Annotated in this window: 88 protein-coding genes, 3 tRNA genes and 3 pseudogenes; 49 read left to right on the top strand and 45 right to left on the bottom strand. The window is 56.4% G+C overall.

Annotation, left to right across the window (positions count from 1 at the left end; genetic code table 11):
* The 3 genes from LJE94_07885 to LJE94_07875 form a co-directional block, all read right to left on the bottom strand.
* Window positions 1-1,436: leucyl aminopeptidase (locus tag LJE94_07885; protein ID MCG6910027.1), on the bottom strand; the 1,436-nt coding region annotated here is incomplete at its 3' end.
* Window positions 1,437-1,597: 161 nt separating this feature from the next.
* Window positions 1,598-2,341, bottom strand: a complete 744-nt coding sequence (locus LJE94_07880) for an MBL fold metallo-hydrolase (GenBank protein ID MCG6910026.1) — start codon at window positions 2,339-2,341, stop codon at window positions 1,598-1,600.
* A gap of 6 nt (window positions 2,342-2,347) precedes the next feature.
* Window positions 2,348-3,103: an AAA family ATPase gene (locus LJE94_07875; GenBank protein MCG6910025.1), complete on the bottom strand. Its 756-nt coding sequence runs from the start codon at window positions 3,101-3,103 to the stop codon at window positions 2,348-2,350.
* Window positions 3,104-3,392: 289 nt separating this feature from the next.
* On the opposite strand from LJE94_07875, the gene LJE94_07870 reads away from it, so the two are divergent.
* Window positions 3,393-5,369: a U32 family peptidase gene (locus tag LJE94_07870; GenBank protein MCG6910024.1), complete on the top strand. Its 1,977-nt coding sequence runs from the start codon at window positions 3,393-3,395 to the stop codon at window positions 5,367-5,369.
* Between the two features lie 40 nt (window positions 5,370-5,409).
* Here the strand turns inward: LJE94_07870 and LJE94_07865 are convergent, their stop codons facing one another.
* Complete coding sequence (locus LJE94_07865; GenBank protein MCG6910023.1) at window positions 5,410-5,817, bottom strand: hypothetical protein; 408 nt, start codon at window positions 5,815-5,817, stop codon at window positions 5,410-5,412.
* A 254-nt stretch (window positions 5,818-6,071) separates the two neighbouring features.
* Between LJE94_07865 and eno the strand changes: the two genes are divergently transcribed.
* The 3 genes from eno to LJE94_07850 are packed head-to-tail and all read left to right on the top strand — an operon-like array spanning window position 6,072 to window position 9,871.
* Window positions 6,072-7,349 (top strand): phosphopyruvate hydratase, encoded by a 1,278-nt coding sequence (gene eno, locus LJE94_07860; protein MCG6910022.1) that lies wholly within the window; start codon window positions 6,072-6,074, stop codon window positions 7,347-7,349.
* A gap of 20 nt (window positions 7,350-7,369) precedes the next feature.
* Complete coding sequence (locus LJE94_07855) at window positions 7,370-8,215, top strand: hypothetical protein (GenBank protein ID MCG6910021.1); 846 nt, start codon at window positions 7,370-7,372, stop codon at window positions 8,213-8,215.
* Window positions 8,216-8,227: 12 nt separating this feature from the next.
* On the top strand, window positions 8,228-9,871 hold the full coding sequence (locus LJE94_07850) for a CTP synthase (protein ID MCG6910020.1): 1,644 nt from the start codon (window positions 8,228-8,230) through the stop codon (window positions 9,869-9,871).
* Between the two features lie 63 nt (window positions 9,872-9,934).
* On the opposite strand, the gene LJE94_07845 is transcribed toward LJE94_07850, so the two are convergent.
* Together LJE94_07845 and LJE94_07840 are read right to left on the bottom strand one after the other, a co-directional pair.
* Window positions 9,935-11,116, bottom strand: coding sequence for an SO_0444 family Cu/Zn efflux transporter (locus tag LJE94_07845; GenBank protein ID MCG6910019.1), 1,182 nt, complete (start codon window positions 11,114-11,116; stop codon window positions 9,935-9,937).
* Window positions 11,117-11,234: 118 nt separating this feature from the next.
* Entirely contained in the window at window positions 11,235-11,615 is a 381-nt protein-coding gene (locus LJE94_07840; GenBank protein ID MCG6910018.1) for a metalloregulator ArsR/SmtB family transcription factor, read from the bottom strand.
* 332 nt (window positions 11,616-11,947) lie between these two features.
* Here LJE94_07840 and LJE94_07835 point away from each other — a divergent pair, with 332 nt between their 5' ends.
* The 4 genes from LJE94_07835 to LJE94_07820 all read left to right on the top strand — a co-directional run bounded on the left by LJE94_07835 (window position 11,948) and on the right by LJE94_07820 (window position 16,843).
* The gene (locus LJE94_07835; protein ID MCG6910017.1) at window positions 11,948-14,806 is read left to right on the top strand and encodes a GAF domain-containing protein; all 2,859 of its coding nucleotides are present in this window, start codon (window positions 11,948-11,950) and stop codon (window positions 14,804-14,806) included.
* A 201-nt stretch (window positions 14,807-15,007) separates the two neighbouring features.
* Window positions 15,008-15,388, top strand: a complete 381-nt coding sequence (locus LJE94_07830) for a hypothetical protein (protein MCG6910016.1) — start codon at window positions 15,008-15,010, stop codon at window positions 15,386-15,388.
* Window positions 15,389-15,618: 230 nt separating this feature from the next.
* Entirely contained in the window at window positions 15,619-16,320 is a 702-nt protein-coding gene (locus LJE94_07825) for a DUF3820 family protein (protein MCG6910015.1), read from the top strand.
* A 184-nt stretch (window positions 16,321-16,504) separates the two neighbouring features.
* The gene (locus LJE94_07820) at window positions 16,505-16,843 is read left to right on the top strand and encodes a hypothetical protein (protein MCG6910014.1); all 339 of its coding nucleotides are present in this window, start codon (window positions 16,505-16,507) and stop codon (window positions 16,841-16,843) included.
* A 19-nt stretch (window positions 16,844-16,862) separates the two neighbouring features.
* Here the strand turns inward: LJE94_07820 and LJE94_07815 are convergent, their stop codons facing one another.
* Together LJE94_07815 and LJE94_07810 are read right to left on the bottom strand one after the other, a co-directional pair.
* Complete coding sequence (locus LJE94_07815) at window positions 16,863-17,045, bottom strand: hypothetical protein (GenBank protein MCG6910013.1); 183 nt, start codon at window positions 17,043-17,045, stop codon at window positions 16,863-16,865.
* A 325-nt stretch (window positions 17,046-17,370) separates the two neighbouring features.
* A complete protein-coding gene (locus tag LJE94_07810) occupies window positions 17,371-17,889 on the bottom strand; it encodes a PaaI family thioesterase (protein ID MCG6910012.1) in 519 nt (172 codons plus the stop codon).
* 295 nt (window positions 17,890-18,184) lie between these two features.
* Here LJE94_07810 and LJE94_07805 point away from each other — a divergent pair, with 295 nt between their 5' ends.
* Window positions 18,185-18,553, top strand: coding sequence for a hypothetical protein (locus tag LJE94_07805; GenBank protein MCG6910011.1), 369 nt, complete (start codon window positions 18,185-18,187; stop codon window positions 18,551-18,553).
* Window positions 18,554-19,081: 528 nt separating this feature from the next.
* Window positions 19,082-19,972 carry a PAS domain S-box protein gene (locus LJE94_07800; protein ID MCG6910010.1) on the top strand — a complete coding sequence of 297 codons (891 nt, stop codon included), beginning with the start codon at window positions 19,082-19,084 and terminating at the stop codon, window positions 19,970-19,972.
* A gap of 1,061 nt (window positions 19,973-21,033) precedes the next feature.
* On the opposite strand, the gene msrB is transcribed toward LJE94_07800, so the two are convergent.
* Complete coding sequence (gene msrB, locus LJE94_07795) at window positions 21,034-22,077, bottom strand: peptide-methionine (R)-S-oxide reductase MsrB (protein ID MCG6910009.1); 1,044 nt, start codon at window positions 22,075-22,077, stop codon at window positions 21,034-21,036.
* Window positions 22,078-22,426: 349 nt separating this feature from the next.
* Between msrB and LJE94_07790 the strand changes: the two genes are divergently transcribed.
* From LJE94_07790 to mnhG, 10 genes are all read left to right on the top strand, one after another.
* On the top strand, window positions 22,427-23,272 hold the full coding sequence (locus tag LJE94_07790) for an HAD-IIA family hydrolase (GenBank protein ID MCG6910008.1): 846 nt from the start codon (window positions 22,427-22,429) through the stop codon (window positions 23,270-23,272).
* 107 nt (window positions 23,273-23,379) lie between these two features.
* The gene (locus LJE94_07785; GenBank protein MCG6910007.1) at window positions 23,380-24,402 is read left to right on the top strand and encodes a glucosaminidase domain-containing protein; all 1,023 of its coding nucleotides are present in this window, start codon (window positions 23,380-23,382) and stop codon (window positions 24,400-24,402) included.
* A 607-nt stretch (window positions 24,403-25,009) separates the two neighbouring features.
* Window positions 25,010-25,840 carry a universal stress protein gene (locus tag LJE94_07780; protein MCG6910006.1) on the top strand — a complete coding sequence of 277 codons (831 nt, stop codon included), beginning with the start codon at window positions 25,010-25,012 and terminating at the stop codon, window positions 25,838-25,840.
* 62 nt (window positions 25,841-25,902) lie between these two features.
* Complete coding sequence (locus LJE94_07775; GenBank protein ID MCG6910005.1) at window positions 25,903-28,116, top strand: DUF4040 domain-containing protein; 2,214 nt, start codon at window positions 25,903-25,905, stop codon at window positions 28,114-28,116.
* Window positions 28,116-28,517 carry a Na(+)/H(+) antiporter subunit B gene (locus LJE94_07770; protein ID MCG6910004.1) on the top strand — a complete coding sequence of 134 codons (402 nt, stop codon included), beginning with the start codon at window positions 28,116-28,118 and terminating at the stop codon, window positions 28,515-28,517. The genes LJE94_07775 and LJE94_07770 overlap by 1 nt, the downstream gene beginning before the upstream one ends.
* Before the next feature lies 1 nt (window position 28,518).
* Entirely contained in the window at window positions 28,519-28,926 is a 408-nt protein-coding gene (locus LJE94_07765; protein ID MCG6910003.1) for an NADH-quinone oxidoreductase subunit K, read from the top strand.
* Window positions 28,923-30,419, top strand: coding sequence for a Na+/H+ antiporter subunit D (locus LJE94_07760; protein MCG6910002.1), 1,497 nt, complete (start codon window positions 28,923-28,925; stop codon window positions 30,417-30,419). The genes LJE94_07765 and LJE94_07760 overlap by 4 nt, the downstream gene beginning before the upstream one ends.
* Window positions 30,416-30,892: a Na+/H+ antiporter subunit E gene (locus tag LJE94_07755; protein MCG6910001.1), complete on the top strand. Its 477-nt coding sequence runs from the start codon at window positions 30,416-30,418 to the stop codon at window positions 30,890-30,892. The genes LJE94_07760 and LJE94_07755 overlap by 4 nt, the downstream gene beginning before the upstream one ends.
* Entirely contained in the window at window positions 30,889-31,209 is a 321-nt protein-coding gene (locus LJE94_07750) for a cation:proton antiporter (protein MCG6910000.1), read from the top strand. Before LJE94_07755 ends, LJE94_07750 begins: the two co-directional genes overlap by 4 nt.
* Window positions 31,202-31,537, top strand: coding sequence for a monovalent cation/H(+) antiporter subunit G (mnhG, locus tag LJE94_07745; GenBank protein MCG6909999.1), 336 nt, complete (start codon window positions 31,202-31,204; stop codon window positions 31,535-31,537). Before LJE94_07750 ends, mnhG begins: the two co-directional genes overlap by 8 nt.
* 32 nt (window positions 31,538-31,569) lie before the next feature.
* Here the strand turns inward: mnhG and LJE94_07740 are convergent.
* The 5 genes and pseudogenes from LJE94_07740 to LJE94_07720 all read right to left on the bottom strand — a co-directional run bounded on the left by LJE94_07740 (window position 31,570) and on the right by LJE94_07720 (window position 36,454).
* Window positions 31,570-31,773 (bottom strand): annotated as a pseudogene (locus LJE94_07740) (Na+/H+ antiporter NhaA).
* Window positions 31,774-31,817: 44 nt separating this feature from the next.
* Window positions 31,818-32,816, bottom strand: coding sequence for an electron transfer flavoprotein subunit alpha/FixB family protein (locus tag LJE94_07735; GenBank protein ID MCG6909998.1), 999 nt, complete (start codon window positions 32,814-32,816; stop codon window positions 31,818-31,820).
* Window positions 32,813-33,649: an electron transfer flavoprotein subunit beta/FixA family protein gene (locus LJE94_07730; GenBank protein MCG6909997.1), complete on the bottom strand. Its 837-nt coding sequence runs from the start codon at window positions 33,647-33,649 to the stop codon at window positions 32,813-32,815. Before LJE94_07730 ends, LJE94_07735 begins: the two co-directional genes overlap by 4 nt.
* A gap of 313 nt (window positions 33,650-33,962) precedes the next feature.
* Window positions 33,963-35,090 carry an acyl-CoA dehydrogenase family protein gene (locus LJE94_07725; protein ID MCG6909996.1) on the bottom strand — a complete coding sequence of 376 codons (1,128 nt, stop codon included), beginning with the start codon at window positions 35,088-35,090 and terminating at the stop codon, window positions 33,963-33,965.
* Between the two features lie 53 nt (window positions 35,091-35,143).
* Window positions 35,144-36,454, bottom strand: a complete 1,311-nt coding sequence (locus LJE94_07720) for an MFS transporter (protein ID MCG6909995.1) — start codon at window positions 36,452-36,454, stop codon at window positions 35,144-35,146.
* A 213-nt stretch (window positions 36,455-36,667) separates the two neighbouring features.
* Here LJE94_07720 and LJE94_07715 point away from each other — a divergent pair, with 213 nt between their 5' ends.
* The gene (locus tag LJE94_07715) at window positions 36,668-37,762 is read left to right on the top strand and encodes a phosphotriesterase (GenBank protein ID MCG6909994.1); all 1,095 of its coding nucleotides are present in this window, start codon (window positions 36,668-36,670) and stop codon (window positions 37,760-37,762) included.
* A 44-nt stretch (window positions 37,763-37,806) separates the two neighbouring features.
* On the opposite strand, the gene LJE94_07710 is transcribed toward LJE94_07715, so the two are convergent.
* The 3 genes from LJE94_07710 to LJE94_07700 are packed head-to-tail and all read right to left on the bottom strand — an operon-like array spanning window position 37,807 to window position 40,928.
* Window positions 37,807-38,790 carry an alpha-ketoacid dehydrogenase subunit beta gene (locus tag LJE94_07710; GenBank protein MCG6909993.1) on the bottom strand — a complete coding sequence of 328 codons (984 nt, stop codon included), beginning with the start codon at window positions 38,788-38,790 and terminating at the stop codon, window positions 37,807-37,809.
* A 13-nt stretch (window positions 38,791-38,803) separates the two neighbouring features.
* The gene (locus LJE94_07705; protein ID MCG6909992.1) at window positions 38,804-39,790 is read right to left on the bottom strand and encodes a thiamine pyrophosphate-dependent dehydrogenase E1 component subunit alpha; all 987 of its coding nucleotides are present in this window, start codon (window positions 39,788-39,790) and stop codon (window positions 38,804-38,806) included.
* A 40-nt stretch (window positions 39,791-39,830) separates the two neighbouring features.
* On the bottom strand, window positions 39,831-40,928 hold the full coding sequence (locus LJE94_07700; GenBank protein MCG6909991.1) for a galactose-1-phosphate uridylyltransferase: 1,098 nt from the start codon (window positions 40,926-40,928) through the stop codon (window positions 39,831-39,833).
* A 248-nt stretch (window positions 40,929-41,176) separates the two neighbouring features.
* Between LJE94_07700 and LJE94_07695 the strand changes: the two genes are divergently transcribed.
* Window positions 41,177-42,001 carry a hypothetical protein gene (locus tag LJE94_07695; protein MCG6909990.1) on the top strand — a complete coding sequence of 275 codons (825 nt, stop codon included), beginning with the start codon at window positions 41,177-41,179 and terminating at the stop codon, window positions 41,999-42,001.
* Between the two features lie 374 nt (window positions 42,002-42,375).
* Window positions 42,376-42,930: a hypothetical protein gene (locus LJE94_07690; GenBank protein ID MCG6909989.1), complete on the top strand. Its 555-nt coding sequence runs from the start codon at window positions 42,376-42,378 to the stop codon at window positions 42,928-42,930.
* Between the two features lie 47 nt (window positions 42,931-42,977).
* Here LJE94_07690 and LJE94_07685 read toward each other — a convergent pair whose 3' ends face one another.
* On the bottom strand, window positions 42,978-44,720 hold the full coding sequence (locus LJE94_07685) for a sigma 54-interacting transcriptional regulator (protein MCG6909988.1): 1,743 nt from the start codon (window positions 44,718-44,720) through the stop codon (window positions 42,978-42,980).
* Window positions 44,721-44,809: 89 nt separating this feature from the next.
* On the bottom strand, window positions 44,810-45,469 hold the full coding sequence (locus LJE94_07680; GenBank protein ID MCG6909987.1) for a flagellar brake protein: 660 nt from the start codon (window positions 45,467-45,469) through the stop codon (window positions 44,810-44,812).
* 298 nt (window positions 45,470-45,767) lie between these two features.
* On the opposite strand from LJE94_07680, the gene LJE94_07675 reads away from it, so the two are divergent.
* Window positions 45,768-45,941 carry a hypothetical protein gene (locus LJE94_07675; GenBank protein MCG6909986.1) on the top strand — a complete coding sequence of 58 codons (174 nt, stop codon included), beginning with the start codon at window positions 45,768-45,770 and terminating at the stop codon, window positions 45,939-45,941.
* Window positions 45,942-45,993: 52 nt separating this feature from the next.
* Here the strand turns inward: LJE94_07675 and LJE94_07670 are convergent, their stop codons facing one another.
* Together LJE94_07670 and LJE94_07665 are read right to left on the bottom strand one after the other, a co-directional pair.
* Window positions 45,994-46,209 (bottom strand): hypothetical protein, encoded by a 216-nt coding sequence (locus LJE94_07670; GenBank protein MCG6909985.1) that lies wholly within the window; start codon window positions 46,207-46,209, stop codon window positions 45,994-45,996.
* Window positions 46,210-46,535: 326 nt separating this feature from the next.
* Window positions 46,536-46,961, bottom strand: coding sequence for an SgcJ/EcaC family oxidoreductase (locus LJE94_07665; GenBank protein ID MCG6909984.1), 426 nt, complete (start codon window positions 46,959-46,961; stop codon window positions 46,536-46,538).
* Between the two features lie 218 nt (window positions 46,962-47,179).
* Here LJE94_07665 and LJE94_07660 point away from each other — a divergent pair, with 218 nt between their 5' ends.
* From LJE94_07660 to LJE94_07650, 3 genes are all read left to right on the top strand, one after another.
* Window positions 47,180-47,440, top strand: a complete 261-nt coding sequence (locus tag LJE94_07660) for a hypothetical protein (GenBank protein ID MCG6909983.1) — start codon at window positions 47,180-47,182, stop codon at window positions 47,438-47,440.
* Window positions 47,441-47,539: 99 nt separating this feature from the next.
* Window positions 47,540-48,352 carry a thiolase family protein gene (locus LJE94_07655; GenBank protein ID MCG6909982.1) on the top strand — a complete coding sequence of 271 codons (813 nt, stop codon included), beginning with the start codon at window positions 47,540-47,542 and terminating at the stop codon, window positions 48,350-48,352.
* Between the two features lie 6 nt (window positions 48,353-48,358).
* Window positions 48,359-48,772, top strand: coding sequence for a Zn-ribbon domain-containing OB-fold protein (locus tag LJE94_07650; GenBank protein MCG6909981.1), 414 nt, complete (start codon window positions 48,359-48,361; stop codon window positions 48,770-48,772).
* A 243-nt stretch (window positions 48,773-49,015) separates the two neighbouring features.
* On the opposite strand, the gene LJE94_07645 is transcribed toward LJE94_07650, so the two are convergent.
* Both LJE94_07645 and LJE94_07640 read right to left on the bottom strand, forming a co-directional pair.
* Window positions 49,016-51,868, bottom strand: a complete 2,853-nt coding sequence (locus LJE94_07645; GenBank protein MCG6909980.1) for an iron-containing alcohol dehydrogenase — start codon at window positions 51,866-51,868, stop codon at window positions 49,016-49,018.
* Between the two features lie 34 nt (window positions 51,869-51,902).
* The gene (locus tag LJE94_07640) at window positions 51,903-53,264 is read right to left on the bottom strand and encodes an MFS transporter (GenBank protein MCG6909979.1); all 1,362 of its coding nucleotides are present in this window, start codon (window positions 53,262-53,264) and stop codon (window positions 51,903-51,905) included.
* A 598-nt stretch (window positions 53,265-53,862) separates the two neighbouring features.
* Between LJE94_07640 and LJE94_07635 the strand changes: the two genes are divergently transcribed.
* Window positions 53,863-55,158 carry an ABC transporter substrate-binding protein gene (locus LJE94_07635; GenBank protein MCG6909978.1) on the top strand — a complete coding sequence of 432 codons (1,296 nt, stop codon included), beginning with the start codon at window positions 53,863-53,865 and terminating at the stop codon, window positions 55,156-55,158.
* A 19-nt stretch (window positions 55,159-55,177) separates the two neighbouring features.
* On the opposite strand, the gene LJE94_07630 is transcribed toward LJE94_07635, so the two are convergent.
* A complete protein-coding gene (locus LJE94_07630) occupies window positions 55,178-55,399 on the bottom strand; it encodes a hypothetical protein (GenBank protein ID MCG6909977.1) in 222 nt (73 codons plus the stop codon).
* A gap of 12 nt (window positions 55,400-55,411) precedes the next feature.
* Between LJE94_07630 and LJE94_07625 the strand changes: the two genes are divergently transcribed.
* From LJE94_07625 to LJE94_07595, 7 genes are all read left to right on the top strand, one after another.
* Window positions 55,412-56,479: a branched-chain amino acid ABC transporter permease gene (locus tag LJE94_07625; GenBank protein MCG6909976.1), complete on the top strand. Its 1,068-nt coding sequence runs from the start codon at window positions 55,412-55,414 to the stop codon at window positions 56,477-56,479.
* Window positions 56,480-56,481: 2 nt separating this feature from the next.
* On the top strand, window positions 56,482-57,267 hold the full coding sequence (locus LJE94_07620) for an ABC transporter ATP-binding protein (protein ID MCG6909975.1): 786 nt from the start codon (window positions 56,482-56,484) through the stop codon (window positions 57,265-57,267).
* Window positions 57,258-58,067 carry an ABC transporter ATP-binding protein gene (locus LJE94_07615; GenBank protein MCG6909974.1) on the top strand — a complete coding sequence of 270 codons (810 nt, stop codon included), beginning with the start codon at window positions 57,258-57,260 and terminating at the stop codon, window positions 58,065-58,067. The genes LJE94_07620 and LJE94_07615 overlap by 10 nt, the downstream gene beginning before the upstream one ends.
* Before the next feature lie 16 nt (window positions 58,068-58,083).
* On the top strand, window positions 58,084-59,991 hold the full coding sequence (locus LJE94_07610) for an AMP-binding protein (GenBank protein MCG6909973.1): 1,908 nt from the start codon (window positions 58,084-58,086) through the stop codon (window positions 59,989-59,991).
* Window positions 59,988-61,091, top strand: coding sequence for a branched-chain amino acid ABC transporter permease (locus LJE94_07605; protein ID MCG6909972.1), 1,104 nt, complete (start codon window positions 59,988-59,990; stop codon window positions 61,089-61,091). The genes LJE94_07610 and LJE94_07605 overlap by 4 nt, the downstream gene beginning before the upstream one ends.
* Before the next feature lie 356 nt (window positions 61,092-61,447).
* Window positions 61,448-61,648, top strand: a complete 201-nt coding sequence (locus LJE94_07600; protein ID MCG6909971.1) for a cold-shock protein — start codon at window positions 61,448-61,450, stop codon at window positions 61,646-61,648.
* A gap of 128 nt (window positions 61,649-61,776) precedes the next feature.
* Complete coding sequence (locus LJE94_07595) at window positions 61,777-61,977, top strand: cold shock domain-containing protein (protein ID MCG6909970.1); 201 nt, start codon at window positions 61,777-61,779, stop codon at window positions 61,975-61,977.
* A gap of 229 nt (window positions 61,978-62,206) precedes the next feature.
* Here LJE94_07595 and LJE94_07590 read toward each other — a convergent pair whose 3' ends face one another.
* From LJE94_07590 to LJE94_07540, 11 genes and pseudogenes are all read right to left on the bottom strand, one after another.
* Entirely contained in the window at window positions 62,207-63,328 is a 1,122-nt protein-coding gene (locus LJE94_07590; GenBank protein MCG6909969.1) for an ABC transporter permease, read from the bottom strand.
* 1 nt (window position 63,329) lies between these two features.
* A complete protein-coding gene (locus LJE94_07585) occupies window positions 63,330-64,463 on the bottom strand; it encodes an ABC transporter permease (protein MCG6909968.1) in 1,134 nt (377 codons plus the stop codon).
* A 77-nt stretch (window positions 64,464-64,540) separates the two neighbouring features.
* Window positions 64,541-65,206, bottom strand: a pseudogene (locus LJE94_07580) (ABC transporter ATP-binding protein).
* Window positions 65,196-65,999, bottom strand: a complete 804-nt coding sequence (locus LJE94_07575; GenBank protein ID MCG6909967.1) for an ABC transporter ATP-binding protein — start codon at window positions 65,997-65,999, stop codon at window positions 65,196-65,198. The pseudogene LJE94_07580 and the gene LJE94_07575 overlap by 11 nt, the downstream one beginning before the upstream one ends.
* A complete protein-coding gene (locus LJE94_07570; GenBank protein MCG6909966.1) occupies window positions 65,983-67,149 on the bottom strand; it encodes an efflux RND transporter periplasmic adaptor subunit in 1,167 nt (388 codons plus the stop codon). The genes LJE94_07575 and LJE94_07570 overlap by 17 nt, the downstream gene beginning before the upstream one ends.
* A gap of 221 nt (window positions 67,150-67,370) precedes the next feature.
* Window positions 67,371-67,685, bottom strand: a complete 315-nt coding sequence (locus tag LJE94_07565; GenBank protein ID MCG6909965.1) for a type II toxin-antitoxin system RelE/ParE family toxin — start codon at window positions 67,683-67,685, stop codon at window positions 67,371-67,373.
* A 3-nt stretch (window positions 67,686-67,688) separates the two neighbouring features.
* Window positions 67,689-67,946 (bottom strand): type II toxin-antitoxin system Phd/YefM family antitoxin, encoded by a 258-nt coding sequence (locus tag LJE94_07560; protein ID MCG6909964.1) that lies wholly within the window; start codon window positions 67,944-67,946, stop codon window positions 67,689-67,691.
* Window positions 67,947-68,067: 121 nt separating this feature from the next.
* Window positions 68,068-69,285 (bottom strand): aspartate kinase, encoded by a 1,218-nt coding sequence (locus LJE94_07555; GenBank protein ID MCG6909963.1) that lies wholly within the window; start codon window positions 69,283-69,285, stop codon window positions 68,068-68,070.
* Window positions 69,224-69,619, bottom strand: a complete 396-nt coding sequence (locus LJE94_07550; protein ID MCG6909962.1) for an LssY C-terminal domain-containing protein — start codon at window positions 69,617-69,619, stop codon at window positions 69,224-69,226. Before LJE94_07550 ends, LJE94_07555 begins: the two co-directional genes overlap by 62 nt.
* A gap of 410 nt (window positions 69,620-70,029) precedes the next feature.
* Window positions 70,030-70,106: transfer RNA gene (locus LJE94_07545), tRNA-Arg, on the bottom strand.
* Window positions 70,107-70,379: 273 nt separating this feature from the next.
* Window positions 70,380-70,455: transfer RNA gene (locus tag LJE94_07540), tRNA-His, on the bottom strand.
* A gap of 259 nt (window positions 70,456-70,714) precedes the next feature.
* Between LJE94_07540 and LJE94_07535 the strand changes: the two genes are divergently transcribed.
* The 6 genes from LJE94_07535 to LJE94_07510 all read left to right on the top strand — a co-directional run bounded on the left by LJE94_07535 (window position 70,715) and on the right by LJE94_07510 (window position 77,899).
* Complete coding sequence (locus tag LJE94_07535; GenBank protein ID MCG6909961.1) at window positions 70,715-70,891, top strand: hypothetical protein; 177 nt, start codon at window positions 70,715-70,717, stop codon at window positions 70,889-70,891.
* Window positions 70,888-72,801 carry a selenocysteine-specific translation elongation factor gene (gene selB / locus LJE94_07530; GenBank protein ID MCG6909960.1) on the top strand — a complete coding sequence of 638 codons (1,914 nt, stop codon included), beginning with the start codon at window positions 70,888-70,890 and terminating at the stop codon, window positions 72,799-72,801. The genes LJE94_07535 and selB overlap by 4 nt, the downstream gene beginning before the upstream one ends.
* Window positions 72,802-72,906: 105 nt before the next feature.
* Window positions 72,907-74,178, top strand: a complete 1,272-nt coding sequence (locus LJE94_07525) for a DUF2333 family protein (GenBank protein MCG6909959.1) — start codon at window positions 72,907-72,909, stop codon at window positions 74,176-74,178.
* 114 nt (window positions 74,179-74,292) lie between these two features.
* Complete coding sequence (locus LJE94_07520; GenBank protein ID MCG6909958.1) at window positions 74,293-75,069, top strand: endonuclease/exonuclease/phosphatase family protein; 777 nt, start codon at window positions 74,293-74,295, stop codon at window positions 75,067-75,069.
* A gap of 116 nt (window positions 75,070-75,185) precedes the next feature.
* Complete coding sequence (locus LJE94_07515; GenBank protein ID MCG6909957.1) at window positions 75,186-76,916, top strand: AAA family ATPase; 1,731 nt, start codon at window positions 75,186-75,188, stop codon at window positions 76,914-76,916.
* Window positions 76,917-77,098: 182 nt separating this feature from the next.
* Window positions 77,099-77,899, top strand: coding sequence for a general secretion pathway protein GspB (locus LJE94_07510; GenBank protein ID MCG6909956.1), 801 nt, complete (start codon window positions 77,099-77,101; stop codon window positions 77,897-77,899).
* A gap of 402 nt (window positions 77,900-78,301) precedes the next feature.
* Here LJE94_07510 and hemW read toward each other — a convergent pair whose 3' ends face one another.
* The 5 genes from hemW to LJE94_07485 are packed head-to-tail and all read right to left on the bottom strand — an operon-like array spanning window position 78,302 to window position 82,226.
* The gene (gene hemW / locus LJE94_07505; protein MCG6909955.1) at window positions 78,302-79,483 is read right to left on the bottom strand and encodes a radical SAM family heme chaperone HemW; all 1,182 of its coding nucleotides are present in this window, start codon (window positions 79,481-79,483) and stop codon (window positions 78,302-78,304) included.
* A 13-nt stretch (window positions 79,484-79,496) separates the two neighbouring features.
* On the bottom strand, window positions 79,497-80,039 hold the full coding sequence (locus LJE94_07500; GenBank protein MCG6909954.1) for a 2-oxoacid:acceptor oxidoreductase family protein: 543 nt from the start codon (window positions 80,037-80,039) through the stop codon (window positions 79,497-79,499).
* A 2-nt stretch (window positions 80,040-80,041) separates the two neighbouring features.
* Complete coding sequence (locus LJE94_07495) at window positions 80,042-80,845, bottom strand: 2-oxoacid:ferredoxin oxidoreductase subunit beta (protein MCG6909953.1); 804 nt, start codon at window positions 80,843-80,845, stop codon at window positions 80,042-80,044.
* Window positions 80,846-80,849: 4 nt separating this feature from the next.
* Window positions 80,850-81,998: a 2-oxoacid:acceptor oxidoreductase subunit alpha gene (locus tag LJE94_07490; GenBank protein MCG6909952.1), complete on the bottom strand. Its 1,149-nt coding sequence runs from the start codon at window positions 81,996-81,998 to the stop codon at window positions 80,850-80,852.
* A 3-nt stretch (window positions 81,999-82,001) separates the two neighbouring features.
* The gene (locus LJE94_07485) at window positions 82,002-82,226 is read right to left on the bottom strand and encodes a 4Fe-4S binding protein (GenBank protein MCG6909951.1); all 225 of its coding nucleotides are present in this window, start codon (window positions 82,224-82,226) and stop codon (window positions 82,002-82,004) included.
* A 238-nt stretch (window positions 82,227-82,464) separates the two neighbouring features.
* On the opposite strand from LJE94_07485, the gene mltG reads away from it, so the two are divergent.
* Complete coding sequence (gene mltG / locus LJE94_07480; GenBank protein ID MCG6909950.1) at window positions 82,465-83,469, top strand: endolytic transglycosylase MltG; 1,005 nt, start codon at window positions 82,465-82,467, stop codon at window positions 83,467-83,469.
* Window positions 83,470-83,501: 32 nt separating this feature from the next.
* Here the strand turns inward: mltG and nagZ are convergent, their stop codons facing one another.
* The 3 genes from nagZ to purM form a co-directional block, all read right to left on the bottom strand.
* Window positions 83,502-84,533 (bottom strand): beta-N-acetylhexosaminidase, encoded by a 1,032-nt coding sequence (nagZ, locus tag LJE94_07475; protein ID MCG6909949.1) that lies wholly within the window; start codon window positions 84,531-84,533, stop codon window positions 83,502-83,504.
* A 427-nt stretch (window positions 84,534-84,960) separates the two neighbouring features.
* Window positions 84,961-85,956, bottom strand: coding sequence for a tRNA (adenosine(37)-N6)-threonylcarbamoyltransferase complex transferase subunit TsaD (tsaD, locus tag LJE94_07470; GenBank protein ID MCG6909948.1), 996 nt, complete (start codon window positions 85,954-85,956; stop codon window positions 84,961-84,963).
* A 481-nt stretch (window positions 85,957-86,437) separates the two neighbouring features.
* Window positions 86,438-87,481, bottom strand: coding sequence for a phosphoribosylformylglycinamidine cyclo-ligase (gene purM, locus LJE94_07465; GenBank protein MCG6909947.1), 1,044 nt, complete (start codon window positions 87,479-87,481; stop codon window positions 86,438-86,440).
* A gap of 229 nt (window positions 87,482-87,710) precedes the next feature.
* On the opposite strand from purM, the gene LJE94_07460 reads away from it, so the two are divergent.
* The 7 genes from LJE94_07460 (at window position 87,711) to LJE94_07430 (ending at window position 93,500) form a co-directional block, all read left to right on the top strand.
* Window positions 87,711-88,877: an aminotransferase class I/II-fold pyridoxal phosphate-dependent enzyme gene (locus tag LJE94_07460; GenBank protein MCG6909946.1), complete on the top strand. Its 1,167-nt coding sequence runs from the start codon at window positions 87,711-87,713 to the stop codon at window positions 88,875-88,877.
* A 117-nt stretch (window positions 88,878-88,994) separates the two neighbouring features.
* Window positions 88,995-90,311: a homoserine dehydrogenase gene (locus tag LJE94_07455; protein ID MCG6909945.1), complete on the top strand. Its 1,317-nt coding sequence runs from the start codon at window positions 88,995-88,997 to the stop codon at window positions 90,309-90,311.
* A 218-nt stretch (window positions 90,312-90,529) separates the two neighbouring features.
* Entirely contained in the window at window positions 90,530-91,135 is a 606-nt protein-coding gene (gene thrH, locus LJE94_07450; GenBank protein ID MCG6909944.1) for a bifunctional phosphoserine phosphatase/homoserine phosphotransferase ThrH, read from the top strand.
* Window positions 91,132-91,542: an acyl-CoA thioesterase gene (locus LJE94_07445; protein MCG6909943.1), complete on the top strand. Its 411-nt coding sequence runs from the start codon at window positions 91,132-91,134 to the stop codon at window positions 91,540-91,542. The genes thrH and LJE94_07445 overlap by 4 nt, the downstream gene beginning before the upstream one ends.
* Window positions 91,539-91,853, top strand: a complete 315-nt coding sequence (locus LJE94_07440) for a DUF167 domain-containing protein (GenBank protein ID MCG6909942.1) — start codon at window positions 91,539-91,541, stop codon at window positions 91,851-91,853. Before LJE94_07445 ends, LJE94_07440 begins: the two co-directional genes overlap by 4 nt.
* Before the next feature lie 102 nt (window positions 91,854-91,955).
* Window positions 91,956-92,032 (top strand) — tRNA-Met (locus LJE94_07435).
* Between the two features lie 202 nt (window positions 92,033-92,234).
* Complete coding sequence (locus tag LJE94_07430; protein ID MCG6909941.1) at window positions 92,235-93,500, top strand: hypothetical protein; 1,266 nt, start codon at window positions 92,235-92,237, stop codon at window positions 93,498-93,500.
* A 147-nt stretch (window positions 93,501-93,647) separates the two neighbouring features.
* On the opposite strand, the pseudogene LJE94_07425 reads toward LJE94_07430, so the two are convergent.
* Window positions 93,648-94,090: pseudogene (locus LJE94_07425) on the bottom strand (thermonuclease family protein).
* 895 nt (window positions 94,091-94,985) lie between these two features.
* The coding region (locus LJE94_07420; GenBank protein MCG6909940.1) for a hypothetical protein at window positions 94,986-95,196 on the bottom strand (211 nt) is incomplete at its 5' end.

Below are 95,196 nucleotides of genomic sequence, written 5' to 3'. Positions count from 1 at the left end.
CGCACGCCGAAGCCGGTGCCGCCGGCCTCGCAGGTGGGCATACCCTTTTTGATGTGGGCCGGACCGGCGATGTCGATGTGGGCCCACCTGGCTTGGCCGGCGAATTCGGAAAGGAAGAGGGCGGCCGTGATCGCGCCGCCGTAGCGCGAACTGCTCATGTTGTTCAGGTCGGCAATGTCGCTTTTCAACAAATCCTTGTAGTCCTCGGGCAGCGGCAGGCGCCAGGTTCTTTCATGGGTCTTCCGGCCGGCGGCGACGATCGCCTCCGCCAGTTCGTCGTCATGGGAAAAGACACCGGCAACCTTTTCCCCCAGCGCGACCATGCAGGCCCCTGTCAGCGTGGCGATATCGACCATGACATCCGGTTTGAATCTTTTCAGGGCGTGCGTCATGGCGTCGATGAGGATCAGACGGCCTTCGGCGTCGGTGTTGCCGATCTCGACGGTTTTGCCGGCATAGCTTGTGACGATGTCGCCGGGGCGGGTGGCAGAGCCCGACGGCATGTTTTCCACGATCGGGATAACGCCGGCGATCTTGACCCGTGGCTTCAGCCTGGCGACGGCGAGCATGGTGGCCGCCACCGCTGCGGCGCCCGACATGTCGATTTTCATGTCCTCGATGCCTGCGCTGGGTTTCAGGTTGATGCCTCCGGTGTCGAAGGTGACCCCCTTGCCGACCAGGGCGACGGTCTTTTTCGCTCCCTTGGGGGCATAGACTATTTCCACCAGCCGGGGCTTGTCCTCGCTGCCCTGGCCGACGGCTAGAATGGCGCCGTACTTGCCCTGACGGAGCTCCTTTTCCGTGAGCACGCGGGTTTTCAGGTTTGCCTTTTTGGCTTCACGCACCAGCATGCGCGCAAAGGCACCGGGCCTTTTGTCGTTGGAAGGTGTGCTGACCCACTCACGCGCCAGCAGGGTTCCCGCGCAGACCGCCGCCACCTGTGGAACGAGCGCGGCCTGCTTTTTGGCGTTGCCCGGGGTCGTCAGGACGCCCATGCGCTTCAAGGGGATTAGCTTTTTTTCCTGCTTGTACTTGTCGAAGCGGTGGTTTCCCAGGTAGGCCCCTTCGAGAAGCGCTTCGAGCACGGCATCCGTTTCCAGGTTCAGGCTTGAGGCCGACGGTGCCGCTATCATCACGCCGGACAGCTTGCGCTGGATGCACGCTTTAACGGCTCTGCCGGCGAATGTACGCAGTGTGTCGGTGCGGACTTGCGAGCGTTTCCCGAGCCCCATGAAGATGACGCGGTCGGCCTTCACGCCCGGCGGGTTGTGTAAAACGAGCTCCTCGCCCGCCTTGCCGTCAAACTCTTCGAAGGTTGCCGCCTGTTCCGCCAGCACCTGAACCGCACCGCTGTGAATGGTTTCATCTTCGCATAGCGGCACCGCCAGGGTGGCCGTTTTTCTTTTCCGGATGTCGGTGCTTTTTAATTCGATCATAACACTCCTCGATTGGATAGAATTTATTCCAAAATTTAAGACTTGGTTCTCTGGGTCAGGATTCGTTACTAAACCTGTTTAAATTCGAAATACTCGGAAAATATAAGCCACTGCAGCCGCTCTGTCAATTTCGGCGCTCCGACGGTCTTTCAGGATTTAACTCAACCTTGCAAAAGCCGGAGGGCATCACCGTCGAAAGGGCTTACCCTGCCGTGACCCGGCCAAACGGACGCGATACCGGGGGTGGTCCTGATTTTTTCGAGGGAGGCCCTCTGGTCGGGAGGGCTGGATAGAAAGGTGTTGGCCAGAGGGCGGCCGTCGATGACGATAATGAAATCGCCACATATCAGGACACCGCTGGCAACGTGCATGTAGGCGACGTGGTCGGGCCGGTGACCGGGGGTGTGGATGGCAATGAAACCGGGCAGCACGTCATCCCCCTCGTCGAAATAACGCACCCGGTCCCCGGGGAAGCCCTTTTTAAAAGGCGTCCCGTACAAACCGCCGTCGAGGATGTCGCCGAGAGCGGGCAGGTAGCCGGATTCCCGCATGCAGGGAATCAAGACCTCCCTCCAGGCCTTGAAACCCGGCAGGGGGATGACCGCCTTCCCCTCGACCAGCGGTGCGGCGGCCCGGTGGAAATAGATCCGGGCCGATGCGAAGCGGCGTTTGAGCCGAATCCAGCCGGCCACGTGATCCACGTGAAAGTGGGTGCAGACAACGCGTTTCAAGGGGGGCATCCCCTCGAGGACCTCGGCGAGTCCGGCTGCATCCGAGGGCATCCCGCAGTCAACGAGATAGGCGGCGTCCTCCCGTGAATCTTCCAGAATATACTGGTTGCTGGCGCTTCCGCGGTGCTGGAGCAGTGTGCGACCCTTTTCCAGGGTCAGGCGGTGTGCAATCATGGTGCATTAAAACGCATGCATCATCTGCACGACGCTGTCTTTGGCGGTCGATTCCACATCGAAGGGCGACCTGCCGTCAAGATCGGCCTGGATCAAGGCGTCGTCATAGGGCATGAATCCCAGAAATTCGAAGCCGTTCAGATGCTTGCGCAGAAAGGCCTCATCCTGGGGTCCGCGGATCTTGTTGCCGACGACGGCAATGTTTTTCAGGTGGATTTCTTCGGCCAGCTGCTTGATGTGTTCGGCCGTATCGATGCTGCGACGGCCAGGCTCCACGACCACGATGAGCTTGTCGACGCTTTGCGCGGTTCCCCTGCCCAGGTGTTCGATGCCGGCTTCCATGTCCAAGACGACGACTTCATCCCTGGCGATAACCACATGGGCAACCAGGGCTTTGAGCATGGTGCTTTCCGGGCAGATGCAGCCGCCGCCGCCCTTCTTGACCCCGCCGAGGCGCATGAGTTTGATGTTGTTGAGCCTGGCCGAAAGCGCTTCGGGCAGGTCGTCCACTTTGGGATTGAGCGAGAAAAAGCCGCCGATGGTGCCGGGCTGGGCCCCGGTTCTTTCGAAAATCAGGTCCTTCATCTCGGCGATGGGAGTGATCTTGTCTGCGCCTTCGATACCCACGGCGGATGCCAGGTTGGCATCCGGGTCGGCGTCGATGGCCAGCACGCGTTTGCCGTCGGCGTCCAACGACCGGATCAACATGGATGAAAAGGTGGTCTTGCCCACGCCGCCTTTGCCGCTTACTGCAATTTTCATGAGCGTATCCTCGGTTGTAACTGATCGATCCCGGCGCCCGCTTAGGGCATACGGAACGTTATTCTCACAAACACTACATCAGCTAATATAATACAGGATGGCTTCCGGGCAAGGGGAGGATAGAGATTCGAGGATTCCGGGGTCAATGGCCCGAGTGAAAGGACTGAGAAATGAGTGCTGAGGCGGAGGTTGGAAGCATTGAGCAAGAGCGACGGTGTACGGTGCACGCCGTGAAGCGTATACCGAATTTTACTTGCAGGCCGGTTTGGGTGTGATTACAATGGCTGACATGTCCGAAACCAAAAAAACCGAAATTCTGGCGCCGGCCGGCAGCCGGGCCGCTTTTCTGGCGGCCCTGGCAGCCGGTGCGGATGCGGTATACTGCGGCCTGAAGCAGTTCTCCGCCCGCATGGAAGCCAAAAATTTCAGCTTTACCGATTTGGCCGTCCTGACCCGGTTGGCCCACCGGCAGGGCACACGGGTTTATGTGGCTTTCAACACCCTCGTCAGGCCCGACGAACTGGAGGCGGCCGGCCGAATGCTGGCCCAACTGGCCGGGGAGGTCAAGCCCGACGCCCTGATCATCCAGGATCTGGGCCTTATGGGCCTGGCCCGGCAGGCCGGCTATGCGGGCGAACTGTACTTTTCCACCCTGGCCAATGTCACGTTCAAAGGGGCCCTCGACCTCGTGCACAAGAAGCTGGGGATCGACCGGGTCGTCCTGCCGCGGGAACTCAGCGTGGATGAAATCAAAGCCCTGGCCGGCGCCTGCCCGGCCGGCATGGGTCTGGAGACCTTCATCCACGGCGCCCTGTGCTACGGCGTTTCCGGGCGCTGCTACTGGAGCAGCTACCTGGGCGGCAGGAGCAGCCTGAGGGGGCGGTGCGTACAGCCCTGCAGGCGGCGGTATGCCGCAGGCGGTGAAAGCGGGCGCCTTTTTTCCTGCCAGGATTTCAGCCTGGATGTCCTGGTGAAGGTGTTGAAATCGATACCCGAGGTCGTCACCTGGAAAATAGAGGGGCGTAAAAAGGGGCCGCACTATGTGTACTACACGGTTCTGGCCTACAAAATGCTGCGGGACGAGGGCCAAGACCCCGCCGTGAAAAAAGCCGCACTCGAGCTTCTTTCACTCGCACTGGGACGCCCGGGCACCCACTACAACTTTTTGCCCCAACGTCCCCAGGCGCCTGTAAAGGTGGAAGGGCAGACAGGGTCCGGGCTGCTCGTGGGGCGGCTGCAGGGCGGCAGAACCAAACCGTATATCACCGCGCGGGAGGAGCTATTTAAAAACGACGTCCTCAGAATCGGATACGAAGACGACAAATGGCACGCCGTGCGCAAGGTGTCCCGGCACATCCCCAAGAGGGGGCGGCTCTACTTGAAGATCCCCGGCGGGCGGAAGGAAATGAGAGGGACGCCGGTTTTTCTGATCGACCGCAAGGAGGCGGCCCTTGAACGAAAGCTGGCCGGGCTTGAAAAGCAAATGGAAGGGTTGGCGGATGAGAAGCGCCGCCCGGAGCGTTTCAGCCTGAAGCTTCCCCGGCGATACCGGGGGCGCACGGCCGACGTGGAGCTGCACATCCGCCGGCAGCCGGACACGAGGGGTGCCAGGGGGAAGGACCGCACGGGTTTGTGGCTGTCGGACACGTCGCTTTCCAGGGTTTCCAAGGGTACGGCCGGCAGGATCTGGTGGTGTCTGCCGCCGGTGGTGTGGCCCGACACCGAGGCCGAATGCGCGGCGCAGGTGCGGCAGGCCCTGAAAAAAGGCGCCCGCACCTTCCTGCTCAACGCCCCGTGGCAAACGGTATTTTTTCCCTCCCTGAACGGGCTGCATTTGTGGGCGGGCCCTTTTTGCAACATCGCCAACCCCCTGGCCGTGGACGCCTTGAAGCGGATGGGCTTCACCGGTGCCGTGGTCAGCCCCGAAATGGGCGCGGAGGATCTTCTGGCGATGCCCAAGGTCAGCTCGCTGCCCCTGGGAATCGTGCTGGCCGGGACGTGGCCGCTGTGCATTTCACGCACCCTCTCCTCCGGCATCGAGCAGAACCGGCCTTTTTCCAGCCCCAGGGGAGAGCAGGCCTGGGCCGTAAAAAACGGGCATGAATACTGGTTGTTCCCCAACTGGGCCCTGGATCTCTCGGCTAAAAGAGAGCAGCTTTACAACGCCGGCTACCGCTGTTTCGTCGAGCTGGACGAGCCGATCCCCGCCGGCGTGAGAATGAAGCCGCGGGAGGGGCTTTGGAACTGGAAGATCGGATTGAAGTAATAAAAAAGAATCTGAACAAAACATGACCCCGGATCCGCGGTCATGTTTTGTTCAGATTCTTTTTTAGCTGTTTTTCCAGGTCGGCAAACAGATTCTTCTTTTTCTGCGTTTGTTCCTTCTGAATGGCGGCCACCTTTTGGGAGTGTCCCTGGCGGGCGCTCTGGAACGCCTTGAGGGCTTCCTGCAGACGGTCCCCCTGCTCCTCGACGGGGATCTCTTCGAGCTTCAGGTGGTCGCTGATGAAAAGCCGGGGGCCGTAGGCGCTTTCCACCAGTTTGACGGCGTCGTGTTCCTGCAGTTTCCGGCAGATGTAGTGCCCCTGTTCTCTGGAAATCGAAAGCAGGTCGCACACGTCGTCGATGGCGGGCGGCGCCGAATTTTTGTATGCAAGGATCCGCATTGCGGATACGAAAAGGTGGGCTTGATTGTATAGATCCGTCGCTTTCATGGCATCCCTTCCACATGGCAAAAATGGTCAACTTCGGTTGACATAGATTGGGAAGGAGAGTAACATCTCCACCCGATTAGTCAACCCCGTGCTTTGCCGTTTGAAACACGAAAAAAATACCCAACCGATTGGATTCATGCATTAAGGGAATGTATATGTAACCATAATCGTCATGCGGCAACAAGGCATGGCCCTCTTTGCGAAAGGGGACCGACCCGCCCGCCTGCCGGTGGTGATGACCAGGGGAGGTTGTTATGACAGAGATTGTGGATGTCAAGGCGAGGGAAATTCTGGATTCGAGAGGGAATCCCACCGTGGAGGTGGACGTGACCGTGGCGTGCGGTGCCGTCGGGCGTGCGGCCGTCCCGTCGGGCGCTTCCACGGGCAAGCGCGAGGCCCTCGAACTGCGCAACAAAAAGGCCAAACGATATGGGGGCAAGGGCGTTACCTCGGCCGTCAAGAATGCCACGGAAAAAATCGGTCCGGCCGTCAGCGGTATGGACGCCGCCGATCAGGTGGCACTCGACCAGTTGATGATAGGCCTGGACGGTACGGCCAATAAATCCAAGCTCGGCGCCAATGCGATTCTCGGCGTTTCCATGGCTGCCGCCCGGGCTGCCGCCATCGCCTACGGATTGCCGCTTTACCGCTATCTCGGGGGCATCAACGCCAGGGTGCTGCCCATACCCATGATGAATATCGTTAACGGCGGCGCCCATGCGGCCAACAATCTCGACATCCAGGAGTTCATGATCGTTCCCGTGGGAGCCAAGAGCATCGCCCAGGCGGTCCAGATGGGATCCGAGATATTTCACGAACTGAAGAAAATCCTGAAAGCCGACAAGCTGAACACCGCCGTGGGCGACGAGGGCGGCTTTGCGCCTGACCTTTCCTCCAACGAGGAAGCCATTAAGTTTATCATCAACGCCGTCGACGGAGCCGGCTACAAGCCGGGAATCGAGGTGGGGATCGCCCTGGATGCCGCGGCCAGCGAATTCTATCAAAAGGGGAAATATGTGCTGGCCTCCGAAAAGAAGAAGTTGTCGGCCCAGCAGATGATCGATTACTACGAGGAACTGGTGGACAAGTATCCCATCGTGTCCATCGAGGACGGGCTGGCCGAACAGGACTGGAAAGGGTGGGAAGCCATGACGGACCGTCTCGAGGGGATGATCCAGCTGGTTGGAGACGATATTTTCGTAACCAACCCGAAGATCTTCAACAAGGGGATCGAGCTGGGGATTGCCAATTCGATCCTGATCAAGCTCAATCAAATCGGAACGGTCACCGAAACCCTGGATGCCATTGAAATGGCCAGGCAGTCGGGGTACACCACGGTCATCTCCCACCGGTCGGGGGAGACCGAAGACACCTTTATCGCCGACCTGGTGGTGGGGGTGAACGGCGGGCAGATCAAAACCGGTTCCATGTCGCGGAGCGACCGGGTAGCCAAATACAACCAGCTCATCAGGATCGAAGAGGAGCTGGGGGCGGCCGCGCAGTTTGCGGACGACATTTTCATCGCAGGGTGATGTCCAGGGTGGGGGCAGGGTTGCGAACATTTTTCCGGCCGTCATTGGCGGCATTGGGCGTGCTCCTGATGGTGACGACATCTGCAGGGGCTTACATTCTGAGGGGGCCGCATCTTCTGGACCTGATGGTCCAGCATATCGGCCGACCGCACAGCCTGCTGGTAGTTCAGCGCGTGGTTTACCACGACAGCCGTTTGGAGACCGGTGCCGTCGAAGCCCGCGAAACGGTGCGCTATGTATTCCCCGGAACCTTTCGCAGCGACTCCCGCTCCCCAAACGCCGAACGTATTCACGTGAAGACGCCGGGCGACAGCCTTGTTGTCGTCGACGGCCGCATCGGTGTTTCCGATGAATACCCGTTCGATCGTTATCAGGACATTCTGCTGTACCGTTCGCGCCGGCTGCTGGAGGATCACCTGGCCCGTCTCGGCGTGGATATCGATGCGACCGGTTTTGAACGCTTTGAAGATGGTATCGTGCTGGTGCTGGGAACGGAAAAGCCGGATGCGCGTGTGAACCAGGTGTGGTTCGACAAGGAAACCTTCCGGCCGGTCAGGTGGATGATGCCGGGCCACGATGCCGAAGGAAACGAATGCGTGTGCGACATTCGCTACGGCGACTGGCGGCAGGTCAACAGCGCCTGGTATCCGATGCACATACGGTTTTACCAGGACGATCGACTGGTGCGGGAGATCGGGGTCGAGCAGATGAAGGTCGACCCGGAATTTTCCAAAGAACTGTTCGATGTGGCCCGCCTGCGAAACGAATACCGGACAGAGGCGGTGGAGACGGAAAAAGAAAGGGTTTCCGATGAACTGAACGAGGTTCAGGAAACCATCGATGAATTCAGGAAAAAGTTTGAATAACGAGGTGCGTTAATGGGTGACAATACCAAGTATATTTTTGTAACCGGCGGGGTCCTTTCTTCTCTGGGCAAGGGACTGGCGTCGGCCGCGATAGGGGCGTTGCTGGAGAGCCGGGGCCTCACGGTGACGATTCAAAAGCTCGACCCCTATATCAACGTGGACCCGGGAACCATGAACCCCTTCCAGCACGGGGAGGTCTTCGTGACCGACGACGGTGCCGAGACCGACCTGGATCTGGGGCACTACGAACGCTTTACCCATGCGAAGCTGGGGCGCGATAACAATTTTACCACCGGGAAAATTTACGATGCCGTGATTTCCAAGGAGCGCCGGGGCGATTACCTGGGCGGCACGGTGCAGGTGATCCCCCACATCACCGATGAAATCAAGAACAGCATCAAGCTGGCCCGGGACGGCATCGATGTGGTGATCGTCGAAATCGGCGGCACGATCGGCGACATCGAGAGCCTGCCGTTTCTCGAGGCCATCAGGCAGTTCAGGGCCGATGAGGGCAAGGAGAACGTCATCTACATTCACCTCACGCTGGTACCCTATATCGGGACGGCGGGAGAACTCAAAACCAAGCCGACCCAGCACAGCGTCAAGGAGCTTCGGAGCATCGGCATTCAGCCGGATATCATCCTGTGCCGGACGGACCGGTTCCTTTCCGATGACATCAAGGCCAAGATCGCCCTTTTCTGCAACGTCGGCCAGGACGCCGTCATTACGGCCAAGGACGTGGCGTGCATCTACGAAGTCCCGCTGGTGTTCCATCAGGAGGGCCTGGACGACAAGATCGTGGAACTGTTGCGCATCTGGACCCGGGCGCCGCGCCTGGACGACTGGGAGCACTTCGTGGAAAGGTTCCAGACGCCCAAGCACTCGGTCAAGATCGCCATCGTGGGAAAATATGTAGATCTCACCGAATCCTATAAAAGCCTCAACGAGGCCCTGTATCACGGCGGGGTCGCCAATGACTGCCGCTCGCAGTTGCTGTTCGTCGACTCGGAGACCATCGATGCGGACAGTTGCAGCGGGATCCTGAGCGAAGCGGACGGGATTCTGGTGCCCGGGGGGTTCGGTTCGCGGGGGATCGAGGGCAAAATCTGCGCCGCCCGCTATGCCCGAGAGAACAACATTCCCTATTTCGGCATCTGCCTGGGCCTGCACATTGCCGTCATCGAGTTTGCGCGCCACGTCCTCGGGCTGGAGAAGGCCAACAGTGAAGAGTTCGACCGCACCACCCCCCACCCGGTGATCTACCTCATGCACGAGTGGTATGACGAAAAGACGAACACGGTGCAGGTCCGCGACGAAAAATCGGAAAAAGGCGGCACCATGCGCCTGGGGGCCTATTCATGCAGGCTCCATGAAGACACCCTGGCCCACGCGGCTTACAAGACGGACGAGATTTCCGAGCGCCATCGCCACCGCTATGAATTCAACAACAAATACAAGGACGACTGCGTCGCCAACGGCCTGATCGTCAGCGGCGTGTCACCCAGCGGCGAACTGGTCGAGATCATGGAGCTGAAGGACCATCCCTGGTACCTGGGGTGCCAGTTCCACCCCGAGTTCAAGTCCAGGCCCATGGACCCGCAGCCGCTGTTCAGGGATTTTGTCGCGGCCGCGCTGAAAAACAAACTAAACCAATAAGATGCCCCTCGCAGGCGAGGGGCATGGTATTGGTGTGACCGGACCCGGTCAGTTTGAACACCCTCAGGTCGGGCCGGTGCACAGCGGTGGTTCGGCCGCGGACACCCGGTCCCCTTCCTTTTTCTGTGCCGTTGCCGCATGGTGGGCGTGATCATGGGGGTGCCCGTGTCGCCCGTCTTTTGCGAACATCCTTTTTATCCGGGCCGTGAGCGGCTTGACCGAAATCGCCAGCAGCAGCAAAGCGCTCAGGTATTTGGCGGCCGGCGGAATCATTCCGGCCGCCTGGCCCACGGCTGCCCGGGCCGATATCCCCAGCACGGCGTAGATCTGGTCGACCGCCAGGCCGGCGAGAACGGCCAGCACCGCGATGGTCGTCAGGTATATAACCGTGGCCCGTTTGCCGAGTATCCCCAAAAGGACCGCCAGCGAGGTTATGTTGGTGGCCGGGCCGGCGATAAGAAACACGAGGGCGGCCCCCGGGCTGACGCCCTTCAAAATCAGGGCCGCGGCAATGGGCGTAGAGGAGGTTGCGCAGATGTAGAGGGGGATGCCCGCTGCCAGCATGATCAGCATGGAGGGGAGTCCGCCCCCCATGTACCTTCCGATAAGATCGTCGGGTATCGCGTAGGTAATGACGCCGGCCAGGAAAAGGCCGACCGCGAACAGCAGCACCAGGTCTCCCCAGACCTCGTTGACGGCAAACTTCAGGCCGGCTTTGAGCTTTTCGGAGGTGGTGTGATGGTGGCGATGAACCTCCGGGGAACAGTCCTTGCCGTCGCAACACCCGTCGATGGGACAGGAGATGTCCGGCGGCGCCTTTTGGGGGCCCTCTTTTTTGCCGACGAGATTTTCGGCGATGCCCGCCACGGCCGCCGTGACAAATGCCACCACGGGACGGGCGATCGTCAGGATGGGATCGAGAAGCGCATAGCTGATGGCTATGGAGTCCGCACCGGATTCGGGGGTGGCGATGAGAAAGGCGGTGGTGGCCCCGTTGTTGGCCCCCTGTTTTTTGAGGGAAGCGGCAGCCGGCAGAACGCCGCAGGAGCAGAGCGGGATGGGGATGCCCAAAACCGCGGCTTTGAGGACGGGCCCTATCCGGCCGTGCCCGAGATGATGGGCCACCGAACTTGGATCGAGAAAGGTCCGCAACAGCCCGCTGACCAGCAGCCCGAAAAGAATGTACGGAGACGCTTCCAGAAACAACTGCCAGGTTTCATTGAATATGCCGGTGATGATGTTCATGGCGGATAACTTTCTTTCGGTATACGGTTTACGGTTGATCCAGTGCTAGGTGTTACGTTACTTCGTCCTTTGTGACTTTGTGGTTCGATTGCTTTTTCCCTATGCCGCCGACCCCCCGTCATCTGTCCTCGGTTAAATGCTTCATCCCGATGCCGATAAGATCCGACACGTGCCAGTCGTCGAGGGCGTAGTAGAGGGTCTGACCGTCGCGCCGGTTCTTGACCAGGGCCAGGTCCTTAAGGCGCCTCAACTGGTGGGAGACGGCCGATTCGCTGAGGCCCACAAAGGCCGCCAGGTCGCAGACACACATTTCACCGCCGTCCAGGGCCATGACGATCCTGAGCCGGGTCGGGTCGCCCAGGACCTTATAGGTCCGGGCCAGCCGCTCCAGCAAGCGGTCGGGGGCAGCCTCTTTTCTCGCACGCATGACCCGATCGATGTGCACCGTGCGCACGTCGCAGTAGGGTCCCCCACACGTTTCCGGCGCTGCTTTGGGCATGGTTCCTCCAAAAAATTTAATATATGAACATATATTCAAATATAGACAGCGAAGGGCTGTTGTCAATGTGTTTTTTCAGGGGTTCAGGGGGCGGTAAACCGTCAGACGCATACGGTGTTAGGTGTTAAGTGATTACGTGTTAAGTAGTGACTGGTGAAATGTGAAACTTATGGCGCAAGGCCCAAGGCATAGGGCGCAAGGCAATTTCAAAGCATCATGCGTTGAGCGGTCTGCCCCTTGGCCCCTGGTCTCCACCCCCCGCCCTCCGGTGCTTGACACAATCCTAAGATTTTGAAACAATTAACCGATACTAACCAATAAGGACCCGTTGCATGCCGTCAGAAGAGTGCAAACAGCCCCCGTTGAGGCGGTTGGGAGAATACCTCAAGGCAACCCCGGAAAAGATCGAGCGGATCCTCCGGCAACAGAGCCTGTTGCGGCAGAAGGGGGAGAAGAAACTGCTTGGCGAACTCATGGTGGCCGGTGGTGTGATTACCAGCGCCAAACTGCAGGCGGCCCTGCGCCGGCAGCGCAGGGACCGGCTGCTCCCCTGCAAGGTGTTCGAGGGACTGACGTCGGACGCCCTGGACATCATCTGCGACTACGCGACCGAGACCAGCATCGATGCCGGCGAGGATTTTATCGTTCAGGACGATCCGGGCGACTGTTTTTATATCCTCGTGGAGGGTGAACTGCTGGTATATCGCGTCGGGGAGTACGAAGACAAAGTCGATCTGATGATCATCCATCCCGTCGAGAGCATCGGTGAGATGGGATATTTCGGGGACGGCCGGCGCCTGGCATCGGTCAAGGCGGTGACCGGGGCGCGCCTGTTGAAAATACACTATGACGACTTGCGCGAAATCTTCGCCGCAGTGCCATCCCTGGCCATCAACTTTCTCGATTTGATTACCGAACGCCTGCGCCAAACGACCACCCGTTTCGAAAAATCGGTCATAGAGCAGCGCAAGACGGAATATTCTTTGGACAGCATCTATGAGATGCTGGACATGACGGAGATCTTGAGCCTCAGAACGGGGATAGAAAGCCAGATTAAACGGATCGTGGCCACTGCCAGCAAGGTCATGGACGCCGAAAGGGCATCCCTTTTTCTGAAGGACAACTTCAGCGGGGAGCTGTGGTCGATGGTGGCGGAGGGCCTCGAGAGCCGTGAAATCAGGATCCCGGTGGGGAAGGGGGTGGCCGGCTGGGTCGCGCAAAACGATACGACGGTCAATATCGGCGACGCCTACAGCGACCCCCGCTTCGACAATTCGACGGACCGCGAGATGGGATACAAGACCCGCAACATCCTGTGCGGGCCCTTGAAAAACCTCCAGGGTGAACTCGTGGGCGTTATTCAGGTGATCAACAAGCAGGGCGGGGCCTTCGACGCCAAGGACGAAGCCCTTTTCAAGGCCTTTGCCTACCAGACGGCCATCGCCGTCGAAAACCTGGAGCTTTATCGCAAGCTGCTGGCGGATCACGAGAAGATTGCCATCTTGTTCGATGTGTCCACCTCAGTGGCCCGGACCCTGGACCTGGACAAACTCTTTGTCAAGATCGTCAACAAAATCAGCAAAGCACTGGCGGCGGAGCGCAGCTCGCTCTTCCTTATCGACCGCAAAACCGACGAGCTGTGGTCCAAGGTGGCCCAGCCGTCGGAGTTGACCGAGATACGTTTTCCCCTCAGCGACGGCTTTGCCGGGTATGTCGCCGGGACCGGCGAGGTCTTGAACATTCGGGATGCCTATGGCGACGAGCGCTTTCTACCCATCGTGGATCAGCGCACCGGCTTCAGGACCAGGAGCGTTTTGTGTGCGCCGATCATCAACCGCAAAGGCGACATCATCGGCGTGACCGAGGCCATCAACAAAAAGGAGGGGCTGTTCGACCGCGAAGACGAGAGCCTGATCAAGGCGCTGGCGTCACAAATTGCCGTAGCCCTGGAAAATGCCCAGCTCTACGAAGGCACCGTGGACATGAAAAACTACCTGGCCAGTGTTCAGGACAGCATCACCAACGGCATCGTCACCCTGGACGATTCCGGCCGGGTGGTGACGCTCAACAAGGCGGCGGCGGCTTTCTTCGGATTCGACCCGGACGCCTTGGCTGAAAAGCGGTTTGTGGACATCCTGGGCCCGGAGAACGGCGACCTGGCGGCTTCCATCCAACGGGTCTATGCCACGAATGCGGCCTTGGTGGAGTATGATGTCGTGCTGAAACTGCCCTGGGACAAGGAGCACATCGTGAATATCAACGTGGTGCCCCTGGTCGGCCACAACGACGAGCGTCAGGGGCTCGTGCTGGCCTTCGAGGACATTACCAGGGGTAAGCGCATGAAAATGGCACTGGTGCGCTACATGACCAAGGACATCGTCGAGCAGATCCTCGAGGACCCGGCGCGCCAGGCCCTCGGCGGGGCGCACAACAAGGCCACGGTCATCTTTTCCGATATCCGCGGATACACGGGCATTACGGAGAACCTGACCGCGGAGCAGACGGTTTCCTTTTTGAACGAGTATTTCAGCCTCATGGTCGACATCATTTTCAAGAACGGGGGCGTGCTGGACAAATACATCGGCGATGCCATCATGTCGGTTTTCGGCGTGCCCTATGTCAAGCCGGATGACGCGGTCAGGGCTGTCACCACGGCCATCGAAATGCGGGAGCGCCTGCACGCGTTCAACCGCGAAAGAGAGCAGCGGGGGGAAAACCCCATTCGCATCGGTATCGGCATCTGCACCGGCGACGTGGTTTCCGGCAACATCGGCTCGGAAAGACGGATGGACTTCACGGTGATCGGCGACGGCGTAAACGTGGCCTCGCGCATCGAGAGCCTGACCAAGTACTATGGTGCGGACATCCTGGTGGCCGGATCGACCCTGGATGAATTGGACGGCCGCTTTTGCACCCGCCTGATCGACCAGGTGAGGGCCAAGGGCCGGCAGAAGCCGGTGCGCATTTACGAGGTGCTCGGCGGAGGCGATGTGACGTTTTCGGAAGCGCAGCGCCTGTTTTGCGATGGATTCGCCCTTTACCGGGGAATGGACTTTGAGGCGGCCGCCGGCTGCTTTGAGAAGGGGATGGACAGCGATCCCGTGAGCCGGGTTTTCCTGGATCGCTGCCGCCACTTCATGCGTTTCCCGCCCGGCCGGGATTGGGACGGGGTGTGGGTGTCGGGCGAGTAGCGGGGGGCCAGAGGTCGGAGGTCAGGAATCTGCAAGAGATCAGAAGCGGAGATCGGATGGCCGGGGTAGACGTCTCACGATTTACAGTGTCCGTTTTACGATTCTCGACTTAACACGTAATCACCTATCACTTAACACGGGATCACTTGAACCCTTGGTCCCTGGTTCCGTAAACCGTATACCAGAAAAAGGCAGCACCCTATGCCGATAGCCGTAGAAAAGGACAACGCCCGTCAGCTGACGGTTTTCACCGTCGAGGGAGAGTTGGATTTTGAAGACCTGCTGGCCTACATGAAGTCCTACAGTGATGAATTCGCTCTCGACAGGAACTGTGTCTGGGATTTCCGTCCGGCAACCGGGGGGGAGGTCATTACCGACGAGCAGCTGGGGTATTTTGCGGCGATGATAACGCAGTATGCCTATAAAACGCCGGTTATGAAAATGGGCTTCGTTATCGAAGGCGACCTCGGCTTCGGGTTGGCGAGAATGCTGTCCACCTTCGAAGAGCTGTATGACGTGGCCCTGGATGCCAAGGTGTTTCTCTCGATGGAGGATGCCGACGGTTGGATGCAGTTGGATTGAGCGGGGGTAATAAAAAATCCAAGCACCAAATCCGAAATCCTGAACAATATCAAATGCCATAAATTCAAAAGGCCCAAACATAGAGGTAAGCTGTCGGTGGTCGAGTTGCCGTTTTGGTCATTAGGTCATTTGACATTTGAATTGGTTTGAAGTTTGGGTATTGGAATTTAGAGTTTATATCTGTCGGCGGTATACAGATAACACCCTGTCTATTCTCTGACATGTTGTTTATGCATGCCTGGGGTAAAGCCATGTACATATTTCTAGACACGGAGACGACGGGAACGGGGGCGGACGACCGGCTCTGCCAGATAGCCTTCAAAACCGAGCAGGGGGAGGTGGTGGACGAACTCTTCAACCCCGGGCGGCCTATTTCGATAGAGGCGATGGCCGTGCACCACATCACCAACGAGATGGTGGCCGACAAACCGCCTTTCAAGGGCAGCCCCGCTTATGACCGGCTGAAGCAGCTGCTGAACCACGACCAAGGCATCCTGGTGGCGCACAACGCCCAGTTCGACGTGGAGATGTTGCAAAAAGAGGGCCTTAAGGCCGAGCGGGTCATTTGCACCTACAAGCTGGCCCGGCATCTGGACCCCCAGGGAAGCATTCCGCAGTACAGCCTCCAATATCTGCGCTACTTCCTGAAACTGGAGATCGACGCGGTCCCCCATTCCGCGCTGGGGGATATCCTGGTGTTGGAAGGCCTTTTCCAACGCATACGGGCGCGGTTCGAACAGGACGGTGAGAAGGACCCCGCCGTTCGAATGCAGGCGCTCAGCAGTGCACCGGTTCTGGTCGCGCGCATGCCCTTCGGAAAACACAAGGGGCAGATGATGGAGGAGATCCCGGAAGACTACCTGCGCTGGCTGCTGTCCACGGACATCGATGAGGATCTGGCCTACACGGCGCGGCACTATCTAACAAACTAGGATTCATAATTCATAGTTCATAGTTCATAGTTCATAATTCGCAATTCACAATTATTGTTGTTTAAATCCCCGCAGGAGAAATCTATATTTTCCTTTGTGTCCTTAGTGCCTTTGTGGTTAAGTTGTCCTTGCTTCAGGCGTCAAACAACGACAGGCGACATGCCGGTGCGGAAAGGCAGTGATTATGGAACGAAGGCAACAACCCAGGGAAAGCGTTCGGTGTCAGGTGTACTATATCTGCGTCAGTGCGGACGGACGCGAGTCCGCCCAGGACATCGGCATGGCCCGGGACATCAGCCCGGAAGGCATGCTGCTGGAAACCACGGCGCCGATCAACACGTCGGAGATCAGGCTCATCGCCGCCGCGCCCGACAAAGAGCGGGTCGAGACGAACGGCACCATCATCTATTCCATGCCGGCGGGGGAGAATCGCTTCAACACCGGTATATTCTTTGGCAGCGGCGCGAAAGACGCCGCCCATTTCGTCGAGCAGATCCTGCTGGCATCTCAAAAAAGCGGGTGATCACCTGACCCCTGGGACCCTAGTGTGGTTTAACAAATGTGAACGGCAGCTCCGGCTGCCAGTAGAGTCGGAAGGCGCGGCATTTTTTGCGCCACCGGCATCGCTGGCACACGGCGATGTGTTTTTTGCTCCGCCCCTTGTTTCTGTGGCAGACGATGTAGGGGTCGGCGTGGTGTATTTTTTCGATGGTAAGTTCCGGCATTTTTCCTGTAGAGTTTCTATCCCTTCCGGTCGTGAATCTGTCGTTTCCAGTCAACAGGCCGTGCGTCCCGCACATTAGGCGGGATTGCCGTCAATATCAAGCATTATAATCATGGCTTTTCAGAGGACGCGTACTTATGCATCCATCTCCGCCACCAAAGCCGTTTTCGAATGGTTGCCGTAAGGATCCAAGGGGTAAAGTGATCCCGCATTAGGTCTGAAGTGATTCCCCCTTTATCATGTTGTTCATGTGATGTGACCCGCAGGGTAAAATTATTCTCTGTGCCCTCCGTGTCTCTGTGGTGACATCGTTCTTGCTTTAAGCTTCAGACCTCTCGCTTGCTTCGCATGAGAGGGGCGAAAAAGGTGGCTTCGAACTCGTCACCCATCAGGCCGATTCTCTTGGCCAAGGGGAGTGAGAGCATCGTAAACACCCCTTTTGCGTCGGCGCAGGTCTCGTTGCCGGCGTTGGCGATGGTTGCCCGGATGACCGCTTCCCGCTTGCCGATGCGCTTCTCAACCCACCCTTCGGCGTGCAGGGTTTCGCCCACGACGGCGGCCTTGTCGAAATTGACGGTCATGGTCTTTGTGAGGGTGAGCTGCTCCAAAAGGTAGATGCCGGCCCAGCCCATGGTTTCGTCCAGAATGGTGGCCAAAATCCCGCCGTGCACGATGCGGTGCCAGCTGCCCATGTGCTCCGGGACGGCTATATGCGAGTACACGCGCTCCTCGTCGGTAAAAAAAGTCATCTGCAGTCCGGCGGCGTTGGCCGGGCTGCAGGCGAAGCAGTTGTGGGTGTCGGTGTTGGGCAGTTTTTTTAGATTCGCAAATGGTGTTTCCGTCATTCAGGCTCGTTTCCTTTCGTTATTATTACCTAAATTTGAAACGCTCGACTCAGGTGTTCGTGTGGCCATGAAACCTGCCGACAGCCGTCGTTCCTGCGAAGGCAGGAACCCAGAAAAATCTGGACGCCCCCGGCCGACTACCTTCCGGGGCAATCGTATCGAGTCCGGGGCGACCATAGCATGGAAACGGGGGCTGGACAATCCGAACCGCACGACAGGGTGGATCATCGGCACAAAATTTGATATCCTGTAATTTAAAACGCTCAACCTAGGTTGGAGAAAGGAGTGATACCCCATGAAAATGATTCTTTATGCCTTCAGTCTGCTATTCATCGTCTCCGGCGTCTGCATGATCCTTTACACCGAATCCTTCAGGAACCTGTTCCGGCAGTTGCTGCAGCTGGGGCTCAGGGCCCTGGCGGTGATCGCCTGCATCGCCGGGCTTTTGTTCCTGCTGGCGGCCTCGGCCAGCCACTATCCCTGGTTTTTGAGGGCCGTCGGCCTCCTGTCCCTCGCCGAGGCGGTGCTGCTGTTCGTGAACCCTAAGGACATCATGGGAAAGATCTATGCATGGTTCCTGGAAGGGGCTTCCGATCAGACGTACAGGGCCAGCGGCATCATCACCGTGATTTTCGGCACGGCCTTGATCTCCTGGATCGCTTAGGCAGATTGCGAATTAAGGAATTACAGTTTTAAGTGTTAAGTGATTAGGAGTTAAGGGGCTTTTGGTAGACGGCTAATCGCTGTTCGTATTCATTCACCGAAGGTGATCATATTTTTTGTCTGCGGCTGTCTGCGTTTGTCCGCGGTGGAAAAAGTATTATCCTTTGTGTTCTCAGTGCCTTTGTGGTCAATTGCTTTTGCCTCATGCTTCTTACTCCCTATTGCCTACTCCACGCTTCAGGCATCCGACCTCTGACCTCCGACCGCTGAGATCTTACTCTTGATCCCTTAAAACGAGTAGGCAAAAAATAGATAAAAATCCAATGTTGTGGCAATGGGCGTACTGTGTGTAAAAATAGGTATTACTAATAGCGGTGTATTTCAGGGTGGGTTTCAAGAAGAACCAGCGACATATCAAGGGGGTTATCAGAAAACAAGGCTTTTTTCGACGGCAAAACGATATAAACGGGTATTCCCCGGATAGCGCAAGGGAACCGCATTGACACGAGGATAGAAAAAAGGAGATCGGTTGGACGAAGGCGCCAGGGATCTGGAGATCATTTTCAACGAGTCCATGGACATGGTCGGGGTGGCCAACCCGCAAGGGTATTTCACCCGGGTCAACCCCTCCTTCGAGCGCATTCTCGGCTACACGGAAGAAGAATTCCTGGCCAAGCCTTTTCTTGAATTTGTCTATGAAAAGGACGTTGCCAAAACAAAAAGAGCCCTGGAAGATGCGGCCGCGGGTAAGCGCTATGTTTACATCATCAACCGCTACGTGTGTAAGGATGGAACGCTGCGATGGATCGAATGGCATGTCATGGCAACGGATGTCGAGGGCAAGTTCGTTGCCGTCGGCCGAGACATAACCGAACGCCTGGACACGCAAAGGAAGATCAAGTCCTATTCCGATGATTTAGAAAGCATGGTGGCGGAGCGTACCAGAGAGCTGGAAAGCCGGCGGCGCAAGTTGAAAGATCTCAATACGGCCTTGAATATTTTGTTGAAGAAGGGTGAGGATGAAAAAACAACACACCAGGAACGGCTGCTATCCAACATCAACCGCTTCGTGGATCCCTATTTGAAAAAGCTGGCCAGCTCGGATCTGAATCCCGCACAGACGGCGATGCTGGAAATCGCCGTGTCGAATCTGCACGAAATCCTGCAACCGGGCATCCTGCGTCTCTCCTCGGTATACCTCGACCTGTCGCCCGCCGAACTGAGAGTGGCGGAATTGATTAGAGGCGGTAAGAAAACCAAAGAAATAGCGGCCATCCTGAATCTTTCCCCCAAGACCATCGAGGTCCACAGGGACAATATCAGAGAGAAACTGCATATTAAAAACACGAAACTCAACCTGCAGTCTTACCTGAAATCCTTGGAGCACACGGTCAATAAAGAGCGTGGTCAAAAAAATTAGACATTTGAAATAATTTAATATTTTGATATTCGATAGTATTATGCTGGCTTTTACGGATTAGGGAATTGAGGAATTGAGGGACGTTCATAAATACATAAATAACTCAAATATCGACATCAGATAAATGAACAAACTGCCCTGGGCAAAAGCCTCCGGAAGGACATACGATCCGTTAATAAACCCTAAGGTTGCATAAATAGCACGGCAGAGAATAGATAATGTTTTGTGATGATATCCAAATTCATAAGTACATTGCAAATTTCTGGATAGAACCACCGGTGCATTCCAAGGATATTGTCTGTTTTGCCATGTCGTTTAGCCTTAAGGCTTCGCTTTCCGCTACGCCCGACAAGCCGGGAGCGCCTGAGAACTTCAGGCTCTACGAGCAGCGCCTGCGGCGCCTTTATTGCTGAGGGTTTGACGTAACGAACTACGACGTCACCATCAGACGCCTTGACTCTGAAGCCCTCAGCCTTTTGAAACGTTGGGGTTTACGGAACCAAGGGACAAGGATTCGAGGGGTCGGGGGGAAAACCATAGAGGTCGGAGGTCAGAGGTCGGAGGTCAGAAGTCAGAGATCGGAGAGCAGAAATAAGTGGTCAAGTGATAGAAAATTAAGGCATTAAGGGATTGTGGATTGCGAATGGGGGGATTGCGGTGATTGCTTTTGCTCAATGCTTCCTACGCCCGCCTCGTCACTCAGCCCTGTCGCTTCATTCGGCCAGCCCCCGATAGGTGCCGGCTTCCTTGAGCGTTTCGATCATCTGCTGCAGGGTCACCTTTTCCGGGTCGTAGGCCACGGTGTCGATCTCCTTGGCATCCCTGAAACCCGTGGTGACCCTGATAACGCCGTCGAGCCCTTCCAGGGCTGCTTTGCCGACGCTGTATCAGTGAACGTAAAAGGTTGCCTGGGCGGCGTTTTCCGCCTGCGCCGCCGACATGGCCTGCAGAGCCGTTACGATCGCCAGCAGCGCGAGCAAACCAATGATTCCAATTCGCTGCATGCTTCATCTCCTTTGATTTGTGCCCTCTGCCGTTCAACCTTGGAGCGGTATGCGGATCTATTCAAAGAGCGCCTTGTATTGGCCGTAGCCTTCCTTTTCCAGGTCTTCGACGGGGACAAACCTGAGGGCGGCGCTGTTGAGGCAGTAGCGCAGGCCGGTGGGGGCCGGCCCGTCGTTGAACACATGCCCAAGGTGGCTGTCCCCGTGACGGCTGCGGACCTCGGTTCTGACCGTGAAGAGGCTGCGGTCCGTGACCTCCACGATGTTTGCAGGCTCCAGCGGTCGGGTAAAGCTGGGCCACCCCGTGCCGGAGTCGAATTTGTCCGTGGAACTGAACAGGGGCTCCCCGCTGGCGATGTCCGCATAAATACCGGCCGCCTTGTTGTCCCAGAAGGCATTGTCAAAGGGCGGTTCGGTGCCGTTTTCGCGGGCGACCTTGTACTGCAGCGGGGTCAGCCTTTTCTTCAGTTCGGCCTCGTCCGGCTTCGGGTAGGCTGGCGTGCCCCCGGCATTGTCGGCCGTTGACCGGCCGCCGGCATTCCTGTCACGCCAGACCCTTTTTAAAAATGCGTCGCGCCCCGACCCCGACCGGTACCAATGGTAGCGCTTGGGGTTTTTTTTGTGGTATTTTTGGTGGTAGTCTTCGGCCGGGTAAAAGGCGGTTAACGGCTCGATCTGCGTGGCCACGGCTTTTTGGAAGCGGCCAGATTCCTCCAGCTGCCGCCTGGAAGCCTCGGCCAGGCGCCTTTCCCGTTCGTCGGCGTAAAAGATGGCGCTGACGTACTGGCTGCCCCGGTCCACGAACTGTCCGCCGGGGTCGGTGGGGTCCACGTGTCGCCAGAACACCTCCAGCAGGGCTTCGTACGATATGACGGCAGGATCGTAGATCACTTTCACGGCCTCGACGTGCCCGGTGGTTCCGGTCGACACCAGTTCGTAGGCGGGGTTTTCCACGTGGCCGCCGGTGTATCCGGAGACGACCTCGATGACGCCCGCCACCTTTTCGAAATCGGACTCCGTGCACCAGAAGCATCCGCCGGCAAAAACGGCCGAGGCGGTTGCGGCCGGCGACGATTGGACGGTGTTGTCTGCTTTTTCCATGCGGTTCACCTGTTTTGGGTAGATAGGGTTGTGAAATTGCCACATTGTGTCATATCTAACCAATATAAATCTAAAATAACGCTTGTCGAGGGAAGGGAGATTATTTATACCTAAAAGAATCAGGGGCCAAGGGGAAACCAGCGACCAGAGATCAGAGGTCGGCAATCACCCGATCCGACAAAAAGGGGTTTTTTGCGACCTTTGCGTCTCGAGCGTAGCGGGCGGTTCAATAGCCCTTGCTTTAAGCTTCCGACCGCTGACCCGATCTCCGATCTCTGATTTCTGACTTCTGAGGTCTTGCCCTCGGATCCTTATGAACGCAACAATCTAATTTTGAAGGTCTTCCCGTATGACGCGTGCAGCCGAGGAAACCACCCTGACATTTTTGTGGGAGCATTACGAGGTGCTGCTTTTCGATGCCTACGGCGTGCTGCTGCATTCGTCGGGAGCGCTGCCGGGTGCCGTCGAACTGGTGGAACGGCTGAACCGGGAGAAAAAGCCCTACTACATTCTCACCAACGACGCGTCGCGGCTGCCTGCCACGGCGGCGGCCAAATACCGGTCCTGCGGCCTGTCCGTGCCGCCCGAACGGATCATCACGTCCGGTTCGCTGCTCGAGCACTTTTTCCAGGAGCACGCGCTTGCGGGCAAACGGTGTGTGGTCCTGGGAACGCCGGACAGCGTCCGTTATGCCGAAGATGCCGGCGGCAACATCGTGGCCCCCGGCGAGGACCTGGAGGTGCTGGTCTGCGCCGACGAAGCCGGGGTCCCCTCCATTGACGTCCTGGACGCCGTCCTGACATCCATTTGCCGGGCAATTGACGGCGGGCGGCAGGTGCATCTCGTCCTGCCCAACCCGGACCTCATCTATCCCAAGGGGGACGGCGCCTACGGTTTCGGAGCCGGCAGCATCGCGCGGCTGTTCGAAGGCGCCCTCGGCCTGCGGTATCCTAACCGTAGCGATCTTGCGTTCGCCGGCCTGGGAAAGCCGGGTCCCGGGTTGTTTCGGGAGGCTCTTTCCCGCAGCGGGAGCCGGCGCATGGTCATGGTGGGCGATCAGATGGAAACTGACATCGCGGGGGCGCGCGCCTTCGGCATAGACGCCGCCTGGATCGAAACGGGCGTGAGCGCCGGGGTGCCGGACGATGCGCCCGCCGGGCTCGGACCTACCTATCGCCTGCGGGCGTTGGGGTAGGGGGTTACTTGGGTTAGAGGGGTTATTGGGTTATTTGGGTTAGCGGACTCAACAAACGCAACGAACGCAACAAACCTAAAAACATATGACATGAGGAGGAAAATTTGATGCGAGCCCGATTCAGACTGTTGGTCGTGGTGGTGGTTCTTTTTGGAATGGCAACGCCCATATGGGCCCAGGAGGTGATCGTCCTGTCCGGACCGGATGACACCGTCGCCTGGCTAAAGGCGGAGAAGTGGTGGGGCAAAGTCGAGGAAGGGGAGCAGGTCCTGGTCCCGAGGGCGATGATCACCGGTATCTCGCCTCAGTGGCAGAAAAACGCCGCCAACATGCCCGTACCGCAGAAAAAAGGAATTTTTTATCGGCTTATGCTGCCGCTGGCCGTGCATGCCAACGCCATGATTTTGGATCGGCGCGAAAGGTTGCAGGGGATGGACGCGACCCTTGCGCAGGGGGGACGGCTGCCTGCCGAGGACGATGCCTGGCTGCGCGAGATCGCAATTGTCCTGCGCATCGCCGACCGGGACAAGGCGCAGCAGATAGCCGGTACCGCGGCCCTGCGCGGGATCATTGCCGAGGCCTTGTACAAGTTGGACGTAGTCCCCAACGGCCTGGTACTGGGGCAGGCGGCCTATGAGAGCGGATACGGCACCTCGCGCTTTGCCGCCAAGGGCAACGCCCTTTTCGGCCAGTGGACCTACGGCGGCAAGGGGCTCGTCCCGGAGCAGCAGCGCAAGGAGCTGGGCGACCACCGCATCGCCGCCTACGACTGGCCCTTTGACAGCGTCCGCGGCTACATCATCAATTTAAGCTCCCATCCGGCCTACGAGGAGTTTCGCCGCCTGCGGGCCGACCTCCGGGCAGCCGGCAAACCGCTGCGCTCGATGGTTTTGGCCGATGGCCTGAAAAGCTACTCCGAGCGCGGCCAGAAATACGTGGACACGCTGAAGGGCATCATGCGGGTCAATCACCTGACAGCCGCCGACAGTGCCGTCTTCCGGGACGAGCCCATGCGGTTTATCGTGGCCGCTGCGGGCCAGGCCGACGCCGCCAGGCTCCGCAAGGAGATCGAAGCCATGCGCAAGTCCGGGGAGTTGGAGAAGATCGTCGCCCGGATGCGGCTGGAGTAAGGACTGCCGGGATAGGCGTTTACTGTTGTATCTCTCGTCCACTTCGTTAGAGAACGTAGAGGACGCAGAAGTCAGAAGGCAGAGGTCAGAGGCGGCTTTTTCTCTCGCAGAGCCCGCAGAGGACGCAGGGAATAATTTTACCCTGCGGGGCCCGGAGGAGGCAATTGGTTTGAAGCAAGCGCAATCGAGCCGATCCGGTGAAACAAAAGAAACACCAGGTTTTACGGGGTAAGCACGGACGTTCGCCCCCTCAAATAAGATTTGATCCGCCTTTGTAGATAAATTCTACCATGAAAGGTCTTCTGTTTTGAGAATCGCCGGCGGTGATGTAATCACCTAATTTCCCACAAATTAAATTTCATAGGCTTCTTCGGGAAGAGGAAACCATAAATGCAGGCAATAAAGCTTTTACTCAAAATTATTGCGTTCAATATATCCCCGTTTATCGCCCGATATCCCCTTGACATATATGCTAAAAGTCCGCACAATAAATTTTTGAGCAAATTTATAGTGCCAAAAGCTGTTATCGGGCGACAATAACCAAATTTTTAATATTATGGGTCCCCGGTGCCGCCGGAATACTGCCCTGCCAACGGAGAACCAAAGCATGATTAAACGAATTCTAGTCGGATTAGGTGGAACACCGTTTACAACCGTAGCCGTTAAAATTGCAACGGAACTGGGAAATCTTCACCAGGCCCAGCTAACCGGTGTAACTGTATTGGATACACGCAAGCTAGACAACGTGGGTCCCGTACCTGTGGGCGGGGGAGCCTACGCTCAGCGCATGCGCGAACGAAAAGCCCGGATCACTAAGGAGGGGACGGAACAGGCCATTACCGCCTTTAAAACACATTGCAGCGAGCAGCAGGTGGTTTGTCGCCGTATCGAGTATGAGCAAAAAGATCCGTTTACCGCCATGGTATCGGAGGCCCGCTATAACGATATTACCATATTCGGGCTGCGCAGTATCTTCGACTACGGCTTTACCTCAGACCCGGACAAGGCGATTATCAAATTAATGACCCAAGGAGTGCGACCGATATTGGCCGTCGCCGATACCTACCGGCCCATCAAAAAAGCGCTCATCGCCTACAGCGGCTCCATGGAGTCGGCCAAAGCCATTCGTCATTTCCTCCATCTGAACCCATGGCCTGGGGTAACCCTTCACATCGTGCATTTTAAAGAGGGGCGAGAAAGAGAACCGTTTCTACTGAAAGACGCCGCTGAATTCTGCGAGGCTCACGGCTTTGAAGTAGAAACTGAAATTGTGGAAGGCCAGGCACGATTAAACCTGCTGCCATTTGCCCAAGAAAGCAACGCCGATCTCATTGTCATGGGCAACAGCGTGAACAGGGCCCTGTTGCAGCGTTTGCTAGGTGATACTGTGCTGGAAACCATCAAGTCAGCCGACCGGCCCCTTTTCCTGTCTCAATAATTATGACTCCTGCGAAACCGAATAACCACCATGATGCTGGCACTAGCCTCCTGGGTTTGCTCATGACCACTGTGCCGCTGTTTCTCTTAATCGGCCTCTGCTGTCTCTGGCCAGAAGTGGCTCGCGGGCGGGTGTTTCAAGTCCAATGGCCCTGGATACCGAGCCTGGACCTGTACCTGCGGTTTCGTCTCGACGGTCTGAGCCTGCTTTTTTGTCTGATCGTCACCGGGGCCGGTTTTTTTGTCAGTCTTTTCTCGTGCTCGTACATGGCCGGCCATCCGCATATCGGTCGCTATTTCGCTTTCCTGCACGCCTTCATGATCTCCATGCTGGGTATCGTCACATCTGACAATTTAATGCTGCTCTTTATATTCTGGGAGGGCACTACGGTCTTTTCTTACCTGCTCATCGGGTTCGATCATGAATCGGAAATCGCCCGCGACAATGCCCGTCAGGCCATTTTGATCACAAGTGCCGGCGGTCTGGCTCTGCTCATAGGCATTCTGCTGCTGAAAGCCGCAGGTGCTTCTTTTACCATCAGCCATTGGGTTTCAGCCGGAGATCACATACGTCAGCACGCCTTGTATCCTGCCATTTTTTCAGCTGTATTGTTGGGAGCCATGACCAAGTCGGCCCAGTTCCCCTTTCATTTCTGGCTGCCCAACGCCATGAGCGCTCCCACACCTGTTAGCGCCTTTTTACACGCGGCCACCATGGTCAAGGCCGGTGTCTATCTGTTGATGCGCTTTCACCCGCTTTTGGGGGGTACGCGACTGTGGATGACAACCCTGGTAGTTATCGGTGGCATCACGGCCCTGTGGGGCGCTATTCAGGCCGTGGCCCCATCCGACCTGAAACGGGTCCTGGCGTACACTACCATGATGGCATTAGGCATCCTGACCATGTTCCTCGGCGGTCAGACAACGCCGGCCCTTACGGCAGCCACCACCTTTCTGCTAGTCCACGCCCTCTACAAGGCCTCCCTTTTTCTGGCTACAGGCAGCATTGACCACCAAACCGGCACCCGCCTTTTAGATTGCCTCGGCGGACTCTGGCGCGCCATGCCCCTGACCACTCTGGCCGTTGCCGCTGCAACCATGTCCATGGCCGGTTTCCCGCTGTTTTTCGGATTTATCGGCAAGGAGATCATGTACAAGGGCGCGCTGACCGAAATAGGCTATGCCGGTTTTGCCACCACCATCGCCTTGCTTTCCAATGCACTGATGACCGCTGTGGCCGGTACTATCCTACTCGACGTATTTTTCGGCAGGCGCCCGAACGCTCTAGGTGCGGTCCGCGAGGTACCCTGGACCATGCGATTCGGCCCTAGCATCATGGGCGGTTTGACCATCCTGTTCGGCATTTTCCCCTGGTGGGTTTCCACCAATCTGATTCAGCCCGCCGTGCTGGCCTTTCATCCGGCCAGGGAGGAAATCCATCTGAAGCTCTTTCACGGATTCAACACGCCGCTGCTGCTCAGTCTCATTACCCTGACGCTGGGCGGACTAATCTATTTGACACGACAACATATGCGTATCTGGATCGGCACGCTAAGGCAACGACTGCCTGTCACGTCCCAGCGCACCTACCAATTATGCCTCGACCTGTTTATGCGAACGGCTGACATGTTAACCCGCGTTCTGCAAAACGGATCACTGACCGCTTACCTCTCCGTCATTGTAATTTGCATGGTAACCGCCGTCGCATGGCCCTGGATAGGTAACGCCAAAGCCGCTCTGAGCGGACCCGTGCTGGACGGCCCCATCGCCGCTGCGGGTTTGGTTATGTTTATTTTTACCGCTACCGTAGTGGTGGTGACCGCCAAAAGGCCTCTGGCAGCTATCTGTGGCTTGGGCGGTGTGGGCGCTGGGGTGGCCCTTATCTTTTTGATATGTGGAGCGCCGGACCTTGCCTTGACGCAATTAATGGTTGAGACCCTTACCGTGATCATCGTCTCCCTGGTATTGCCACGGCTGCCTTACTTGAATAACTCAAAAAATAGGCCGCTGCTGCTTCGCATTATGACTGCGGGCCTCTGTATTGCTGTGGGTGTGTTGATCACTTCACTGCTGATGGGCATTAATCAGTCCCCATTGGATCGCAGTCTGACCGCTTTTTACGAGTCTAATAGCTACCTGGCAGCCCACGGCCGCAACATCGTCAATGTAATTATAGTCGACTTCAGAGCTCTGGACACATTGGGAGAAATTACCGTTGTCATATTGGCCGCCTGGGCCGGCATCGCCCTGATCCGCAAATCCAAGGAGAATAATTAATGCAATCCGTTATCCTGAAAACCGCTACACGCTTGATGGTGGGTATGATCCTTGTGTTTGCGTTTTATTTATTGCTGCGTGGACACCATGAGCCGGGCGGTGGATTTATTGCAGCTTTGGTAGCCAGCACCGGCTTTGCATTGTTCGCTATTTCCGAAGGCCCCAGAAAGGTCCGCCTTGCGGTTCGTCTGCGTCCTGCAATCATTGCCCTATTGGGGCTGAGCCTTGCCATTATCGCGGGCCTGCCTGCCGTGTTTGCCTCCCAGCCCTTTCTCACCGGCATTTGGTGGAATCTGGGATCTAAGCTCTCCGTGGGCACGCCGTTGGTCTTTGATATCGGAGTCTTTCTATCTGTGTTAGGCTCCATCCTGGCCATTCTGCTGACCCTGGAGGAGAACTGACATGGAAGCACTAGTTGCCTGCCTGATCGGTCTGATGTTCGCTGCAGCTCTCTATCTGATACTCTCCGGCAATTTGGTCAAGTTTGTCTTCGGATTTACCCTCATGGGCAATGCCGTCAACTTGCTGATCTTTACAGCCGGCCGTTTGCGCCACATCCACCCGCCGTTAATTCCCCCGGATCAGATTAGCTTGTCCCGTGCGGTGTCCAACGCACTTCCGCAGGCACTTATATTGACTGCTATTGTCATTGGTTTTGCCATGGTCACCTTCCTTTTGGTATTGCTGCTGCGGACATATGAACATACCGGAACCCTGGATGTTGACGAGGCTTCCTTCTTGAATGAAGTTGTGGAAGATGCCACGGAAGCAATTGCTGTGGATCAAACAACTAAAAGGAAGCCGTCATGAAAATCCTTCCGGCCCTGCCCATATTGCTCCCCATGGTCACCGCCCTGGTGTTGTCCCTCTTGAGGGGCAGTCAGCACCGTTCCCATGGCGTTGCCCTTGGAGGCGCCGTGATACACCTGGTCTTAACCATACTGCTTCTGGCGACGGTGTTGAAACATGAGGTGGCGGTATTATGGGTAGGTAACTGGCCGGCGCCCTTCGGCATCTGTCTGGCCGCCGATTACCTGAGCGCTGCCATGGTGATAATCACCGCTGTGGTCCATACTGCCGTGATTGCATTTGCCCGTCATGACATCGATTCCGGACAGGTGCGTATGGGTTTTTATGCATTTATGCAGATGCTCACCGCTGCTGTGTGCGGCGCCTTTCTGACCGGTGACTTGTTCAACCTCTATGTCTGGTTCGAAGTCATGCTGATGGCCTCTTTCGGACTGCTGGTCATGGGGCGAAGCCCCGGCCGGCTTACTGGAGGTGTTAAATATGTTACGATTAACCTGATCTCCACCCTTTTCTTCATTACCGCCATCGGGCTGATCTACGGTCTGGTCGGCACTTTGAACATGGCCGATCTGCACGTTAAAGCTGCCGGAGTGGAGAACACAGCCCTGCTAAACGCCGCAGCTATGTTGCTGATGATCGCCTTCGGGATTAAAGCGGCCCTTTTTCCTCTCTTTTTCTGGTTGCCTGCTTCCTATCACACCCTGCCGGTTTCGGTGGCGGCCTTCTTTGCCGGCATGTTGAGTAAGGTTGGTGTCTATTCCCTGATCCGCATGTTTACCCTGGTCTTTACAGCCGGCACTGGAGCCGCACATGCTACATTACTGGTCGTCGCGGCCCTGACCATGCTCTTCGGCGTGATTGGCGCCGCTTCCCAAATGGAGATGCGACGAATCCTCTCCTTTCATATTATCAGTCAGGTGGGATATATGGTGTTGGGTTTGGCCCTGTTTACACCGTTGGCTCTGGCTGGCACCATTGTCTATTTGGTCCACCACATCATCGTCAAGGCGAACCTTTTTCTGGTAAGCGGCTTGGTACGACAGGCGGGCGGGGCCTTTAATCTCAAAAACATCGGTGGACTATACAAAACCAACGGCTTGCTGGCTCTGGGCTTTATCATTCCGGCTTTTGCCTTGGCCGGCTTCCCCCCTTTGTCCGGTTTCTGGGCCAAGCTGCTGATAATCAAAGCCAGCCTGGAAAGCCAACAATACACCCTGGCGCTTCTATCGGCTGCAGTAGGTCTGTTAACGGTCTTTTCCATGATCAAGATCTGGTCTGAGGCGTTCTGGAAACCAGCCCCGATCGAGGAGCGGAAATCGTCCGCCAATTATCCCCTCTCTCCATGGGCACTCGCCCCGGTCTTATCCTTAGCAATGGTTACGGTGCTACTGGGGCTTTGCATGGAACCGGTGATTCGTTTCTCTGTATCGGCTGCCGGACAGCTGATGGACCCACAGGTTTATGTTGAAGCGGTATTGGGGGGTCGACCATGAGCCTCCCGATCCTCAATATCTTGTTTGCCGTTGTGTTTACGATCCTTTTGAGCAGTGATAGTATCGGCGTTTTTTTGTCTGGCTTCGCGCTGGGGTATGCCGCCTTGTGGCTTTCCAAACCGTTGTATCGGGACACGCTCTATTTCAAAAGATTGCCAAAAACCATAAATCTGGCGGGCTATTTCATTAAAGAGCTGGCGATCTCCAATCTGCGTGTTCTTTGGGATGTAATCACTCCCAGACATATCAACCGGCCAGGGATCATTGGTATTCCGCTCACAGCCAAGACAGACCTTGAAATTTTTATCGTTGCCGGCCTGATTACACTAACCCCAGGCACCTTGAGCGTGGATTTATCCGAAGACCGTAGAACACTTTTCGTCCATGTAATGTTTCTCGATGATGTAGAAAAAGCTCGGGCGGACATCAAGAACGGCCTGGAAAGGCGCATCCTGGAGGTCATGCGAAAATGATATCCGCAGACAGTTTTATGGATTTTGCAGGCCTTGGCGCTTTGGTCATGCTCCTGATCGGTATGTTATTGGTGCTTTGGAGACTGGCCAGAGGTCCCACGGCCGCCGATCGCGTTATAGCTTTGGATCTGCTTTCCATGCTGGTAGTGGCCTTTTTAGTGGCCGTCTCCATTCACTCCCAGGAGACAAGCTACCTGGATGTGGCCATTGCCTACGCTTGTATTGCTTTTTTAGGTACCGTCGCTTTGGCCCGTTACATCACACGGACATCACGCAGCCGGTCAGAACATGAGAAGGGAGAAGATAAGAATGGTTGACTACCTGACAGGACTACTCATGTTAATTGGTGGTGTTTTCTGTCTGGTGGCATCCCTGGGGATTGTCCGCATGCCCGATGCGCTGACCCGCATGCACGCTGCCACCAAAGCAGGCACTCTCGGCACAGGCCTGCTGGTAATCGCCGAGGCACTTTTCTACGGCCAATTGGGCACTTCCCTGCGGGCCGCCACCGTTATCGCCTTGGTTTTTCTGACCGCTCCGGTGGCAGCCCACCTCATCGGTCGTGCGTTCTACCGCAGTGGCGAAGCGTTGTCAGACCGCACGTGGATCGATGAACTCAAGAACCAAAAGAAGAAAAAAAATTAGTCATTCGAAAAGCAACGTGAAATCCTATTCTTGTCAAGCCCCACCATGAAAAAGAATACCGTCATCAAGCCGTCGTTAATCCAGAGCAGAAGGGGTTTGGCGATTTCCAGACCGCCGACACGCACCTCGACGGGGGTGGAGAGGAAGAGGTCGTACCACGGCGACAAAAACGAGTTGGCGCAAATCACCGCCAGCAGTGAGGACAAAAGCAGGAGCATACCTCCGGCACTCTCCATTTTACAAAATTCGGCAATGAAAGACGTTTTGCAGTTTTGCACGGTCACTCCCTCAACTTCTCTTTCAGCGCCCGGATAATCCCCAGGCAGGCCTGGTTGGCGTCGGCCACAATGGCCACATCGGCCATTTTCATCATGGTGGCGTTGGGGTTTTTGTTGACGGCGACGATGAAGTCCGCCCCTGCCAGTGCGGCCGTGTGCTGGATGGCGCCGCTGACGCCGAAAGAGAGGAGTAATTTGGGCCTGATGCTCTTGCCGGCCTGGCCCACCAGAGCGTCCGCAGGGGCCCACTCCGAGTAGACCACGGGCCTGGTGGCGCCCACTTCCGCGTTCATGAGTGCGGCCAGGTCGTACAGCTTCCTGAATTTTCCCTTGCTGCCCATGCCGCGGCCGCCGCAGATCACGATATCGGCGTCTTCTATCCGCTGTCTCTTGGACGGCTTCAGCTCGGAGGTCACCCGTTTGATCCTATCAGGGGGCAGATCCCCGGGCAGGGACAGGGGAATGACCTCGCCGGTCGCCTGGTAGTCGTGGGGCCTTTCCTGGAAGGTACCGGGGCGTACCGTGGCCATCTGGGGGCGGTGGACGGGGGTGATGATTTTGGCGATCAGGTTGCCCCCGAAGGACGGTGCGACCTGCACCAGCCGTCCTTTGGCGTCGATTTCGAGATCGATGCAATCGGCGGTGAGGCCGGTGGCCAGTCGTTTGGCGACCCGGGGGGCCAGTTCCTGCCCGAAACGGGTGGCACCCACCAGCAGTGTTTCCGGTTCGTGTTCTTTGACCAGCCGGAACAGAAGGCCGGCATAGGTCTCCATGGCATAGGCGGCCAGGGAGCGATGGTCCACCACGTACACCTTTTGGGCGCCGTGGGCAATGTATTCGGCCGTGTACTCCTCCACGTTGTGGCCGAACACGACGGCACACACCGATCCGCTGGTGACGGAAGCCAGGTCCACGGCCTTGGACAGGATCTGCAAGGTTACCCTGTTCTGAAAATAGTTGCGGTAATCGCCGAATACCCAGATGTCGCTGCCGTGCTTCATCTCGTCTCACCGTGCTCATGCGCCTGGATGTCTTTTCCCATGGCCCCGCCGATGACTTTGCCGTATTCATCGAACAACCGGTCCACGATCTGTTTCACCGACCCTTTGAGGACCCGGTTTTCCTTGTGCGCGGCGGGCGAGTACACGTCGATGATCCGCGTGGGCGAATCCTTCAGGGCGCTGAAGTCTTCGCCCAACCCCAGTTGGCCGGCATTCAGCACATGGATGCTCGGGTTTTCGAAGGCCCGCTCCACCCCCTCGAGGGCCAGATGCCTGGGGCTGTAGGCGGAAAGGTCGATGGTGACGAGACCTGGCAGCGTCATCTGCATGACTTCGAAATACTCGTCCACATGGCGTCGGGCCGTCAGGGTGTTCTTTTTGACTTCCAGGTGTTCGACATAGGTGATCGCCGGGATGTCCAGCGCCTCGGCCAGCTGCGGACCCACTTGCGCGGTTTCGCTGTCGCTGGTCTGGGCACCGCACAGCACCAGGCCGAGGTCGCGGCATTCCTGCCGGATGAACCGGGCCAGGATGTGGCTGGTGAGAAAGGTGTCCGCGCCGGCCATGCGTCTGTCGGTGAGCAGATAGCCTTCATCGGCGCCCAGCGCCTTGGCCTGGTGCAGAATCTCCTCCGCCATGGGCGGCCCCATGGCCACGGCGCGGATGCTCGCCGCCTGACGCGCCTTCAAACGCAGGGCCGCCTCCAGCGCCCGCCGGCTTGCGGGGTCCATCATCCCCATGGCCAGTTCGCGCTTCAATGTTCCGGTTTTGGAATCCCACGGCAGCTCGGACACCATGGGGACCTGCTTGATACAAACGATTATGTTCAACACGGCAACTCCTGTATAATTGAGAGGTCAGAGGCCAGAAGGCAGAGGTCAGTGGCCGGGAGCCTTAAGCAAGATCTATTTAACCGCCCGCTGCGCTCAAGGCGCGGAGGACGCAGAGAAGACCATCCACTCTGGGGGAACATCACATAAACAAAACTGCAAATTCCCAATTCGTAATTCCTATTCCTCAAAAATACGTAAAGCAGACTCCCTACTGGTCATTGACACGCATTACACAGTGAAACCTGGTGCTTCTTTTGTTTCACCGGGGCGGCTCAATCGACTTTGCCCTGCGCTTTCGGCCCCGATCTCCGCCCTACGCGGGCCGTGCCAAAATGGCGCGGGCGATCACCATGCGCTGGACTTCGCTGGTGCCCTCATATATTTCGGTGACTTTGGCGTCCCTGAAATAGCGCTCCACGTCGTATTCCTTGCTGTAGCCGTACCCGCCGTGGATCTGCACGGCCAGATCTGTCACCTTTCTGGCCGTGGCGCTGCAGTGCAGTTTGGCCATGGCGGCTTCGGACGAAAAGGGCGTGCCCGCGTCTTTTAGGGCCGCGGCCCTGTAGAGGAGCAGCCGCGAGGCCTCGACATCCGTGGACATGTCCGCCAGATAGTTCTGGATGGTCTGAAACCCGGCCAACGGCTTGTTGAACTGCTGGCGTTCCTTGGCATAGGTTACGGAATCGTCGAAAGCCGCCTGGGCGATTCCCAGGGCCTGGGCGGCAATTCCCAAGCGTCCCGTGTCGAGAGCGGTCAAAGCGATTTTGATGCCCTGCCCCGCTTTGCCCAGCAGATGACCCTTGGGGACACTGCAATCCTCGAAAAACAGGGATGACACCGGGTTGGCGCGCATCCCGCACAGGTCCTCGATTTCACCCACCGAAAAGCCCGGGCAGCCCTTCTCGACGATGTAAACACCCGTCCGGGTTTTGCCGCCGCCTTCGGACACGGCGAACACCAGGACGGTGCCGCACACCCCGCCGTTGGTGACGAAGATCTTGGTGCCGTTCAGCACGAAGGCGTCTTCCGTCTCGACCGCCCAGGTCTCGACGCCGCCGGCATCGGAGCCGGCATTGGCCTCGGTGAGGCAAAAGGCGCCGATGCTGTCGCCGTTTGCCATGGCCGGGATGAACCTCTCCTTTTGCTTGCGGGTACCGAAGGCGAGGATGGGGTAGAGACCCACACTGTTGTGCACGGTTACGCAGAGGCCGAGGGCCGCCGACACCCTGGAGAGTTCCTCGATGGCGATGACGTAGCTGATGGTGTCGAGGTTCGCTCCGCCGTATTCCCGCGGCGCCTGCAGCCCGAAGAAGTTCAAGGGTTTCATTTTTTCGACGATCTCCCACGGAAAGCGCGACTCCTTGTCGAGCCGGGCCACGTGGGGTTTGATTTCGCTTTCCGCAAATTCTCTCACGGTTTTGCGGATCAGCTGGTGTTTCATGCAGGGATTGAAATCCAATGTCGTGTTCCTCTGTTGACTTTAACCTTGCAGGCTCAGTTGTCTGCCTCCAGCCGGTATCCGCGAACCTTGTTCAGGTCCTCCAAATAGGTTTTAGAGGCGACAAAAAGGGCCAGTGCCGCCAAAATGCCGCCAACGGAGGCGATCATCAGCGCCCATTTCAACCCCCGGGCGCCACCACCGAACAGGTCGGAGACATAGCCGATGACGATGGGCGCCCAGCCGCCCCCCAACACATACATGCTGAAGGTGTTCATGCCAAAGGCCATGCCTTTGCGGTCCGGGGTCACCACGTCCTGGGTCAATGCGCCATAGGCCGGTATGGGCAGTACCAGGGCGACGCCCAGCATGAAACCGAACACAAGGCCGATGCCTTTCAACTCGAAATAGATGCTCAAAAGAAAGAAGATGGACATGCAGACCAGGGAAAGCAGGGGCATGTAAATGCGCCCCTTTGGATGGCTGCGGTTCCAGGTGTCGGCCAGCCAGCCGCCCAGCGGCGCCCCGATGATGGCCATGAGGCTCAGGATGCCGATGAGCAGTCCGGCCTTTTCCTCATCGATGCCCTGAACGCGCATGACGTAAGCCGGCCCCCAGGTCAGAAATGAATATGCCGTGGTCGTCATCATGGCGTTGCTGAGATATACCCAACGCATGGTGGGGATTTTGTACAGGGAAAAGCCGGATTTGAACAGGCCACGTATTTGACCGTGTTCGTCGATGTTTTCCACTGTCTTGTAGTCCTTAAGAAAAAACGCGAGAATGCCCAGCACCAGACCGGGGAGGGCGAAGACGAAAAACGGGGATCGCCATCCGCCGAAGTGAACGGAAATGGTTCCGCCGACCATGACCCCCAACCCGGCGCCCAGGGGAATGGCCGCGTTGAAGATGCCCATGGCCTTGGCCCGGGCCTCGTGGGGGTAAACGGCGGCGATCATGGCCGTTCCGCCGGCAGAGAATCCGGCCTCGCCGGCACCCACCAGAGAGCGGGGAACGATCACCCCCCAAAAGCTTTTCCCCAGGCCGGTCACAAAGGTGAAAACACTCCAGATGATGGCCATGATGCCGATGGCCTTGCGCCGGCTCCACCGGTCCACAAGGTAGGAAATGGGAAAGGCCAGGATGGCAATGGAAAGCAGAAACCCGGTCTGGATCAGGCCGACCTGGGTGTCGCTCAGCCCGAGGTCGAGCTTCATCGGCTGCAGCACGGCGGACAGCACCTGCCTGTCCATGCAGTTCACCATGTAGAGGAGGAAGCAGACGATCAGAATGCTTCTTGCCTGCGAGGGGCTGACATCCAGCTCCCGGGCAACGGCGTCATTGGTTTGCGGGGGGGTGCTTTTCATTATTGCCTTCCTGTGTCGGATGCATCGAATCAGGCCAACCTATATCGATGTGGCCTTTAAAGTCAACATATGTTAAAGATATGAGCGGCTTAACGGTAAACTTCCGTTATTCCCGCGGAGCCGGAAGGCAGCGGGCAGAGAGTCCTGGATTCACGCCTCCGCGGGAATGATGGCATTGGACCCTTTATTGCATCTAATTTTAAGGAGGATAACATGGCAACCGTGATGACCGTACGAGGACCTGTTGAAGCCAACGCATTGGGGTTCACCTCCATGCATGACCACACCCTGCTGGATGCGAGGTTCATGCGTAAACGTTACGAAGCCTTCATCCCCGAGGATGCGCCGGTGCAGCCGGACGAGGCGTTGAGCCTGGCAAATCTGGGGGCTTTGAAGCACGGCTTCATTCTGTCCAATGACCTTCTGGAACTCAAGGACGAAGAGATTATGAGCGGCGAACTGGCGGATTTCAAAACCATGGGGGGCTCCGCCCTGGTCGACATGAGTTCTCCGGGGCTGCGGGGGGATCCGTTGGGGCTGCGCCGCATTTCAGAAAAGAGCGGCGTGCACATCGTTGCGCCCACAGGCTTTTATTCGAGGGATTCGTGGCCCGAGCGGTTCGCCGGCATGACCATCGAAGCGATGGCCGCCTTCATGCGCGACGAGATCCAAAACGGAATGGACGCAACGGACGTGATGCCGGGCCACATCAAGATCGCCATAGAAGACAAATCGTCGCAGGACGAGGTCAGGGCCCTGCGGGCCGGCGCAAGGGTGGCTGGGGAAACCGGTTATTCCATGACCGTCCACCAGGGCATGCTGCTGGCACCCGAGGACGGCCCCTGGATTGCCGACATCATTGCCGAGGAGGGGTTGGATTTCGGCCGGGTGGTGATCGCCCACAACGATGCCAAGTGCGCTTCAAGGATTCTGAAAGACCTGATCCTGGACCCCGGCACCCGGGGCATCGACCTGACGCATGCCCGGCGGCTGCTCGACCGCGGCGCCAACCTTTCCATCGACTGCTTCGGCCACTACTGGGACGCCGAACCCCTGGGGTTTACCCACATCAACGACTGGATGAGAATCGCCATTTTAAAGGAGCTGATTGATGCGGGCTATGAAAATCAGCTGGTGGTGGGCACGGACACCTTCATCAAATTCCTGCTGCGGCGCTTCGGCGGCGAAGGGTACTGCCGGCTGCTGGTATACACGGTCCCCATGCTGAGGGAGATCGGTGTGCCCGATGCAACCATCGACAAGATAACCAAGGGGAATCCGGCCAGGATCTTGTCGGTTCACGCGTAGGTATGAACCGATCCGCCGGGTCGGCTTTGCGGATAATCGCCCTTTTACTTACCCATCGTTTCCAGAACCGCCGCGACAACATCCTCCGGACTAGGCTTGAAAATCTTTTCGAGGCTGGATGCGACCGGCACAGGAATCTGTGGCGCACCGACGCGTTTGACGGGCCCCTTCAAGGCTTCGAATGCCTCCTCAGCCACCATGGCAGCCAATTCTGCCCCGAAGCCGCAGAAACGGTTGGCCTCATGTACCACAACTAGCCGCCCCGTCTTGCGGACCGATTCGAGGATACAGGTTTTGTCCAAAGGTACCAGAGACCGCAAGTCGATTACCTCACACGAGATGTCTTTCTCACTCAATGTTTCAAGCGCTTTCATGGCGGTGTAAAGGGCCATGCCGTATGCAATCACGGTACAATCGGTACCCGGCACGGCCACCCGGGCCTTGCCCAAGGGTGTGTGGAAGTTTCCTTCCGGCAGCTCTCCCGGCATCCTATAAAGAAACATGTCTTCTACCACGATGACCGGATCCGGATCAAAGATGGCGCTTAGAAGAAGCCCTTTGGCATCTTCGACGGTTGCCGGCCAAACGATTTTCAGGCCTGGACTGTGGGCCAACCATGCTTCCAGATTGTGAGAATGTTGACTACCGGCGCCGAATCCTACACCGGCTTTTACCCGCACAGTCAGGGGAAAGCTGGATTTTCCGCTGCTCATGTAGCGCAATTTTCCGGCATGGTTGACCAGCATATCGCTGGCCAGGGTAATGAACGGGAAAAACATAATCTCCACCACCGGTCGAAGCCCCATGCAGGAAGACCCCACAGCGAGCCCGGCAATGGCCGCCTCACTGACCGGCGTGTCTTTCACCCGGCGTCGACCAAATTTGTCCAAAAGACCGTAGGTCGGCATGTTGGGGTCCTGGTGAATGGACACCCCTACTCCCTCGCCAGCAATAAATACGGTGTCATCCATATCCATGGCAGTGGACAGCGCGTCGTTTAAGGCATTTCCGAATGTTTTTTCACTCATGGTGTGGCTCCTTTCAGGCACTGGGCGGCTGGACGAACAAATCGGTCATGGCGGTGTCGGGTTCAGGATACGGACTGGCGTCACCAAAGGCCACAGCCCCTTCTACGCGCCGTTCGGCATCCTGCTCGATCTTTTGAATATGGGCTTCATCCAGAACGCCGGCATCGAGGAGCGCCTGGCGATACCTCTTTACTGGGCACTTTAGGGCCCATGCGTCCAGTTCCGATGGATCAACATAGTGCTGGTGATCCTGTTCTCCATGCCCTCGCATGCGGTAGGTCATGGGTTCCATAAAAGCCGGCCCCTTTCCCGAGCGGCAGTGGTCGAGAAGTTCAAGGCTCAGGTGGTAGACCGCTTCTACATCATTGCCGTCCACACTCCTGCCGGGCATACCATAGCCCTCGGCTCGCTCGTGAATTTTGCGGGTTGCGGAATGCTCTTCCGGGCGCTGGGCGCCCGCCCACCCGTTGTTTTCGCAAACGAACAGGACCGGCAGTTTCCAGATGCCGGACAAATTCATAGCTTCGTGCACGCTCCCTTCAGCTGCTGCGCCGTCACCGAAGAACACCACCGTCACCCCTTTCAGCGCTTGATATTGCTGAGCAAAGGCAGCCCCCAGGGCCAGAAGCGGCCCGGCGCCAACTACCGTTGAGGTCATCAGGGCATTGACCTCAGGCACGGCCAGGTGCAGCGTGCCGGCCTTGCCACGGTTGACGCCGTCCGCTTTGGCCATGATCTCGGCCATCAACGAATTGAGGTCGGCGTCCCTGGCTAACAGGTGGCCGTGACTGCGGTGATTGCTGACGATGACGTCGTCCGGCTCAAGGGCCGAAACGATACCCGTGGCTACCGCTTCCTGGCCGTTGGCCAGGATCTGCATGCCTGGCAGTCGGTAGGGCTCCTGGCTGAGAGCAACAATTTTTTCTTCGAACGTTCGGATCAAAATCATGCTGGTGAAAAGACGGACTTGAAAGTCTGGAGTGATTTGTTTTGCGTTCATGGACCTCCTTTCTTACTCCGAAGAGAATATGGGGAATTGGTCATTCGCGCCGTGCCATCAGTGTTTCTTCATGTGGCGAAATGGCAAGCCGTGTCGATGCATTCCAAAAAGGCCGAGCCAGGGCGGCGGTCTCTTCGGGAGGGGTGAAAGTTGCCATATCGCCCAGCATCAGCTCGAACCCGGTGTGGTCGTTGCGCACCCAGGGCGCATAGTTGGAGCGGACAACCATTACCACTCTCAATTCCAGTCGGCTCTCCGGCACTTCGACGGACAGCAGTCCGAGGTTGTAGCCGTTCCGGTTGAGGCTTCGATAAAACCTCTGGGCATTGACGATTCCCGTTGCAAGATGCATGAGGCGGCCGTCATCCAGTTCCGCCCACGATGTCACCCCCGGAAGGATCGCCCACAATTCGTAAAACCCTTCCGGGGCAAAAGCGGCCAGCCACTCCCAGCCGCCGCTCTTGCCGATGTACCGGCTGCCGGCGGCTTTTTCGTGCCGCAGATAATCCGAGAAGATCAGGACGCGATGGTCATTGTAGTACTGCCTGCTTTTGTGCATCAGGAAACGCTGATGGTTGCCGGGTTCCCTGTCCGCATTTATCTGCAGGTGCGGATGGACCAGCGATCCCCCGGCAGAGGGGAGGTGGTTCTGGGTGATGGAGGTATAGACGGCCGCGGGGTCGATTCCCCGCACCTGTTGCAAATATCGCACGGCATTTTTAAAGCTGTCCCTGTAGCTGGAGGGCCGGGCGGTTCCGATTTCCACATAGTGTCGGTCGCCAAAAATGCTGACCGCCGAGTGACTGCCGTAGGGGAACAGATTTGGAAACAGGATGGATTCGTTCAGCACCAGGCGCTCCTGTGAAAAGCCGTTTGCCGGTAACCGTGGTGTGCGGCTCAACACATGATGTCGGCAAAAAGGGCAGTTTTCCGAATCGAGGGCATCGGGAGGAGGCGGCGGCAGGGTATCCGTACCGGCTTCCTTTTCGTCCTTTCTGCTGTAGGTGATGCGGCAGGACCGGCGGGTAATGGGATTCGTTCGGATTTCGATCCGTTTCACCACCGCTTTGCCCGCAGGATCCACAAAGCGGGCCTCGATCTCTTTGGATTTGAATTGAAGTCGATCTTCTGGCCCCATCCGGTCACCAACCATTACATGCTTCGCCCGCAACAGCGAGGGAATTGATGTAGGGTAACATTCCTTACGATTCCGCCAGGCAATGCCATACGGTGGAGCATCTCCCGCTGCTGGTCGAGGCGCAGCAAAGACCGCCTTTTTAGGGGGCAGCGGCGATTCCAAACCATACCAGAAATGCACGACTCGCGCAAACAAAGCAAATTTGATTTGTTGATGTTTGTCTTGCGGCTGCAAAAGCCTGAGGGTTATTGCCGCAAACCGCAGCGGAGGGGATCCTGTGCACAAAAGAGATGCCGGCCCATGCAAAATGTGGTAAACTGGGCGGCATGGATTCAACGGGCAACCAACGGAAAACCGCGACCGGCGTCAGGGCGCCGAGCGCCCTGGCCGCCTGGCTGTGCGTGGTGGTTTTCGCCGTGGCCTTTGCCTGGGTCGAGAGCGCCGTGGTGGTCTACCTCCGTCACATATATTTCCCGGACGGCTTCAGCTTTCCGCTGGTGGTCAACTGGGAAGGCGGCAGGCACGTGGTCGACCCGTTGATACGCATCGAGTTCGGCCGGGAGATCGCCACCATCGTCATGCTGATAAGCGTCGGGTGGGTTGCCGGCCGCAATCGCTTCCAGAAGTTCTGCTACTTCATGCTGGCCTTCGGTGTCTGGGACATCTTCTACTACGTCTGGCTGTATGTCATGATCGGCTGGCCCGAAAGTGTAATGACCTGGGACCTGCTGTTTTACGTGCCCCTGCCCTGGGTGGGGCCGGTCGTCACCCCGGTGCTGATCGCAGCGGCCATGGCGGCGGCCGGTTCGCTGATCATCTATTTCGATGAAAAGGGGTACAACGTCCGCTGGCGCTGGCATGAGATGGCCGTGGAGCTCTGCTGCGCCCTTGTCATGATCACGGCGTTCTGCTGGGACTGGAAAAACATCATACAGGTTCCGGGTCCGGTGGAGCGCACCGGCGTTCCCAACCCCTTTGCCTGGTGGCTCTATCTGCCGGCGTTTGTCTTTTCGGTCGTCTATTTTGCGGCCAAGCTGGGAAAAAGCATCGCGGCCGGCCGGCGGGGGTCATAGGTGATAGGTCAGAGGTCGGCGATCAGAGGTCAGGGCCTGAAGCAAGACCTGTTGAAGCACCCCGATGAAACAAAAGAAACACCAGGTTTCACTGGGTAAACAAAACCATTTACCCTGTTCAAGTGATCCAGGGTTAGGCCTTGCGCCACACGTTTTAGGTTTCACCTTTCACGATTGCTCGCGTAACACTTAAAACTCTAAATTCACAATCCCCAATCCCCAATTCGCAATTCCCAATTCATAATTCCAACCCCCAATTCGACATCTCGGATCCTTTTTCGCCGGTCAAGTTTTCTTTGACAAAGAACCGTTTTCATGTTCACCTCGGGGTAACGGAGAGCTTGGATGATGAAGATGTTCAATGAGGACGGACCATGTCGGCAAGCCGCCATCGCAGCCTAACCAGCGCATTTTTCCTGAGCATGGCCTTTGCCGTTGTTTTGTCGGGGGTGAGCGTTTGTGCCATCTGGGTACTGGACGCATACGGGCCGAGTGGGGGCGTGGCGGGCATTATCGTCAAAAGCCTGCTGGTGCTGGCAGGCTGTCTTTGCATTACGGTTTTCATCGTCAGGTCGATAGCCGGGGGCATCGATAAGAGCCTCGACGCCTTGCTTTTATTTTTCGACAAAGCCGCCGACAAACCCGCTGAAATAGATGCAAACGAGGTCCTTTTCAGGGAATTTTCAACGCTGGCGCTCGCGGCTAACGACTTGGTCGGCAGGTGTCGCCGTGCAGAGGAAACCTCGAAGAAGGTCGAGCAGGAGAACATCCGCCTGAAGGCCATGCTGCGGCAGTCGCAGAAGACGGAAACGGTCGGCACGCTGGAAGGCGGCACCGCCCATGACGCCACCCATCGGAATTCGGAAGTCGAACATGAAGCCGGGCGTCATGCGCGGAATGGCATCGAGCCTGAGGAACGTGATCGGTGAATCCCCAGGCGCCGGGACGCGCCCTGGAATCTGAAGCACACGCGGCTTCAGGGTGTGCGGCGGCCGGTTGAAATCCCGTGTTTTTTCATCAGCCTGGCGATTTTGGACTGGCTGGTGTTCAGATAGGCGGCCGCCTGGCGGGTGGACGCGCAGTGCGCCATGGTGTGATTCAGAATGCTTTTCTCGAAGTTGTCGAGCAGTTCGGCCAGGTCCAGTCCGGCATCGTCTTCGATGGACGGCCAGGGGAATTCCCCTTGCGACCCGCCGCCATCCGGCAGAATATCATCCAGCACCGCTTCATCGTGCATCACCACCGCCTGTTTGAGGCAGTTTTTCAGCTCCCTGACGTTGCCCGGGAATGCATAGCGCTGCAGGCGGTGAAGCGCTTTGAGGGACAGCCGTTTCTGCATGTCGTATTTGCGGTTGTATCTCTCCAGAAAGAAATGGGCCAGGGCAACGATGTCCTCGGGCCTCCGGCGCAGGGGGGGCAGCTCGATGCCGAAGATGTTCAGCCGGTGATAGAGGTCCTCCCTGAACTTCTTTTCGGCGACGCCTGCTTTCAGATCCCGGTTGGTGGCGGCGATGATCGTGCAGTCTATTTTGATGGGGTTCAGCCCGCCGATGTGCATGATTTCGTGATCGTCCAGGCATTTTAAAAGCTTGGACTGCAGGGACAGAGGCAGCTCTCCTATTTCATCCAGCAGGATCGTCCCGTGCTGGGCCATTTCGAAGAGTCCGATTTTTCCCTTGGTGCCGGCGCCGGTAAAGGAGCCCTTGTCGAAGCCGAAAAGTTCCGCCTCGAGCAGCGTTTCCGGCAGGGCCGCGCAGTTGATCTGAATAAAGGGCTTGTCTTTGCGTTTGCCGCTCTTGTGGATGAACTGGGCGATCAATCCCTTGCCGGTGCCGCTTTCCCCCTGAATCAGAATGTTGGAAACATCGAAGCGCGCCAGTTTTAAAGCGGCGTTGAGCACCTGTTTCATCTCCTTGCTTTCGGAGACGATGCCGTGGGTTTTGATGTCCAGCAGGTTCAAGTGGGAAAGCTCGTCCTGGTACTTTTCGGCCAACACCCGTAGCTCGTCCAATTGCCCCTGCAGGTTTCGCAAGGTGGTGATATCCAGTTCCTGAACCACCACCAGCAGGATGTTGCCGTCCTCGTCCATGACGGGCATGCCGGTGGACATGACGTAGCGATCGGTTTTCAACACGTGCAGCAGTTTGGTGACCGGGCGCTTTGACTTGAGGATGTGCGGGGTCAAGGCCTGGTCGATGACCCCTTTTTCAGCCAGCCGTTCGATGTTTTTACCCTGGATCTCCTCCGCCTTGATTTCGATCAGCTTTTCGGCGGCCCGGTTGAGTTTCAGCACGGTGCCTTCCCCGTCGAGGATCCAGATGCCCAGTTCGCTGAAGTTGAAGACCGCATCCAGTTGAAGCTGCAGCATCTCGGATGTCGACAGGCGGCCGCCGGTTGTAACGACGTGTCTTTCCCTCAGGCTGCAGACAAAGCCGGCGATGCCCCCTTGTTGCATTATTGTGGATATTTCCCCTTCCATGCGGTTGCCGTCCAATTGGAAATCCATGAGGCGCATGCCTCTTTTTCGGTTCCGGCATTCCGCCAGGCGTTCGGCAAGATAGGTGGAAAGGGAGGCTATGTGGCTGCCGGTCTGTTGGCTGCCGGTCAGATGCATAAGCAGCCGGGCGACGTCGTTGATGAAGACTACGGTGCCCTGTGTATCGGTGGCGACGATGCCCTGGGAAATCGATTCGAGGATGTTCTGGCGGCTGATAGTCATGCCTGGCGAGGCCTCTTAATTTAGGCGTTTCAACATAGTACCTGTCTGCCAAAACCCATTATTATTTCCGGTATATCCGGGTCATGTTGCTATATGTGGTATTCCCTGGCGCTCTCGATATAGGAAGTGATCACCCCGGAGGATGGTTCATCGAGGTCGCGAAAGCCGATTCCCAGCGAGAAGCTGACATCGAATTCGATCTTTTTTATTTTTCCGTCGAAGGCCCTGATTCCATCGAGGCCCAGCAGGGGAAATCGGACGGTGACGCTGCCTTCCTTTTTTAACACGAGCCCTTCGACCTGCTCGATGTCATCGGTTCTGAATTTACACCCCCCGAGGCTAATGTCGCTGACCATGCCCTTGACCTGCATATCGTTATACGCAAGTGTCGCCGGGAAAAAGCAATGGACCCTCTGCGAATCGCGAAATTCTATCTTTTCGACCACGTCGGGATAGGACAGATAGGTCACCTTGAACGGTTTCTGATTGGTGCCGATAACCTTGGTTTTGAACCGGTATACATCACCCAGGTGCGTATGGCGTACCATCAGGGACGACCCCCTGGACAATATTTTTTCCTTGGTGATGATGGTGGGCGTTTTAATGATCAGGAACACACCGGGCTTCATCCCGATGAGGTAACTGGGAAAAAACCCCTTGATGTCTTTGAATTGCAGCAGCAGGTCTGTGGCCAGTTTAATGTTCAGGTCGGTACTCTGGTTTTTTTTGAGTTTCTTTTCGGACGCCATTCCCCCCCCTTGTCTGTTAACGACCCTAAAATTGCGTAAACAGCCCACTATCTATTAGACAATGATTTGTTATTATTGTCAATATAGTATAGACTCCGTGCTGGATTGGTTTGTACCCAATCCGTTTGGGCTGTGATAAGAGACGGTCGAACCGTCCAGTAAAAAAACATCGGCCCGTAAACGCGGCAGGGAGGTTGTTTCAGCTTTGCCGCCCTAGGTTGACATTACAACCGATCTTTGTGAGAATACCGTATCACACCTTACCGGGGCCGTAATTCGCCGCGTGACAGGAGATAGCATGAACCGGAATGAAATCATTTGCGTCTACTGTAAAAGGAATGTCGAGCTGATGGCCACCAACAACAAAACCGTCGTTGTCTGCAGAGAGTGCGGCACCGCCATTGAACTCGAAAGCTACAAAGAATTGTTTGATGATTTGATATACCGGAAAGACACCCACCTAGACGACTGACGCGCTGAAAGCCTTTTGGGCAACCCGGGAAGGCCGGCCGTTCACCCCCGGTTTACCCGATATGTTCTCTGCCGACCACCGTTTTAAAATCCTCCAGCATTCCGAGCAGACGATCCTCCTCCACAATTTGAACGTCCGCAGTTTGAACATTGGTGACCGTGTCCATACACCGATCGCACAAACAAAGCCGGTCCGGGCTGAGGGTCACCTTTTCAGCCGAACCGTTCATCACATGACTGCATATGATCCATGTTTTCCGCGTAACCATGCCTGCCTCCGTTAGTACCGGGTATGGAAATTCTCTCCTTGCACCTTTGCATGCGCCGGTTAAAATATCAACCTTATCCGGATAATGCAAAAGAAGCGTCACAGGAGATAGATGTTTTTAAGTGACGTATTGAAATTCTGGTCCTTTTGGGTCAGGTCGGAGTTATGTGCCAGTGCCGGCAATAGGGGGTATAAAATTCCAAGCACCAAATCCGAAATCCTAGACAACATCAAATGACCGAACTTTAAAAGATCCGAACAGACTAACACCGGATTGCTTGAACCCTCGACGCCTAACATTGCCCTTTTTGTCTTTTGCGCCTTTATCTACTGCCCCGCCGCTGGGTTGCTGCTGTTCCATATGTCGCGAGCCATCCGCCATCTCTCGCCGGATTTCCTCTGGTAGACCGTGATATATTTGCCCGCGTCCTGCATGGGCGGACCTCCTGATTTAGGGTTGAGGCCGATCGTGTATGTACCCTGCTCGAACGCCCATTCGCCCAGTACCCGCACCTCCTCCACCGAGAGGTCAAACGTCAGGCCAAACAAATTCATGAAACCCTTTGACCAGGCTTCGATCGCCGGTCGCCCGACATTCGCCGGCATATTAGGAGGCATTTGCACCCCGTCGTCGGTGAACTGTGCCGCCCATGCCCGGGCGTCACCACCATTGACAGCGGCTACGTGCGCGTCTCGAACACTATCGATAGCCTTCAGATCTACTTCGCTTCCTGTGTGTTCATATGCGTTCATTTTACTCTCCCAAAATTTGCTGTCAAATAATAGCAAAAGACATTATTCAATTCGGTTTAATTGTGGCGATTCACGAATAGTATAGAGTGGCCACAATGTGACATAAGATAAAATTAGGGTATAACGTCAAATTGTCAAGATGCAGATGGAAATTGAAAAGCGCGATGGCGTGTGATAGAAAAGCAAAAAACGCATGAAGACCTGAAAGGAGGAGGGATATGGGCCTGAAAAACAAGTGCGCCATTGCCGGCGTGGGATACACGCCCCAGGGAAAGGTTCCCGGGCGCACATCGCTCAGTTTTCACTTGGAAGCCTGTGCCAATGCCATCGAGGATGCCGGCCTTGACAAGGGGGAGATCGACGGGCTTATCAGCTACCGGCACTTTCCTCCCTGTCCGGGTGAGCTGGACGCGACCCCGCAGGTCATTGCCCAGCATCTGGGCATAACGCCCCTGTACGCCGCTCAGGACGCCAACTGATCGCGGAACCACCTGCAGCACGCAGTTGGCGTGCTCAATGCGGGGCTCTGCCGCCACGTCCTCATAACTTACGGGCACAGCGGTCTTTCCGGAGGCGGCATGGCCCAAACGATGGAGCACATGGCGACCCATGCCGGCGACAATGTCGTTTTCGGCCACTGGGGGGCCGCGGCGGATTACGCCCTGGCCGCGCAGAGGGGCATGCACGTGTTCGGCACAGGGCCGGAAACCTGGAAACACATTGCCGCCGGGCAGCGGAAATGGGCCAACCTGAATCCGGAAGCGACCATGTATGCCAGTCCCATGTCTTTCGAGGACTATTACCACTGCGACTATGTGGTCGAACCCTTCCGCCGGTTTGACATATGCCAGATCTCGGACGGCGGCCGGGCGCTGGTGGTGACCACCGCCGAAAGGGCCCGTGACCTGAAGCGCCCGCCCGTTTACATCATGGGTCTGGGGCACCACAACCCTTCGAGCGAAATCGCCCAGTCCACGTACATGGCCGGCCCCACGGGCGCCAAACAGGCGGGTGAGCAGGCCTTTGCCATGGCCGGCGTCACTCCCGGCGATGTCGATGCCTGCCAGATATACGACTGCTTCACCTACACCGTGGAGCTTACGCTTCAGGAATACGGCTTTTTCGCGCCGGGGGAGGGGGAGGCGTGGCTCGAGGACGGCACCATCGAACCCGGGGGGAGGATGCCCGTGAACACGTCCGGCGGACAGCTTTCAGAGGCCTATTTCATGGGGCTGACACCTTTGTCGGAGGCGGTCATGCAGCTGATGGGAAGGTGCGGGAAACGACAGCTCGGTCCGCAGACAAACACGAAGGCGCCGCAAATAATTCTCTGCAGCGACAATGGGGGCATTCTTCAGTCCCATGCCTGCTGCATACTAGGGAGGGCATAACCGAATATGGGCTACCACAAACCGTTGCCGGAACCGGATGGAGACAGGAAACCGTTTTGGGAGGGATGCCGGGAACACAGGCTCCGTTTCCAGCAATGCGAGGCATGCGGGCATGTCCGCTGGCCTCCTGCCATTATCTGCCCGCAATGCCATTCCCGGCAGACCGTCTGGATAGAGTCGAGCGGCAGGGGAAGGGTCTACACCTATACGGTCTATCACCAGGCTTTCCAACAGGCGTTCAAGGATGATCTGCCTTACGTCGTTGCCGTGGTCGCCCTGACGGAGGGGCCCCATTTGCTGACCAATATCGTCGGCTGCTCCCACGAAGCGGTTACATGCGACATGCCCGTAACGGTCGCCTGGGAGGATGTCACGGATGCGGTCAGCCTTCCCAAATTCCGACCGCTCGATGCACCATGAAAAAGGAATCATCTGGATTGACGGATTGGGAATTGTGGATTGCGAATTTACAGTTTTAAGTTTTAAGTGGTTTTCGGCATAGGGCTATTCGATTTTCAGGGCTGAAGCCCTGGCCTACATAGCATAAAGCTTACGGATATGTAGCGCAGGGTTTCAACCCTGCCATGCGCCAGCCACTCACCGATCACCCATTACCTCTGACGCCTGACCTCCGACCTCCGACCTCTGATTTTTGGCTGAGGGTCAGTCGTAGACCTCTTCCAGCAGCGAGCGTATCTTCTTCTCGCTCAACCGGGAAGGGTTGGTTGCAATATTGACCGCGTCTCTGTAGGTGTAGAAGGCGATTTTTTCCAGGTCCTTTTCGGGTATGCGGCTCTCTTTCAGCGTCGGCGTGATCTCCAGGCTCCGGTAGAGCTTCGACAGCCCTTCTTCCAGGTCCGTGGCGCCGTTCAGCATGAAGGCGAGCTCCCCGAACTCCCTTGCACACACATCTTTGTTGGCTTTTACGAAGCAAAGCAGACCGATGGTGGCGGCTCTTCCGTGGGGCAGGTGGTAGTGGGCCCCAAGAACATGCGTGACGGCATGGCCCAGCCCGAGCCCCTTGCTGAAGGCGATCCCGCCATAGGCGGCCGCCATGCACATGTCGGTGCGGGCGTCCAGGTTATGCGGCTGTTTGTAAGCCGTAACCAGGCTGCGGCCGATCATCTTGGTGGCATACAGGGCCAGCGATTCGAAGTAGGGGTGGTAGGGCGCCGCCAGGGCGACATAGCCCTCGACGCAGTGGGCCAGGGCGTCTATGCCCGATTCCCGCGTCAATCCTGGCGGCATGCTCATGCAGTACTGCGGATCGATGACGGCCAGTTTGGGGATCAGGTGGTTGCTCATGAGCATGAATTTGACGTTGCGCCGCTTGTTGGTAATGACCGCATAGGGATTCATTTCGCTGCCGGTTCCCGAGGTCGTGGGGATGCAGATAACGGGGGGTAGGATGGGCTTCACTTTCGCCGTTCCGCCCACGATGCTTTCATATTCGGTCAATGCCCCGGGATGGGTAACCCGCAGGGCGATGGCCTTGGCGGCATCCAGGCTGCTCCCCCCGCCCAGTCCCACGATGCCGTCGCACCCCTTGGCCCTGTACACATCGCCGGCGGTTTCGATCAGCTCCACCGGGGGGTCGGGCTCGATATCCAGAAAAGCGTGGGCGGCGATGCCGGCCCTGTCGAGGATGGCGCACACGTCGTCGACACGTCCCGTGCGCTGCATCACCCGGTCCGAAACCACCAGCGCCTTTTGCATCTTGAGCCCGGCGGCCGCTTTGCCCATTTTTTTAACAACGCCTGCGCCGATCATGGTTTCAGGCATGGGCGGTATACGGACTTCCCACTGCTTTTCCCTGACCTTGAAACCGTCCAGCCGCTCCCAGAAACCATCGAGATCCTGATCCGGCACGTCGAAGACCTGCTCTGTCGGCGCGAGGGCTTCGGACCTGAAAAAGGTTGTCGATAGATCTTCCGCGCGGGCGAATTCGGCCTGCTGATTGAAGTGCAGCTGATCCTTCAAGGTCTGCTTGCCGCATTCCACGATATCATCCCGGGTCAGTTCCGTGCCAAAGCGGGCGTTCATCAAGGTGGCCAGGAAGTCGTACAGGGAAGCCTGCCCCCCGGGGACCGCGTTCAGACAGTATCCGAAGGTGTCGCAGACCGCCGCCTCCACCTGGGAGCGGAGCGAGTTTGCGGCCTGGTTTTCTTTCTTTTTGGGAATGCGATAGGTGAGGCCGGCCGTGTGATCGGCGCCCATGGGACTGGTGACGTAGGTCACGCCGGTGCCCTTCACGGCCCTGGGATCGTGACCGGGCAGCGCCTGCCCCTTATAGGCGGGAACGCGTTTGACATTCAGGGCCTCGGCCGTGGCGACAACCCCGTTGGCCAACGCTTGACCGAACTCGGTGCCCCGCTCTATCTCCAGCAGAAGTTTTTCCGCGGCCTCCGCGTCTCCCAGCTCCATCCGGCCGGCGTCGGCGGCCACTCCCAGGCTGGCGCCGGTTTCGATGGCATCCAGTCCCAGGTCGTCGCAGATGAATTTCAACCTGCCGATGGCATCCAGGTCCAAAATGCCCAGATTGGCCCCCAAAAGGGCAATGGTTTCGTACTCATAGGCCGAGGCGAGCCGGTTTCCCGCGGCGTCCGGATAAATGATGGAGCATTTGACCGCGCAGCCCGGCATGCAGCCGTGCATTCGGCCCCCGCGTTCGAAAAGAATTTCCTGAATGGCCTCGCCGCTGAGGCGATAAAAGTCCCGGGGAGTTCCCGAGCGGTAATTGTTGGTGGGCAGGGTGCCCTGATTGGCGGAATTGGCCACCGCAAAGGGGGTGCCGTATTTCGAATAGAGGGCGCAGCTGATGTCGTGCGCCATGGTGTCGATCCAGGATTTCACCGTGTCCCTGAACCGGACGGGGTCGGCCATGGCGGGCGGAGGCGTTGCGGACGCGTCCAGCACGATCGCCTTGAGCCCCTTGGCCCCCATGACAGCACCCAGCCCGCCCCTGGCGGCATTGCGGGAAGGATCGCCCAGAACATCGGTGAAGGATACGGATGCGCCGCGGTATTTTTTCTCCCCGGCGGGCCCCGTGCAGACAATGGACACCCGCTTCCCATAGATTGCGTGCAGCCGCTGCACCAGTGCGTAGTTTTTCAGGCCCTTCAGCGTGTCGTCGCGAACAAGATCGGCTCCCTTTTTGGTCAGCCTGAGATAAAAACTTTTTCCCTCATCGGCGGCGTTTTCAACGACGATGGCCCTGTAGCCCAACTGATCCAAGTGCTGCCCCGCCGGCCCGCCGGCGTTGGCCTCCTTGATTCCCAGGGTCAGGGGGCTCTTGGCGCCGACCGAAATGCGCCCCAGCTGCGGCGCCCGGGTTCCGGCCAGCGGGCCGCAGGCGATGATCAATTTGTTGCCGGGTCCCATGGGGTCCGTCAGGGGAGGCACCTCGTCATTCAAGATTTTTGCAATCAACCCGCTGCCGCCGACGGCAAGCCATTTTTCAGAGAGCCTGGTTGTGGCGGTACGTTCACGCTGCATGTCGACACGTAGCAACTGCATAGTCATTTTTCCCCCTATCGATGGTTACAGGTGTTCAATGCTTGTCGTTTTTTACCATCCGCCTGACCTTGCGGGGCCCGGCCAGCCACACGAACAGGCAGGAGCATGCCAGGCTCAGGGTGCACAGGGACAGGGGCAGGGTGTAGTCGCCGCTTGCATCCCGCAGGGCGCCGGTCAGGAAGGATCCCAGGGCGCCGCCGGCACCGCTGCCCATACTGATCATACCGAAGATCAGTCCGAACGATCTTCCCAGGAAGATGTCCGCACTCACAGAAGGCATCATTGGAGCCGCCGCACCGTAACCGAGTCCGAACAGCGTCGCAAATACCAGGGGCAGCACGCTGTCGGGGGTGGTGGTATTGATCAGGCAAACAATGCCGACGGCGGCGGCGGTGATGCCGACCGTGTTGGCGCGCTCACGGCCGAAGCGGTCGGACAGCGATCCGAACAATATTTTTCCGATGGATCCCAAAATACCCAGAACCCCGAAACAGGCGGCCGCTTTTTGCCTGGTCAACCCGGCGTCCACCATGGAGGAGACCGAATGCAGCAGCGTTCCCTGATAGGCATAGGAGAGGCAGAAAAACGCTAAGACCATGAACCAGAACCGCCTGGTTTGCAGGGCCTTTAGCCATGTCCACTCCCGGTTGGCCCAATCGGCATCGATGATTTTCATCACCATGAAATGGTGGGGCTGATCGACCCGTTTTCCCGCAGGATCGCCATCGGGCTTCAGATCGAGGTCGGCCGGGTTGCGCCGTGAAAGCAGCGCGTTCAGGGGCGCCGCAACGAGAATTACCAGGGCGGCTAGCAGGATGTAGGTGCTGCGCCAGCCGAACCTCCCAATCGCCTTTTCGACCAGGGGCACGATCACCAGCATGCCGAAGCCGATGCCGGCGGTGGCGATGCCGACCGCCAGCCCCCTTTTGCGCTCGAACCAGTTGGGCAGAAAGGCCGAGTGGGAGGTAAACCCCAACAGACTGACGCTGGCGCCGGCCAATACGCCGTAAGTCAGGTAAAACTGCCAGAGGTTGTGGGCGCGGCTGGTCAATATCAAAGCCCCTCCCAGAATAAAGGCGCCCACGGGAATGACCAGCCTGGGGCCGTAGCGGTCCTGCAGAAATCCGGTTAACAGCCCCATCAAGGCATGGCAGACGAGAAATATGGAGAAGATGCTGGATGCCGCCGCCCGGTCCCAGCCGAATTCGCTCACGATGGAGAGGAAAAAGACGGAATAGGAGTACCAGATGCCGAAGGCGATGCTCAGGGTAACGAAGCCCACGGCGATGACGATCCAGCCATAGAAGAAAGGCCGGCGTTTTTTTGCTGAAAATCGTGAGGGCGGGTCGCTCAATCTATGGGCCTCCTCGAACCTGCCGGCTGCTTTGAAACCCACCAGCGGGCGCATCCCCCGCTGCCTGCGGCGGCGTGTCATGTTTTGGCGATATGCCGGTCACCGGCGAATGCATGCCACACCGGCATCGCCGATGCCTCTTGGTGCGGCTACAGATATCATCTTTCCCGTGAGAATGCAAAAGGGGAAGCATCCCTCTCCCCCCGTGGCTCCGCCGTCGAAACATCCCCAACCGGTCGCGGGCCCGCCCACATTTTTCTTGACAAGAAATGACCCGTTTCCTATTCTTGATTATTGCCATCCGTTGTGTTGAGGGATCCTTCTTCTTCTGACCAGTTGACTTCCAAATGATGCTTACTCCCTCACCACTTAACCCTTCAGGCTTTTGCAACGCCGGGGTCAATTTCTGCTCACTACATCGCTCAACTCAGCTATATATGTCTTCTTAAGATAGGCGGTCATCGGCTTCACTTTTGCCGAATGATCTTTACCTCGAGGTTGCAATCTTGAGGTTTACATGCACTACAGACAACCGTTCCAGGCGATGAGGCCATCGAAGACGTGAAGGGTCTCGAAAAAAAGGCGCGTATTCTCTTTGTCGGCGGGTGATGGCCGCATCGGACAACATGGAGGAGGAGACATGAAAAAGAGAACGATTTTCATCACCTGCTTGGTTCTGGCGTTTCTGGTCGGCGGGCCGTGTTCCGGTGTCGCCAAGGAGATAAAAGTTCTTTCTCAGTTTCCCATGAGCGGGCCGGTCGGCTCGCTGCCCGAGTTCGGCTGGGGCTACATAGACGGCATGAACTGGGTCAACAACGAGGGCGGGGGGATCAACGGAAAAAAGATCACCTGGTTCCTGGAAGACTTCCGTTACAATCCAACCGTGGAAGTGGCCAATTTCAACAAGTATGCCGCAGAGCACAGCAAAGACGAGTTCATCATGGCGACCGGCTACATTACCGGAGGCCTCAAACCGCTCATTGAAAAGGTGAATGTGGAGGAAAAGATCCCATGGCTGGACGGATCGTACTCCACGGAGATCTTCGGCGAAGAGGGCGGCCCTTCCAAATATCCCTACTACTACTCTCTGGGGGCGACCTACGGCAGCCAGGTTAAAATACTCGTGAAGTGGATCAAGGAAAACCACAAGAAGAAAGGTCCGCCCAGGATCGGTTTCGTATACAGTCCCACCGCCTGGGGACGGGACGGCACGCCCGAGGGCATTGCCTATGCCAAGCAGCTCGGATTCGAGGTGGTCGCCGAGATCGAGTACCCTTATACCGCCACCGCCGCCACCAACGAATGCATGCAGCTTCGCAAGAAAAAGGCCCAGTACGTGATCTATCACGGGTATTCCGGCGCCACCGGGCATACGGCCATTTTTTTTAAAACCGCTAAAAAAGTTCTCAAGGACGTCCAACTAATGGGAACTCATTACACAACCGGAAGGTTTCCCATTTTGGTCTGCCAGGAGGCTTATGACGGCTACGTGGGCGTCGCCACCCGGCCCTTTTACGACACGGTGCCGCGGTCGCAAACCCCGATGGACAACACTTTTGTAAAGTTCATTCATGATTTCGCCAAAAAATACCGGCCCGAGGAATATGAAAAGGGACTCCAGGCCGGAGGCATCAAAGACATCTTCCTTTATCAGGAGGGGTTGACCTATGCCTTGATGATTCAGAAGGTGCTGACGGAAGCGGACAGCAAATACGACCTTACCCGGGAGGGTGTCAAAAAAGCCCTCGACAACCTGACGTGGGACTTCAAGGGCATGTTCGACGGCAGGACTTTTGAATACAAATCCCACACCATCCCCATGCTGCGAATCTTTAAAGCGCATGTCAAAATGGTTGAAATGGGGGGCAAGATGGTGCCAACCGGAGGACTGACCCCGGCCAGCGACTGGATCAACACCGACGAGATCGAATGGTAGTGCCCGGCGCGCACAAGATTCAGGTAATGAGATCCTGTAACGATTTTATTGCGGCGTTTATGCAGCACGGCGCCGATGGCACTGAATCTCTGACACAAACAGCGCATCCCGGTTCAACCGCCGTGACACCGTCGGGACCGTACCTGCGGCCGGCAGATGCGTCTTTGTCGATGGGGAAAGCAGAGGCGTTTTCCCTGCCGGCAAAGGCTTTTTTGCCGGCCGCATCATCTGTACCGGCCATAGCGAGGCGCTCATGATCGATCTTCTTCAGACCCTGGGTTCCGGTGTGCTTGTGGGGCTAGTGTATGCCTTGTTGGGACTGTGCATCGTCATCATTTTCAAGGCGTCGGAAGCGTTCAACTTTGCCATCGGCGAGTTCCTCGTAATCGGTTCCTTTCTCTTCTACATCCTTTTTTTCAACGAAACCGTCCCCTGGCACCGGGCGTTGCCTCTGGGCCTGCTGATGTTTGTCTTTTTTGCGTATGTCCTGATCAGGGACAACAACCTTCGCCCGAGCCTGGCCATCCCTTCGGGGCTCGCGGCCGGTATATTGACCTTCTTTTTCTTTTATTCCGGACTGAAGCTCCCCTCCTTCATCAGCAGCCCCCTCCTGCGCTTCATGGTCGCCCTTCCCCTGGGGCTGCTTTGTGCGGGCGTTGTCGGCGCCATCGTGGAAAGGGTCACCATCAAACCCTTGCTGGGGAGGTCGCCCATTTCGATGACCATCGTGACCCTCGGTCTGGCCTTTTTTTTAAGGGCCTGCGCACAACTGATCTGGGGGTCGCATTCCTATTCCTTTTTTCTCGACCTGCCGGACATTACCTTCGAGTTCGACGAATTCTTTTTTTTGTCGGACCCCATCTGGGCCGGCATCCTCTCCCTGTTGACCTTCGGCCTGATTGTCTTTTTTCTCTTCCGCACCCGCTGGGGCTTGGCCATTCGCGCCACCTCCGAGGACCAGGCCAAGGCCATGGCCTTCGGGATCAATGCCCGCTTCGTGCTCCTGATGGTCTGGGCGATCAGTGCGCTGAGCATCAGTATCGCCGGAATCATGATCTCCAACTTCGGTGCGCTTTCGGTGGGCATGGGGTTTGTGGGCTTGAGGGCCCTGCCGGTGGTGCTCATCGGCGGAATGGACAGTGTCGGCGGAGCGTTGGTGGGTGGAATCCTCGTGGGGGTGTGCGAGGCCGTGGCCGGCACCTATATCGAACCACTGGGCCTCGAAGGCTTTAAGGAGGTGGCCCCCTATCTGCTGCTTCTGGTGGTGCTGCTGATCAGGCCGTACGGCCTTTTCGGAACGGTGCGTATTGAGAGGGTTTAGGTATGCTTGCCATTGAAAATCTGCGCGTTGTCTACCACGACGTGATTTCCGTGTTGAACGGCGTTTCCCTGGAGGTCAGGAAGGGGGAGGTGCTAGTCGTCATCGGCGCCAATGGCGCCGGAAAGACCACCCTGTTGCGCGCGGTATCCGGGATGATCGACTTCTACGACGGCAATATTATCGACGGAGACATAAAAATGGAGGGGGCCTCGATTACAGGACTGGATTCCACCGACATCATGAAACGCTACGGCGTCACCTATGTCATGGAGGACCGGCCTGTTTTCTGGTACCTCACCATCGAGGAAAATCTTCGGGCCGCCGCCTTTTCGCGCTGGGACAAGCAGGTAAGAGCCGACATTGACCGCGTGTACGAGTATTTCCCAATGCTGAAGCGGCTGCGGCAAAAAAAAGCGGGCTATGCCTCCGGCGGCGAGCAGCAGATGTTGGCCATCGGCATGGCATTGATGACCAATCCCAAAATATTGCTTCTGGACGAACCTTCACTGGGGCTGGCCCCCCTTATCACCGAAGAGCTTTTTGAAATCATCGGCAGGTTGAACAAGGCCGGCATCACCATCGTGCTTGTGGAGCAGAACGCGCACCAGGCCCTCAACATTGGAACGCGGGGATATGTTGTGGAAACCGGCCGCATCGTTCTCGATGGCACGGCAAGGGAACTTATCGCCAACGAAGATGTCAAAGAATTTTATCTGGGATCCGGCGAAAGGGAACGGAAAAGTTATAAAGATGCCAAACGCTACAAGAGGCGCAAACGATGGCTGTAACCAGCGACAACAACAAGCCACTCCTGCAAATCGAGAACCTGAAGCTGGCCTTCGGGGGGGTCCAGGTGTTGAACGGTGTCGATATTGCCGTGAACCAGGGGGACATATTTTCCATCATCGGCCCCAACGGCGCCGGCAAGACCAGTCTGCTCAACTGCATCAACATGCACTATCAACCCAACGGCGGTTCCATCTCCTTCGAGGGGCGGCGTTTGAATGGATTGAAGCCCCATGCCGTCGCCACGTTCGGTGTCGCCAGGACATTTCAAAAGGTGGAGCTTTTTCATGGGATGACGGTGCTGGACAACATCAAGCTCGGCCGTCACTTTTTGATGAAGTATTCCCTCCTGGGCAGTTTTCTGCGTTTGCCCCATATCGTCCGGGACGAAATCAAACACCGCAGCGAAATCGAAGAGGAAATCATCGATTTCATGGGGCTTTCCAGCTTCCGTTATTCACCGGTGGGCATTCTTCCCTTTGGTGTTCGCAAGCGGGTCGACATGGCACGGGCGCTGGCCATGCGGCCCAAACTGCTGCTGCTGGATGAGATCATGTCGGGCATGGCGGTCGAGGAAAAAGAGGATATCGCCAGCTATATCCTCGATGTCCATCGCGATCTTAAGGTAACCATTATCTGGATCGAACACGACCTGGCACCGGTAATGGATCTTTCCAACCGGGTCTGCGTGTTGAGCTTCGGAACCAAGATTGCCGAGGGCGGCCCCGAGGAAGTGCAGAAAAACCCTCAGGTGATCGAAGCCTACCTGGGAAGGCAGAAACAAAAAGATTTATGGGTGTAGTGATGAAGGCAAGGACATGCTCGAAGACAATTTAATCGGTCTGATCGTCAACAATGCCATCGAAAGGCCGCGGGACGTTGCCATGCGGGAAAAACGCTTCGGCATTTGGCGTCCGATGACCTGGCAGGCACTGCATGACAACATCCAGCGCTTCGCTCTGGGGTTGCGGGCGTTGGGATTCGAGAACGGCAACCATTTGATGATCATCGGCGACAACAAACCGGAATGGATCATCGCCGAATTTGCCTGTATGGCTGCCGGCGGCGTTCCCACCGGCGCCTACCCGGACAGCCTTACGGAAGAACTGGAGTACCTGATCGGTTACTCCGATGCCGTTTTTCTGGTGGTGCGGGATCAGGAACAGGCCGACAAAATCCTGTCGATCTGGAAACGGATCGATTCCAAGGTCAAAACGGTCATCGTGTGGGATTCGAGGGGCATGAATCACTATTATGGCGAATACCCTTTCATGCGCCGCTTTGAAGATGTGGTCGCCATGGGGGTCGATGAGGAAACCCGCAAGGTGGACTTTCTGATGAACAGAGCCAAAGAGATCGATCCGTCCGAACCGGCGATGATGCTGACCACGTCCGGAACGACCGCCTTGCCCAAGCTTTCGATCCTCAGCCATGACAACCTCATTTTTGCCTGCGACAGTTTCGGACAGGTTGTGAAAATGGAAAAAGGGGATGAAATCCTTTCGGCCGCCCCCCTTTCCTGGATAGGGGAACAGATGTTCAACGTGACCCGCTTTCTGAAAATTTGCGCCCACTACAACTTTCCCGAAGAAACCGAAACGCTTCGCAAAGACCTTCTGGAACTGCAGCCGTACTATTTTGGAGGAACGCCGGTGGTTTGGGAGTTCCTGATTTCCACCATCCAGGCCGCCATGGACAATGCCGATTTTGCCAAGCGCTATTTCTACAACCTGGCTATCAAAACCGCCATGAAGTGCAGCGAAGCCGACTTGACCGGTGAAGATCCAGGTCTCGGCAGTCGCATGCTGCAGCCCTTTCTCAACTTCTTCGTGCTGCGCCCCCTCAAGAACAAAGTGGGCCTGGGCCGTGTCAAGGTGGCCATAACCGGCGGCGGGGCCATTTCGCCGGAAGTGTTTAAATATTTCAAGGCACTGGGACTCGATCTCCGACAGGTCTTCGGACAGTCGGAGTGCGGCGGTATCGCCACCACCCATCGGGAGGACGATGTCAGGCCGGAAACCGTGGGCGTTCCCGTGCCCGATGTCGAGGTCAAGCTCTCGGATGATGGCGAAATTCTGGTCTGCGGCAGAAACACGCACCTTGGGTATTATAAAAACGAGGATGCCACCCGTGAATGCTACACCGAGGACGGTTTCCTTCGAACTGGTGACGCCGGCTATTTCGGCGAAGACGGGCATCTGTACGTGTTCGATCGGGCCAAGGACATCATGACCATAGACGACGGCACGCGCTTTGCCCCCCAGGATATCGAGACCCGCCTGAAATTCAGCGCCTACATCAATGAAGCCATGGTTTGCGGCGGCGAGCGGCCCTATGTTACCGCCATCGTCAGCATCGACCTGGAAAACGTCGGCAACTGGGCCAAAAAGCGGGGTATTTCCTACACCACCTTTCAGGATCTGTCCCAGCGAAGCGAGGTGTACCAACTTGTTAGGGAAGAGATAAGCCGGATCAATGAGCGCTTCCCCAAGAACATCCGCATCAAGCGGTTTGCCATCCTTCTCAAACAGCTGCACCCCGATGACGGGGAGCTGACCCGGACAAGGAAAGTGAGGCGAAAATTCGTTTCCGAGCGGTACAAGGCACTCATCGAAGACCTGTACCAGTTAAAAAAGGTTCATGCGCTGGACCTCGAGATACACTACGAAGACGGTCGCAAATCGACACTAAAAGGAACGGTAGCCTTAGAGGAGATCCTTTCGTGACCTCATTTTCAAAGATCTACAATAACTATTTCGCTTCGACGGCGGTGTTCAGTTATCGGGAGGACGAAAGGATTTTCCGTACCCGGTTCATGAGGATCTGGTTTGCAGTCTTAATCGTCCTGGTCGCCGCCATGCTGATCGGGTCCCTTTTCGGGGTGGGAGCGAATGAGTACCACTACTTCATCATGAACCTGATACTGATCAACCTCATCGCCGCCCTGGGGTTGCAGCTCCTGGTCGGATTTACGGGCCTGCTTTCCCTCGGGCATGCCGCCTTCATGGGCGTGGGCGCCTATATATCGGCCCTTTTGATTACCAACTGGAACTGTCCGTTCATCCTTTCCATTCTGCTTGCCGGTCTGGGGGCCGCCGTCCTGGGCCTGGTCGTGGGCGTCCCTTCGTTGCGCATCAAGGGCTTTTATCTCATGGTCGCGACGCTGGCTTTTCAGTTCGCCATCGAATACACGATTATCCACTGGGACAGCGTAACCCGCGGCATTCGCGGGATCGAGCTTCCCGTACCCCATGTGTTCGGCCTTTCTCTGAGTAAAAATCAGTCTTACTTCGTCTTGCTTTTTGTGCTGGCGGCTTTTCTCATGTGGGGAGCGAAAAATATGATGCGATCCAAAATCGGCCGTGCCCTAGTGGCCATTCGGGACAATGATGTTTCCGCCGAAATCATCGGCATCCCCATATTCCCCTACAAACTCTTGTCGTTCGCCATCAGCGCTTTTTACGCCGGTATCGCCGGTGCCCTTTTTGCCGGGCTGTTGCGGACCGCCATCCCGGGCGACTACCTTTTTACCCACTCGATCATCTTTCTGGCCATGGTGTTGGTGGGCGGACTGGGAAGGCTCGTCGGCACGATATTCGGCGTGATTTTTATCACGCTGGTGCCTGTCCTGCTGGATCTTCTCGTCAGCTACATCGCCCGCGTCTACGACCCCAATTTCACCATATATTTGGGGCCAATGAAGGAATTCGTCTTCGGCGGCCTCATCATCCTGTTTATCATCCTGGAGCCGGAGGGCCTGGTGGGGGTGTGGATCAGGATCCGGGACTACTTCAAAATCTGGCCGCTGCCTTATATATCGGAGTGATACCTGAACCCCTCAGGCGTTTACGCTGCTGGGGTAATTTGAGCGTTTCAAATAACGCTGCCACGCATCAATGTCAGGTTGCCAACATACCTTTGCGCTGTAATGGGCCAACCCGTCGATTCGATATGTATCTGCATAACCATTCGATTTAATGGACTTTTAGTCATATAAAAAAGATATTTTCAAAATATTCAAACATTTAATTTGCATTTGCCAAAGTGTGTGTTACTATATTGTCATTCAACTCGGCCACACATCGATGTGTGAGGCGATTTTTTTCTGCAGGACAGTCCATACTAAGATGATACATCCTCCAGTTTAAGATTTTGAAAATAATTTGAAAGGAGGATGCTAACATGTCTAACGGAATTGTTAAGTGGTTTAATGCCAGCAAAGGCTTTGGATTCATCGAACAGGAAGACGGTCCGGATGTATTTGTTCATCATTCGGGCATCAATGCTGTCGGTTTCAAAACGCTTGATGAGGGTGATCGCGTTACCTTTGACGTTGAGCAAGGTCCCAAGGGCCCTGCCGCTGCCAACGTAACCGTGGTTTAACCCTCAGGCGCCTTGACTCTGAAGCCCTCAGGCTTTTGCAACGTTGAGGTGAATCATTGGGCATCCCTTCAAAAACAGAGGGGATGCCTTTTTTATTTGGCCGTTAAGTCGAAAACAAAGGGAATTATATGGACGGGTATATAAAATCTTATAGTGAAAAAAAAGGCTATGGGTTTATCGATACCGAACAACATGGCGTTGTTTTTTTTCATAAATCCGGTATCAGCCAATACGGTTATTTCGGGTTGCAAAAGGGTGATGCCGTATCGTTTGAACTCAAGGAAACGCCCAAGGGTAAACAAGCTGTTAAACTACACCCCACCGTTTAAATAGAGTTCCAGGGGCCAAGGATCCGAGGGTTCAAGGGGTCAAGTGGTTGTAAATTAGCCTTTGGCATTCCCCGCAGAAAAAATTTATATGTTTCTTTGTGTCCTTTGTGTCTTTGTGGTTCAATTGCGCTTGCTTTAAGCTTCCGACCCCTCGCAAGCCCCGCAGGATTAAATTATTCTCTGCGATTTCCGTGTCTCGAGCGCAGCGGGCGCTTCAATAGCCCTTGCCCTATTCGATCCGTTTTTGAAAACGGCTGAGGGCCCCGATAAAGACAGCGACGCCCAGCACGGCCAGGCTGAGAAACTGGGGCCAAAGCACGGCAAACCCGGTTCCTTTCAGGAATATACCCCGAATGATAATTAAAAAATGCTTGAGGGGATTCAGAAAGGTCAGCCATTGGACCACCCGCGGCATGTTGGCAATGGGAAACACGAAACCGCTCAGCATAAAAAAAGGCAGGATGAAAAAAAAGTTGGTCATCATGGCCTGCTGCTGGGTTTTGGAGACGGAAGAAATAAACAGTCCGATCCCCAGCGTGCTGAGTAGAAACAGGGCGGTGGCCCCCAACAGCAGAGGGATGCTGCCGACCAGAGGGATTCGAAACCACAATACGGCAAATGCGATCACCATGATCATCTGGGCCTGGGCCACGATGATGAAGGGAATTGTCTTGCCCAGAATCAGTTCGTAGGACTTCAGCGGTGTGACAATCAATTGCTCCATGGTGCCGACCTCCTTTTCGCGCACGATGGCCATCGAGGTCAGCAACAGCGAAAGCAGCATAACCAGAAACGCCACGATTCCGGGAACATAAAAATAGCGGCTGTCCAGGTTGGGATTGTACCAGGTGCGGATACGGGCGTCTATTTCACCGTAGTCCAGACGCAGGGGATAGAGCTCGTGCATCATCTGCGTATTGAAGCGCTCGATCACGGCGCTTATGTAGGATATCCTTACCGCCGCCATATTGCTCATACTGCCGTCCACGAGAATTTGAAGGGGGGCGGTTTTCTTTTTGCGGATGCGGCTGCTGAAGTCCGGCGGGATCCGCAGGGCCATATTCACCTTTCGATCGATGAGGAGCCGCTCCAGTTGCCCCGGGTGCTCGACGAAGTGGGTGATGCGAAAGGTGCGGTTGCCGTCAATGGCCTCGATCAGGCGTCGACTCTCCGAAGTGTGCGATTGGTCCAGCAGCCCCACGCGAATGTCGCGCACATCGGTGGTGACCACGTAACCGAATACGATGAGTTGAATGAGGGGTGCCAGAATCAGCAGCGGCCGGTTTTTGGGGTCCCGCAAGAGTTGAATAAATTCCTTGCGAACCATTTCACGAACCCTGATCCAGTTCATTCTAAAGTCCCTCCTTTTTCAACATGGCGACATTGAGCAGCAGCATCAGGGCGAACATGGCGGTCAGCACGAGGTAGTTCGGCCAGAGTTGAGTAAGACCCAGATTGCGAAGGTAAAGGCCGTTGAGGATGTCGATAAAATAGGTGGCCGGCACAATGTGTGAAATGAGTTTCAAAACAACCGGCATATTTTCCTGGGGAAAGACAAAGTCGGAAAGCAGCAGCGAGGGCAGATAGGTCAGCATGATCGCCATTTGATTGGCCACCAGCTGGGATTTTACACCCGTGGATATCAGCAGGCCGATACCCAAGGCCACGCCGATGTAAACGGTTGAAGCCAGTATCATCAACCAGAAGTTGGACTTCATCACCACACCGAACAGCAACTGCCCCATCAGAATCGCCACCAGCACATCGGTCAGAGCGATAAAAAAGTAGGGGATCGATTTGCCCACCAAAAAATCGACCGCCCCCAACGGCAGCGATCGGATGGTCTCCATGGTGCCGTTTTCATATTCCCTGGCAATAACCAGGGACGTCAGCAGGGCCGCCACGATCATGATGATGACCGCGATGATGCCGGGGATGATGAAATTACGGCTTTCCAGGTCTTCGTTAAACCAGACCCTGATGCGGCCTTCCACGGGCACGTGGATGCGGGTCCGGCCATGGCGGTTTAAAAAGGCCAGCAACTGTTCCTGGTTGGCAGCCGCCGTGTAAGCCGTGATGAAAGCCCGGGTGTTGCCGGCGTAATTGGGGTCGCTGCCGTCGATGACGATCTGCAGCGGACTTTCGCGATCGGCTTTGAGATCGGCACTCCAGCCCGGGGGGATTACGACGCCCACCAGGCCCAGATTGCGGTCGAGATGGTCGATCAGCGCTTCAACGTTCGGCAGGTTGGCCGCGACATCGAAATAGATGGTAGCGTCCAGTTTGCGGATAAATTCCCTGCTTTGGACGGTATGGTCGTGGTCCACCACAAGCATGGGAATATGTTCCACATCCAGACTGAGGGCATAACCGAACAGCAGAACCAAAAGGAGGGGGATAACCAGCGCCAGATAGAGACTGCGAAAGTCTCGGACCAGGTGATAATACTCTTTTCTGGCCACCGCCCGGATGCTGCGAAGGTTCATGGGGTCCCCCGGCCGACCAGTTTGACGAAGGCGTCGCTTAGATCGGCCCCGGTGCGGTCGGGAAACAGCTCTTGCACGATAGCGTCCGGCGAACCGGAGGCCACGATTCGGCCTGCGTTGATGATGACGACCCGGTTGCAGTGGCGGGCTTCATCCATGTAGTGGGTAGTCACGAACACCGTTACCTGCTGCGCGGTCAATTCCTGAATGAAGCTCCAGAAATGCCTGCGCGTAATGGGATCCACGCCGGAGGTAGGCTCGTCCAGAAAAATAATTTTCGGACGATGCAGCAGGGCACAGCCCAGGGCCAGGCGCTGGCGCCATCCCGGCGGCAGGTCCCGGGTCAGCCGGTTTTTGACCGCTTGCAGACGCGTCGTTTGCAGCACCCATTCCATGCGTTCCCGCCACATTCGCACCGGCACATTGTAGATTCCCAGATAGAAGCGGATATTTTCCAAGGGGGTCAGGTCCTGATATAGCGAAAATTTCTGGGACATGTAACCGATGCTCTGTTTGATCTCCTCGGCCTGGGTGAGGATGTCCAGCCCGCCCACATGGCCGGTTCCGCCTGTCGGGGTGATAATTCCGCACAGCATTCGAATGGTGGTCGATTTACCGGCGCCATTGGGGCCCAGCAACCCGAAGATTTCACCGTTGGCCACCTGAAACGAAATGTGATCGACTGCCACGAAATTGTCGAACCGCTTTTCCAGGTTTTGCACACGTACCGCTTCAGACAACAAAATTATCCTCCCTGAGGGATGCGTCAGCCTGCAGTATTCGATGAATAATGGCCTCTTCCATGTCGCCGAACCCCGACTTCAGTTCGGCTGGCGTCGCTTCCTCCAGCAAACGGGAGGCATGCAGCAACAGCAGCCGGTCGCATTTTTCGCCTTCATCCAGGTAGGCGGTTGCGACTAGAATGGTCATGTTTTGACCGCGCATTTCGGACAGAATTTCCCAGAATTCCTGGCGTGACAGCGGGTCGACACCATTGGTAGGCTCATCCAGAATGAGAATCCCGGGCTGATGAATCAGGACACATGCCAGTCCGAGCTTTTGCTTCATTCCGCCGGACAGGTCCCCGGCCCTGCGGTTCAAAAACGGCAGGAGATTTGAAAACCCGAGATAGCGTTCCCGCCGCTTTACCCTTTCACGGCCGTGGATACCGAATATATCCATAAAGAAATTGAGATTCTCGGCTACCGTGAGATCCTGGTAGAGTCCGAAGCGCTGGGGCATGTATCCGATCCGTTTTTTGACGGCATTTCTCTGCCGGACAACATCGAAGCCGTCAATCAGGATCTCGCCGCTGCTGGGTGCCGTCATGGTGGCAATCATGCGCAACAAAGTGGTTTTACCGGCGCCGTCGGAACCGACCAGCCCGACGATCCCGCCCCGCCGGATATCGAAAGAGGTCTCGGAAACCGCAACCAGGCTGCCAAATTGCTTGGTTACCTTGCTGACCTGGATGATCGGCGGTTCACCAATATCCGATGCAGGCGCGCTGTGTTGCTTGTCAGCGAAACCAGGCATCGGCAGGCATTCCTGTTTTGAGTTCCAGTTGTGGATTGGGCAGGGTAATTTTGACCAGAAAGACCAGCTTGACGCGCTCTTCGTGCGTTTGAATGAATTTGGGGGTGAATTCGCCCTCAGGCGAAATGAACGCAACCCATCCATGGTAGGTCTTGTCCGGGAAGGTGTCGATGTTGACGGAGACGTCCTGGCCGGGTTTGACCTTGCCGATTTCGTTTTCCGGAACAAACACTTTCAAATCGACTTCGGACAGATCGGAGATGGAAATGACCTCCTGGCCGGCTGAGACCACCTCGCCGGGTTCGATGTTGCGGCTGACGATCACCCCGTCGAAGGGGGCCCGCAGTTCGGTGTAGCCCAGTTGGATTTCAGCCATGTCCAGCGCCGCCTCCGCAGCTTCGACCGCGGCTCGGGCGGCCTCCACCTCCCATTCCGCCACCTCGATTTTCTTCAGGTTGCTGCGGGCCAGCCTGACGGCGGCTTGAGCCTCTTTGAGACGGGCTGCGGCGGTTTCCACATCTTCGCGACGATAGCCTTCCTTCAACATGGCCAGCTGTTGCCGGGCTTGCCCGTACTCCTTCAGCGCGGTGTCGTATCGAAGCTGAGCGGTGTTCTGGTCTCTCTCGGCGACCACATTTCTGCTGTAAAGCTGATCGTAACGCGTTTTGTTGCGCCGGGCGTCCTCTAAAGCGGCCCGGGCCTCGTCGACAGCCAGCTGGGCGCTTTTAAGCTCCTGGGGTCGATAGCCGCTTTTTGCCTGGTTCAGCTGGGCGGCCAGGGCCTTTTCGCCGGCCTCGGCCCGCTCGACTTCCGCCGGCAGAACCTTTCGGCTTACCTCCAAAGCGGTTTCCACTTGTGCGAGGTTTTTTTGCTGTTGCGCCAGCTTGGATCGGACCTGATTCCTGGCAGCCACAAACTCGTAGGAGAAAAGAACGGCCAGCACATCTCCCTTCTTGACCAGCCGGCCCTCGTCCACCGGAATTTCCTGCACCCGGCCGCCGACCTGAAAGGCGATGTCGGCCTGGGACGCCTCGATGACGCCCGAGTAATAGCGTTCGGCGGTGTGCTCTTGGTATTGCCCCCAGTAGACCAGGATGCCCGCACCGACAAGCAAGACGACAAAAACGATTGGAATCAGCTTGCGTTTCAAACTTTACTCCTTTGTATCACCTATGTTGAGCGGTTCAAATATTAAGAATGATTAATATGAAAAATCAACTGCATTTCGGAAAGATTACGATTTCAACCGAAACCAAAAGGTTTTTAAACCGGATGATTGCAAAAAGGCAAATAGTATCGAAAGGCTATTTTTGCTTTCGTTTGGAAACAGTTGAGAAAATTTAACCTTGAGGGGCACAATTTGGGCACACGTCATCGCGGTGGATGATCTGATTCTTTTTTTATGATTCGGTAGGTTTCTTCGTAAATGGTTCTCCTGGGGCCGATGGCAGCGATGTCGATGATCCATGGAGAAGATCTGCGGTAAATGATCCGAAATCTGCTGATACGATAGCTTTGCATTCCCTCCAATTCATCTTTTAACCATTTACCGGATTCCGGCTCATCCATAATATGTCGCAAACCAGCCCGGATTTTTCTTTTCAACTGAGGGTGACAGCCTCGAATCAGCGTAACGATCTCTTCTGGAGCCCTGAACTTTATTTGAATTCGTTCCTTGGATGGCATCGTCTATTCAAAAAGTTCTTCCAGAGTATATACCTCGGCATTTTTCTTCAGCGCGGAAAGGCCTTTTTTGATCTCGATCATCAAATCAGGATCCGATTGAATCGAAAGGGTTTCTTTCCAGCCGTCGAATTCGTCCGGACTCACCAGCACCGCAGCCGGCCTTCCGTTCTTGGTGATGACAACCTCCGCATCGGTGGACTGAACCCGGTCGATCAGCTCACTGAGTTTCATTTTTGCCTCTGACAGCGATAGCGTCTCCATGATATGACCTCTATTTTAGTTGACCTGAATTATGGTCATATAATTATCACATATGTTTTGTCTGTCAAACGGAATTATTTGGGGCCAGATGCACATGGTGAGGTTTCTTGCCTCCGTTTGTCTATTCGCCATTGTTGGCCACCCAGCGGGTGTGACAAATTACTACACTTTTTTCAATCTGGCTTCTCGGTACCAGCAAGGAAATACGGAACGAGGTTGTCGTAACGCCAAGCACGGGTATATCATTGTTGGCCAGCAAGTCGATCGTTTGCAACAGTGTCAGGTTGTTGCGGTTCAACCCTTCGCCGATCAGCGACAGGGCCGCCAAGTCGGTGTCGAAATCGACCTTTTTTTCCAGTTTTTTCCGTAATACGGATTTGACGTGCTCCCATCCATAGATGTTATTTGTGGAAACGACGAAAGAAGCGGATGATCGCTCTGTGTTAGGGGACATGTTGGCAAGATTGACTTCTTTGATGGGGATCTGTTCGCTTTCAAGGTAATCCAAGGCCGTTTTGAAGCGGGCGTGCGTGCCGGCCCCGTGGAGGTGGACTCGTTGGACCTGTTCTTCGCTAACCACCGCCTGTACACCCACGACAGAGCCTGGGGAAAGACGTCGTATAATGGTTTCACGGCCCTCCGAAAATGCAGCTCGAGCGTATATAGCGATGTTTTTTTCCTTGGCGAACTGCACTGCCGACGCATGCAGCACCTTGGCCCCAGCCGTGCTCATCTCCTGCATGACCGGAAAGGAAACCTCAGGCAAGTGCCGGGCATCGGACGTCACGGAGGGGTCGGCGGAATAGACCCCGTCCACATCCGAATAAATCTCACACCGCTCGGCATTCAAGGCCGCCGCCAGCGCCACGGCCGTTGTATCAGATCCGCCGCGGCCAAGCGTCGTAATGTCCCGCTTATAGCTGACGCCCTGGAAACCGCCGATGATGACAACTTTACCTTTAGCCATTTCATCCTGCACCCGATATGGTCTGACCTCGATGACCTGGGCATCATTGTGGCGGTCATTGGTGATGATGCCAGCCTGGGAGCCGGTCAACGATACGGCATCGAGCCCTTGCTCATGCAACGCCATGCAGAGCATCGCCATGGTAATACGCTCACCGGTGGAAAGCAGCATGTCCATTTCCCGTCGGGGGGGGTTGGCAGACACTTCGCGACTCATAGCCACCAGTTCATCCGTTGTTTTTCCCATTGCCGAAACCACAACGGCGATATCAATATTCCTGCCTTTGAGATCGGCAATTACGTGGGCGATTTTATGCAGCCGCCCCAAATCCGCTACACTGCTGCCACCATATTTCTGAACAATACAGGTCATAGGGACACTCCTTTAATGGATCAGGGGTTTGATTGAAATGGGTTTCATCGAGAGAGGAGCGTTGTGATCCTTTGACAAAACCAACCGCACCGAGTGCCTGGGAGCAGGCGAGATCTCCAACGAGCCCATTGCGCGTTTCATCGACATCCGGATCAATGGCATGGGTTATTAAGGTCCGTCTCGAATAATTGACACCTATGACACGGCTGATCTGTCCAAGCCATATCGGATGTTTCTTGTACCTGTAGGGAGTGAGCCAGAGGCGCATGTGATTGCGTAAATTGATGGAACTTCGTGCTTTTTGAAGACCGAGATCCTGCGAGCTTCCAAACACATAGAGCGCACTGCATGGAGATCATCGTGCCTTTTCGCACACGGAAATAAAATTTTTCGGTGGATGTTATCAACACCAATATTGGAAATCGCACCATACTGATACCATAACCAACGCCTGCCTATCAACACCGAGTATTTTATCGGCCTCAGCCTTCTGCCTTGCTTCCATCAGAAAATACGGGCATATTTCTAAACTGCGGGGCAAATTTATGGGTCAGTAGCTGCCTGGCAAACCATCACAGACGACTGGGGATAGTGCCGGGAGATGGATTGTATGTAGCCGTATCACTAAGAAACACATCGTTTAAAATTTGTATATGTAGGCCTCTAAAGGCGGTTGCGTGGTTACGAAATGGTTACGAAACAAAAAAAGGGGAAACAGCTGAAGCTGTAACCCCTTGAAATAATTGGTACGCCCGGCCCGATTCGAACGGGCGGCCTACGGATTCGAAGTCCGGCGCTCTATCCAGCTGAGCTACGGGCGCACGATATCGGGTTCTGTATAGGTAACAGCCGAACCGGATGGGAAATGATCGAAGATTCCCCGCGTCAAGCGGCATGGAATGTCCTCGCTATCCCGGTTCAACCTGAAGCCTTTCTGATACAGGAATGGGTGGAATATTGCAACCTAAACTCAATTTAGGTGCAAGATGGAAGCACTGCTTTTACAATAGATGTCGAGCCGTGCGCTGCCGCTAGCCAGAAACCGCAAAAGAAACCGCCGGCACCCGGTAAGGTTGCCGGCGGTTTCTTTTATATGGGGTGAGTGATGGGACTTGAACCCACGGCCACTTGGGCCACAACCAAGTGCTCTACCAACTGAGCTACACCCACCATAATACGATTGCATTCAGAAACACAAAAATTAACAGAATGAAATGAACATTTCAAGCAAAATAATACAATCTGCATTTTTAAATTTATTGACCGGCCAGGGCTTCTGCTATACAATTTCCTGATTGACAACGATGGGCACTATTGCATGCGAATGGATGCTGAGATCATGGCACTGCCCTGGATTTATTCATAAAAATATAAAGGGCATACGGTAAAACACCGGTCCGGCAAGCGTTCCCAATGCTGGGTGAAGCGATTGAAGAATTTCAACATAATGGTCATGCGGGTAATTTTGGGGGTGTTTTTTGCCGTCATGCTCACCCGGTTTTTCTACGGAAGTGTCAACCCGGCGTGGGTGGCCGGTCTGGCGGTTTTCCTGATTGGCATGTCCTATGTGACGGAATTCTTTCGAAACCGGAAGCACAATAAATGAAACAGATTATACTCGGAACCGCCGGACACATCGACCACGGTAAAACCAGCCTCATCAAAGCCGTCACCGGCGTCAATACCGACCGGCTGAAAGAGGAACAGGCGCGGGGCATCACCATCGAACTGGGGTTTGCCTCGATCGACCTGCCCGGCGGGTGGCACCTGGGCATTGTCGATGTGCCGGGTCATGAAAAGTTCGTGAAAAACATGGTTGCCGGCGCCACGGGCATCGACATGGTAGCCATGGTCATCGCCGCCGACGAGGGGGTCATGCCGCAGACCCGCGAGCACATGGAGATCTGCACCCTTCTGGGCATCGAACACGGCCTGATCGCTCTGACCAAGACAGATCTCGTGGACGAGGAGTGGATGGAACTGGTCACCGAGGATATCCGGGATTTCGCCAGGGGGACCTTTCTGGAAGACTGCGCCATCGTTCCGCTGTCCTCCGCAACGGGCGAGGGGGTTCGGGAATTCATTGCCGCCCTGGAGGAACTGAGTGCCAAGGTCCCGGACAGACCGTTGACCAACCTGTTCAGACTGCCCGTCGACCGGGTTTTCACCATGAAGGGTTTTGGAACGGTGATCACCGGCTCGCTGGTTTCCGGCAGCATAAAGGTGGGAGACACCGTCACCATTTTTCCTTCCATGACCACCTCCAAGGTGAGGGGCATACAGGTGCACAACGAGAGCGTGGAGCAAGCCGGCCCGGGCATGCGCACGGCCATCAATTTCCAGGGGCTGGAAAAGGCCTCGGTGAACCGCGGCGAGGTGCTTTCCACACCGGGCGCCCTGCGGCCGAGTTACATGGTGGACGTGAGCCTGCATTTCCTAGACAGCAATCGGAAGCCGGCGAAAAACCGGACCAAGGTGCGTTTCCACACGGGGACCAGTGAGGTCTTCGGCTATCTGGTGCTGCTGGACAGAGAGGAACTGAATCCCGGTGAGGACATTGTGGCCCAGATACGGCTGGACACGCCCGTGACGCTGGTCCGGGACGACCGCTTCGTTATCCGGAGCTATTCGCCTGTACGAACCATAGGCGGGGGCAGGGTCCTGAACCCGGTGGCACAGAAGCACAAGCAGTTTCAGGTGGATGTCATCGAGGGCCTGAAAGGGCTTATCGACAGCCCGGCGGAAGCGATCGCCTCTTTTCATGTGAAAGATGCCGGGGTTTCCGGGGTGACGTTTGCGGATCTGGTCATCATGACCAACTTGCCTGAAAAGCGGTTGACGTCCATCACTCAGGCGCTCTCGTCGACCAGGGAGATCATACAGATCGACAAGGAGAGCAGGCTGTTCGTCCACCGGGACGTGTTCGATGCCCTGCAGGAACAGATGGTGGTAAATCTCGACAGGTACCATCGGGCCAATCCCTTGAAAACCGGTATGTCCAAGGGAGAACTGAAATCGAAGTTCCCGGTGAATGCCGCGGACAAGTTGTTCAGCGTGGTGATGAACCAGATGCTGAAGGCCGGCAAGATCGCCCAGGAGGGCGAAGCCGTGCGGCTGGCGAGTCACAAGGTTTCACTGGGCATGGATCAGGCTGACATCAAGAAAAAGGTGTTGGAGATCTACCTGGAAAGCGGGCTCACACCGCCCTATTTCAAGGAGGTCACCAAGACGCTGGGTGTCGATCCGGTCGTCGCCAAGGACGTCCTCATGTTGCTGGTGAACGAAGGCACCATGATCAAGGCCAAGGAGGACCTGTTTTTTCACGGGGAGCCTTATGAGGAGCTCAAAAAGCGCCTCGTGGACTTCCTGAAGGCCAACGGGGAGATTACCACACCCCAGTTCAAAGAGATGACGGGCGCTTCGCGCAAGTATATCATTCCCCTGCTGGAGTATTTCGACGCCAAAAACGTGACCCTCCGGGTGGGGGACAGCCGGAAACTGAGAAAAGGACAGTGAGGGCTTCCTGCGCCGCGGGCGATGCGTTTGCCGAAGCGGTATGGGAAAACAGGTAATTTGGTTTGCATAGGGAGAGGCCTAAACTGAGGAAAGGAATACAAACTCATGGTAGATAAAAAGAGCACTTCCGGCGCCGCAGGTTTTGGTAGATTCGTCATCAAGCACATGCTGCCCGTCCTCGCGGTCGTGGTGGTTGCCCTGGCGGCTCTGTGGGTCGTGATTCAATATTTTGAAGTGCCGGAAGAGGTCTTGCCGGACAAAGCATCGACCGTACGGCAGCATGACGCGCAACCCGCCGGGGATGAGCAGGCGGTCGATGCCCACACCGCCGGTGGGGATGCTGCGGGATCCGGTCACGGTACGCAACCTGCCGGGACACAGGAGGCGGCGCCGGTTGCGACGTCACCCATGCAGCCGCAGGTTGCCGTCACCCACGCGGCTGCTGAGTCCCATGAATCAGCGACAAGCCGAAAGGTATCGGTTTCCGGAGGGCATGCGCCCGCGGCTGCTGGCGAGCCGGCCCGCAAACCGGCGGGGGAAACGGCGGCGACCGGCCACGGCGGCGCGGCACAGAAGGATGCGGACGAAGCCGGCGGACACGGCGGAGCGCCGGCGAAAACATACCCGGTGGCGGGAATGGCTTTCGTGGATGCCGTGATTCAACCCATGGATTACGAACTGAACCAACGGCGTTACGGTTGGCGGCCCAATGACATTGTCGAGTGGACGGACAACGTGAACAATTTTCAGTTGGGCGTTCTCGAGGTGACCCGGAGAACGTCGCGCATTCTGGCCGAACGCATTTCGCGGACAGGCAGCACGGCCCGCTTCGACCCCAATCTGGAAAATGCCATGAACTGGTTCATGATCAAGGCCGACCGGTACTGGTTCCCGTCGGCCGAATCCAAATACCAGGACGGTTTGAAGGAGTTGCGCCACTACTATGACAAGCTGGCGCAGGGCGAGGCGGAGTTCTACACGCGCACGGACAACCTGATTCCCCTTTTGGAAGCCTATGAGGACCTTTTGGGGAGCTGTGACGAGAACCTGGTCAAGAGGCATGAACCCGACGGAAGCGAGGTCGGCTTTTTCGCGGCCGACGACTATTTCTTTTATGCCAAGGGGGTGGCCAGCGCTCTGTACACCATATTGCAGGCCATCGAGGCCGACTTCAACATCATGGTCAGCCGGGAAGGAGGGCTGGAGGTACTGCAAAACGCCATCGAGTCGTGCCACCACGCCATCGAAATCGATCCCTGGATTATCCTGAACAGCGATTACAGCAGTATTTTCGCTAACCACAGAAGCAATATGGCCGCACCCATCAGCCACGCACGGTTTTACCTGGGGGTGCTGATCAAGGCTCTCTCCACCTAAACGATTCGCCCGGTCTTTTTAAAAAGACCGGGCGAATCGTTTAATGAATGCGGCTTCCGTCTTCGCTCTTCGAGCTACGCCGGACAAGCCGCCGCGGTCAAAAGAACAGGAAAGTTGAAGTTTTTACTGTACAATATAAGGTATGCCGCGGGGATCGGCAGGTTTTTTCACCTGCCGGTGCCCTACAGTGGCTATTTAAAGCACACGGATGGCAACCTCAAGAAGATCATCGATTTCATCGTGTCCGTCAACCCGGACATCATGGGCCTGATCGAAGTGGATGCCGGTTCGTTTCGTGCCAGCAAAAGCAACCAGGCCGAGTCCATTGCCTGGGAGCTTCAGCACAACCATATCTACCGGTCCAAGTATGCGGCGACCTCCGTCGCTCAACGGGTGCCGGTGCTCAACAAGCAGGGCAATGCCATCATCACCAACCAGGAGATCGTCTCCCGGCGGTTTCACTACTTCCGCGAAGGGGTCAAGCGTCTGGTGATAGAGCTGGAGCTTGCAGAGTGCGTCGTCTTTCTGGTGCACCTGTCCATCAAGTTCCGGCACCGCCAATACCAGCTCGAGACGCTGCATAAAATAGTGAGAAAGCGGAACAAGCCGGTCATCGTGGCCGGTGACTTCAACGTTTTGTGGGGTGATCGTGAACTGCAGCTTTTTCTGGCCGCGACCGGGTTGAAAAATGCCAACAGCAACGGGGAGCCGTCGCACCCCAGCCGTGCCCCCCGCAGGCAGCTGGACTACATTTTCCACAGCCGCGACATTCACATCGTCTCGTTCGAGATTCCCCAGGTGAAATTTTCCGATCACGTGCCGCTCATCTGCGAGTTTGAAATCAGCGCGAAGAGAGCGACGGCTTCCGGCGGCGCCCAGCCCCGTCCATAGGCAGGGGACGGCGCCTCCCGTCCGGGCGGGTGCCGATGGGGTATCGCCCCGGGCACACCTGCAGGCATGGCGGCAGGATCATCCGGACGGCCTCCGAAGCGTAAGGGAGAAACGATATGTACAGCGGTTTTTTCGGCTTCAAAGAACGGCCTTTCAAGCTGCTTCCGGATCCGACCTACCTGTTCTTGAGCAAAAGCTATGAAGAAGCCCTGGCGCATCTGGAATATGCCGCGGCGCACGGGGACGGATTCGTGGAAATCACCGGTGAAGTCGGCACGGGCAAAACAACCCTGTGCCGGGTTTTCCTGGACCGCTTGACCGACGATACCGAAGCCGCCTATATATTCAATCCCAGGCTCGATGAAGTTCAACTGCTCAAAGCCATCAACGATGAGCTGCACATTACCGCATCCGCGAACGACGCCAAGGCGCTGGTCGATGCCCTGAATGCCTACCTCATGCAGATGAAGGCGGACGGCAGGAAGGTGATATTGATCATCGACGAAGCCCAGAATCTGAGCGTCGAGGTTCTCGAACAGCTGAGGCTTTTGTCGAACCTCGAAACGACGCGCAGCAAGCTCATTCAGATCATTCTGGTGGGGCAGCCCGAACTGGCGGAAATGCTGGATTCTCATGAACTGAGGCAACTCGGTCAACGGGTGACCCTGAGCTGCCATCTGGCGCCGCTCAGCTTTAAAGAGACCTGTGCCTACATCGGGCACCGCCTGCAAATCGCCCTCACCAAACCGGCGCACCTTTTTTCGAAATCCGCCCTGAAGGAGATTTTCAAACACGCCAACGGCATCCCCCGTCTGATCAATATCATCTGTGACCGGTCGCTGCTGATCGCTTTCAGCCGGAACCAAAAGCGGGTGTCGGGCAGCATGGTGCGCATGGCGATCCGCGAATTGTGGAGCCGCGGCGACCATCGGAAACGGTTTCCCCTGAAACGCAGAACCGTAACCATGGGATTGATTGCCGCCGCTGCGGTGGTGGCCGTGTTGCTGCTGCCGGGGATCGTGCACCGGGAGATCGGGTGGGCGCCGCTCGGGGCCCTGTCGCGACCGGCGCCGGATCCCGGGAAGGAACCGGCCGTCGTCCTTTCACCGGCGGCGCCGGAGCCGGTGGAACCCGCACCAAAGACACCCGCACCCGAGAAGCGGGCGGAGCCGGTGGCGCTCAAGACGTATATCGAACAGGTCGATGCGGCGGAAACGCGCTACAGCGCCATGTCGAATCTGCTCTCCCTGTGGTCGGTCGAAGGGCGGATACAACCCTATCTGTTGAGCATCGCAGACGACGACGCCTTTTTCAACCTGGTGGCGAAGCAGCACGGGCTGGAAATAGAGGCGATCGACGGCGATCCGGACCTGGTCAGGAGACTGAATCTGCCGGCAATTTTCAGGTTCGAGTCTTCCGGCGGCAAATTGCCCGTATACCTGGCGCTGGAAAAGATTCAGGCGCATCAGGCTGTTTTCCGGGCGCAGGGAGCGGATGCCGGCGTCGCGGTTCCCTATGAGGCCCTGGTGGCTCAATTCAAGGGGCGGGCCCTGATTGCGTGGAAGAATCACCTGGGCTTCGAAGGCACGCTGCCCTTCAGTTACCCCAAGGGGGCCGTGATTATGCTCAAGATGATGCTGCGCGATATCGGATACGAAGACGTGGCCTTGACACCGGTATATGACCTTTCGACCCGGGCGATCATCAAGGAGATCCAGCGACGGCACGGTCTCAAAGCAGACGGGTTTGTGGGGCCGTTGACCAAGATCGCGCTTTACAACGAAAAGGAGGACTACCCGGCGCCGCGGCTGGTGGTCTATGAGCCGCTTTTAAGGGAAGCATCGTGATAAATGATCTTTATCTTTTTGGGTGTATGCGGGTTAGGTCATTTGATATTTGGATTTGTTTAGAATTTGGATATTGGGATTTAGAATTTTCTTGCTTCAGCGGTATTGAAACAACACCCTTCCAGGGTGAAACCAGTGCCGGGTCCTACGGACCCGGGTATCTACTGTAAGGATGACGGCATTTGAGCTCGATTCTCGATTCACTGAAGAAACTGGAAAGGGAAACCTCGCGGCAGGGGCCCCTGCCAACACGGGTTCACGCCGGCGGAGGCGTTTCGATTCCAAAATACGTCCTGGCCGTCATCGGGGGGATTTGCCTGGGCTTCGGGGCCATCGGGCTGGTGGTGTATTACCGGGCCGCACCGGCGAAAACCCCCGGCCCGCAGCCTGTGGGCACCGCTTCCGAACAAAGGCCCGTGCCGACAACAGGTGACCGGAAAACGGCGCAGACCGCCCGCCGGGACAATCCCGCGGAATCCATTCCGCCCTCGGCAAGCGGACGCCCGGCGGCAGGTCCCGCAGGCATATCCACAGCGGAAGCCGCGGGGAACGACCCCGTCGCAAAACGGACACTATCGGAGGAAACCGCTGCCGGGCGTGATGTCGAAACCGAAACGGCGGCGGTGGTAAATAAACCGCCGGAAGAAAAGCGGCCCATGGCCATGGTTGCCCGGGAACTTGCACCGCCGCCGGCCGTTGCGGAAAAAGGGGCGGCCGATTTCCAGGATGCAGCGCCCGAAAAGAAGCCTTCGCAGGAGGAACCCGTGCCGATGGACCGGCTCGAAGGCGTCGCTATGAAGGTACAGGCCATATCCTGGAGTGAAACTCCGGGAAAACGTCTGGCGGTCGTCAACAGCCAGGTGCTGCGGGAGGGGGACGATATCGAGGGGTACGCAGTCAGCCGCATCAACCCGGACGATATCGTGCTGCAGCGGGGCGGCAAGGCCTACCGGCTCGATTTCCGCTCGGCCGGAGGGCCTTGAACCGTGCGTGAGAAGTGAAACGTACACCTTGAACCGTGAAAAGTGAGACGTGAGACGTATGGCCCAGGGCATAAGGCGCAAGGCGATCTCAAGCAAAGATTTGATCAGCATAAAAAAGGGAAGGTGGACGCAACCAACAATAGAAGACCTTTCGTGGTAGAATGTATCTACAAAGGCGGATCAAATCTTATTTAACGGGGTGAACGTTTTTTGTTTGCCCAGTGAAATCTGACGTTTCTTTAGTTTCACCGGGGTGGTTAGATTGCCCTTGCTTCAGGCTTCCGACCCTGATCTCCGATCTCCGATCTCTGACCTCTGATCTCTGGCCTCTGATCTCTGGATCTTTTGGTTTTTCACATAGGAGCGACGTAGTCGCGTTTCATAAAATCGTGGTACACGATTTTATTGGCCGACAAACAGGGCGGCGATCCCGTCCAGAAAACGCAGGCCCTTTGGTGTGAGCGCACAGCGTGCGCCTGTCAACGCAATCATCCCCTGTTCCGTCAGATCATCGACAATCTTACCGTAAAGGTCGTGAAAATCCAGTCCAAAGGTTTGCTCCAGGAAGGGCACGTCGATGCCTTCGACCGTTCGCAGCGACAGGTACAAGGTTTCCGTGAGGCGCTGCTCACGGGTCAGGGTTTCGCTTGCTTCGACGGGTGGTTCGCCGTTCCTGAGGCGGGCGATGTAGTCCTTAAGATCGGTGACGTTCCAACGCCTGCAAGGGGGGGTGAACGAATGGGCCGAGGGGCCCAGGCCGATGTAGGGTGCTCCCGACCAGTATTTCATGTTGTGCCGCGAACGCCGGGAAACCCGACTCCCGGGTTGATGCGGCGCCGGCATCCGCTTGGCAAAATTGGAAACTTCGTACTGCTCGTAGCCGTGTCTATCCAGAAACGCCTGGGTGGCCGCGAAAAGATCGCCGACCATGTTCTCGTCGAGGGGATCGACTTCCCCCCTCGCTTTGCGGTGCCACAGGGGCGTTCCCTCTTCGTAGGTCAGGGTGTAGCAGGAGAGGTGCTCGGGGGTAAAAGCGGCGGCCCGCTCGAGGTCTTTTTGCCAGGCTTCCGGGGTCTGTGCCGGGATGCCGTAGATCAGGTCGACGCCCAGATTGGCGAAGCCCGCCCGGCGCGCTGCGGTTATGGCTGCGGCAGCTTCGTCCGCCGTGTGGATCCTGCCCAGGAAACGCAGCGTGTCTGCGGAAAAGGATTGGACGCCGATGTTAATGCGGTTGATGCCGATCTGCCGGTACGCGCGCAGGTGGGAGAGGTTGGCCGTACCGGGATTGACTTCGATGGTGATTTCGACGTCATCCCGGAAGTTGAAATGATAGCGAGCCCTTTCGACCAGGTGGCCGATTTGGTCGGGGGGCAGAACAGAGGGCGTTCCGCCGCCCAAATAGAGGGTGTCGAAAACCAGGGGCGGTTCCCCCACCAAAAGCTGCATCTCGTGCACGACAGCTTCCACGAAGACATCCACGTCCGAAAGGTCGGTTACCGAATAGAAGTCGCAGTAGGTGCACTTTTTCACGCAGAAAGGAACGTGGATGTAGAGGCCGGCATCTGCAGTAGTGGCTGCATTCATCGATTCGGACCGCTTACCGGTATTCCTCGCCCAGTTGCATACCGAGTTCCAGGGCATCCCGGTTCAGGTCCAGAAAGCCCGCCGGTATGCGGGTTTCGAGAACCTTCATGATCGATTCAGGCTTGATCAGCTCGGTAATGGAAAGCAGCGTGCCCAGCATGCAGATGTTAAAAACGATCGGTTTGCCGATCTTTTCCATGACCGACTCATACATGGGTATCTCTTTCTGGCGGGCGTCTGCCTTGTGCCGCGTCTTGACGTACCGCCTGTCCGTGATCAGAATTCCCCCCGGGCGCACGATGGCGTAGAATTTGTTGTAGGCTTCCTGGGTCAGGCACACCAGGATGTTGGGCTGAATGACCTTGGGGTAGTTGATGGGTTCGTCGGCGATGATGATGTCGCTGCGGGTGGCACCGCCCCGGGCTTCCGGTCCGTATGCCTGGGACTGGACCGCCATGAGGCCTTCATGAAGCACGGCGGCTTCGGCGAGCACGATGGCCGCGGTGATGACCCCTTGTCCTCCGGATCCTGAAAACACCAGTCTGCATCGTTCCATGATCAGCTTCCCTCCATGGCGTGGGCGATGATTTTATCGTATTCCTCGCAGTACTCGGGGATGTTCTTCTGGACGAAGATGCCGCGTTCGATCAAGGCGTCGTTTTCCTTTTTGGCCTTGGAGCCGATGGAGGTGGTGTTGTCTTTGAACCACTCCATCATTTCCGCCGCATCGCCCATTTTGTTCTTGCGGCCGAAGTAGGTCGGGCACTGGGTCAGCACCTCGACCACCGAAAACCCTTCGTGCAGGATGGCTTTGCGGATGATGTCGGACAGCTGTTGCACGTGGTAGGTGGTGGAGCGTGCCACGAAGGAGGCCCCGGCCGCGGTGGCCAGCTGAGCGACGTCGAACCCGTGGTCGATGTTGCCCAGGGGGGCCGTGGTGGCTTTGGTGCCGTAGCCGGACAGGGGCGAAAACTGGCCGCCGGTCATGCCGTAAACACGGTTGTTCATGACGATGGCGGTAATGTCGATATTGCGCCGGGCGGCGTGGATGAAATGGTTGCCGCCGATGGCCAGGGCGTCGCCGTCGCCCATGGGAACGATGACGTTGAGCTCGGGCAGCCCCAGCTTGACTCCGGTGGCAAAGGCCAGCGCCCGACCGTGAATGGTGTGCAGGGTGTGAAAATCCACATAGCCGGAAATGCGCGACGAACAGCCGATGCCGGACACCATGACGATTTCGTTTTTACTGAAACCCAGTTTTTCGACGGCGTGCAGCATGCTGTTCATGACGATGCCGTGTCCGCAGCCCGGGCACCACATATGCGGAAAGAATCTTTCCCGGATGTAATCTTTGATGGCCATAACGTTACGCCCCTTTTCCCATGATGATCCTGAGGATGTTTCTGATGTCGGTGGGGGTGATGAAGACCCCGTCGACCCGGTTGGCCAGGAACACGCGTTCGGGATTTCTGACAGCCCTTTTCACGGCCCGCAGTATCTGGCCGGCGTTCATCTCCACCACCAGGATGTACTTGGCGCTTTTGCACTTTTCTTTGATCAACTGGTAGGGGAAGGGCCACAGGGTTTGGAGTTCCAGAAGCCCCAGGCGTTCACCCCTGGGGCGCCTGGATTCGACCACGTGCAGCGCTGACCTGGCAGACGACCCGTAGGAGATCAGGACACACTCGGCGTCTTCCAGGTAGTACTCTTTGAACATGGCGATCTGGTTGACGTGGTTTCTGATTTTGTCCACCAGATGCCGGTGGAGGCCCTGCACAATTTCCGGCTTGGTGGTGGGGAACCCCCACATGTCGTGATACAGGCCGGTCACGTTGTAGCGGTGGACGCTGCCGAAATCGGACATGGGCAGGCGGCCGTCCTCCCGGGGCAGGTAAGGGTGGTAATCCACCCCCTCCTTCACGGAGGTCCGCAGCCTGTCCACCAGGGGAATCGCTCCGGGTTCGGGGATAACGAGCTTTTCACGCATGTGGCCGACCACCTCGTCGAACAGGAGCACCACCGGCGTCCTGTAGGTTTCGGCCAGGTTGAAGGCCTGCACGGTGACGGCGAACACGTCCTGGTGGTTGGAGGCTGTGAGCGCAATGATGGCGTGGTCGCCGTGGGTTCCCCAGCGGGCCTGCATGACGTCGCCCTGGGCCACGCTGGTGGGCAGGCCGGTCGAAGGGCCGCCGCGCTGCACGTTGACGATGATGCAGGGGATTTCCGTCATGATGGCGTAGCCCAGGGCCTCCTGTTTGAGGGAGAACCCGGGCCCGCTGGTGGCGGTCATCACCTTTTTTCCGGTCAGCGAAGCGCCGATGATGGCGCACATGGAGGCGATTTCGTCCTCCATCTGGACAAACTTGCCCCCCTTTCGGGGAAGCCGGCTGGACAGATGCTCGGCTATTTCGGTGGAGGGGGTGATGGGGTAGCCGGCGAAAAAGTCCAGTCCGGCGTAGAGCGCACCCTCCACGCACGCCTCGTTGCCCTGAATGAATCTGATGTTTTTATCCATGCGTCAAGCCTCGGGTCGTGTTGTTTCTTCGGTGACGATTTCGATAGCCAGGTCCGGGCATCTGAGCTCGCAGAGTCTGCAGCAGATGCAGTCTTCGGGCCTCGCGGCAACCACCTTGTCCTGGTCGTCCAGTTCGAGCACCGCTTTGGGGCAGAAGTGCACGCATATACCGCAGCCCTTGCACCATTCCCTGTTGATGAGGTGTTCCTTCAGTTTCGGTTTCGCCATGGGGTAATCCTTACGTTAGAAACGGTCAACCACTTTTAAAAACGGCAAGTACGGTCCTGAGCCGTGGAAGAAAACAATCGCTGTTTCTCGCTTTGTGGCACGCGTCGGTGCGTGATCATCGACGGCAACCGGTCTACAGTTCGTTGCTTATTGATTTTACCGTTGAATGTCAATATATATGACTCCTCGGATCCTGGTTTACACGTAACCATCGAAACGCCCGGGCTTGAGGAAAGGCATGCAGAAGAAGATCATCATTGTCGCGGTGGTATTGCTCATCCTCGTGGCACTGGCCGGCGGCGCCTTGCTGAACCTGCTTAATTTCGCCGCCAGGCCGGGGAGCGTGGAGGGTGTCGAACAAGACGTAGTGATCCCGCCGGGCCGGGGACTGAAGGCCACGGCCGCCGATCTGCACGCCCGCGGCATTGTCACCGACGCGTTTAAATTCAACCTGTACGCACGCCTGAAGGGGGATGACAAGCGCATCAAGGCGGGAGAATACCGGCTGTCGTCTTCGTATAGCCCCAAAAAGATCCTGGGCATCATTGTCAGCGGAAAGGTGCGGCTCTACAGGATTACCATCCCCGAAGGCTTGAACCTGGTGCAAATCGCCCGGATGATGCCGGCCGCCGGTTTGGGATCGGAAAAGCGCTTTACGGCGGCCGCCAATGATGAGGAATTCGCCCACAGGCTGGACATTCCCGCAAGCTCCTTCGAGGGCTATCTTTTTCCGGACACGTATCATTTCCCCAGGGGCGTTTCGGCCCAAAAGATAATCCAGACCATGGTGCAGCGGTTCCGGCAGGTGTTCAAGCCGGCGTGGGAAGCGCGCGCCCGGGAAATCGACATGAGCGTTCATCAGGTGGTGATTCTGGCTTCCATCATCGAAAAGGAGACCGGCGAGCCTGCGGAGCGCCCGCTCATTTCTTCCGTTTTCCACAACCGGCTGCGAAGGGGCATGCGCCTGGCCAGCGACCCCACGGTGATTTACGGCATAAAGGATTTCAACGGCAACCTGACCCGCAGGGATCTCAAGACCCGGACCCCTTACAACACGTATAAAATCAAAGGCCTGCCCCTGGGGCCCATTTCCAATCCGGGTGCCGGGGCCCTGGAGGCCGCTTTGTACCCCGCAGACACGGACTATCTTTACTTTGTTTCCAAAAAGGACGGCACGCACCAGTTTTCCAAAACCTATGCGGCGCACGAAAAGGCGGTGCGGAAGTATCAATTGCGGCGTTGACAGCGCGAGCGAATGACTACAAATACCGCGCGTCAGCGCAGGTATAGATCTTTTAATTTCATTATGCGCGTCAGGGCATCCATCCCTTTGGCGGCGAGGTCCGGGTTGTCTTCGTGGATGCGCAGAATTTCCTCGAAGGCTGTTTCGATGGCAGGCCCCTTGTGGCAGATCAGGGCGATATCGACCTCGGCTTGCAGCACACGGTGAACCGTGGTGGGGGTGTCGAAATGGGCGGCCACGGCCCCCATGTCAAGGTCGTCGGTCATCACCACGCCCCGGTAGCCCATTTTTTTCCGCAGCAGTTCCGCGCATATTTTTCTGGAAAGGCTGGCCGGCCATACCTCGTCCAACCGGCGGTAACAGATGTGCGACAGCATGATGCCCGCCGTTCCTTCGCGGATAGCGGCTTCGAAGGGCGGCATGTCGCATGCTTCCAGTTGACGGGGCGTTGCCTCCAAAAAGGGAAGGTCGAGATGTGAATCCAGGCGGGTTCTTCCAATGCCGGGAAAATGCTTGGCCACGGCCATGACGCCTCCGGCCTGAAGCCCCCGGATGACGGCCATGCCGAGTTCGGTCACCCGGATGGGGTCATCTCCGAAAGACCGGTCTTTCATAACGCCCTCCGGGCCCGGCAGGGCCACGTCCAGAACCGGCGCCATATTCATGTTGAAGCCGACGGAGCTCAGTTCCCGGGCGGTGACGTCGGCAAAATGGACCGCGTCCCTGCGGGTTTTCATGTGGGGGTTGCCCGGAAATTCGGTGAAGGGCGGTCTGAGGCGGGCGACCTTGCCGCCTTCCTGGTCGACGGCGATAAAGAGCGGCGGCTGACCGCAGGATGCGGCGCATTGCTGGGCCGCGGTGCACAGGTTTCGAACCTGTTCCGGGTCGGCGATGTTTTCGGCAAAGAGGATGATACCGCCGACCTTCAGCGTGCTGATGAGGTGTTTCAGTTCCGGGCCGAAGCGGGTTCCCTCGAATCCCACCATGAGGCGCTGACCCGCTTTTTGAGAGGGGGTGAAGTCCTTGTATGGCATGCGGGGGGTGTTGTTTCGTATTGTGTTCATATCATCGACGGATTTTTCAACGCTTGGATCTGTATGCCGGTTGCGCAATGCATCCAGCATCGAGGATCCAGCATCCCGCTTACGGCAGGAATAGATCCCCGCGCAGGAGGCTGTTTCATTATTCACCAAATAGTGCTACCAGGAAAATTTTTCAGGGCTAAAGATCTGACCTACATTGATAACAGTTTGGTTCTGTCTATCTGTTTGCCCGATCATGTAGCGCAGGGTTTTAAACCTGCCAAAGCGGATTGCGACACAGCCTCCTGCGCAGGGATGACGGGGGTTATAAGTTAAAATTCTGACTTCTGATCTCCGACCGCTTTCTCTGTGCACGGTATACGGTTCAAGGAACCAGGAGCCAAGGATCAGAGGCCAGATGCTTTGATATTGCCTTGCGCCATACGTTTTACATCTCACCTCTCACGCTTTACACCTTACGAGAGTACACGTCACAATCCAAATCCGATGTCTCGCCGCGGCGAAGATAGTGATAACCGACGGCTGCGATCATGGCGGCATTGTCGCCGCACAGGTCCGGGGGCGGTATGTGGACGGCGAGGCCCTTGCGGGCGGCTTCCTCCACGACCCTTTCGCGCAGACGGTCGTTGGCGGCGACGCCTCCCACGATGGCCATGTGATCGCACCCTTTGCGACGGGCGGCATTGAGCAGTTTGTATGACAGGACGTCCACGACGGCTTCCTGGAAGCCGGCGGCAATGTCCCGGATGAGGTGTTGGTCCAGCGGCCCCCTGGCCTGAATGATCCGGTTCACCCCGGTTTTTATGCCGCTGAAGCTGAAGTCGTAGGCTTCTTTGTCGAGGTAGGGCCTTTTTAAGACGACATGGGACGGATTTCCCTGAGCGGCCATTTCACCCACGATCCGGCCGCCTGGATAACCCAGCCCCAGCATTTTGGAGACTTTGTCGAACGCTTCACCGACCGCGTCGTCGCGCGTCTGTCCCAGCAGCTGCGGGTCGGTGTGGGCCGTGACATGGTAGATGGCGGTGTGCCCGCCGGATACGAGCAGGGCGACAAAGGGGAAGGGCGGCGGCTCGGGGCCGAGAAAGACCGAATTGATGTGGCCTTCCAGATGATCTACGCCGATCCAGGGCAACCCCATGGCAAAGGCAAAGGCTTTGGCAAAGGAGAAACCCACCAGCAGCGAGCCGACCAGGCCGGGCCCCCGGGTTGCGGCCACCCCTTGAATATCGCCGGCTCCGACCCCGGCAGCGTCCAGGGCTTCCTTAACGACGGGGACGATGGCCTCGATGTGTTTGCGCGAGGCCAGCTCGGGCACCACACCGCCGTACGGGTGGTGTACGTCGATTTGAGAGGCGACGATCGATGAGCGAATCAGATGTCCGTTTTGAACGACCGCAGCGGCGGTTTCATCGCAGGATGTTTCTATACCGAGTATCAGCATCATCTGCCCTGGGGCCGTCATTTACCCTTCGTTCGTGATTAGGCCTTGGGCCGTCATTCGCCCTTCGGGTGTTATTTGCACTTCGTGCGTCATTTATTGTCACTTTTAGCAATAAGCTTTCAAATACTATGAATTACGCGCGTCAGCGCAAATTACGGCCGGAGGCCAAATAACAGCGAAGCGAATGACCATCGATGCCGCGCGTCAGCGCCGGTCGCCCCGCCCGGGGCGGCTTGCAGATACCCCTCAGGTCTTGCAGGCGGACGACCCGTTCTGTCCTTTTTCGATCCACTTCAAGAATTTGGACAACAGCGAACCGAGTCGACGACATGTGTGTTTGATGACAGCCATTTTATCAGGGAATACAACGTGTTATTACGGGACACGGGGGCCGGGTGCGATCGTGTACGCTTTCGACAGCCGCTGCCCATCCATAAACGGTCAATGCGCCCATTTCCGGGCGGGCATCAGCCGGTTTGGATCACACCCATTCAATCCGTTCCTTCCGGTCCTTCCTTTCAACGATTTCGCCGATTACGAATGCTTTTTCGCCGAGAACGTTCAAGCGCTCCAGGACATCCTGCACCGCCTTTTCGGGGACGACGGCAACCAGGCCCAGCCCGTTGTTGAACGTTCGCATCATTTCGTGGTCTTTGATTTTGCCGGCTTTTTGGAGGAAGGCGAAAATGGGAGGTACGTCCCAGCTTCTTTTGTGCATGACAATGCTGCAGGCATTTGGGATGACACGGGTGATGTTGTCCTCGAAACCGCCGCCGGTGATGTGGGCCAGGCTCAGCACCGGCAGGTTTTTAATCATGCTCTGGATGGAGTTGACGTATATTTTGGTCGGCGTCAGCAATTCCTCTCCGAGGGTTTTTCCCAATTCCGGCACGTGCGCGTCGAGACTCAGCTTCAGTCGTTCGAAACAGATTTTCCGGACCAGGGAAAAGCCGTTGCTGTGCAGTCCGCTGGAGGCGACGCCGATCAGTTGGTTGCCCACGTGGATTTCAGATCCGTCGATGATCTTGTCGTTGTCCACGATGCCCACCGTGAAGCCGGCAAGATCATATTCGTTCTCTGCGTAGAGACCCGGCATTTCCGCGGTTTCACCGCCAATGAGGGCGCACTGGGCCAATTTGCACCCTTCGCCGATGCCGGCAATGATGCTCATGGCCACGTCGTTGTCTAACTTGCCCATGGAGATGTAATCGAGAAAAAAGAGCGGCAGGGCCCCTTGCACGGCGATGTCGTTGACGCACATGGCAACCAGGTCGATGCCGATGGTGTCGTGTTTTCCACTCATGAACGCCAGTTTGAGCTTGGTGCCGACACCGTCGGTGGAGCTGACCAGAACCGGCCTTTCATAGTGGGCGGTGTTCAACGAAAAGAGGCTGCCGAAGCCGCCGATATCACCCATCACGCCGGCCTTGTAGGTCGCTTTGGCAATTTCTTTTATTCCTTTAACCAGCAGATTGGCTTTTTCGATGTCCACACCGGCATCCGCATAGGTGAGCGATTTGTCCATTTCTATTCCCGCCGTTTAATGTTTAACGAAAAATTAATCGTATTCGCTTTAAAAGTCAAAACAAATTTTTGACATAAGCGCCGAAGTCCTGTAAATAATTATGTTATTTTATCAGTCACAAGCATTCGAACGTTTCCGTCAACCTCCGTGCCAGCGGCCCGCCGGCCGGTTTCCAGGTAGCGGGCCGCGAGCGTGATCGGGTGCAGACGGCCACGGAAGGAGTGTCAGCATGACGAAGTTTGCCAGATTGGACCGTCTTCCACCCTATGTATTTGCCACCGTCAACCAGATAAAGATGGATGCAAGGCGCAACGGGGAGGACATCATCGATCTGGGGATGGGAAACCCGGACCTGGGAACGCCGCAACACATCGTCGACAAACTGGTGGAGGCGTCGGGAAAGCCCCACAACCACCGTTATTCGGCCTCCATGGGGATTACCAAGCTACGCATGGCCATTGCCGACTGGTACAAGCACAGGTTCGACGTGGATATCGACCCGGAAACGGAGGCCATCGTGACCATCGGGGTGAAGGAGGGAATGTCCCACCTGATCCTGGTGACCATCAGGCCGGGTGACGTGGTTTTTACGCCCAATCCGACCTATCCCATTCATCCCTATTCGACCATCATTGCCGGTGGCGATGTACGGGGCATACCGGTGGGGCCGGAAAGCGATTTTTTCGAGAATCTGATAGCCGCCACCCGGCAAACCTGGCCCCGCCCTAAAATTCTGGTGATCAGCTACCCCCACAACCCCACGACCGAGGTGGTCGACTTGACGTTTTTCCAGAAGATCGTGGATTTCGCCAAGGACCACGACATGATGGTGATTCACGATTTTGCTTATGCGGACATCGTTTTCGATGGCTACAAGGCCCCCAGTTTCATGCAGGCCAAAGGCGCCAAAGAGGTCGGCGTGGAGTTCTTTTCGCTGTCGAAGAGTTACAGCATGCCCGGCTGGCGGGTGGGTTTCTGCGTGGGCAACAGGGAGACCGTGGCCGCCCTGCGCCGGATCAAAAGCTATCTGGACTACGGCATTTTTCAACCCATTCAGATCGCGTCCATCATCGCCTTGAAAGGCCCCCAGGATTGTGTCCGGGAGATTTGCGACACCTATCGGGACAGGCGTGACGCCCTGATCAGCGGGTTGGAGCGCGTGGGATGGGATATCAAGAGCCCCAAAGGCACGATGTTCGTCTGGGGGAAAATTCCGGACCAGTACCTGCACATGGGATCCGTGGAGTTTTCCAAATTCCTGATCAGGGAGGCCCAGGTGGCCGTGTCGCCGGGACTGGGATTTGGAGAGTATGGGGACGACTATGTCCGTTTTGCCCTGATAGAGAACAACATGCGCATCAACCAGGCCGTGAGGGGCATTCGAAAGATAATGTAATACAAAATATTCCCACGAAAGGCCCTGCCGTGCGATTATTTTGTTTTATTTATTGCGTTCTTTCGTGATAAAAGGTGCTGTTTTTGCCTGAAATAAAAAAATGAAGGATTTCGTTTCATGAAAACGATTCAAATTGGTCTGCTCGGTCTCGGAACCGTGGGGACGGGTGTCGCCCGCATGCTCACGGAAAATATGGACGTGCTCGAGGCGCGCGTGGGGGTTCCGCTGGTTTTGAAATCCATTGCCGACATCGACATCGAGAAAGACCGGGGGATCGCCATCGACAGGCGGATTCTGACAACGGACGCCGCCAGGGTCGTCGACGACCCCGGAATCGACATCGTCATCGAGATGATCGGCGGGGAGGGTATTGCGAAAGAGCTCATGTTGCGGGCCATCGATAACGGCAAACAGATCGTCACCGCCAACAAGGCGCTCTTGGCCAAACACGGCAACTACATATTCAAAAAAGCCGCGAAAAAGGGCGTGGACGTGGCCTACGAGGCCAGCGTGGGCGGCTGCATGCCCATTATCAAAACCGTGCGGGAGTCACTGGTCGGCAACCGCATCCAGTCCATTAGCGGAATCCTAAACGGCACCTGTAACTATATTCTGTCGAAGATCACCGACGAGGGCGGAACGTTTGAAGACACCCTGGCGGATGCCCAGGCCAACGGGTATGCCGAGGCCGACCCCTCCCTGGACGTAGACGGTTTCGACACGGCCCACAAACTGGCCATCATGGCGGCCCTGGGGTACGGCATGGCCATCAATTACGACGACATCTACATCGAAGGGATTTCCAAGATCACCCCCCTGGACATCGAATTTGCCGCTCAGTTCGGATACCGGATCAAGCTGTTGGCCATCAGCAAGCTCAAGGAGGGGATGGTCGAGGCCAGAATTCACCCCACCATGATTCCGTTCGACAACATCCTGTCGAACGTGAACGGCACCCTGAACGCGGTGGCGGTTTCAGGGGACGCGGTGGGCGATATCCTCCTTTCCGGCCACGGCGCGGGGATGATGCCCACGGCCAGCGCCGTAATCAGCGACGTCGTGGACCTGGCCCGCAACCTGATGGCAGGTATTTCCGGCAGGGTCCCGTTGCTGGGATGCCTGGCGGAGCGGGTCGGCCGGATTCCGATCATACCGGTGGAGGACCTGCGGACCCACTACTATTTCCGATTTTCCGCACTCGACAAACCCGGCGTGCTTTCCAATATATCGGGAATCCTGGGAAAATATGAGATCAGCCTGAAATCGGTGCACCAGAAAGGCAGAAAGACAAGCGGCTCGGTGCCGTTGGTGATGCTTACCCACAGCGCGTTGGAGGCCGATGTGAAAAGGGCCCTTGAGGAAATAGAGCGTCTGGACGTGGTCGGGGAAAAGCCGGTGTTGATCCGCATAGAAGACGAAAGGGAAGGGACGTGAAAGCGGCCGGAAGAATTATGAGACAGGATTAACAGGCTCTTATGAATTCAACGAAGCCCTATGTCGTCTATTTGTAAATAGTCGCTTCGTTCCGTTTTCCCTTTACCCATAACTATCATGTAACTCCTGTTAATCCTGTCAGATACCTATAACCATAGACTTGATGCCCGAAGCAATTTTATACAACTTTTTCCAAAGCCATGATTATAAGGAACCACATGGAAATCATCTGCTGCGACATGGAAGGCATCTTCACCCCCGAGATCTGGATCAAGGTGGCTGAAAAAACCGGTATCGAGGACCTGCGGCTGACGACGCGGGATATTTCCGACTACGACGTTTTAATGCAAAAGCGCCTGGGCATTCTCAAGGCGAACGGCTTGAAGCTCAAAGACATCACCGACGTGATTCAAACCATGGAACCGCTGCCGGGCGCCTTCGAATTCCTGGAGTGGATGCGTTCACGAACGCAGGTGATCGTCGTTTCCGACACCTACGTGGAGTTCGCCAAGCCCCTGATGAAGAAGCTGGGGTGGCCGACACTGTTCTGCAACTCCCTGACGGTGGACCGGGAAGGCGCAGTCGTCGATTACAACCTGCGCCAGAAGGATGGAAAGCGCCAAACCGTCCTGAGCCTCAAGCAGCTCGAATACGAAATTATCGCCGTGGGCGATTCCTACAACGACATCACCATGCTCAAGGAGGCCGAACAGGGCATTCTGTTCAACCCGCCGGATAGTGTCCGCGACGAGTACCCGGAGCTGCCGGCCACCTACAGCTACGATGAACTGCAAGCCGTGATGGAAGAGATGCTGAACCCATGAAATTTCACCAGACCAATTACCGCGTCATTTACGCCGACACCGACAACATGGGGGTTGCCTACCACGCCAACTACCTGAAATGGTTCGAGGTCGGTCGGACTGAAATGTTCAGGTCCTATGGCCTGAGTTACAAGGCCATCGAGGAGAAAGGGTATATCATGCCGGTTTCGGAAGCCTACTGCAAGTATTTGGCGTCCGCGGCGTACGATGACGTTATCACCATCGAAACCTCGGTGGACACCTCCTTCCGGGCCGGCATGAAGTTCGAGTACCGCATCTTCAGGGCCGAGTCCGGGGAGAACCTGGTCAAGGGATTCACAAAGCACGCCTTTGTGAATGCCGACGGCCGCATCGTCCGGCCGCCTGGTTTCATAAAAGCGGTCCTGGAAAGGGAGGTGGCCGGGTGAGGCCGGGCGGTCCCGACCGCGGATTGGCATTCAAGGTCTACGTACAACCGCGGGCGTCGAAAAATCAGATCGTGGGACGCCACGGGGATGCACTGAAGATCAAACTCAAGGCCCCGCCGGTCGAAGGCGCGGCCAACAAGATGTGCGTCCGGTTCCTGGCCGAATGCCTTGGCCTGCCGAAATCCAAGGTGGAGATCAAATCCGGGCACTCCAGCAGGACCAAGCTGCTGCTGGCAACGCCCAGGGAGGGAAGCGACCGGGAAAAAGAGCGCCGGCGGCTGGACGCATTGATTCAGTCGTGGATGAAGTAACACTGGTCGGCAGATTGGAAATGAATAAAATCGTAAAATGATTTTATTTCCCCTTGACAAACCGCCAATGGTCTGCTAACTTATCACATTTGCAAGCAATGATGCGGGGTGGAGCAGTCTGGTAGCTCGTCGGGCTCATAACCCGAAGGTCGTTGGTTCAAATCCAGCCCCCGCTACCAAATATATCAAGGGGTTACAGGCGAAAGCTTGTGACCCTTTTTTAATTTTGTGTCCCTATTGTGCACCAAGTGCTTTTTATAAGGTTGTTTATGGAAGGGCGGGGAAAATAAAATCAGCGATAAATTTGACAAAATAGATTTAAAGCCACCTACCGGCTACAGGGATATTACGCGATTCTTCGTTCCATTGGCTCTCCAGGCAATGGCACAGGCTTTTTCCCATCCTTTGGTGGCTATGGTGGCATCACGCGGAGAAGGTGGGCCATTAAATCTCGCGGGCATAGTCCAATCTGGCACAGTCATGTTTTTTTTAGGCATTTTTGCTATTTATTACATGACCACGGGTATGGTGTTTGCGAGAACCCGTGAAGGCTATAAAACCTTTTGGCGGGTTTGTGTCTGGTCCGGGATATACATATGCTTGATTCAAAGCATGCTGTGCATCCCTTCGGTTTCGCATCTAATTTTCGGACGTATTATCGGTCTGCCCCTATCTATCGAGCAACCAGCCCAAATCACTCTATTGGCAGCCGTGCCTCTACAGTTTTTCTTTTTTTTGCGAATCCCTTATCAGGTTGCATTATATAATGCACTTGCCACCGGACGTGCCAGTTTTGCAACTATCGGTCGAATCATTTTGACTGCACTGCTCTCTTGGCTTTTTTGCTTCATAGGTTTAGTCGGGCCAATCTGGGCCATAGTATGTTTGACTATCCCGGTATTACTTGAGGTCGTTATTTCCATGCTGTTAGCCAGGGACTTCCTTCGCCGACTGTCATCTGCTGTCAAACCCGCGCCCAAAGCCCGGGAAATCTTTTTTTTCAACCTGCCGCTTGCGACAGGGGGAATATTCTTGGCCTTGTCAATCCTGATCCTGAGTGCCTTTATTGCGCGTGCCCCGGAGCCTGAACGGATTCTTCCGATCTTTTTTCTGGCCATCGGATTGGCAAATCCGGTTGCCTATGCTGCAACTCGTATTCAGGCGGTGGTTCTTGCTTTTCCGCCCTCACAACATACTGAAACACCGATTATCCGTTTTACCATTGTCGCGGGTCTAATTCTGGGCCTTTTACCGCTGCTTTTTATTATTCCAGGATTAATTGAGTTCTATTATGTTGCTCTCCAAAAAATAGACCTAAACGAGTTAGCCTTGATTCGTATCATCGCTATATCCCTCATCACCTTCCCTTTTGCAGTGGCATTGCGTGCGTATAGCGAGGGTCTCGCAGCATGGGAGAAAAAGCCTATGGCGGTACTTACCGGCCATGGTGTCTATATGGTGATAGTCCTCATAAGCGGTTTTCTCGCATTCGTATTGGGAGTTCCGGGCTATCTGATCGGAGGCATTAGTTTAACCCTGGCCAGCTTGGTATCAGCTTACATCATTCGTATATTTTTGAATTGGACAAATGCAAAACATCTCCCGGTGGGGCAGACCACGACACCCGTGGCACAGGTTCGGTACTAAAAATTAGGAGCCTCCATACCGCGCAAACGAAAGAAACCCGAAATCCGTTTCCGGAAATCGGGTTTCTGATGTGGTTGTCGGCCGTTTTTAATAACACGGGACACAGGTTTTCTAATCAGCGGTTTCGTTCAAGATCTCATTTAACCCTCACCATGGTTTAGGTGTCATCTCAATCTTACCCCAATCGACGTATATAACGATTTTCAGCGCATTGACGGCAAGATAATGGCAACAGCGGTTCGCGTAGCCCGATTTCCACCATGACCGTTTCTTCCTCAGCCACTCCCACAGCGGCACAGGATCAGGATCAACCCATAGCCCTCGTTTAGCCGATCGTGCCTCAAATTCCAGCTTAGCAAGCTCAGGATCACGGCTATATTTCTTATAGTGCCACGCCAGACCCGCAGACAGGAGTTCCTTGTTCGGTTCTTGTCGCCAGCAAATACGAAACCGACGATACGACCATACCGGTCGGTATCGGTCTCCCAGACTTTGACGATCTTACCGGCGACCAGATTTTCCGTGAACTGTTTGGCCTTCTGGTCATAGGGCTGGCCTTTTTCTGGGCAGTCGATAGCTGCAAGGCGAATTTTTACCTGCTTGCCGTCCTTGAGGACCTTGATGGTGTCACCATCGGAGACGCCAACGACCTTGCCTTCCCAGAAGTCGGCATAAAGGAGGGCGGGTGGGGTGATTAATTTTGCATGGTGTTGATATGCTGACGTTGGTTATGGTATCAGTATGTTGCAATGTCAAACGCTGGTGTTGATAACATCCATCGGCAACAGCTATTTTTTCGTCCGAAAAGGCACGATGGTCTCTTACTATCACCACCGAGCGGAATTTATTTTTATGGTACCAAATGCCTTGATTTAAAATGCCTTGAATTTTAAGATCACATCCTCGTATCTTTAATTTACAGAAACTGGCAAGCTATCTGCAAATTGTCAACCAGCCATATCGGTGAACGTATGATGACCAGATATTCAAACAAGCACTTGCTTGCGTTGGTATTGCCTTTGTTTCTGTTTCTTTGTTTTGGCTGTAGGGAGGTATCAAAAAAAGCACTTGTCAAAGATATCGGTATATATCAGGGCTATATTGATGAAATCCATGCCGACCCATACCGCATGATACCAAGGAAGGATTTTAAGCTTAGTGCGGAAAAAACAAAACAGGATGTTTCCCGCCTGGATAACAACACGATACCGATAATAGACTGCTTTTTCATTCTTCAGGAACTGTCGGCGAAAATTCAAGACAGGCATACTCGGATACGATAATTGAAAGGGACAGGCACTTAATAAAACTTTCAATAATATCCGCTCTAAAAAGAGCTTTCCAGCCTTCATGTGCGTCAAACCCGGCAAGATAATCGCCGGAAACATAGTGATGGGCGGATGCTTTAAGGGGGGGAGTTATCGTGCGGGCGCACGCCGGCCCTTTAAACCGGCTGAAAACACTGTAATAGGGGAGGTTGTCTGATCAGATCAATTCAGAAAGCCGTTTCAGGGAGTAGATCCCCGAAAGGCCCTGAATCGGTTTGGGTACTTTTTCGTTTTTCGACTGAAAATGATGCTTGAACTGCTGGTAGTGTCTGGTGACGAACTCCCTGGATCCGATGATGCCCGAGTCCGTGAAATAGCGCGTGCGATAGCGCAGACGGCTGGCCCGGGTGATCTTGAAATCGTTTCTC

The organism is Deltaproteobacteria bacterium, assembly GCA_022340465.1.
In the GTDB taxonomy this organism is placed as follows: Bacteria; Desulfobacterota; Desulfobacteria; order Desulfobacterales; family B30-G6; genus JAJDNW01.
The sequence above is the reverse complement of the archived record's forward strand: the minus strand, read 5'-3'. Positions and strand labels throughout refer to the sequence as shown.

Excerpts from the sequence above, each read along its gene's own strand:
- LJE94_07830 (MCG6910016.1), top strand. The coding sequence starts at position 15,008 with ATGCCGATAGCCGTAGAAAAGGACAACGCCCGTCAGCTGACGGTTTTC.
- LJE94_07495 (MCG6909953.1), bottom strand. The coding sequence starts at position 80,845 with ATGGCCATCAAAGATTACATCCGGGAAAGATTCTTTCCGCATATGTGG.
- LJE94_07825 (MCG6910015.1), top strand. The coding sequence starts at position 15,619 with ATGCATGCCTGGGGTAAAGCCATGTACATATTTCTAGACACGGAGACG.
- LJE94_07565 (MCG6909965.1), bottom strand. The coding sequence starts at position 67,685 with ATGCCATCCAAGGAACGAATTCAAATAAAGTTCAGGGCTCCAGAAGAG.
- tsaD (MCG6909948.1), bottom strand. The coding sequence starts at position 85,956 with ATGCTGATACTCGGTATAGAAACATCCTGCGATGAAACCGCCGCTGCG.
- LJE94_07460 (MCG6909946.1), top strand. The coding sequence starts at position 87,711 with ATGACGAAGTTTGCCAGATTGGACCGTCTTCCACCCTATGTATTTGCC.
- LJE94_07665 (MCG6909984.1), bottom strand. The coding sequence starts at position 46,961 with ATGAACGCATATGAACACACAGGAAGCGAAGTAGATCTGAAGGCTATC.
- LJE94_07780 (MCG6910006.1), top strand. The coding sequence starts at position 25,010 with ATGATTAAACGAATTCTAGTCGGATTAGGTGGAACACCGTTTACAACC.
- LJE94_07645 (MCG6909980.1), bottom strand. The coding sequence starts at position 51,868 with ATGCAGTTGCTACGTGTCGACATGCAGCGTGAACGTACCGCCACAACC.
- LJE94_07630 (MCG6909977.1), bottom strand. The coding sequence starts at position 55,399 with ATGGCCGGTACAGATGATGCGGCCGGCAAAAAAGCCTTTGCCGGCAGG.
- LJE94_07850 (MCG6910020.1), top strand. The coding sequence starts at position 8,228 with ATGGGTGACAATACCAAGTATATTTTTGTAACCGGCGGGGTCCTTTCT.
- LJE94_07710 (MCG6909993.1), bottom strand. The coding sequence starts at position 38,790 with ATGAGTGAAAAAACATTCGGAAATGCCTTAAACGACGCGCTGTCCACT.
- LJE94_07700 (MCG6909991.1), bottom strand. The coding sequence starts at position 40,928 with ATGGGGCCAGAAGATCGACTTCAATTCAAATCCAAAGAGATCGAGGCC.
- LJE94_07660 (MCG6909983.1), top strand. The coding sequence starts at position 47,180 with ATGGGCCTGAAAAACAAGTGCGCCATTGCCGGCGTGGGATACACGCCC.
- LJE94_07635 (MCG6909978.1), top strand. The coding sequence starts at position 53,863 with ATGAAAAAGAGAACGATTTTCATCACCTGCTTGGTTCTGGCGTTTCTG.
- LJE94_07445 (MCG6909943.1), top strand. The coding sequence starts at position 91,132 with ATGAAATTTCACCAGACCAATTACCGCGTCATTTACGCCGACACCGAC.
- LJE94_07690 (MCG6909989.1), top strand. The coding sequence starts at position 42,376 with ATGTCGGCAAGCCGCCATCGCAGCCTAACCAGCGCATTTTTCCTGAGC.
- LJE94_07725 (MCG6909996.1), bottom strand. The coding sequence starts at position 35,090 with ATGAAACACCAGCTGATCCGCAAAACCGTGAGAGAATTTGCGGAAAGC.
- LJE94_07805 (MCG6910011.1), top strand. The coding sequence starts at position 18,185 with ATGAAAATGATTCTTTATGCCTTCAGTCTGCTATTCATCGTCTCCGGC.
- nagZ (MCG6909949.1), bottom strand. The coding sequence starts at position 84,533 with ATGAACACAATACGAAACAACACCCCCCGCATGCCATACAAGGACTTC.
- LJE94_07750 (MCG6910000.1), top strand. The coding sequence starts at position 30,889 with ATGATATCCGCAGACAGTTTTATGGATTTTGCAGGCCTTGGCGCTTTG.
- LJE94_07720 (MCG6909995.1), bottom strand. The coding sequence starts at position 36,454 with ATGAAAAGCACCCCCCCGCAAACCAATGACGCCGTTGCCCGGGAGCTG.
- LJE94_07760 (MCG6910002.1), top strand. The coding sequence starts at position 28,923 with ATGAAAATCCTTCCGGCCCTGCCCATATTGCTCCCCATGGTCACCGCC.
- LJE94_07560 (MCG6909964.1), bottom strand. The coding sequence starts at position 67,946 with ATGGAGACGCTATCGCTGTCAGAGGCAAAAATGAAACTCAGTGAGCTG.
- mnhG (MCG6909999.1), top strand. The coding sequence starts at position 31,202 with ATGGTTGACTACCTGACAGGACTACTCATGTTAATTGGTGGTGTTTTC.
- thrH (MCG6909944.1), top strand. The coding sequence starts at position 90,530 with ATGGAAATCATCTGCTGCGACATGGAAGGCATCTTCACCCCCGAGATC.
- LJE94_07655 (MCG6909982.1), top strand. The coding sequence starts at position 47,540 with ATGGCCCAAACGATGGAGCACATGGCGACCCATGCCGGCGACAATGTC.
- LJE94_07555 (MCG6909963.1), bottom strand. The coding sequence starts at position 69,285 with ATGACCTGTATTGTTCAGAAATATGGTGGCAGCAGTGTAGCGGATTTG.
- LJE94_07500 (MCG6909954.1), bottom strand. The coding sequence starts at position 80,039 with ATGGAACGATGCAGACTGGTGTTTTCAGGATCCGGAGGACAAGGGGTC.
- LJE94_07575 (MCG6909967.1), bottom strand. The coding sequence starts at position 65,999 with ATGCCTGGTTTCGCTGACAAGCAACACAGCGCGCCTGCATCGGATATT.
- LJE94_07810 (MCG6910012.1), bottom strand. The coding sequence starts at position 17,889 with ATGACGGAAACACCATTTGCGAATCTAAAAAAACTGCCCAACACCGAC.
- LJE94_07675 (MCG6909986.1), top strand. The coding sequence starts at position 45,768 with ATGAACCGGAATGAAATCATTTGCGTCTACTGTAAAAGGAATGTCGAG.
- hemW (MCG6909955.1), bottom strand. The coding sequence starts at position 79,483 with ATGAATGCAGCCACTACTGCAGATGCCGGCCTCTACATCCACGTTCCT.
- eno (MCG6910022.1), top strand. The coding sequence starts at position 6,072 with ATGACAGAGATTGTGGATGTCAAGGCGAGGGAAATTCTGGATTCGAGA.
- LJE94_07625 (MCG6909976.1), top strand. The coding sequence starts at position 55,412 with ATGATCGATCTTCTTCAGACCCTGGGTTCCGGTGTGCTTGTGGGGCTA.
- LJE94_07525 (MCG6909959.1), top strand. The coding sequence starts at position 72,907 with ATGGTAGATAAAAAGAGCACTTCCGGCGCCGCAGGTTTTGGTAGATTC.
- LJE94_07785 (MCG6910007.1), top strand. The coding sequence starts at position 23,380 with ATGCGAGCCCGATTCAGACTGTTGGTCGTGGTGGTGGTTCTTTTTGGA.
- LJE94_07680 (MCG6909987.1), bottom strand. The coding sequence starts at position 45,469 with ATGGCGTCCGAAAAGAAACTCAAAAAAAACCAGAGTACCGACCTGAAC.
- mltG (MCG6909950.1), top strand. The coding sequence starts at position 82,465 with ATGCAGAAGAAGATCATCATTGTCGCGGTGGTATTGCTCATCCTCGTG.
- LJE94_07455 (MCG6909945.1), top strand. The coding sequence starts at position 88,995 with ATGAAAACGATTCAAATTGGTCTGCTCGGTCTCGGAACCGTGGGGACG.
- LJE94_07835 (MCG6910017.1), top strand. The coding sequence starts at position 11,948 with ATGCCGTCAGAAGAGTGCAAACAGCCCCCGTTGAGGCGGTTGGGAGAA.
- LJE94_07600 (MCG6909971.1), top strand. The coding sequence starts at position 61,448 with ATGTCTAACGGAATTGTTAAGTGGTTTAATGCCAGCAAAGGCTTTGGA.
- LJE94_07490 (MCG6909952.1), bottom strand. The coding sequence starts at position 81,998 with ATGGATAAAAACATCAGATTCATTCAGGGCAACGAGGCGTGCGTGGAG.
- LJE94_07685 (MCG6909988.1), bottom strand. The coding sequence starts at position 44,720 with ATGACTATCAGCCGCCAGAACATCCTCGAATCGATTTCCCAGGGCATC.
- LJE94_07515 (MCG6909957.1), top strand. The coding sequence starts at position 75,186 with ATGTACAGCGGTTTTTTCGGCTTCAAAGAACGGCCTTTCAAGCTGCTT.
- LJE94_07735 (MCG6909998.1), bottom strand. The coding sequence starts at position 32,816 with ATGAAGCACGGCAGCGACATCTGGGTATTCGGCGATTACCGCAACTAT.
- LJE94_07880 (MCG6910026.1), bottom strand. The coding sequence starts at position 2,341 with ATGATTGCACACCGCCTGACCCTGGAAAAGGGTCGCACACTGCTCCAG.
- LJE94_07865 (MCG6910023.1), bottom strand. The coding sequence starts at position 5,817 with ATGAAAGCGACGGATCTATACAATCAAGCCCACCTTTTCGTATCCGCA.
- LJE94_07610 (MCG6909973.1), top strand. The coding sequence starts at position 58,084 with ATGCTCGAAGACAATTTAATCGGTCTGATCGTCAACAATGCCATCGAA.
- LJE94_07815 (MCG6910013.1), bottom strand. The coding sequence starts at position 17,045 with ATGCCGGAACTTACCATCGAAAAAATACACCACGCCGACCCCTACATC.
- LJE94_07820 (MCG6910014.1), top strand. The coding sequence starts at position 16,505 with ATGGAACGAAGGCAACAACCCAGGGAAAGCGTTCGGTGTCAGGTGTAC.
- LJE94_07755 (MCG6910001.1), top strand. The coding sequence starts at position 30,416 with ATGAGCCTCCCGATCCTCAATATCTTGTTTGCCGTTGTGTTTACGATC.
- LJE94_07620 (MCG6909975.1), top strand. The coding sequence starts at position 56,482 with ATGCTTGCCATTGAAAATCTGCGCGTTGTCTACCACGACGTGATTTCC.
- LJE94_07845 (MCG6910019.1), bottom strand. The coding sequence starts at position 11,116 with ATGAACATCATCACCGGCATATTCAATGAAACCTGGCAGTTGTTTCTG.
- LJE94_07715 (MCG6909994.1), top strand. The coding sequence starts at position 36,668 with ATGGCAACCGTGATGACCGTACGAGGACCTGTTGAAGCCAACGCATTG.
- LJE94_07585 (MCG6909968.1), bottom strand. The coding sequence starts at position 64,463 with ATGAACCTTCGCAGCATCCGGGCGGTGGCCAGAAAAGAGTATTATCAC.
- LJE94_07650 (MCG6909981.1), top strand. The coding sequence starts at position 48,359 with ATGGGCTACCACAAACCGTTGCCGGAACCGGATGGAGACAGGAAACCG.
- LJE94_07485 (MCG6909951.1), bottom strand. The coding sequence starts at position 82,226 with ATGGCGAAACCGAAACTGAAGGAACACCTCATCAACAGGGAATGGTGC.
- purM (MCG6909947.1), bottom strand. The coding sequence starts at position 87,481 with ATGGACAAATCGCTCACCTATGCGGATGCCGGTGTGGACATCGAAAAA.
- LJE94_07770 (MCG6910004.1), top strand. The coding sequence starts at position 28,116 with ATGCAATCCGTTATCCTGAAAACCGCTACACGCTTGATGGTGGGTATG.
- LJE94_07430 (MCG6909941.1), top strand. The coding sequence starts at position 92,235 with ATGGCACAGGCTTTTTCCCATCCTTTGGTGGCTATGGTGGCATCACGC.
- LJE94_07870 (MCG6910024.1), top strand. The coding sequence starts at position 3,393 with ATGTCCGAAACCAAAAAAACCGAAATTCTGGCGCCGGCCGGCAGCCGG.
- LJE94_07840 (MCG6910018.1), bottom strand. The coding sequence starts at position 11,615 with ATGCCCAAAGCAGCGCCGGAAACGTGTGGGGGACCCTACTGCGACGTG.
- msrB (MCG6910009.1), bottom strand. The coding sequence starts at position 22,077 with ATGGAAAAAGCAGACAACACCGTCCAATCGTCGCCGGCCGCAACCGCC.
- LJE94_07875 (MCG6910025.1), bottom strand. The coding sequence starts at position 3,103 with ATGAAAATTGCAGTAAGCGGCAAAGGCGGCGTGGGCAAGACCACCTTT.
- LJE94_07590 (MCG6909969.1), bottom strand. The coding sequence starts at position 63,328 with ATGAACTGGATCAGGGTTCGTGAAATGGTTCGCAAGGAATTTATTCAA.
- selB (MCG6909960.1), top strand. The coding sequence starts at position 70,888 with ATGAAACAGATTATACTCGGAACCGCCGGACACATCGACCACGGTAAA.
- LJE94_07765 (MCG6910003.1), top strand. The coding sequence starts at position 28,519 with ATGGAAGCACTAGTTGCCTGCCTGATCGGTCTGATGTTCGCTGCAGCT.
- LJE94_07775 (MCG6910005.1), top strand. The coding sequence starts at position 25,903 with ATGACCACTGTGCCGCTGTTTCTCTTAATCGGCCTCTGCTGTCTCTGG.
- LJE94_07790 (MCG6910008.1), top strand. The coding sequence starts at position 22,427 with ATGACGCGTGCAGCCGAGGAAACCACCCTGACATTTTTGTGGGAGCAT.
- LJE94_07615 (MCG6909974.1), top strand. The coding sequence starts at position 57,258 with ATGGCTGTAACCAGCGACAACAACAAGCCACTCCTGCAAATCGAGAAC.
- LJE94_07595 (MCG6909970.1), top strand. The coding sequence starts at position 61,777 with ATGGACGGGTATATAAAATCTTATAGTGAAAAAAAAGGCTATGGGTTT.
- LJE94_07705 (MCG6909992.1), bottom strand. The coding sequence starts at position 39,790 with ATGAACGCAAAACAAATCACTCCAGACTTTCAAGTCCGTCTTTTCACC.
- LJE94_07670 (MCG6909985.1), bottom strand. The coding sequence starts at position 46,209 with ATGGTTACGCGGAAAACATGGATCATATGCAGTCATGTGATGAACGGT.